A 112,000-nucleotide genomic window follows, 5' to 3' on the forward strand; every position below is an offset into this window, starting at 1 on the left:
GGATTGCGGCACGCAACCGCATCCTGACGTTGATGGATGTAAAGTGCGGTACGAGACCCGATTTTTGTAACAAATATGCTTTTCAGTTAAACAAAATCATGAAATAGTCATCATCAACAAAAAGGGTTTCCGAGGAGGGTGATATGCGAAACGTCCAGGGCCATGGCAAAAAGCTCTCCTATTACGATTTCGGGCACACCACCGTTTACGCATCGCGTTACGACCAGCGCTTCGCCTACTGCGCTTATGTCCCGCACGATTACGAAGAGGACGGAGAGAAGACTTATCCGCTTGCCGTGATCGTGCACGGCACCGAACGCGGCATGGAGGCCTATCGCAACGCTTTCGCCGACTTCGCCGAAGCCAATGGTGTCATCGTTCTGGCGCCGCTTTTTCCGACCAGTATCTGTTTTCCGGGCGATCTGTCGTCCTACAAGATGCTGCGCCATGGCGACCTGCACTACGACGCCGTCATGCTCGACATGATCGAGGAGATGCGTGAGCGCTATCGCATCGAAGGCGAGCGCGTGATGATGTATGGCTTCTCCGGCGGCGGGCATTTCACCCACCGCTTCCTGTTCCTGCATCCCGAACGTCTGCTTGCCGCCTCTATCGGCGCACCGGGCGTGGTGACATTGCTCGATTTCGACAATGACTTCTGGGTCGGCGTGCGCGATTTCGAGAGAGCTTTCGGCAAGAAGATCGACCTCGAGGCGATGCGCAAAGTCGCGGTGCAGATGGTGATCGGCGGCGATGATCTGCAGACCTGGGAGATCACCATCAACAAGGATGACGCCTGGTGGATGCCGGGCGCCGACCTTGCCGGCGCCACCCGAAACGATCGCATGCGTGCGCTGAAAGCGAGCTTCGAGAAGCACGGCATTGCAGTTCAGCACGACATCGTGCCGGGGATCACGCATGACGACCTGCAGCTCGTGCCCAAGGTCAAGGAATTCTTCGCCCGGACGCTGAAACAGAACTCGGCGTCCAGCTAGAGCGTTTTGTAGCCAAGTGGGATCACTTGGCGTTACAAAAATGCGGTGAAAACAAAAGCTTAGAACGTTTACGCGTTTCCGTGAAAAACGGAAACGCTCCAAGAACGAACACAATTCGTCAGCTGGAGAACAAAAGAATGGGAACAGCTTTGTTAATGGGAAGACGGGAAGTCCTCAAGGCGATGGCGATCACGCTCATGGCCAGCGTTGCCTTGCCTGCGATGGCCGAGGAGGCGCCAAGGAAGGGTGGCACGCTCAATGTCCGCCTGAATGCCGATATCCGGGCCACCAACGGCATCCAGCGTGATGCCAACACCGACACGGTCATGCACCAGATCTTCGAAACCCTCGTCGGCTACCGCACCGACCTGTCGATCGGGCCGGTTCTGGCCGAGAGCTGGAAAGTGTCCGAGGACGGCAAGACCTATACCTTCACGCTGCGGGAGGGCGCCGTGTACCACAATGGCGATAAAGTCATCGCCGCCGACGTGAAATGGAACTGGGAGCGTCGGATGGATCCGGCCAACGAATGGTTGTTCGTCACCAGTTTCGATGGCACCCAGGGGCTCAAGGTCGAATCCGTCGAGGCGGTCGACGAGCGTAATGTCACCTTCAAGCTCAATGCGCCCAACGCGCTCTTTCTGCCATTGTTGGCCGGCGTTCAGGCCAACATCTGGGTCGCAAGCCCGAAGAATGTCGGCGCCGACGGCAAATGGATCGACGGTTCCGCAATTGGCAGCGGCCCGTTCAGGCTGAAGGAGTGGGTCAAGGCTCAGTATGTCGCACTGGATCGCTTTGACGGCTACAAGCCGATCGCCGAGAAGCCAAGCGGATTTGCCGGCAGTCGCGAGGCCTATGTCGATCACGTCCGCTTTACGGTCATTCCTGATACCTCGGCTGCCGAGACAGCACTTTTTGCCGGCGAAATAGACATCCTGCCAAATTTCGAAACAACGCGGCTGGAGGAAGCAAAATCTCACGGCATGAACGTGGTTTCATCGCCAGGATTGTCGTGGACCGCGATCCTGATGCAGACCACGGATCCGTTGCTGTCCAATCCGAAGCTGAGGCAGGCGTTGGCGCATGCGGTGGACATTTCGCAGATCGCCGCGGCTCGCACGAATGGTCTGGCCAAGGCCGATCCTTCGGCGGTGGCGCCGGCGAGCGCCTTTTTCGATGACAGCTTTGCATCGCTGTGGCCGCAATACGATCCCGAAAAGGCCAGGGCGCTGGCCGCAGAGGCCGGCTACAAGGGCGAAAAGCTGAAAATCCAGACCAACACGCGTTACCAGGGCATGTATGAGAACTCGGTTCTGCTGCAAGCCATGCTGACGGCCGCCGGGTTCAACGCAGAACTGGAGGTGCTCGACTGGGCAACCCAGCTCGACAATTACCTTGCCGGCAAGTTCCAGCTGCAATCGTTCGGCTATTCCGCCCGCTTCGACCCGTCGCTGATGTACAGCACGATCATGGGTGACAAGAAGACCGATCCGACCGCGCAGTGGGACAGTCCGAAGGCCTGGGATCTTTATCTCAAATCGGTGGCCACGGATAAGTTCGACGAGCGCAAGGCCGTCTTCAAACAGCTGCATGCCCTGATGGCCGAAGAGGTACCGATGCTAGGTCTCTATTTCGAACCATCGGTGGAGGCGGTCTCGCCGAAGGTGAAGGGCTATGCCGCCTGGCCGGCCGAGAATACCCGCACATGGGGCGTGTGGAAGTCAGAGTAACCTATCCCGACACCAGACGATCAGATCGGGGGCTTTCGCCCCCGATGCCGTTTGAGGAACCAGGTCCGGAACCTCGGACGCGGGCAAAGGAGGAAGATCATGCGCACGGAAAATCTGCCAGTCGTCGATTGTGCCGGGAACGCGCGGCAATGTGGCCAGGCGCATGGCGAGGCGCTGCGCAGCGTGATCCTCGCCAAAGTCGAACGCTGGCGAGAGGCGATCGGTGAAGCCTATGGAATACCAGCTTCGTTGTTCCTGCCGCGCTTCCTGGAGGCGACCGACTTCCGAGGGGCGATCATGGCTCATGCGCCCGATCTCGCCGACGAAGTCGTCGGCATCGCTGAAGGCGCCGGATTGCCCGAGGAAATCTGCTATGCGCTGCAGTTGATGGATGAAGAATGGTGGTGGGGCCGTTCGAATGCCGCCCACTGCAGCAGCCTGGCGGTGGCACCTGCTGACGGTCGGCCGACACTGGTCGCCCAGACGATGGACCTGCCACGCTGGCACGATGGCGCCCAGGCGCTGCTGAAGATCGAGGCGGCGGGCCACCGGAGTCTCGTTTTCACCTCCGCAGGGATGATCGGCCTGATGGGCGTTTCCGGCCGAGGGCTCGGTATCTGCGTCAATACGCTGAGCCAGCTTGCCACCAATCCACGCGGCCTGCCGGTGGCCTTTGTCATGCGCGGCGCGCTTGCACGAGGGACGGTCGCGGCCGCCGCCGATTTCCTCGGCCGGGTGCCGCATGCCTCCGGCCAGAACTACCAGTTGGGTGATCGCAGTGAGGCGCGTACCTACGAATGTTCGGCCGGCGGTGCTGTTCCAATGCCGTTTTCGAACGGCTGTTCGCCGCACACCAATCATCCATTGGTCAGCATGGATCGGCGTGATGCGACTGCACGCATGGAGGGCAGCGAGGATTCCCGTGGCCGGCTGCAAAGCCTGCGAACGGACACTGCCGTCGTGCCTGATGTGACTGCTGCAAAGGCAGGTCTCGCGGCACGGCGGACAGGCGGCATCGTCTCGATAACACCACAAAGTGCGGCGTTGACCGCTCCGATGACGATCGGCTCGGTGGTCTACTCACTCGGTGAAGACATAGAGCTTTCTGTCTGTGCCGGCCCGCCGAGCCATGAAAGCTGGCGCGAGATCGCTGTGTGACAAGCTCGCTCGACGCAACCAGCCGGCCGCCGGTGGCCGGTTGCGTCCAGGGTGCAATCGCTGGTCTTTTTGACGATGCGACGTCAGAGCGCCATTGCTTGTTTGGGCGGATCGTTCTCGGCAAAACGGCGATCGATCAGCATCGCCGCTTCCAGCAGCTGGCGGGTGTAGGGATGTTGTGGCCGGTCGATGACATCGTCGCGTTCGCCGATCTCGACGATGCGTCCGTCCTGCATGACAGCGATACGGTCCGCGACCTGTTCGACCGCACCGAGATCATGGGAAACGAACAGGCAGGCGAAATTGTGCCGGGCCTGCAATTCGCGGATCAGCAGCAGGATCTGCTTCTGCACGGTCATGTCGAGCGCCGAGACCGGTTCGTCAGCGACAACGAAAGCGGGGCGCCCGACAATGGCGCGGGCAATCGCGACCCTCTGGCGCTGGCCTCCGGACAGCTGGTGTGGAAAGCGACGGCCGAAATCCGGCGATAATCCCACCTCGGAGAATACTTCTTCGACACGTTTCGCGCGCGCGGCGGCGTTCATTGATCTGTCGAGCTTCAACGGCTCGGCAATGATATCGGCAATCCGCTGGCGTGGATCGAGCGAGGAGTAGGGGTCCTGGAAGACGATCTGCATCTCGCGATGACGCTCCCGACGCTCCGCCGGCCGACGCCCCTCGGCGTCAAGCAAGGCGATCTGACCCGATGTCGGTCTGACCAGGCCGACAATCGCGCGGCCGAGCGTGGTCTTGCCAGATCCGGACGCCCCGACCAGTGCCAGCGTTTCGCCGCTTCGGACCGTGAGATCGACCCCGTGCACGGCGCGCTTGGCCTCGGTCCTGGAGAAAAGCCGATTGCGACCGGGATAGTCGATGACGACGTTCCTGACCTCAACCACCGGCCTGCCGCAATCGCCGCCACGCGTGCCGCCGGCGCTGCGCCGTGGCAGCGCGTCGAGCAGGCGGCGCGTGTAGTCATGCTTCGGAGCGCGCAGCACCTCCGAGCTCGGGCCGCTCTCGATCGCCTTGCCCTCGCTCATCACGATGACATCGGGGATGTAATGGGAGACCATGCCGAGGTCGTGGCTGATCAGGAGAACCGCGGTGCCATTGGCCTGCGTGAGTTCGACCATCAAATCCAAGACGTCGCGCTGCACCAGCGTGTCCAGCGCCGTGGTTGGCTCATCGGCGATGAGCAGTCGCGGTTTCAGCAACATGACCGAGGCCAGCATGATGCGCTGGCGCATGCCGCCGGAGAATTCGTGTGGATAGGCGGCCAGGCACTTTCCCGGTTCCTTGATCCGGATGCGCTCCAGCATTGCCAGCGAGCGGTCGCGGATCTCAGCCTTGCCGAGCTTGTGATGCAGGCGCAGGCCTTCAGCCATCTGCTCACCGATGGTGACGGCCGGATTGAGCGAAACCATAGGCTCCTGGAAAACCATGCCGATTTCCGCGCCGCGTATCTTACGCAGCGCTTTCGGTTCGACACGGGTGATGTCGCTGCCCTTGAAGAGGATCTGGCTATCGGGAGCCGTTACCAGGGGTTGTGGCAACAGGCCGAGGATGGAACGAGCCGCCATGGTCTTGCCGGAACCGGATTCCCCCACGATGGCAATCATGTCGCCGGAGGCGAGGTCGAAATTCAGCGCATCGACGATGCGCTTGCCGCCCGGGCCGATGGTGATGGTCAGGTCGCGTACCGAAAGCATGGGATTTCTCATGAGACTGGTGCCGTCCATCTTCCTGATCTCAGAGTTTGGGGTCGAGCCAGTCGCGAAGCGCATCACCCAGCATGTTGATGCCGAGCAATGTGATCGAGATGCAGAGCCCCGGCAGGACGATGAGGTGCGGCGCCTGGCCGATATAGGGGCGGGCGGTCGACAGCATGCTTCCCCAGCTCGGCGCGGGCGGCGGAACACCGAGGCCGAGGAAGGAAAGCGCACTTTCCGAAAGGATCACCCATCCGAACATCGTCGTTGCCAACACGATGATCGGCGCCACGCAATTGGGGAGCACATGGCGCGCCATGGTGATGAATTCGCTGTTGCCCATGACACGCGAGGCTTCGACATATTCGCGCTCGCGGATGGACAGGACGGTCGCACGCACGACGCGCACGACGATCGGCATGTAGGCAAGCCCCAGTGCGAGCACGATGCCGTCTCGGCTCGCCCCGATCACGGCCATGATGCCGAGCGCGAGAAGCAGGCCGGGGAAGGCGAGAAAGGCATCGTTGATCATCATCAGGATGCGGTCGGTCCAGCCGCGCAGGAAGCCCGCGACGACACCGAATACGGTTCCGGTGACGAGTGCGAACAGCACTGTTGCAAAGGCGATCCATGCGCTGGTGCGGGCCCCATGCACCAGCCGGCTGAGGACATCGCGCCCGAATTCGTCGGCACCAAGCAGGTGCCGGGTCGAAGGACCGGCCAGCCGCGAGGGCAGGTCCAGCTTCAGCGGATCGTAGCCAACCAGCCATGGTCCGGCTATCGCCCCGACCAGGAGAAGGGTGGTCACGGTGATGCCGAAGACGGCGTTGAACTTCAGACGGGGTTGTCGAAGGGCGAGCGCGATCATGCAGCAACCCTCGGATCGAGGAAGGGATAGAGCAGGTCTACGACCAGATTGACGACGACATAGATCGCCGCCACGAACAGCATCGTGCCCTGAACCACCGGATAGTCGCGGGCATAGATGGCATCGACCAGCAGGCGACCAAGGCCCGGCAAGGTGAACACCGTTTCGATGACGGCTATGCCGCCGAGCAGGCTGCCGAGCACGAAGCCGATCAGCGTCAGGGTCGGCGCGAAAGCATTCTTGAAGGCGTGACGCCACATGACGGCCGACTCGGAAAGTCCCTTGGCGCGCGCGTGGGTGATGTATTCCAGCCGCGCCACTTCGATGGTGCTGGCGCGCGCCATGCGAGCGATCGGCCCAGCCTCGCTTAACACAAGCGTTGTCACCGGCAGGACGATGTACACGAGCGCCGGCCAGAAACCCTGGCTGAAGGGAACATAACCGATCACCGGCAGCCAACCGAGATGGAGGCCGAAGGTAAGCAGCAGCATGAGGCCGAGCCAGAAACTCGGGATCGACAGGAGAATGGTCGAAACCGCGATGACGCCGACATCGCCCAGGCTGTTCTGTCGCCACGCAGCCAGCATGCCCGCCGGGACGGCGATCAAGGCGGCAATGAACACGCCGATGAGCACGATACTGGCTGAAACGGAGAAGGCGCTCAGCATGAGCGGCAGGACGTCCTGTCCAGTGCTGATCGACCTGCCGAAGTCTCCGGTCAGCACATTGCCGATCCAGATCAGATATTGAGCGACAACCGGCTTGTCCAAACCCATCTGCACACGCATGGCTTCAACCTGGCCAGGCTTGGCAAGATCTCCGAGCATCAAGGCGGCAGGGTCCCCGGGGATGAATCGGAGCAGGCCGAAGACAGCGATGGATACAAGGATCAACGTTGGTATCGCGCTGGCGATACGGGTGAGGATAAAGCGAGTCATCTTTCTCCCACTGCACGGGCAACGGTTTCGCGGTAACCGGCCCTGTTGCGTTCGACACGGGCAAGCACGGCTTCATCCATGGCGAGTTCATAGCGCGTGAAGTCACGGCATTCGGCCGGCAGCGGCGCGATTTCCATGTAGCCGGCGGCCGGCTCGAAGATGATCATCGCGACCGTCGCGGAGATGTTGCCGCCTTCCTTCCTGACCGGTGGCCGGCAGACGCTGAGTGGCCAGGCGAATTCGTCGAACAGAGCATCCTTGAGATCGGAGACGGTTATGCTGCCCTGGCTCTTCATGAGCCAGCGCTTTACGCGATAGTCACGATAGAAACTGTCCGGAACGTCTTTCAGCCCGGTTTCCCTGAGCTTCGACAGCGCGACGGGACTTTGCCAGTGATTGGCGTGCACGATGAGATCGCTGTCGGGATAGATGGAGAAGGCCTCGTCAGGAGCGCATTCGAGGTCGACGGCAAAACCTTCCGCCGTGGACAGGATCATGTTGTTGGAGCCGGACTTCGGCGTGATCGCAACGACACGCACCGCGTCCGCGAAATGTGCGGCTTCCAGTGCCCGGCGCCTGATGAAAGGCAGGGGAATGCCGATCTCGCGGTAATCGCGATCCGACTCCAGATAGTTGGCAGTGATACCGATGCCGGCTGCATTGAAGCCGCTACGGGCCAGGCCGCCAGCTTCCGTGAAAGTCAGCAGATCCGGTCCATCCTCGCGCCGGATGCGCAACACGACGGATGTTTCGGCGCATTCCGCCCGCCAGTCCCAGTTCTGGCCGTGGATCAACCTGCCGTCACGCGTCGCATCCGGCAGAACCACTGCGCCGGTACAGCCATCCGGCTCATCATCGGCAATACCTTTTTCACGCCGCGCCAGTTGCAGCACTTCGGTGCGGGCATTGACCATGAGGATCGATGTCAAGTCGACATTGGCGCCGGCGGCGATGCCTTCCATCTCTTCGACAAGATCGGGAGCCCATTCCCGGAGGCGAGGGAGGAAGATCCCGGAGAACCGGCTGATCTCGTCGCGGGCAAAGCCGAACTTCTCCAGCTGTAAGGCATAGAGCGAAATCGACAAGCCGATGCGCGCCCGTGCCTGCTCGCCATAGGCTTTGCCGGCTCGGAGGGGGTTCCGCGGACGTCGATGAGCGGGAAGGGTGGAACGGCTGTCATGCGGTTACCTCGAAAGCGATGATGATGAAGCATAATGCATTTTGATTACATGAAAAGCATTATTTTTAGCAAATCACCCTCTTCGTAATGTCTGGTGACCTGACTATAATGCTGTGAGCCAATCAGGAGGACGCATGGATCGACATGATGAGGAAAGCGACCGGGGCGAGGCCGCAAGCCCGCTGCAGATCGATCTGGCGCGGCGCATCCTCGATCGCATCCGCGATTCCGGCTGGGGTGTCGGAACGCGTATCTCCGTGCCGGATCTCGCACGCACCTTCGGTGTCTCCCGCTCGCCGGTCAGCGGCGCTCTGGAACTTCTGGTCTCCAAGGGTATCCTGGCGCCGCTGGAAACCCGTGGACTGCAGGTCGCGCTCGACGTCACAGGTCTCGATACGGCGGAGGTGCTGCCCAGTTCCCCGCTCGAGGAACTCTACCGACGCATGATGCGCGAGCGTGCGCTTGGAGAGCTGCCGCAGGAGGTTTCGGAAGCCGAATTGATACCGCGTTACGGTGTTTCACGCGGCATCATCCGCAAGCTCCTGTTGCGTTTCGCGGCCGAGGGCCTGGTGCAGCGTCTGCCGGGCCATGGCTGGCGTTTCGCGGATTCGCTGGTCGGCGAGGATGCCTACCGCGAGAGTTATGAGTTCCGTACTGCGGTCGAATGCGCCGCGCTGCGCTCGCCCGGTTTCCATGCCGACCCGCAGGTGCTGATGCCGGTGAGGCGGGCGCATGAACGAGTGCTGAGCGATAGCGACAGCATCGGCGGCGACGAGTGGTTTCGCATCAACGCATCGTTTCACCAGGGGTTGGCGATCTGCTCGGGAAATCGCTTCCTGGCCGATGCGGTACGCCAGCAGAATAATCTGCGCCGCATGCAGGAATCGGCCGGGTTCGACGAGCTTCCGTCCGAGCGGATCGAGCAGTCCTGCCGTGAACACCTCGCCATACTCGACGCCATAGACGCCGGCGAAATGGAGTGGGCCGAGGCTCTGCTGCGGCAACACCTGAGGCAGGCGTCGGAATTCGCTACGTTATCGTAGCAGCAAGCCGGCGTTTCCAGCGGGAGCAAACGATCAGTTGCCGGCTTCGATCTCCGGATACAAGGCTTTGGCCAAGTCGCGTATGGCATCGGCCGTGCGCGGGCCGAAACCGATCATATAGGCACCGTCGAGCACGAGAAGCGCCTTGGATTTCGCGGCAGGGGTCGCGGCCAGTGCCGGCACAGAAAACACCTCGTCTGCGGTCGGTCCTCCTTTGCCGTCGCCCATCATCAGGATGACATCGGGTGCCAGTTCGATCAGTTTCTCTTCCGACGCGGCCTTGTAGCCGACCACTTGCGCCATCGGATTGACGCCACCGGCGTAGCGGATGATGGCATCCGCGGCGGTGCCGGACCCCGCCGCCGTCAAGCGCACGAGACCGTGGAAAAACACCACCTTCCTGCGTTTTTCCGCGGGAATGCCAGCGGTAAGTTTTGCCGCCGCATCGAATGTCTCCGTCACCCGATGGGATACGTTCACGCCCGGTTGCTTCAGATCGAGTGCTGCGGCGACGAGATCGATCTTGCGCAGGATGCCGTCACGGGAGTTATCCTCCGGAATATAGACGATCGGGATCGTCAGCGACGACAGCACATCAACGGCTTCGGCAGGCCCAATGTCTTCCGCCGCGATGATCAGATCCGGATTGAGAGCTGCCACACCCTCGACGGAGAGCTTGCGCCGGTAGCCGACATTCGGCTTTTCGGCCGCGGCCTGCGGATACTTGCTGCCTCTGTCGACAGCGACGATGCGATCGCCGGCATCGAGCGCGTAGAGGATCTCCGTGATGTCGGACCCAAGTGTGAGAATCCGCTTTGCCGGCCCAGTTTCAACCTGGCGCCCGCGCGCATCGACCACTTCCGCTGCTTTGGCATTCAAGCAGAAGGGGGATACCGCCCCGATCAGGAAGGACAAAGCCAGGGCGGCGAGATGCCTTGTCGACCGACAGGCCCCAACGTTACCCGGAAGCAGGTCTGTGGCCATGGCGTCGGTCCTTGATTTCAGCGGGGGCATATTTTGTTTGATGCCTATACGATTAAAGTTGACTAATGTCATCAAGTTTAAATATCTAACCGCTGCCGCTGCCAACAAGCAGCGCGTTCAAAACTGCCAGCCACGCCCGTCGGGTACCGCCAGCCACGCATGTCATGAGCGGGGGCTCGATCCGAATGAGACTGACAAACAAGACAACGTGGCTGGCAGGAACAGCGATTCCAATCCTGTGCTGCACGGTGATGACTTTGCCGGCCAGTGCCCAAAACACCCAACCGACGGCCGAACCCTCCAAGACCAGGAAGCCGAATCCTGCAGAGGCGCAGCAATCGACGATGCTCGATCGCATCACCATCACTGCTACCATGGTCAAAGGTGCCGTCGTCGACGCATTGGCGGCAATCAGCGCTGTCGACAGCACGGAACTCGAGCGCATACAGCCCGATACCGCCGCGGATATTTTTCGTGCCACCCCCGGTGTTGCCGCGTCGATGAACGGGGACGATCCGGCAACGGCGATCAACATTCGCGGCCTTGAGCAATATGGCCGGGTCGTGGTCACCCTTGATGGCGCCCGTCAGGACTACTGGCGCGTCGGCCACGGCTCCGGGTCGTTCTATGTGGAACCGGAGCTGATCAAGGAGGCGACCGTCATTCGTGGGCCAAGCTCCAATGCCTATGGCTCGGGCGGCATCGGCGGCGTGGTTTCCTTCGACACCAAGGATGCAAGCGATTTCCTCATTGCGGAAGAACGGTGGGCGCTCAGCGAGAAGCTCGGCTATGAAAGCAATGGCAGGGGCTTCACGACCAGCACGACTGGCGCATACAGATTCAGCGAGGATGCGGATGTCATCGGCAACCTCGTCTACAGAAATCGCCATGCCTATAAGGACGGTGATGGCAGCGAGGTGCCCTGGACCGGCGAGAAGGTGACAAGCGGCTATCTCAAGACCACCTTGCGCCCGGCGGACGGCCATGAACTCAAGCTCGGCCTGATCCTGCAGAACTACAACGACTTCATCACCGGTTCGAGCGGCTCCACGTCGCCGACGCTGAGCCGCTACGACGCCGATACGGTGAACCAGACCTATACGGCAGCCTATACGTTCCGGCCCGAGGACAACCGGCTGATCGATTTCAGCGCCAATCTCTATCACAACCGGACCAAGGCAGATCAGGCGCAGGTCTGGCCGAAATCGGAGATCGGCCAGTCACGCTACTACGACGTCGCAACAACCGGGTTCAATCTCAAGAACTCTTCGCGTTTCGAGGCATTCGAGTTTGCCCACACCGTCACCTATGGCGTGGACTACTACCACCTGACAGGGGATTCGGATGCCGCGCATTTCGGTGCGGGGAAGCAGCAGGGCTACGGCGGTTTCTTGCAATGGCAAGGCGACTACAACAACTGGCTGCAGCTCATCACCGCGCTGCGTTACGATGGCTATACACTCGACGGACAAACCAGGACCAAGCCGCCGGTTGACGCGTCGGTCTCCGGCGACCGCTGGTCGCCGCGGGTGACCGTTGGCATCACTCCGGTCGAAGGGTTACAGCTCTATGGAACCTATGCCGAAGGCTACAGGGCACCTGGACTGCAGGACGTCTACCGTGGCGGCGGTGCACATGGCTCGGGCGACAGCTACATACCCAATCTGCTGCTGCAGCCGGAAACGGCGAGGAGCTGGGAAGCCGGCGTCAATCTCAAATACAATGACGTGCTGACGGCTGGTGATCTGGTTCGCGGCAAGATCAGCCTGTTTCACACCGATGTCGAGGACTACATAGACGTTGATCTGACCAAGACGCTCAGAACCGCCATCAACATCGGCAATGCGCGCCTCAAAGGTGTCGAAGCCGAGATGGTCTATGACTATGGCGTTGGCTTCGTAAATCTTTCCGGCGCACTGATCGACGCCAAGATCGTCGATGGCGTCTATGCCGGCCAGACCTTGAACAACACGCCACTCGACCGCTTCGCGGCAACCATCGGCTTCCGTGCCCTCGAGGACAAGCTGACCTTCGGTGCACAATTCCTCAGCATTGGAGAGATCACGCGCACCAGCAGGTCGAGACCGAAGGATCCATCGGTCGTCGATCCTGGCTTCAACCTGGTGAACGCTTTCGCCAATTGGCAGATCAACGACCACACGCGGCTGGATTTCGGCGTCGATAATATCTTCAACACGTCGTACACGGACCCGCAAAGTTCATGGTCGACCACGGCTGCGACCGAGCAAGGGAAGGGCAGGACCTTCAAGATTGCCCTGACTGGCCGCATTGGCGGCTGAGGAGGGGAGATCATGAACGTCCTGAACTGCGAAGCGCGTCTGCAACTGCCGAACCTTGAGCGATACCTTCATCTCATCACCGACAGGGTGATGAGTTTCGACGCCAGGATGTCCCGGAACGACGAACGGGTCGACTTCCGTTTCGCCTTTGGCGAAGCGGCATTTGAAATGAAATCCGACCTGCTGGTTTTGCGTGCCGGCGCTGGCGATCGCGATGGGCTCGCGCGCGTCAAGGATATCCTTGCCACCGCCGTGGAGATCTACGCCAGGCAGGACGAACCCGAGATCATCTGGGCCGGCGATCTTGCCGGGGACACACGGCTTGCCCAGTTCCGTGAAATGACGGTCATCCACGTTGCCGATCTGACGCCGCACATGCGGCGTATTCGGCTGGCGGGCGAGGATCTTGTCCGTTTCGGCAAGTTCCAGGGCATGCACATTCGCATTCTGTTTCCGACAGCGACCATTCCGGATCCGGTCTGGCCGAGTCTCGGTGCCAATGGACTGCCGGTGTGGCCCTCGGACGACCGACGACCGACGGCTCGCGTCTACACGATCCGCGCTCTCGATCTCGAGGCCGGGCACATCGATGTCGACTTCCTGATCCATGAAGGGGAAAGCGTCGGCTCGGCCTGGGCCATGCAGGCGAGGGCAGGTCACAAGGTTGGCATCATGGGGCCTGTCGGGCGACCCGTGCGGCCAGCCGACTGGTATGTTCTCGGTGCCGATGAAACGGGATTGCCGGCGGTCGGCCGGTTGCTGGAGACGTTGCCGCCACAGACGAAGGGCGTCGCCTTCGTCGAAATCGCCGACGGAAACGAACGGCAACAGATCAACAACATCACCCAGATCGAATTGCACTGGCTGGAGCGGAACGGCAAGGCGCCTGGAATGGACGGACGCTTGGCCGAACAGGTCCTGTCGGCGCAATGGCCAGGGCAGGGCACGGCCTTCGGCTGGTTCGCAGCAGAGGCGGAAGCGGCCAGGCTTGTTCGAACCACCTGGCGCGATCAGATGGGACTAGGTCGAGACCAGACCATTGCCGCTGCCTATTGGCGTCGCGGACAGGCCGGGCTGATGGCGGGGTGAGGCGGGTTATCGCTGGCATCCCTGATCGCCGGTTTCAGTGAAGGATTTTGTCGCGACGTCATATCGATAGGCAATGGTTTGTGTGGTGCAGGCGTCTTCGTAGCGCGTGCAGGCTGCCATCGAAACGCATAGACGGTTCTGCATGCCCCAGACCTTGGCCGGGGGCTTGTCATAGATACCATCGTAGATCGTCTGTGTTTGATCGCCGTCGTCGTGCCAGGTCGCGGTAATTTCCGAACGGAAATGATCGTAGCCGATGCTGCTATAGCCGACGGTGTATCGGACAGTCCCGACGCCGGAAACATTGGCTGTACCCGATGCCAGGTCGGCCCAGACCTCTTCGGCATAGGCAAGGCCCGTGGCGAGTAAGATGCAGCTGGATAGAAAACAGGCCCGCAGGATCGAGAGGTTACGCCCTGAAAATGCTGAAAAAGTCATTGTGAACAATATTCTACCGCCATCTGTTATCGGTTTCAATCGGCCGTGCGTTCGTCACGAGCAAGTGGCTTGAGCCAGGAAATCGGTCTATCCCTACAATATGAGAACTCTCGGAAACCTGATCCTGTCCGCAGTGCTGGCGCTTTTTTGCAGCCTCGTCGTTGCGGGACTTTTTCTGCCCGTCTACGGCATTTTCGAGGGTGGGACGCACAATTGCCTGAACGATGGCATCGGGGAGTGTGCTTCCATCGTTCCGCTGAGCGCACTCATCTATGGACCGCTGTTTTCCATTGCTGGCGTCCTGGTCGGCACGCCCATCTTCATGGTGATCTTCGCATGCTGCAGCTCCCGCTCATCGCCCGGATGATCTTGCAGCGCCTGGTTATTTGCGGGCAGGGCGGTCTTCTCGGCGCCGAGGCGAAAAAGCCTTCGACTAGCCCCGCACTGCGTTCCTGAAGGCCGCCGACAGCGCGGCAAGCGCATCGCGTGGTCGATCTTCCTTGACCCTTGAGTGAAACAGGATTGGCAAGCGTGGCAATTCGGGAAGCCCGAGTTTGGGGCCTACGTCAACTGCACCGAATGGCACCATGCGCGGAGACAATGCGGCAACGCCGAGCCCGGCCGTGACGGCGGCAGCAACCGCCGTCACGCCGCCGCCGACGAATACTTCGGTCCAGGGCACGCCTGCGGTGTCGAGAAGTCGCTCAGCGATCGAACGCACACCGCATGGTTCAGCCATCGTGGCAAGTGGCAGCGGCTCGTCTGCGCGATGCCGCCAGTCTGGCGCTGCGAACCAGCCGAATTTTTCTTCGGCAATGATTTCTCCGTCGCTTCGTCCGGTATGCAGGCGGACGATCACCGTATCGAGTTCCCGCCGATCGAAGCTTTGAAGCAGGTCGCCCGAGGATCCGATCCGGATTTCGATCAACAGCTGCGGGTCCTGTGCGTTCATGCGGGCGATCAGCGCCGGGAGATCAGGCCCGGCAACATGGTCGCTGATACCGATGGTGAGGCGCTGCCGGGACGATCCGCCGAATACGGCGAGCGTGCGATCGTGTTTCTCCAGGAGTTCACGAGCGTGTTCAAGGAAGGCCGCGCCTTGCGCCGAAAGCTGCACGGACCGGGGCGTCCGCTCGACAAGTCTGCGACCGAGCCGCTTTTCGAGCCGCTTCAGTTTCAAGCTGACGGCAGCCTGCGTCGTCCGCATGGCTTCAGCCGCACGCGTGAAGCTTTCGAGCTCCGCTATGCGGACGAAGGCCCGGACGGCATCCAAGTCGAGGGGATGTTCAGTCATTTCTAGCCGTTATCGCTGAAATTATCTTTCATCGAATATGAAAATGTTCGGACGGCCCGTAACGTCAAGTCCTTATCCATGGAAAGGACCTGCGATGCCGCTCGTTCACATCTCGCTGCGCGCCGGAAAGCCGGAGACCTATCGTCAGGCGATCTTTGACAACCTGTACCGCGCGATGCGCGAAACGCTCAATGTACCCGAAGACGATCAGTTCATGACCATCAGCGAGCACGGCGCCGCGAACTTCCGACATGGCAATGCCTACAGCGTCGCCCGGAGCAGCGATGTCGTCTACATCCAGATTACCGTGTTCAACTCCCGCACTGCGGAACAGAAAAAAGCGCTGTTCGGGCGAATAGCGAAACTGCTCGGTGAAAACCCCGGCATTCGGCCGGAGGACGTGTTCGTGAACATCCTTGATGCCCCGAAGGAGAATTGGTCCGTCGGCTACGGCCTGGCGCAGTTTGCCTGAAGTCGTGTCCGAAGCCTTGTGCTGCTGCTCGCCATGGACTGACGACGAGATGAGCGGGCAGGGGCTGGACGGCTGCACATCGCATGCTCGAGTGTCTTTGGTTCTTCACGAGATCGCGAGATCCAGATGCATCGGGACGCTCTTACCCTCGATTTCAGAGTCCCCACCAACGAATCCGCATTTTCGATAGAAACCAACCGCATCGGCGGCCACGGATGACGAAATGCGGTTGATCCCTTCCTTGCGGCAGAAATCAATGATTTTGGAAATCATTTCCCGCCCGTAGCCGCGCCGCTGAAATGTCCTGTCGATCGCCACCCGCCGCAGTTGCGCATGTGAGCCGTTGATGTCCACCCGTGCAACCCCGACATAGTTCCCGTCGATTTCGAGCAGTACCGCGTGGTTGCCGGGGTTGGTGTCGTCGGGGTGGTTTGCATCATAAGCGGCCGACAAGCCTCTGTCATCAAAGAGGATTCTCTTGCGGATGTCGTGATAGGCCTTCCATTGGTTCGCACTCAGAGGCGAAAGAAGCAGGACAACCAACAAAACCTCCTTCTCTCTACCTCGAAAGAGCTAACCTTCGGATCGAATGCGCAACAACGGGTTTGGTTGTCGTTCAACAAATTCCTTCTTGAGATGATCGAGTGTCGCCCGTTGTCCGGAGAACGGCAACAGTTCCGTAGCCTCCCCAAAAGATAGCCAACGAAAATCATCATGTTCTTCGTTGAGTTGGACCTCGCAATCCGGGGGCGCAAAGGCGACGAATACGGGGGTAATCGCTATTACGTCCCGATCGGATTCGTAAAATTGCTCGCAGATATCGGCGGAATATACTTCATTCAAAATGAGGCCAGTTTCTTCGTGGGCCTCCCGGATTGCCGCCTGCCACGCTGTTTCCCCATGTTCGACGCTGCCCGCAACCTGACACCATTGTCCGTTGAGATTTTTGCCTGTCCGCCGCATCAGCAGGAGATCAAAAGCACCGTCTCGAGGTCTTAGGATGAATAGAGAGATTGCATAGGACTTGATCGGAATTTCACGCTTCAAAGCTTCCTCCTGACGGGTAGCGACACGACCATCTTTGCCGAAAGTTGAGCAGGGCACGAAAACCTCGACAGCAAATCGGGGATCGGTTTCAGGGACACAAGTTCGATTGCGTTGTGCCAACACATCAAAGTCGCATAAGATAGATTATGGAACTTGCGCCTATCGAGCAGGACGTGCCGATCAGGCGGTTTGCGCCAGCTCTTTCGCTATAGACGCAAGAAGCCGTGGATCGTCGGGCGTGACATCCGGAGCAAAGCGCGCTGCGATCTTGCCGTTACGGCCAACAAGAAACTTCTCGAAATTCCAGAGGATTTCGCCGTGCTCTCCAACTGGAATGCCGCGGGCCTGTAGCATCTCGCGCATCGGCCCATCGCCGGTCGTCTCCGGAGACAAGGCAATCAGTTGCCTGTACAGCGGATGCTTTTCGTCGCCCTTGACGGTTATCTTCGAGAAAATCGGAAACTGCACATCATAAGTGCTGGTGCAGAATGCGACGATCTCTGCGTCGGATCCAGGCTCCTGCCCCTTGAAATCATTGGCGGGAAACGCCGCGATGACCAGGCCTGCGTCGCGGTTTTCGCTGTAGAGCCTTTGCAAGCCTTCATACTGCCGCGTCAGCCCACATTTCGAAGCGACATTGACGACAAGAATGACCTTGCCGCTGTATTCGCGCAGCGTGGTCTCATGTCCGTCCGCACGTTTCACTGGAATATCAAGCAGTTCCACTCGATTGCTCCATTCAAGGATACGGAATTTCGACAACCATCCCATCGAATGCCGGTTCGACGTTGTCCGGTGTCTCAGCCTGCACCGCCTTGTAGTCCAACGGCACATGCATATGCGTCAGCACGGCTCGCTTCGGCGCGAGCCGTTCGATCCACGACAGTGCTTCGCCGAGCGAAAAATGGCTCGGATGCGTTCTGTATTGCAGTGCATCGATGATGAGGACCTCGAGATCCCTCAGGCGGGCGGCCGTCGGTGCCGGAAAATCGGACACGTCCGGACAGTAAGCCAATTGGCCGAGACGGAAGGCCAGCGACACGATGTCGCCGTGCACCTGCGGCAACGGCTCGAAGGTGAGGGCGCCCCCCTCTCCTTCCACCACGAATGGCCGGTGATGCTCGATCAGATGCGGCTGCAAGATCGGCGGATAAGAGCTTCCGGGTGGCGTTTCGAAACAATAGCCGAAACCCTGTTTCAGCCGCTCCATCGTGGGGCCGTCGGCATGGATGTCCATCAGGCGATCCCGGCCGATCACAAAGGTGCGCAGGTCATCGATGCCATGGATATGATCGGCATGCGCATGCGTGTAGACCACGCCATCGATATGTCTCACCGACGCCAGCAGCATCTGAGCGCGGAAATCGGGGCCAGTATCGATGGCAACCGTGGTCCGGGCGCCATTGGCCCTGATGCGCTCTACCAGGGCCGCGGCGCGCATGCGGCGGTTCCTGGGATTGGCCGGATCACAGTTACCCCAGTCACCATTGAGGCGTGGTACGCCTGGCGACGATCCGCAGCCGAGAATGGTGAGGCGGAGCCGGTCGGCCACGGTGCTCAGTCGCCTTGCTGTGCCAACTGCGGCATCTTCGAAAACAGCCGAAAGAAATTGTTGGTGGTGATCTGGGCGATCTCGTCCTGGTTCACACCGATCGTTTCCGCCAGAACCCTTGCGGTTTCAGTGACATAAGCCGGTTCGTTGCGTTGGCCGCGATGCGGTACTGGCGCAAGATAAGGCGCGTCTGTTTCGACCAGCAACCGGTCGCGCGGCACGTCCCTGGCGATGTCCCGCAACTCGGCCGAGTTCTTGAAGGTCAGGATGCCTGAGAAGGAGACATAGCCCCCCAGTTCCACGCCGACCTCGGCCAGCCGTCGACCCGACGAGAAGCAATGCAGAATGAAGGGGAAGGCGCCCTTCCCTTTCTCGTCGCGCAGGATCGCGATCATGTCGTCGTCGGCATTGCGCGCGTGTATGACCAGCGGCAATCCGGTTTTGCGCGCGGCTGCGATATGCGTGCGCAAGCCTTGAGCCTGCGCATCGCGCGGTGCCTTGTCGTAAAAATAGTCGAGGCCTGCCTCGCCGATCGCGACCACCTTCGGGTGCTCGGCCAGTCGAGCGAGATCCTCCGTCGTGATGTCGAGCTCCTCGGCGGCATTGTGCGGATGTGTGCCGACGGAGCAAAACACCTCTTTGAAAGATTCTGCAATTTCAAGAATTTGCTGGAACCGCTTCACGCGCGTCGAGATCGTGACCATGCGTCCGACGCCTGCCGCCAGGGCGCGGGCGACGATGGCCGCCCGCTCCTCGGCAAAATCCGGAAAATCCAGATGGCAATGGCTGTCGACAAGCATCAGGCTGTCGCTTCCGGCGCGGGTTCGACGTAACGCGGAAACACCGGTTGCGGCGCCGGCAGTGCCGTGCCGGGCACCAGTGCATATGCGTCCGCCAGATGCTCGAAGTCGCGCTTGTCATCGGCCACGGCCAGCGTATCGAGCAGCTTCGCGGCCGAGCCCGGGATATAGGGCTGGCACAGGATGCCGACACGCCGGATGATCTCCGCCGTCGTCCACAGCACCGTTTCCATGCGGGCGGGGTCGGTCTTCTTCAGCGCCCAAGGCTCCTGCGCCGCGAAATAGCGGTTGGCATCGGCGACGACCGCGAAGATCGCCGCCAGTGCCTGATGGATGGCCTGCTCGCTCATCGCCTTGCGTGCTGCCGCCAAGGCCGCGGTTGCCTGCTCGAGCATCGCGTTGTCGGCCTCCGCAAGCGTGCCACGCTGCGGCACCACACCGTTGCAGTTCTTCGCGATCATCGACAGCGAACGCTGCGCCAGATTGCCGAGATCGTTGGCGAGGTCGGCATTGGTGCGGTTGACGATCGCCTCATGGCTGTAGCTGCCGTCCTGGCCGAACGGCACCTCGCGCAGGAAGAAATAGCGAACCTGGTCGAGGCCGTAATGATCGACCATCGTGAACGGGTCGATGACGTTGCCGACCGATTTCGACATCTTCTCGCCGCGGTTGAACAGGAAGCCGTGTGCGAACACGCGCTTCGGCAGTTCGATGCCCGCCGACATCAGGAAGGCCGGCCAATAGACGGCGTGGAAACGCACGATGTCCTTGCCGATGATGTGCGTGGCCGGCCAGTAGCTCCAGGACGGCGACTGGGTGTCCGGATAGCCGGCGGCGGTGATGTAGTTGGTGAGTGCGTCGACCCAGACATACATGACGTGTTTTTCGTCACCCGGCACCGGGATGCCCCAGTCGAAAGTGGTGCGAGAGATCGACAGGTCCTTCAGGCCCGATTTGACGAAGGAGGCGACCTCGTTGCGGCGCTCGGACGGACCGACGAAGTCGGGCTGATTTTCATAGAGCGCCAGCAGTTTGTCCTGATAGGCTGAGAGCCGGAAGAAGTAGCTTTCCTCCTCGACCCATTCCACCGGTGTACCCTGCGGGCCATAGCGGACATTGTCGGCACGGACTTCGGTTTCTTCCTCGCCGTAATAGGCCTCGTCGCGAACCGAATACCAGCCGGCGTAGCCACCCTTGTAGATGTCGCCATTGGCTTCCATCGCCTTCCAGATGGCCTGGGAAGAAGCATGGTGGCGCTGTTCCGTCGTGCGGATAAAATCATCATTCGACGCATTGAGCGCCTGCGCCATCCGTCGGAATTCGGCAGCGTTGCGGTCAGCCAGCTCGCGCGGGGTGATTCCTTCCTTCTTGGCCGTCTGCAGCATCTTGATGCCGTGCTCGTCCGTGCCGGTCAGGAAGAACACGTCCTTGCCGTCGAGGCGCTGGAAGCGCGCAAGCGAATCCGTTGCGAGCAGTTCGTAGGCATGGCCGATATGCGGCTTGCCGTTCGGATAGGAAATCGCAGTGGTGATGTAGAATTTCTCACGGGACATTGTGGGCCGTCATGAATGTCTGAATGGAAGTTGTGGCGTGGATATCGCATCGGCATGGCGAAAGCCATCCCGAGAGGGCCGTCACATTCGCATCGCAGAATTCAGTCGGTCGATCATCGTGAGTGCGTGTTGTTTCTTGTCGAGATTGTAGGTCTCGGTCTCAGATATAGCGCGCTGCGCATCTTGCCAAGTGTCGGACAAAAGTTTGGCACGCCCCAGATCGCCAGCGATCGCGGAGGAACTTGCCGCCGAGGACAGCAATTCCAGGGCATGGCGGTTGAAGGTCTCGAACGGGATCGCCTGATCGCGACCGGCGACGGTTTCAGCCAGTTTGTAGGCGCCGGCGAGGTCCACCCGACGGGTCGAGACCAGCTTTTCGAGTGCTGCGGCAATCTCCAGGCCGCCATATTGGGTCAGCAGGATGGCAGCCCGGGCGCTGCCCCCTGCCCGCTCCGCAAGCGCTGCACTTTGGGCGGCGTCATCCGGTGTGCCTTGACCGATTGCATCCAGCACCGTCATCAGGTCTCGCTCTCCAAGCGGCGCGAGCCTCAGCACCTGACAGCGCGAGCGGATGGTCGGCAGCAGGCTGCCCGGTGCATGCACGATGAGCACGAAAATCGTACGTGCCGGCGGCTCTTCAAGATTTTTGAGCAACGCGTTGGCAGCATTGGTGTTCATGTCGTCCGCTGGATCGACGATCACCACCCTGTAGCCGCCGTCGTGCGAGGTCATCGACAGGAACTGTCCGACCTTGCGGATCTCGTCGACTGTCACCACGCTCTTGAATGCCTTGGTACGGTCATTCATCGGCCGTGTGAGATGCAGGACGGAGGGATGCGCGCCCATCGCGATCTGCCGGTAGAGCCCCGACGCGGGATCAGGAACAACCAGGGTTTCCGGCGCCCGATTGCCGTCCGGGTTTTTCAGCAGATGATACGCGAGGTGGAAGGCGAGCGTGGCCTTGCCGATGCCTGCCGGCCCGCACAGCATCAGCGCATGCGGGAGCTTGCCCGCTCTGTAGGCAGCCGCCAGAGTTGTCGTGACGTCCGAGTGTCCGATTAGGCGCGGGTTCTCTGCGGGCTCCGGAACCTCATCCAGCGTATCGTGCTGCTCAGGCGCCAGCCGCTCGAAACTCATGCCGGCGCCTTGTGGCTGGTCTTGGCCGGCCTGGACTTCTCCAGCATCGCGAAAACGGCATCCGTGACCGCATGTTCGACCGTGTTGGCGTCACCGGAAGCGTCGATGACCACGCAACGCTTGGCCTCGGCCCTGGCGATGGCCAGGTAGGCATCGCGGCGCTGTTGATGAATGGCCAGGGTCTCCTTTTCGAAGCGGTCCGGCGTTTCGCCGGGATTGCGCCGGGCTGTTGCGCGGCGCAATCCTTCTTCCGGATCGATGTCGAGGATCAAAGTAAGGTTCGGCACCATGCCATTGATGGCCACGCGCTGCAGGGTATCGATGAACGCCGGGTCGAGGCCGCCGGTGGCGCCTTGGTAGACGCGCGAGGAATCGATGAAGCGATCGCAAAGCACGATCGCGCCACGCTCCACGGCAGGCCGGATCACCTGTTCTACATGATCGGAGCGCGCTGCGGCGAACAGCAGCGCCTCCATCTTCGGTCCGAAGGGCTCGGCCGCACCGGACAGCAGAACGTGTCGAATGGCCTCGGCCCCGGGTGAACCACCCGGTTCCCGGGTCACCAGGACATCGTATTTCTTGCCACGCAGCCGCTCGGCCAGCCGCTTGATCTGCGTCGACTTGCCGGCACCCTCGCCGCCCTCGAAAGTGATGAAAGATCCGTTCGCCAAACGCTGCGCCTCGGTTGTGGCCCCGACATCAAACATAGGTGTCCAACGCCGCTGCGGCGAGAGGACTAGCGCATCGGACGGAAAATCGGAAATCGATTTTCAACAAGCGCGATGCGCGAATCCAGGTGCCGGAATGTGCTTTGCCTGTCGCCGCAACCCGAGTCGCCCAGACGCACATCCGAACGACCCACTCATAGTGCCGGCCGACGGCAAGGTCCACAACTGACACACAAAGGCGTGCACAAGAATTGCTGAAGAGCGACGCCCCTGCCCGCCTAGCGCAGCCAGCCGACCGCCAGCTCCTTGACCGCATCCGCCGCGCGGCGCGGCAGCGAACCGACTTCCACCGTTTCGGCGGCGAACACCGGGGTTTCCTGACTCAACGTGTCGCCAATCCAGACGCGCAGCGTGCCGACAGGCTGGCCGACCTCGACAGGCGCCGGTAGCGGGCCGTTGTAGACGATACGCGCTGTAACCTTGTCGCGATTGGCGATCGGCAGGACGAGGTCTATCGCTCCCTTGGCTTTCAGCGCCACGCCGGATTTGACGCCGCCAAACACCGCTGCTTCGCCAACAACTTCGTCCTTGGCGAAGACTTCGGTCTTTTCAAAGGAGCGCAGGCCCCAATCCAGCAGCTTGCGGACTTCCTCCGAGCGCTCGCGGTCGTTGGCCAGGCCACTCATGGCAGCAATCACCCGCTTGCCGCCCTGGTTGAGGGCACCGACAATGGCAAAACCATCCTGTTCACTGGCGCCGACCGCCAGTCCTTCAGCACCGGCATCCATCGCCAGCAACGGGTTGCGGTTGCGCTGGGTGATCTTGTTCCAGGTGAAATCCTTGAGGGCGAAATAGGGATAGAATTGCGGATACTCGCGCGAGAGGCGCAACGCCAGCAGCGTCATCTCGCGCACCGTCGTCTTCTGACCTTCCGCCGGCAGCCCGGTAGCATTGACGAAGGTCGAGATCGGCAATCCGATCTGACGTGCGCGCTCGTTCATCTGGAGAGCGAAATTTCCTTCCGAGCCGGCAAATCCTTCGGCGACGATGATGCAACCGTCATTGGCGGCCTGCACCGCGATGCCCTTCATCAGGTCTTCGAGCCGGATCGCCGACTTGAGCGCGGCAAACATGGTGGAGGTGCCCGAAGGCGCACCGCCCTTGCGCCACGCATTTTCGCTGACCACGAAGGTGTCGTTGAGCGTCATGCGGCCGCTCTTCACGGCATTGAAGGCCATTTCAAGCGTCATCAGCTTGGCGAGCGACGCCGGCTGGATCGGTTTGTCGGCCTGCTTGGAGAACAGCACCGTGCCGGTCTCGGCGTCGATCATATACGCGGTCGCCGCCTTGGTTTCGAACAGCTGCGCGGCCGCCGGCCATGCCGACAGCGCCAGCAGGGAAAGGAGAAACAGGCCTGCCAGAGAAGAGCAAAAGCGGGATTTGGCAATCATAATGAGACGTTATCAGGATCGTCCGTCACGGATCAATCGCCAGGAAGCATGGGGCACGACTTATCCGCCGTGCTCGTTACCCGCTCAGTCACGAACGGCGAAAGCGTCGGGCGCTCCGTGGCTCCAGGCCGCTTCCAGCATGCTGTCCACGCTCATGCGGCCGTCCTGGTAGAGGTTGACCGAATACCAGTCCTTGCCGTCGAGCTTGGCCTGATCGATCTCGACGCGGCCATAGGCCTTCAATGCGGCTGCGACCTGCTTTGCTTCCCTGGCGTTGTCGAATGTGCCCGCGGCCACATAGTCGTCGGAGGGATCCTCGGGCTGCTTCCAGCTGCCGAGTGCCGCCGCAGGCCCTTCCAGCGCAGCAAAGGCACTTGCGGAACGCTCCGTGCGCTCCGCGGCGTAGTTCAAGCTCGCCATCTCGAAGGGCAGTTTCGGGCTCACCGCGAAGTCCGGCCGTGCTGGCGCGATCGGGCCGAAATCCGGCAGCGCGACGCTGTCGGCCCCCATCGGCTGCGCAGCCAGAACAGGTTCGGGCAGCGACGTCGTATCCGTCAACTGGCCGGGGAATGGAATGGCAGCAGCGCTTGCACGCACTGGCGCGCTGGGCATGGAGCCGTTCATTGCAACCATCACGCCGGTCGGCAGGCCATCGGACGGATCAGGTATCCTGTTGCCGGGATGATAGGAGGCCATGAGGTAGGAATCGTCATTGCCTTCGAGTGGCGCGCGGCCGACATAGTCGACCTTGACCCGGGCAGTGCCGATCTTCGAATAGCCGAGCATATCGGCGGCGCGCTTGGACAGGTCGATCAGGCGGCCTTCGTGATACGGGCCCCGGTCGTTGACGCGCACGATGACCGAGCTGCCGTTGTCGAGATTGGTGACGCGGGCATAGCTCGGCAGAGGCATGGTCGGATGCGCGCCGGTCAGCTGCGACAGGTCATAGACCTCGCCGTTGGCGGTCATGCGGCTGTGAAAGGCCTCACCGTACCAGGAGGCGGTACCTGTCTTGGAGTAGCGCTTTTCTTCCTTCGGGTAGTACCACTTGCCGCGCACCTGATAGGGCTTGCCGAGCTGGTCGCGCCCTCCGCCGCGCCGCATGGCGACACGCGGGCTGGCCTTCACGCCATATTCGGATTCGGCGAAATATTCCTTCGAGCGTTTCTTGCTCACCATGCTCTTCGGTTCGGACGAAGCACAGGCGGCAAGAACGCCGACCGAGACGGCCAGCAGCGCATAGGTGGAAAAACGACGAAGACGCGCCGGACTTGGCATACTGGAACTGTCCCCTCCGAACAACGGCAACGCTACTCAAACACGGGCGAAGCCGAAGCGCTTCGTGTGACAAACCTGTCCGACGCCCCGATCCCCAGAGCCCCTTTTTGCGCAGGAAATGCTTATCACACGCTTAACCGACTATGGTTCGAAACCGGCGAGATTGTGGCGAAATGACGGCATTGTGCCGTGACCCCCTAACCAATTGTGGAGTCTCCAGCTGGACTGGCGAGGTGTTGCCGCATCTCGAGGCCATTCAGAGCCACAGTTTCCCTTCCGCAGCAATCACGCCGCTGGCACTGATGCGTACCGCAAGGCCGTCGATTTCAACTTCGATAAGGCTCGGACGGCCGAGTTTCGTGCCCTGCTCGATAACGACGCGTTCAGGCGAAGCAAAACCGTGGTGGACGAGATGGGCAGCCAGGGGGCCTGCTGCCGTACCAGTCGCCGGATCCTCGCCGATACCCATTGTGGGATTGAAGAAACGAGCATAGGCGAGCGTCTCTACGGATGGGGGATCAAGGCTGAAAACATAGCAGCCTTCGGCTCCGGACTGCCTCAGGATCGCGCCGAGCGCGTCAACATCGGGCCTTGCGGCATCGACGGCTTCGCGATCCCTGAGCGCGACCATCAGATGGCCCGCGCCGGTATCGACCACCTGTATCGGCGGGCCGTCGCCATTGACGGTGTCTGGCGCAAGGCCAAGTGAAGCAGCCAGGCCGGCCAGATCTTCCACCTGGCTTCCCCATCGGGCGGGGGATTGTGCCATCGTCACGCGGATCGGTTGGCCGGGCGTCGCGTCGATCGATAAAGGAAAAAGTTGCCCGCCGATCTCCTGTGTGAAGTCTGTTCGCCTTTCCTTCAACTCCAGCCGTCCCGATTGCGCAAGCCAGAGCCATGCGCCGAGGGAGTTGTGTCCCCCTGCCCCGAACACCTCGTGCCCCGCAGCCGTGAAAGAGCGCAGCCGCCGGGTTGCGCCGGGAAGCGTCGCTTGCAGGACGAAAGTCGTCTCGACCAGGTTGAACTCACCGGCGATGGCGGCCAGCGTGTCGTCGGGCAGCTCGTCGCCGCCTTGGACGACGGCCAGCGGGTTGCCTGCAAGTGGGCTGGCGGCGAAGACATCGATGATGGCGAATGGCAATGACATTGCTGTTCTCGCGAAAGTTGGCGTTCAAGCGTTCAGTTTCGAGAAGAATGCGCGGATATCCTGCGCCAGCAGATCCGGTGCATCGGACGCGGCAAAATGACCGCCGCGCGGCATCTCGGTCCAATGCACGATGTTGTTGGCACGTTCGGCAAAGCTGCGCACGGAGCGGAAATCATTTGGGAAAACTGCGACGCCGGTCGGTGTCGGGTTCATCACTTCGCGGTAGCCGGCACCCGTCTGCTGGTCTTCGTAGTAGACGTTCGCCGCAGATCCACCTGTTCCCGTGAACCAGTAGAGCGATGCCTGCGCCAGGAAACGATCACGATCGACATTGTCGATGTTGTTTCCTTCGAAGCCGAACCAGAGTTCTGTGTTCCAGGCCATCTGGGCGACAGGCGAATCGACGAGCCCATAGGCAAGCGTACCGGGACGCTTCGCCTGTATCTGATGATAGCCGTTGTACTTCTCGAAATTGGCGAGGATCGCCATGCCCTCCATCTCGAAAGGCGAGAGCCTGTCCATTTCGCCATCCGCACCGGCGGGAAAGGCGAAGATCTGCAGCACATGCGTGCCGACGAGACCGTGCGGTTGTAGGATACCCAGTTCGCGCCCGATGCCGGAGCCAATATCGCCGCCATGGGCACCATAACGGTCATAGCCCAGTCGTTTCATGAGCGTGTCCCATGCTCTGGCGATCCGGGCCGAATCCCAGCCGCCTTCACGCAGCGGACTGGAGAAGCCGAATCCGGGCAGCGAGGGGATCACCAGATCGAAGGCCTGTCCGCCACTGGTCGGGTTGGTCAGCGGCTCGATCAGGTCGAGGAACTCCATCACACTGCCCGGCCAGCCGTGGCTCAGGATCAGCGGAAATGCATCGGGATGCTGCGACCTGATGTGCAGGAAATGGATCGGCTGGCCGTCGATTCCTGTGATGAATTGCGGATAGCTGTTCAACCGGGCTTCATGCTCGCGCCAGCGGAAGTCGTTCATCCACCGGTCGACGAGTTCCATGACAAAGCCGACCGGTTGCCCACGCGAATGATCGTTGGTCGTGGCATATGGCCAGCGTATCTTGCCAAGCCGCGCCTTCAGGTCGGCAATCTGCGTATCGGGAATGGCGATCCGGAACGGCTGTATGGCGGTCGGGTCAGACGTGGCGACATGGTTGGCCTGGGACATTTTGTTCTCCTGCGGGGTGTTTCGATGCCAAGGAGTGTCGTTGTCACCGCGCACGAAAAAAATGGAGATTTTGCCTACGAGCCTATAGAATATCTATATGGTTGCTCTGAATCGCATTCCCCTGAACGGCCTGCGTGCCATCGAAGTGGCGGGCCGCCTCGGCTCGCTGGCAAAGGCGGCCGAGGAGATGGGCATCAGCGTTGGCGCGGTCAGCCAGCATGTCATCCGAACCGAGAAGCTGCTTGGGCGTCCGGTTTTCGAGCGCACAGCGCGTGGCCTGACACCGACGCCGTTCGGCGCACGGATGCTGGCCTCGCTGGAGCCGGCGTTCCGTTCTATCGCGCAGGCGCTGGATCAGGCCGGCGCGACCGATCGTACGGTGCTGGCTGTCACCACCACGCCTGTCTTCGCCACCCGATGGCTGGTGCCGCGGCTCAGCGCATTTCAGCGGAAGCGACCCGAAATCCAGGTGCGTATCGAAACCGGGCTCACATTGACCGACCTCGATCGGTCCGATCTCGATGTCGCACTGCGCATGGGCCGGGGCACGTGGCCGGGCACCCGTGCGGAATTGCTTTTGCGGCAGCGCATCTTTCCGGTCTGCGCCCCGGCGCTCGCCGCAAATCTGAGGACGCCGGCCGATCTGAAATCGGCCCCGGTGATCCGCTATCCTGCCATGGAGAACTGGACGGACTGGCTGGCCCCGCATGACATGGCCGAGGCCGATCTGCCGCAAGGGTTGAGTTTCTCCGACGCATCCCTGTCGCTCGAGGCGGCAACGGCCGGGCTCGGCGTGATGATCGCCTGGCAGGCGATCGCTGCCGACGCACTTGCGGATGGCAGGCTGGTCAAGCCGTTCGGGTGGGAGGTCGAGACCGGAATCGACCTCTGGTTCGTCGCGTCCGCGGCCCATGCCAACGATGCCAAGATCGTTGCCTTCAAGCGATGGCTGAAAAGCGAATTGGCGGGGCAGGAATGATGATGCGGTTGCCGATGTTTTCGCCGGTCGCTCCCCCGGATCCCGCTTGACGCCGATCGTTCTTAGCCTAGACGCCAGCGGTGCGATCCTCACGCAGAGAAGCGATCCATCCATGGCCGGGATGCATTGCCTCAAGCCAGCCGGTCAGGTCAGCTCTCTCCCCAGCATCGAGGCGGGGCAGCGCGGTACGAAAATCGAGATCATCCTTTTCCCGACGGTGCTTCGCCTTGAACAGCAGCACGATGGCCGGCGCCAGATAGGCAATTCCGGTGGAGTTCCTGCGGATCGCCGCAGTCCTCGGCACCCGGATCGCGGGTTCCCGTTTGTAGATCCAGAAATCAGGCGTTCCCCGCTCGATCATCATGTCCACGCGCCAGAAACCCGCGGTCATGTCGGCTCCCCAAAGCTGCCAGAGATCAGTGGCAAGTGCTGTCTTGGCAGGATGATGCGTCAGGTTACCGTCACGGGCGGCAAAGAATTCCAGATCCGACAGGAGATCGCGACAACGTCCGACCTGGTCCGGCAGAACAGCAAACTCCAGATCCTCGTGTTCGCGGGTAAGACGCCCATGCCACAGGTCCAGGGCCCAGCCGCCAACCACATACCAACTGGGATCATCGTGCCCAAGCCGAGAAGCCAGATCCTGTGGCGACCATGGTTCCCAGGCATCTTCTGGAATAGGTTTCATGCCGACACTTGCATCGATTGTCGGGAAAGTGGCGGAGGGAGTGGGATTCGAACCCACGGTGACATCGCTGCCACGCCGGTTTTCAAGACCGGTGCCTTAAACCGCTCGGCCATCCCTCCAAATAGTTGAGTTCAAAGCACTTTTTGCCTTTCTGCGGTTTGCTCAAAAGGCCGTTTGCTACGCACTTTGCAACTATTTAGCTTTTCGACTTGCGCTTATAGCGGCCTGCAACGCGGCGTCAACTTGCTCGGCAGCATCTGCTTGCATTCCTGGCATGACATGCGAATAAAGATCGAGCGTGATGCCGATCGTGGAATGCCCCAGACGTTCACTGGCCACTTTCGGATGAACGCCGGCAGCAAGCATCTGCGATGCGTGGGTGTGTCGAAGATCGTGGAAACGGATACGCGGCAGCGAGGTCTTGCCCACGATGCGCACCCACTCATGCGTCAAGGAACGCGGCTGGATCGGCTGCCCGTCATACTGCGCGACGACGAAACTGTCCCCATCTGGACGAACACCTAGCCGTAGCTGCTCCTCTGCTTGTCTGACGCGATGGGCGCGCAATTCCGCCAGCACGGTTGACGATAGCGCTACGGTGCGTGCACGGCCTGATTTCGGTTCTTTGTACCTAACGCCGTCCTTTGTCTGTTCAGCGCTCTCCACAATTGAAAGTGCCTTCAAGTTGTCGCTGACATTACGCCAGCGAAGCGCCAGGATCTCCCCTCGACGCAAGCCGCACATGACGGCAAGCACAGTGGGGATAAACATGCGCGTCGGCCGAATTGCCTCCAGTAGCTCGGCAGTCTGTGCGGCGTCATAGGCGAGCATCTTCTTGCGCTCGACCTTCGGCGGCGTGGTTGCATTCGCTGGGTTCTTGCTGAGCCGTTCCCAGGTCACAGCCTGTCCCAGGGCTTTGATAAGCACTCGACGGGCATGGTGGACGGTCCGGGGTGAAAGACCGCCCTCCCCGTCCCTGCGGCCAGCTGTGAGCATCGTAGTAAGCGCGGTGTCGATCCGATCAGTCTTAAGCTTCGAGAGGATCACGTCCCCGATCTGCGGCGCGATGGTCTTCCGGCAAATCTCGGTGTAGCGCTCAAGCGTCTTTGGAGCGACGGACGGACCAACGAAGGCCAGCCATTCGTCTAGGAACTGCGCCACGGTCTGCTTGGATGGTGCCACATAGTTGCCGGCTTCAAGCTCGGCAATCAACCGCGCGCATTCGCTGTCAGCCTGCCGCTTCGTGCCTTTGAAGCTGTGCCATTTGCGTTTCTTCTTGCCGGTTTTCGGATCGCGTTCTCCGACATCAAGCACGATGGCCCAATGGCCGGGGCTCCGCTCGCGGACGTGACCTTTCATTGGTCCTTTTCCTCCATCCCAGAGATCATGCCCTCCAGCTCGCTCCGCTTCTCATCAGCAAGGCGCATGGCCTCCTTTAGATCGCCTCCCCTGGCGAGCGCCCACGTCTCAAGCCGCGCCACTTGCGCCCGATGCATCAGGATATTGGTTCGCCTATAGAGCTTTCGGTATTCGTCTTTCAGGAATTCCACTTCATCGGTTTGGTCTCCTGATTTGTTGCGTTCTTTCCATGCTGCGGTTGTCGACTTCATCGCCTCCGCGACTTTTCGGAGCGCGCTCATCAGTTCCTTTTCCTGATCCTCGTAACGCATCGCGATCTGGCATAGACGCCGGATCGCCTCCGATCTGTTCGGCACGCGATGTCTGAATTGCCAATCGTCGATCGCCCCAATTTCGTCTTTGGTGATGACCATCTGGAGGCGGATGCTCTCACTGTCGCCGAGCTTTGGTCGTGCCATTCGGGGATAACTCCACTTTTCATGGCAAAAATACACACGAAACCTTGCGCGTCAATCTGGCGCGGGATAAATAGGTATTGTGTGTATGATTGGCATGAACGAAAGGAGAAACATCTTGACGCTGGATGAAGCACTATCCCGCCCGACCATTTCCGTTGTGGATGCCGGAGCGATTTTTTTCGGCCTTGCCCGCAACGCCAGCTATGACGCCGCCAAGAGCGGCGACATTCCGACCATCAGGATAGGAGGTCGCGTCTTGGTCCCTGTGGCACCTTTGGCCGAAAGCCTCGGGCTCAAGACTACATTCGGAAGGGCTGCGGCATGAGCAAGCTGTTCTTCAAAGTGTCCTGGCAACACAACATTGACCGTTACCGCGACTTGCAGAAACTGGCTCGAAAAGCCGGCATGTCCCTTCAGGTTAAGAACGTGAGCCGGACCCGCGGCATACCCGTCTTCCTGTTTTTCCTCACCGAGCCGGGCAAGAACGGCCAGCCCTTTCACAGTCTCGAAGATGCAGCTTCGGCGCTCAATGCGATGGCAGGCATGGGGAAGGTCTAAATGCGGTTACTCCTCGCCCTCCTCTGCTTCTATCACGCTTGGCGTGCCCGCCAGCACTCATCGGCCTATCGCCGACACATGGAGCGCCGGCAGGCGATCCTCCTCCGCACGTCGTACCCGGAGAAATCTGCATGAGAGCTTTTGCAGCCGTGCCCCCGACGGTCTGGCAAACCGACATTAAAAAGCTTCGTGGTGAGCCCGAAGCGGTGGCGGTCTACTTCCACCTCCTAACCAGCCCGCACACGAATATGATCGGCATGTACCCGCTCGATCTCCAATATGTAGCGATCGACTTAGGGAGCCCCTTGGAAGGGGCTTCGAAGGGGCTTCGAAGGGTCTGCGAGGCAGGTTTAGCCACCTATGACGAAGTCAACGAGATCGTTTGGGTTCACGACATGGCAATCTCGCAGGTGGCGCCCCGCCTGAGCCCGAAAGACAACCGAGTGCAGGCTGTCGCCAAACTACTCGCAACCCTTCCTATCTGCCCGATAACATTGAGTTTTTACACTCGATATCGTGATGTGTTTCACCTTCGGGATGCCCTCGTTTTGGAGGATTTCGAACGCGCATCCCGAAGCCCCTTCGAAGCCCCTTCGGAGCCCCTTCGAAGCAAGGAGAAGGAAAAGGAACAGGACAAGGACCCAGGACAAGGAAAGGAAAAGTTGGGCTCTGAGGGTGAAGAACTTGGCGCTACGCGCGTGAGTGATGAAAGAGAGGATCCGTACGAGCCGAGATCGTCCATCGAAGACGGAAGACGGTTTCTCATCGGTATCGGCGTTCCTGTGTCACGAATGGAGACGGCGCTCCAACGACTGATGCGAGGTGCGCTCTTCCCGTGCGATGTCGATGAATGGAAGCATGAGGCTGTGGCAATGCGAGGTGCGGCATGACCAAGCAACTTGAACTGTTCGCCTGGGCGGATGCTCGACCATCAAACGTAATCGATGCGGTACCCGCTCTTATCCGCAAGGCTGCGATCGAAACGATGTATGCACCGCCTCGCCCCAAGGACACGGGCGACGTCATCTCCTTAACTCCGAGGGCCGCATGAGCGAAGCCATCCAGAAGGCGGCTAAGTGGCTTGCCGAAACGCCAGAACGCCAGCGACCACGGCACTTGCTGGCCCACCTGCAGCATGAGTTCGGACTGACGGCCGCCCAGGCCGTCGCGGCAATCCGAGAAGCGAACTTAATCCGAGCGAGGGCACATTGATGATCGGTGATGACGACATCCCGGAAGACGTGAAGCGCGGTGTTGAAAAAGCGCTGTTCGGCAATCGAACAGGCTATCCGACCGTTTCAGTGAAAAAGAAATACCGATTTCCGGGGCCGAGCGAGCGTCAGTTGCGTGAGCGCCAAGACGCGCAGATGTCGGTCTATCAGGTGAAAGACCGAGGTGACGATTGAGCACCAGCCGGAAAGGCAAACTCGACGCCCTGCTCGACGGCCTGGGCATAAAGCTGGTGCCGGTCAATCGCCGACGCCGAGCTGCGCAGAGCCATGCCCGAGCCACGATGCACGAGATCTGCAACCAGTATGACGAAGGCCATCTGACATTCGTCCTTCGCTGCATCAAGCAGACGAAGAACAATCGCGATGAGCTTTGGTCGGAAACGATTGGCGCAATCTCCGACATTCTCGCACAGCGGCAGGACTGGGCCATGGAGCGCGCTGGAGCAGTCCTTGAGGCCTTCGACCAAATCCCCCTCGGGGTGTTGCGTGGTGAAGCCGTAGCCCGTCGCCCTTGGCCTGTACGGGCCACACTCCGAACACTTATCTACAAACGCCTGGAGGCCATCCTTGACGAACCGGAACAGCGCCTTGCCGTCTAAGCCAATCGACTATGCCCTCGAGGCGGCCCTCGCCGATTTAATCTGGATCGTGAAAGGCCGTTTCGTTGAAGCGGCCGACACGATCGCCAACATGGACGTTGGGCAGCTTCGGCCATCTAAGGCCCGCTCGCTCTGGCCGGCGTATCAGGTCGACAATGTTGGCGGCCATCATCCCGGCTACGGCATCAATGGCAGCAACGTGCAGTACCGTCCTTCAAGCATCACGATATCGCGCGCCGAGGAAGTCATGTACGGTTGGCTGCTCGACTATGTCGACGGCGACGATGCCCGGAGGTTGCTCGGTCAGTGGGCCGCATGCCAGGCAACGCCGCGGCTGGCCGGATCATTCCGGGCCTTTTGCAAGAAAAGTGGCCTGTCGCGTAGTACAGCAGAGCGCCGTGTAGACGGTGCGTTCAAAGCTGTTGCGGCCGCAATCCTTAAAAACGCTCAATCGTTACAAGGCCCTAGCTGGTCCAGGGTGATGCCAATGATGCCGAATTCGCGTATTGATCCGGGCAAGATGGCGACGGTCACGCGGTGGATGGCGCCCGATGCAAAGCCGAGGCACATTCCAGAGATGCTTGAGCCTTTACGAGGAGAGGCAGCATAGCGCTCGCTCCTCAAGAGCCGAGCGCCGAAGTTCGTTCCGCCAGGCTCGCCAGCTTTTTGACGAAGTCCTGCGTTCCAAGAGGCTGCAAGGTCAGGTCCGCGAGAGCGGACAGAGTTGTGAGGCGATGCAGTGGCTGAGTGGTCTAAAGCTGAAGCCCGAAATGATAAGGGCCTGACCGTCTAGTTTCCTGGGCTGGCGACGGATAGCCAATAGCTTCGGGAACCGTGGGTTCAAATCCCTACCTGCATCGCCTCGCTACTCGCAGATATCGATCTTCAACCGGCTGAGTTTTTCGGCCCGTTGCATTGCCGCACCTTCACAAAGGACACCAGCATGAAACGCAGGTCATTCCTCGCGATGCTCGGCTTTGCGCCAATCGCAGGCGCTGCCACCGTGCAGGCTGTTGCAGCCAAACCTTCGCCGTCGGAACTTCTGATCGACGCCACGGGTGCGAACAGCCAGCTTGCCATCGACCTCGAAGCGCTGAATGCAGACGCCAGTCGCTTCCTTGAGTGGACGTCCGAAGGGATGCGCCTCACCGTGGCAAGGATCGACGGTGTGCGCCCCTATCTCTTCGACGCCGATGGGCGGTGCCTGAACCCGTGAGCACGAAGCTCAAGACCCTTGGCCAGCGTGTCGGCACGGTAAGCTCACGCTTCGCCAGCCAGGCACACGACGGCAAGGAACGCGACAGGCAGCGCCAGCAGACCAGCGAATGGCGCGCCTGGTACAAGACGGCCAGATGGCAGAAGCTTCGCCGCAAGGTGCTCAAGCGCGACTTCTACACCTGCCAGCGCACTGGAGTGCTGCTCATCGGCAAGCACCCGGCGCCCAACAGCCCAGTGGTCGACCACAAGAAGGCGCACCGCGGCAACCCGGAATTGTTCTGGGATGAGAAGAACCTACACGCGGTGAGCAAGGCCTACCACGACAGCACAAAGCAGGCCGAGGAAGCCAAGGACATCAAGGGAGTTTGGTACTGATGGTCTACCGCCCGCTGCCTCCTGTTAATCCCTGCCCGAACTGCGGTGCCAAGCCGACAGTGCGCTATCGCTTGTTCAAGGGATGCCGAGCCGAATGCAAATGTGGCGTCTCTGGTCCATTCGTAGCCTGGAGCGGTTGGCCAGAGCACGATGGACTATCCAAGTGGCCAGTCGTAGCCGGTGAGGTGGATATGCCCCGGCCACCAGCGCCAGCAGCAATGAGGGTGAAGGACGTACGCCCCGCCGATCTCATCCGCGAGGCAGGCCACCTTCAGCGCTTGGAGATCAAGCCAGGAGAACGCTTCGTCCTGACCTGTGACTATGCGCTGAGCGAAGCTGATGCTGACCGAGTGCGACAGGCATGGGACGCATTCATGGGTGACGTCCCGCTCCTTGTCCTCACTGATGGAATCTCGCTCGGTGCAGTGTCTCATCCCGAGCCCGTCGAAGCCGAGCCGGCAGCGTGACCAAGGGGGGGTATGTCGACATAGGCAGACCCTCTCCCGCCTAGACCCGCGCCCCATACATTCGCAGAATTTTTTCTCTCGGCCGGGAATTCTGGCTGAAATTCGGTGATCCATGGAAAAACCCGAGGACAAGAACCCGTCCGGCAAGCGTGGCCGGCCGGCGTATCGCCCTGCGCTCAAAGATCGGCAGACCGTCGAGCAGATGAAGTTTTGCGGTGAGAGCGAGAACACGATCGCCAGGTCTCTGGGCATCGACGTCGGCACGCTGCGCAAGCACTTCGCCGAAGAACTTGAGAACGGTTACGCCAATCGGCGCCATGAGGTGATTGGCCTCCTTTTCGAAGCTGCAAGGTCGAAGAATGTTGCCGCGATCAAGAAGCTCGAGGAGATGGGCAGAGTGGCGAATGCGGCCGAAGCCGTGAATGGCCGTGGCAAGGGTGAGCGCCAGCCTAAGCTTGGCAAAAAGGAGGAGCGGCAGATTGCTGCTCGTAATGTCGGCGGCAAATTCGCCACGCGACAGCCGCCTCAACTGGTCGCGGTCAGCGGCGGCAAGAAGTGAAGGAGTGGAGCACCGCTTGCCCTGACTGGCGCGAGCGTATCGTCGAAGGCAGATCGCTGATCCCCTTCGATCCGCTGTACCCGGATCAGGCCGAGGAAGCGGTCAACATCTTCAAGTCGCTGCGTGTCGTTGACGTGGCCGGCAGCCCCACTTTCGGCGAATGTTGCGAGGAGTGGGTTTTCGACTTCGTTCGCGCGATCTTCGGCGCATACGACGCAGATACGGGCCAGCGCCAGATCGAAGAATTCTTCTTGTTGATCAGCAAGAAGAATTCGAAGTCGACAATTGCCGCCGGCATCATGCTCACGGCGCTGATCCTCAACTGGCGGCTGTCTGCCGAGCTGATGATCCTGGCACCGACGATCGAGGTCGCGAAGAACTCGTTCGAGCCAGCGCGCGACATGGTCTATGCCGACCCGGAACTGCTCGAACTCCTGAATGTGCAGGAGCACATCAAGACGATCGAGCATCGCGTTACGAAGGCAAAACTCAAGATCGTCGCCTCAGACAGCGAAACGGTCAGCGGCAAGAAGGCTGCGTTTATCCTCGTCGACGAGCTCTGGATATTCGGCGAGCGTGACGGCGCGGGAGCGATGCTGCAGGAGGCCACCGGCGGCCTTGCGTCGAGGCCTGAGGGCTTCACCATCTACCTGTCGACACAGAGCGACAAACCGCCGGCCGGAGTGTTCAAGGAGAAACTGGAATACGCCCGCGATGTCCGCGACGGCGAAATAAAAGATCCGCGCTTCCTGCCGGTGCTGTACGAGTTTCCGCCCGAGATGATCGAGGCCGAGGAACACAAGGACCCGGCCAACTTCTACATGACCAACCCGAACATGGGGCGGTCGGTCAGGCAAGACTATCTGGAGCGGAAGCTGCGTCAGATCCTGAAAGGTGAAGGCGAGGAAGGCGAAGACATCCAGACGTTCCTCGCTAAGCACCTCAATGTCGAGATCGGGCTTCGAAACCGTCGCGATAGATGGGGCGGCACCGACTTCTGGTCTGATGCTGCTGAAGAAGGACTTACGCTCGAAACGCTGCTGGAACGCTGCGATGTCGTCACGATAGGCATCGACGGCGGCGGCCTGGATGACTTGCTCGGGTTTGCGGTGATAGGCCGTGAGAAGCTCACGCGTCATTATTTGGTGTGGTGTCGGGTTTGGGCGCATCCGATTGTGCTGAAGCGTCGGAAGGACATCGCCGAGCAGCTGCGCGACTTCGAAAAGGACGGTGACCTCGTGTTCTGCAAGACATCGACGCAGGACCTTGATGAGGTTGTCGCGATTTGCTGCAAAGTGCGCGACGCTGGCCTCCTCCCCGAAAAAGCGGGCATCGGCGTCGACAAACTGGGCCTTCCAGCCCTCTTGGATTCCTTGATCGCTGCAGGCTTCAAAACGGATGAGGAAGGCGGAACGGTCACCGGCATCGGTCAGGGTGGCTTCCTCAATGACGTGCTCGTGGGAGTGGCCCGCAAGCTCTCCGACGGCTCTCTGAAGCACGCCGGGCAAGCCGTTTTGCAATGGGCGGTTAGCAACGCAAAGGAAGTGCTGAAAGGATCTGCCCGCGCGGTGACCAAGCAGACCTCGGGAACTGCCAAAATCGACCCTTTCATTGCCTTGCTGAACGCGGCGAAGCTTATGAGCCGCAACCCGGAGGCCTACCGGAAGAAAAAGGCGACAGTCCGCATCATCGGCTGATCCACCCACAACCCGAACCTTTGGAGGTCGTCATGTCCGTGACGCGCCGCGCTTACTCGTCTCTCACCATCAAGTCAGTGAGTGATGAGAAGCGCATCATCCGTGGCATCGCGACAACGCCGACGCCTGACCGCGTTGGCGACATAATCGAGCCTCTTGGTGTCAAGTTCACCAATCCGCTCGCGTTGCTCTGGCAGCACCAGCATGACAAGCCGATCGGCACTGTCAAATTCGACAAGCCGACGAAAGCTGGCATCACCTTCGAAGCCGAAATCCCGATCGTAGAGGAAGACGGCACGCTGCGCGACCGCACCGAGGAAGCCTGGCAGTCGATCAAGCTCGGGCTCGTGCGTGCTGTGTCGATCGGTTTTCGCGCCATGGAATACGCTTTCCTCGACAGCGGCGGCATCCATTTCACCAAGACCGAGGCTTACGAGCTCTCGGCCGTCACCATCCCGGCGCAGCCCGACGCGGTGATGACCTCTATCAAGAACATGGACGCGGCTGGTGTCGCGATCATCAAGACCTTCGACCCGAACGCTCCCGCCGCGACTGGCGAACTCCAGCGTCCGACGAAGACCGCCCCCGGCGCTACGGGGAAATCAACCACTCCCGTCAACTTGCGCCCCAAGGAGGGCACCACCATGAAAACGCTCGCCGAGCAGATCACTGCTCTCGAAGCCAAGCGCGCTGCGCATGCGGCCCGCATGGAAGCCATCATGCAGAAGTCGGCCGATGAAGGCCGTTCGACTGACCAGGCCGAACAGGAGGAATTCGACGGCCTCTCGGATGACGTTGAAGTCATCGACGGCGACCTCAAGCGCCTCCGTGCACTTGAAAAGGCCAAGGCGGCTTCCGCAACCCCGATCGTCGCCAACCAGATCAAGACGGCGGAACTCGGCACTGCCATCCGCACCGGCGTTGCTCTGGAGCCGGCCAAACTGGAAAAGGGCATCCGCTTCGCCCGCTACGCGAAGTGTATCGCCATCGCTACCAAGACGAACCAGCCCATCACCGCTGTCGCCGAGACACTGTATGGCAAGGCCGATCCCGAGTTCATCGAGATCACCAAGGCCGCCGTGTCGGCGATGACCACTGGCAACACTGGCCAGCTTGTCGGCAACATCGGCGGCTTCGCTGACTTCATCGAGTTCCTGACCCCTCAGACGATCATCGGCAAGTTCGGTACCGGCAGCATCCCATCGCTGTCGAAAATCCCGTTCCGGACCCCGATTATCGGTGAACTCAGCGAGGCTGTTGCCCAGTGGGTTGGTGAAGGCAACGCGAAGCCGCTCACTCGCACCACTTACGGCCGCACCACCCTTGATCCGCTCAAGGTCGCTGCGATCGCGGTGCAGACCATGGAACTCATCCGCGACAGTTCCCCGTCGTCTGACGTCCTGATCCGCAACGCGCTGGCCAAGTCGATCGTAACCCGGCTCGATCTGACCTTCTTGGATCCTGCCGTCGCTGCAATCGCCGGCATCCGCCCGGGCTCGATCCTGAATGGTATCGCTCCTGTTGCGCCTAGCGCCGCGACTGGTGCTGACGGTGTCCGTGAGGATGCCCAGAAGATCATGGCCGCCTTCGTGACCGCGAATAACCCGCTCACCTCCGGTGTGTGGCTGATGTCGGGTCTCACGGCGCTCAAGATCATCGGCTTCCTCAACCCGCTCGGCCAGCGCGAGTTCCCCGGCCTAACGCTGCAGGGCGGCACGTTCTTCGACCTGCCGGTGATCGTGTCCAACTATGTCGGCGACTACCTGACCCTGGTGAATGCCGAAGACATCCACTACGGCGACGAAGGCGGCATCGAGGTCGCGATGTCGACCGAAGCTTCGCTGGAAATGGACTCGGCACCGACCCACGACTCGGACACCCCGACCGCTGTGGAACTCGTCTCGATGTTCCAGACCAACAGCGTTGCGTTCCGCGCCGAGCGCACGATTAGCTGGGCGCGGCGCCGTCCGACTGCCGCGGCGTACGTCGTTCCGGCCTGGAACTGATCAAGGCCATAGCACCCCGGCTGCCGCGAGGTGGCCGGGGCATCCTTGCAATCGAGGCCAGCCATGAAAAAGTCCAGCTACATGACGCGCGCGCTCCAGTGCCGCGATCCCCGCTTTGCGGTCATCCTTGGCAAGCTCGGCTATGAGGCGGCAGACATGCGGGCGGCTCCGGCCGGTGGACAGGTCGACCTCCTTGCCGACCTGCGGGCCGAGTATGCGCTGATCGTCGGCAAGAAGCCTTTCCACGGCTGGGATGCCGCCACTCTTCGCGAGAAGATCGCAGCGGCGAAAGGCTGATCATGCGCCTGTTGGGTTTCAACATCACGAGGGCTGCAAAGTCGCTCTCGCCAGTCTCGCCGCGGGGTGGCCGCAGCGGTTGGCGCATTCTCGAATCGTTCGCCGGTGCCTGGCAGCGCAATGTCGAGGTGAACCGCGACAGTGTTCTGTCCAACTTCGCCGATTTCGCCTGCCGAACTCTGATCGCGTCCGATATCTCGAAGCTGCGCGTCAAACTGGTAAAGAACACAGGTGATGACGGCGACGACATTTGGCAGGAGACGAAAAATCCTGCCTATTCGCCCGTCATCCGCAAGCCAAACCACTTCCAGAACCGAATTCAGTTTTTCGAAAGCTGGGTGCTGTCCAAGCTTCAGAGCGGCAACACCTACGTGCTGAAGCAGCGCGACGGCCGAGGTGTAGTGGTCAGGCTCTATGTGCTCGACCCGAGCCTCGTCACTCCGATGATCGCGGATGATGGAAGCGTTTTCTATGAGCTTCAATCGGACAAGCTTCTGGGCTTGGGCTTGCCGGAAACGATCCGGGTGCCAGCGCGCGAGATCATCCACGATCGTTTCAACTGCTTCTATCATCCGCTTGTCGGCATCTCCCCGATCATGGCCGGTGGTCTCGCAGCCACGCAGGCGATCGCGATCCAGGATGCATCGGCGACGTTTTTCCAGAACGGTGCCCAGCCGAGTGGTGTGCTCTCGTCGCAACTTGAGATGGACGATGCCGACGCCGAAAAGCTGCAGGCCTATTTCAACGAGCAGTTCGGCGGGAAAAACCGTGGCAAGATTGCGTCGTCGGCGGCGGGCTGGCGTATCATGGCATTACCGCAAAGGCCGTGGACAGCCAGCTTGTCGAGCAACTGAAGTGGACGGCCGATGTCGTCTGTTCGGTCTATCATGTGCCGCCATACAAGATCGGCATGGGTCCGGTACCAGCGAACACCAACGTCCAGGCTCTCAACATCGAATATTATAGCTCGTGCCTCCAGTCGCTCATCGAGAGCATAGAGGCCGGTCTCGACGAAGGTCTTGGGATGGATGGGGAGACCATCGGCACCGAGTTCGATACCGATGCGCTGATGCGGATGGACACGCTGACTCAGTACGAAGTCGCCATGAAGGCCAAGGGCATCGGCACCCTCGACGAGCAGCGGCGCATGATCGGCCTTGGCAAGATCAAGGGTGGCGACACCACGTACTTGCAACAGCAGGATCACAGCCTTGCGGCCATTGAAGCACGCGACCGTGCGCTGATCGACGGTGTCAACAATCCGCCGGCGCCACCACCCGCGAATGACAATCCTCCCGAGGTGCAGGCGGCCTATTTCGGCGCGATGCTGCGCAAAAACCTGATGGGTGATCGATGACACAGGAAGAACTCGACGCCCTGTCGGCGGCTATGGCCTCCGTCGTGAAAGAGCACGTCGACACGGCCACCCGCCCGCTGCTGGAGCGTATCGCCAGCCTTGAAGCGCGTGAGCCTGTGTCAGGCACCAGCGTAACCAGCGCCATCATCGATCGAGCCGGCAATCTGGTGCTGACGATGTCGGACGGCTCGACGAAGGATCTCGGCCCAGTCGTCGGCAAGGATGGCGAGCCGGGTAAGGACGGCAGCGACGGTCTGGCCTTCGAGGACATGACCGAGGAGCTCGAAGACGATGGCCGCACGATCATCCGCCGCTACAGCCGAGGCGACCAGGTCAAGGAGTTCCGGCATCAGGTTTCGGTGGTGCTCGACCGTGGCGTCTACAAGGACGGCCGGGAGTACGAGCGCGGCGACGGTGTGACCTGGGGCGGATCGTTCTGGATTGCGCAACAGAAAACGACAGAGAAGCCCGACGGCGGCGATTGCTGGCGTCTGGCTGTCAAGCGAGGCAAGGACGGCAAAAGCGCACCAGTGACCGCGCCTGTGGCGAATGGGCCTATCCGGGTCGGCAACCCGGCGAAGGAGGCTTAACCGATGGCCTCACTGGTTACGCTGGAGTTCGTCAAAGCCGCACTGCACATCATCGAGCGCGATGAAAACGGCGTGGTGCTCGATCACGAGGACGATGGCCTGATCCAGGGCTATATCGACAGTGTCGAGGAAGCCGTGTTGCGGTATCTGCGCAGGCTGGCAGTCACGCCACCATGGACAGCGGCAGACGCGCCCAAGGCCGTAAAGCAGGCGATCGTTCTGGGCGTGGCATCCCTCTACGACCCCGAGGCGCCGGAACTCCTTTCCGGCCTCGGCTCATCCGATCCGAAGAACCCGCTCGTCGGGCTCCTTTGCATGATGCGCAAGCCGACGGTGGCGTGAGGTGCTGTGATGTGGATCAGGTTCACGGAAGACTTCGACTTCTCTCCAGCGGCTCTCGGTGGCCGCGTCACCACTGCCTTCAAGGCGGGCATGGTGGAGAACGTCACGCGGGAGTGCAGTGAGGCAGCAATCGCGGCCAATCGTGCCGTACCCGCTTCCAGGCCTCGCACGAAGGATGATCAAGATGGCAATGCCGGCGAGCAGCAACAGCCTGCGTGAGCGGGTTGCCTTCGACAAGCGCGGTACCGGGTCGGACGGCGGCGGCGGTGTCACCACACCATGGCAAGAAACGTTCTCGCGTCGCGCCGCGTACGTTCATCGGAATACTGGTGAGGCGGTGATGGCTGATCGCCTTCAGAGCAAGCGAACACTGCTGATCCGGGTGCGCGCCGATAGCCAGACAAGAACGATCACGGGTGGCTGGCGCGCACGGGATGCGAGGACAGGCCAGGCCTACAACATCCTCGACGCTACCCCGACGCCTGATCGCAGGTGGGTTGATATCCTTGCGCAGACTGGCGGCCCGAACGGATGAAGATCGCCGGCAAACAGAAGTTTCTCGGCCAGATCGCCGCCTTGCCTCGTGCCATGAAAGACGAGATTCGCAAGGCGCTGGAAGTCTCGGCGGAGGAAACCACCGACCTCATGAAGCGGTTCGCTCCCGTAAAGAGCGGCGCTCTGAAGGCCAGTATCGGCTACACCTTTGGGACTTACACCCCTGACAATGCGAACGTGCGCGGCCTGAAAGCGAGTGGTTCCGACGCCACCGAGTTGACCGTAACTCTGCACGCTGGCGACAAAAAAGCGTGGTACGCCAGTCTCGTCGAGTTCGGCACGCGGGCGCATACGATCAAGGCAAAGCGGCCTGGTGGCCTGCTCAACATCCATGGTCGGTTGATCGAAGAGGTGCACCATCCCGGGGCAACCGCTTCGCCTTTCTTTTTCCCGGGTTATCGACTGGGCAAGAAACGAGCTCGAACGCGGCTCGCCCGGGCGGTCCGCAACGGTGCCAAGAAAGCTTTCAAATGATGATCGGCGACCAGTTGCAGAAGGCAATCTATGCCGCGCTCACGGCTGCGCCCGCGCTTGTCGATGGCAAGGTGTTCGACACGGTTCCTCCGGACACGGAGGCGCCTTACATCCACATCGGAAACGAGCAGGTGCTCGACGACAGCGACGATTGCGCCGAAGGCTGGGAGGTCTTCACCGACATCCACATCTGGTCCGAGCCGGAGACCGGCAGCAAGCTCGAAGTGAAGAGCATCGGGCCGGCCGTAGTGCAGCGCCTTACCCAGATCACCGCGATTGAGGGCTTTCGCGTCGTCATCGCCTCGATCGAAAACATTCGGTATCTCGACGATCCGGACGGTGTGTCCAAGCACGGCATCGTGACCTCTCGTCACGTGCTCGAGCCTGCTTAGCATTCCTCAACCCTCAGTCCCTGCAACCGCTGCCATAACTCTCGAAAGGAGAAGCCGATGGCTACCCCTCCCATGCCTGTGAAATCCATGAATGGCACTCAGCTGCTCGTCCAGATCGGCGACGGTGCCACACCTGAAGTCTTTGCCGCCGACTGCCTAATCAACACGCAGCGCGGCATCACCTTCAGTTCCGACACGAACGAAGATATCAATCCGGACTGCAACAACCCGGATGATCCCGCGTGGAAGGAAGTCACCAAGGACGGCCTTTCTGGCCAGATCGCCGGCGCCGGCCGCGTGCATACGCCGTCAATCAAGGACTGGTGGGAGTGGTTCATCTCCAAGGACACCAAGAACTGCCGCGTCCTGCTCAACAATGTCACGTTGGCCAACGGAGGCGGTTACTGGTCCGGCGCTTTCCACCTCACCAACTTCGAAGTGACCGGCGAGCGCAACCAGAAGGCTCAGGTGTCGGTGACCCTGATGTCGTCTGGCCCGATCGTCTGGGTGGATGCCGCCGCATGAACCGGCACGGCGCGATTGAAATCACCTGGGCGGGAGGTGATCACACTTTCCGCCTTGGTCTCGACGAGGTCGAGGAACTGGAAGCGGCAACCGAAATGTCGATCTTCCTGCTCTATTCGTCGATGGTGTCGGCCTCGCCATTCGCCAAGCTCAAGCATTATTCGGAGACAATCCGGATCGGCTTGATCGGCGGAGGCATGTCGCCTGTCGACGCCCGCTTGATGGTGCGGCGCTATGTCGACATCCGCCCCTTGGTGGAAAGCGTTGCCCTCGCCGCAGTCATCATCCGGGCAGCGCTGGAACGTGTTCACAGCAACGAAGTGGACACGTCATCGGGGGAAGCGGAAACGGTGGAGCCGAACGGCTCGACTTCGCCGTCATTCGAGGAAACGCCGTCCTGATGGGAATAGCCAATGTCGGCTCACTGACCCTCGGCCAGTACGGGGCGATCTGCCGGCAGTGGAACAAGGCGCATGGGCAAGTTTCAGCGCCGACGGAAGATGAGCTCGACCTGGCTGTCGCGAGGGCACGCGGGCTGCATTAGCGTTGGGCTTGCTCTTGGGTGATGTAGCCCTTCTCGGCGCAATACTGCTTCAGCGCTGGCAGGTTCTCATCAACGGCCGCGAGGCACCCGCGCCTCATGGTCTCCTGCTTTCCCAACTCTTCTGCAACAACTGCCTGTTGGTGCTGTTGCCAGAAATAGAAGCCGCCGACCGCGATCACAGTGACGCACGCGGCGGCCACCAATCCTTTCAACCAATTGTCCAAGGTGCCCCTCCATGGCCATCGAAGCCGAACGCCTATTGGCCATATTCGAAGCACGTTTCACGTCGCTTGAGAAGTCGCTCGAAAAGGCGCGCACGAACGCCAACAAGGCATTCGGTGACATTGAGGCATCCGGCACCAGGGCTGAAGACGCTCTGTCAAAGGTCGGCGAAAAGGGATTGCCGGGTATCGATCGAGCATCGAAGTCCGTCGCCGCAATGAAGGGAAACACCGCGAACCTTGCTGCGCAATTGAACGACATTGGCGTTCAGTTGGCGGGTGGTCAGTCGCCGTTTTTGATTGCAATCCAGCAGGGTACGCAGATCAATCAAGCTCTCGGGCCGACGGGTGCGCGCGGGGCTGTTGCGGCGTTGGGCGGTGCCTTTATGTCCCTCTTGAACCCGGTCGGCCTTGCCACCTTGGCAATCATTGCGGGTGGCGGGTATGCCGCACAGTACTTCCTCGAAATCATATCGGGCGGGGAGAAGTCGGCGGAAACGCTTAAGAACGAAGCCGAGCTAATCCAGCGCGTCGTGAACAAATGGGGCGATGCGCTACCCGCTTTGCAAGCCTACGCCAAAGAGCGCGAAGCTCTCGCCGACAAGAAGGACCTGGAAGAAGCCACCAACATCGGTAAAGACAACGCTTTCGAGAAAACACGCGAGCAGGTCGACGGATTACGAGCCGACCTAGCCCTTCTGATCGGTGACCTTGGCTCGTTCGCCGGCCAGGAAACGCAAGTTGCTCGCTTGCAGGATGCTTTCTCGATCCTGCAGCAAAGGATCGAATCCCAAACAGCGACGGCTGAAGACGCAAAGCGAGTGCAAACTGTGCTTGCCGATGTCCTGAGCGGAACCGGCGTGCCTGCTGCCGGTTCCCTTGCAGACGAATTCAGTCGGCTGGCACAGGAAATTGCGAAGGCGAGCGCAAAGGCGTTTGAATTCCAAAGTCAGCAGGATGGTAGAATTCGCGCTTCCACCAAAGGCGGACCCGCAAGGTATCAGTCAGGGCAGATCGATCTTCCCGAAACCGCTCCTACACCAGATCGAACGCCCAACCGAGAGGACGTGTTCGCCGAGCAGGATCGATATCGCGAGCGTGCGGCACGTCGTGGGGCCCGTGGCCAGCGCCTGAACGCCGGTCAGCGCACCGACGAGGATCTGCGCGCGGTAAAGGACAGGACCGAAGCTCTGCGCCAGGAAGCGGCCATGATCGGCCTATCCTTTCAGGAGCAGGAGCGCCGCCGCATGGCGCTCGATCTGGAGCAGGAAGCGCTCAAGCGACTGCGCGAGGAAGCTGCCCGCAAAGGTCAGAAGGATCTCGAATCGATCCGGCTGTCTCCCGATCAGGTTGCAAAGATCAACGCGGTGTCCGAAGCCTATGCCCAGCAGGCGGAGGTCTTGCGGCAGGTGCGCGAGCGGCAACAGGAGGCCGAGCAGGCATCGGGTGAATTCTACGACACTTTCAAGAACGGCGCGATCGATGCCATCACCGGCGCGCGGAAGCTCAGCGATGTGCTGAAGGAGCTCGGCACGCGCTTCGCCTCGATGCTGCTCAACAGCGGTTTCGACATGCTGTTCAAGCCGAAGTCCGGCAATTCGTCGGGTGGCTCATTCGGCAGCGTCTTCGATTTGATCGGCAAGTTCATCACGGGCAGCTTCGCCAACGGCACATCCTCCGCGCCGGGTGGTCTTGCGGTGGTCGGCGAGCGCGGCCGAGAACTGGTCAACCTGCCGAGGGGCAGCCAAGTCGTGCCCAACGACATCACGGAAAAGCTGATCGGTGGCGATGGTGGCGGCTCACCGATCTACATCGGCGGCCCGACCATCAACGTCGATGCGCGCAATGCCCAACCCGGCGTCGGCGAGGAAGTCAGACGGGCAGTCAAGGATGCCACCGGCAACATGACGCAACTCGTTCGCAACGCGCTGCGCGAGATGAAGGTCAAGGGCATGAAGCCATGATCGTTGATCTTCCCGCCATCCGCTTTGCGCCGACCAGGCCGGAGCTTATCGATTCCGTGTCGATGAGCCGCGCCGGTAATCGCGTCATCAGCGTCGTCGACTATGCTGATCCCTTCTGGCAGATCCCGATGCAAACGCTTCGAATGACTGCAAAGGAGCTTCAGCTACTCCTCGCCTTCCGCGATCGTGTCCGCAACGGCATGGTCACGGTGGTGCATCGTCCGACAGACAACTGCCTGCCTCAAGCCTACTGGGGCAATGCCGGTGCTATCCAACTCAATGACGGCACGCTGCAGTCTGTGACCAACGGTTTCAACGTCACGCTCAACAACCTGATCAACGGGTTGAAGATGATGCCGGGCGACCTGTTCTCGCTCAAGGCAGGCAACTACCGGTCAAGGCATCGTGTCATGACCGGCGGCACTGCGGCGGCCAATGCACTTGCCCTGACTGTCGAGCCATTCGTGCCGCCGTACATCACTCCCGGCGCCGTGGCGAAGTTCCTGAGGCCGGAACTCAACACCCGCGTCCTGCCGGGATCGTTCTCCGTTTCGGATGACCATTTCCCGGTGGCATCCTTCACTCTCGTGGAGGTGCCGCAATGAGTTATCCCGCCCGCCTCGAGCAGCTTCTCGACGAAGGCCGCATCGCGATCCGGGGCCTGATCCTCTACAAGTTCGGCAATGCGTGGATGGGTGTCTGGACCGGTAATTACGAGCTCGTCTACGAAGGTGTGACCTACGTGCCGAACCAACTCATCACGGCCGAGCCGCCAGACGGCGCGATGGGGATGGAGGCAACCGAGTTCGTTGTCACCATGCCGGCGCGTTCTGATTTCGGCATCACGCCTGACAAGCTCGCCGAAATCGAGAGCCAGGATTACAAGGGTCGGCCCTGCCAGCTGCGTGAAGCATACTTCGATCCGGACACGCGCGAACTGCTGCACGTCGAGGAACTGGCCTTTGGCTATGTCGACTACATCACGCACGTGACTGAAGGCGGCGAAATGCGGCTTGAGGGGCATGTGATCTCCGGTGCCCTGGACAACCACCGCGACGGCTACCGCTCGGCATCGCACGAGGATCAGCAGCTGATCTCTGAAGGCGATCGCGGTTTTGAATACGCCACGGTCATCAAGACCGAGAAATTCGCCATCGAACTCTGAGCATTCCGACATGTTGAAGATTTTGCCCCGGTTGCCCGACTGGGATCGCCGCCTTGCGCGCGTGACGGAAAAGCACCTTCGCCTTCCAGGCGAATGGGGTGTCTCCGACTGCCTGATGACGGCGATGGATGCTGTCGAGGCAGTGACCGGCTTCGATCCTGCCGCCAAGGTTCGTGGCACCTATTCGACCGAGCAGGGCGCGGCCAAGCTTTTGCGCCGTCGAAAGGCTGAGACCGTCGAAGAGATGCTTGCCAAGCTGTTCCCGACGCTGCCGTCCGCCTTCTCGGCGCTGCGTGGTGATCTGGTCGTTGTCGAGCGCAATGGCGTGCTGTCGGCAGGCTATGTCTGCGAATACGAGGTTGCGGTCAAAACCGAGACCGGCCTTGCCTTCGTTGGCATCACCGAAATCCGCTCGGCCTATCAGGTGGGTGCTCGGTAATGGCATTCCTTGGTCCCGTCATTGCAGGCGTCGGCTCCGTTCTCAGCGGTGCGTTCTCTTTCTTCAGCGGAAGCACGATCCTTGCCGGTGCGCTGAAGATCGGCCTTGGCCTTGCCGCGCAATACGCCATCGGCGAACTGTTCAAGCCGGACGTCCCGGCACAGGTCTCGCACCTCGAAACGCAGTATGGCCAGGATCTGCCGCGGAGCGTGGTGCTCGGCACACGAGGCCTTGCCGGTCATCACATCTACCGCAACGCCTATGGCAAGGGCGGGCGGACGGTGCAGGATCTCTATGTCCTGTCGCACTTCCGCATCTTCGGTGTTCCGCGCGTCCGATACGAGGGCAAGTGGTATTCGCTCGGCGGTGCCGTCGATGCCGAGCGGGGCCAGCGTATCCAGGGCATCGAGCCGGAAATCTGGGTCAAGGTCTATCAGGGTGATCTCGCCCAGGCGGCTGATCCGGGACTGATCGCACGCGCCAACCCCGCCGGCCGATGGACCGTTGCCCATCGCCTTGCCGGTGTTGCCTACGCCGTTGTCACGCAGCAGCTCGATCGCGAGAAACTGCCGAACGCTTGGCAGGCGTTTTTCGAGGTTACCGGTGTCGCTTATGACTGGCGGCAGGATAGCTCGGCAGGCGGCTCGGGTGCGCAGCGCTGGACCGATCCGACGACGTGGGGACAGTCGAGCAATCCGATCGTCCTGCAATACAATCTGGAACGCGGCTTCTGGCTTGGCGATCAGCTGATTGTCGGCAAGGGCATTTCGACCGATCGCCTGCCCATCGGCAAGTGGACGCTGGCCGCCAATATCTGTGATGAGGTTGTCGGAACGGGTGCGCGTTACAAGGCTGCCTATATCGCCACAGCAGGCCAGGGCATCACCCATGCCGGCAACATGGCACCGCTTCAGGCTGCGTGCGCTGCGTCATGGTATGAGGGTCCGGACGGCGAATATCCGATCGCTGGCGCCAGCCAAGCCATCGTCGCCACCATCACCGATGACGACCTGGTCGACGGCGAAGACAAGAACTTCTCGCGCTACCGCACACGGTCGGAACTGGTCAACACGATCGCCGGCACCTATGCGTCGCCGGACGCCTTCTATGACGGCGTCCCACTTGCCACCCGCACTGATGCTCCAGCCTTTGCGGCAGATCGCGAACGGCTGGCAACGTCCATCCCCTATGACGCTGTCACTGATCCGAAAGTTGGCGACCGGCTGAACGACATCGCCCTGCGCGCCAGCCGGTATCAGGGCAACGGCGAAATCTGCCTTCGGCACAAGTTCCTCGGCCTCAAGGTCGGCCAGTGGTTCCAATGGCAGAGTGAAGACGAGGCCGGTGGCTTTACCAAGACGTTCCAGATCGTGCGCCGCCGGCTCGGTCCAATCGGGCCGAACTCATGCCGCCTTGTCTATGTCACCATACAGGAAGTCGGCGAAGGCATCTTCGACCCGACCGCCTATCAGACCAACCCGCCGGACGCGACGGGACCGGGTGCGCCGGACTATCAGAGCGAGCTCGTCAACTTCAACATTACGGCGATCAAGAACACGGCTTCCACCGGATCGGCTCGCGCGGGCATCCGTGCATCGTGGAACCCGATCGAAGATCAGACCATCACTGAAATTCGCATCGAGTATGGCCCAGTCAATGCGGTTGGTGACATACCGGCAAGCACTGTCCCTGCGCCGCCGGCGTTGAAGAACCAGACCATCCACGACCTCTATCAGGGCGTGATGTCCAATTCGCTTTGGGCAGTACGCTACATCTTGCGATCGCAGCCGGCGCGCGCCTTCTTCCCGTCTCCTTGGAAGTACGTCAAGACGCTGCAGGCGACGCTCGGCGACGACGACGTTTACCTCCCGGGCATGGTCGAGGAGGTCAACCGCAACACCGCGAACCTGCTGCCGCCGCTTCAGGAAGACATCCGCACGCTGATTGAGCGTGCTGAAAAATCCGCGCAGCAGTCGCTTGATCAGGATGCAGGGCAGTTCCTCAACAAGGTGTCGCAAGTCACTCAACTGAAGTCGGCATACGAGACCGTCACCGCCGAATACAAGTCAGTGGTGTTTGCCGCCACCGGGCCGAACTCTGCGATCGTCCAGCGCCTGGACACCTACGAAGCTCGCTTTGCCGATATGGCCAGCGCCACGGCGCTTAACCTGGTCAAGGTCCAGGTCGACCAGCAAGCTGGCCAGATCACGGCGCAGGGAACGCTGATCAGCGGCGTGCAGGCGACCGTCGGTGGCATCTCGGCGCAGGGTCTTTTCCGAACCTATGTCACCGCTACGGAAGCCGGCGCAGAAGCAACTGTCGGCCTTGCGGCATCTGCCACAGCGAACGGTTCGACCCGATCAGCAGCGATACTGCTTTCGGCCCGATCGGACGGGAAGACCATGGCCGGTCTGGTCGCGGACCTGATCTACTTCACCGATGGCGCGGGCAGCAAGCTGTTCCCGGTCGCGATCGAGAACGGCACGCTGCGCGCAAACTTCGCCAATCTCGGCACCGTCACAGCGGCAATCCTTCAGTCCCCGAATGGCTTGCACATCTACAACGTGGCCAACGGCACACAGGAATGGTGGCGGGCATGACAACGTCTGCCGCGTTCTGGGATTGGGTCGTTGACCACTGGCGTGGCCGCTGGGTCTTGCCGGGGTACAGCGCGCGCGATGCGAACGTGCCTCGCAACAAGGTCGTGATGGATACCGATGATATCGGCATGCTCTCGAAGCTGGCGAATGGCCAATACACGCTGAGCTATGGCGGTAGCCTGGACACAGGGCCGGTGACAATCGCGTCGTGGACAGATCCCGGCTTCGTGCCGCTTTGCCTGTACCGCTTCTCGATCGCAGGTGGCGAGTGGGAAAATGTCTACACCATGCAGAACACAGGCAGCACCAGTGGAAACTACTACATCAAGGTGCATCGCACCGGCATCATCGCTTCGCTGAAGCTGATCAACAGTTCATCCCCGGTAACGATTGCCTGGACGGCGCTTCGGCTGAAGGTGATGTAGATGATCCGGCAAGCCTTCCGCGGCTTCGACGGCGGCGGCGTGTTCAAGTTCCGCATCTTGAAGCCAGGCAGCACCGCCGATGCTCGCTATGCGTCGGTCGACGACTGCCTGTTGCACGAGCAGATGCTGGCCACTCAGCCCTATTGGCTTGGTTTCGTGCCGTGTCCGTTCGCCGGCAGCACGACCAAAGATCCGCTCGATCAGACCACGAATGTCAGCATTCCGGACGCTGGCGTGACCGATCCGGAATACATGCTGTGGCCTCGCAACGTGAGCGGCCGGAATTGCTTTCCGCGTCCGGCGTCGGTCGGGGTCGGCAACAGTCAGGATGGCTATCCCAGCGAAGCATGGGCCATTCGCATGGTCAGCATCACCGCGAACACACTGACGTTGCGCTTCATCAAGCCAGCGCTCAGCACGCAAAGCCCGCTCGGCTGTTCCGTTGCTCTCTTCAAGAGAGGTTGAGCAGTGGCAACCCTCGAAGCTCGAATTTCGAACGCTGGCATCGAAATCGCCAAGCCTGGCTATGATGTGCGTACCGCCTCGCTGGCGAACATGGTGTTCTCGCCGAATCTCGTAGCGATGCGGGTGGCGTTCGAAGGGACGTTCACGGCAGGTCCGCATGGCGAGGGAAACCCCTACGCGGCGTACTACAAGGCGATCAAGTATTTCGACACGCCGTTTCCGAATGATCCTCCCTACGCCCTTGCGGCCGGCATAGGGAGTGACGGCACCAGCTATCAGGCGCCCTTCGTCATCAACTCGGCGGGTGGCAACACGCTCGAAGTCACGCCGCACTATGAACTGAACACCTACACCAACCGCATCGAACTCTATGTGATGCAGTGGACGGCCGGAGGCGTGATCCTGCCGCTCACGTGGAAGTTCTTCATCCTCCAGAACACCCTTTCCTAAACTTCGACAGGACACTACCGACATGAACCAGCCTGATCGGGCGGGGCAGGAAACTGCTGCTCCCGCGCAATTTCACGTGCATCCCGTGGCGGCGCTCACGGAGGCGAATGCACTCGTCGGATTCCTCCAGAACCGCAACCTGATGCTGGCGCACGATCTGCTCAGCCTGAAAGGCGAGAACGATGGCTATCGCCAGCGGATCAACGGTCTGGTCGAGCAGGTTCTCACCCTTGAGGCTCAGATCAAGGAACTGACTGCTGCCCCCATCGCGTCGGAGCCGGACGAGGAGGCATAACCATGGGCATCACCTATTACGATACAGGCGCCGCGACGCTGTCGGTCGGTTCCAAGACCATGACCGGACAGGGAACGCTCTGGGCCGGCTGGGTGAAGCCGGGCGATCAGGTCATGCCAGAGGAAGGCACCAACAATGTCGTTGATGTCGTGGTCAGCAATACCGAGATCACATTGCTGAAGCCGTACCATGGCGTCGCGCAGGCTGCGCGGCCATACACCATCATGCGCACGCCCGATGTCGTGTTCACGGAAAGCCTTGCACGAAAGGTTCTGCAGGATATCTCCAGTTCCCCTCTTGTGGCGCTGGCCGGCTTGCCCGCTGTGTCACGATCGCTGATCGGCTTCGGCCCCACGCAAGTCGCGGAGACGGTTCCGCTTTCAGACAAAGTGAAAGCGTTCCTCGCCACCATCCCATCCGACGATGTCGTATCGTTGCTTGCGGCAGCAAATTTCGCGTCTATCCGCAATTCGTTGAATGTGGCTCCGAAACAGTCTGCCATTGACGACGCGACGGCGGGAGCAGGTCTTACGGTCGGAGCGTTTGGCTTGGGCGGTGTGATCGGGTTGTCGATACCCCTCAACGATTACAACAAGGCACTCCGCAGCGGCATCTACGCCGGCAGCGGTGCTTCGGCAGTCAATGGTCCGCCCAATGGGGCCGCTTATGGCCCCATGCTTGTCATGGCGCGGGCCTCGACGGTGGTCACCCAGATGGCAGGGTTTGGCGACACTGTTGGCAGCGCATTTACTCTTTATCTGCGTCACACCGGAGACGGAGGCGCGACCTGGACACCGTGGCGCCCGATTGTGCCTGAGAAAGGTGCCAACTCCAGCGGTTTTTACAGCCGCTTTGCCGATGGCACCCAAATCTGCTGGATGCAGGACCTGACTTTTGGGCCAATTACAACAGCTGCGGGCTCGATCTATTCCGGGGCCGCTGAGCAGACATTTTCCTTTCCAGCGGCCTTTGCGAGCGCCGGTCAGATTGATTGCCTTGTGATGTCTGACAGCACCAACATCTGGGGGGCGTGTTCAGTGCCGTCCAACACTGCCGTGAGAGCGCAGCTGTTCTGCTACGCATCCATCGCATCAAGCCGCAAGGCCAACATACTCGCGCATGGAAGGTGGTTCTGATGATCATCACTCTCTCACCCCAGCGCCGCGACGATACGCTTGTCGTGTCCAAAGCAGGCGACATCCTGACGATCAATAGCGAGCAGTTCGATTTCTCGACATTGCCCGATGGCGCAACGATCCCTCACGGGGACATCCCCTGCGAATGGATCGCTGGATCAGTCGATCGCATTGCCGGCGAGCTGCAAATAGCCTTGATCTTGCCACACGGACCGAACCCTTCTCAGGCGGAGGCATTTCCCGATCCGATCACAGTGATGAGCGACGGGCCGATTGCTCTGCCGCACGACGAAGAGGAGACAGCCAATGTGGACGCCTGATCCTTCCATCATCATCACGGCCGAACAGAAGGCAGCGGCTCTGATCCCGTCGTCGGTTTCGGCTCGACAGTTCAAGCTCCAGCTTCTTGCCGCAGGCCTGCTTGACCAAGTTGAAGCCTGGATTGCCGCACAGGACCAAGCAGTCCAGATCGCCTATGCGAACAGCGGTACATTCGTCCGTTCCGAGCCGATGATGCAGACCGGCTTTTCCGCGCTCGGCTTTACGCCTCAACAGATCGATGCGTTCTTCGTCGCGGCATCTCAGCTGTAAACTTCGGCCTTAGCCGCCAACTCCCACGATCCTCCAAGGAAACGCATCATGGACCGAAGCAAGTTCTTCGGGAGCCTCCGCGCGCGCTCGTCAGGCGTGTTCGGGACTTCCCTGTCTCAGCCTCAGGTCGATGGGCTGAAGGTTATACTCGATGCCGGCCAGAACGCCGGCCTGCCGCTCCGGCATCTTTCGTATGCCCTCGGCACCGCCTATCACGAGACCGGTGGCAGAATGCAGCCAGTCACCGAGAACCTGACCTATACGAGCGCCGCCCGCCTTCGTGAGGTCTGGCCCTCTCGCTTCACCAGCACCGCCGCAGCCATCCCCTACGTTCGCAACCCGCAGGGTCTCGCCAACCGCGTCTATGCCAACCGCATGGGCAACGGTTCGGAAGCATCCGGCGACGGCTGGCGATATCGCGGCCGCGCGCTGCCTCAGCTGACCGGCAAGGAGAATTACCGGAAGGCGTCAAAGCTGGTCGGCATTGACCTCGTCGCCAATCCGGAAGCGGCAAACGGCAGCGCGATATCGGCTCGCATCCTCATCGAGGGCATGCGGGCAGGAATGTTCACCGGCAAGAAGCTGTCGGATTTCATTTCTGGCGATCGAGCCGACTATGTCGGGGCCCGGGCAATCATCAACGCTGATGTGAAAGCGAACGGTCAGATCATCGCCGGCTATGCCCAAGCGTTCGAAACCGCCCTTCGCCAAGCCGGCTACATCGGTCAGGCACCGAAAACCATCACCATCCCGGCAGAGCGGCCCGTCAGCGCGCCTCAGGCCATTCCGGCCACTCCACAGCCCCCAGCGCCTCAACCCTCGCCAGCGGCCACGCCTGAGTCAAAGCGCAGCCTTCTGACAATCCCGCTCGACATCGTGTTCAACCGCAAAGGAGCCTGACATGGGCCCGTACGTCCGCATTCTCCTCCGCTATGGCGTGGGCGCCGTCATCGGCTACCAGATAGGGGACCAGCTTTCCAATGACCCGGATGTGGTGACCGTCGCCACGGTCGCGGCCACGGCCGCCGTCGGCGTTGCGACCGAGTTCGCCTATCACCTGGCGCGCAAGTTTGGCTGGGAGCGCTGACCATGCTGGCGCTCGTCCTCCAATATTGGCCGGTGATAGCTGGAGCGTTGGCGGCTGCATTCGCCGGTTGGAAGCTTCGGCAGTCAGGTGTCAACGCAGAACGTGCTCGCCAAGCCAAGGAGAAGGTCGCTGCCGCTGAGGACCGGCTCGAAATGGATCGCGAGGCAACCGACATCGAGCGGCGCGTCACCGGCATGACCGATGAGGAAGCCCGCAAGGAGGCGACGCGATGGGCAAGGCGTTGAGGCTCATCTGTGCAAGCCTAGCGTGCTTGTCTCTCACGGCGGCCTGTTCGGTGAGAGACAAAGGCCCGCTTCCATCAGATCCGCGCTCGATCTGGTGCGACCACAACTCACCGCGGCGGGATGCCAGATCGGACACGCCGCGCTCCGAACTCGATGAGATCAACAAGCACAACTTCCAGGGCGCAAAGTGGTGCGGCTGGAAGCCTTCGGAAGGATCGGGACATTGAGCGAGGAAGCCAACATGCCGAACGTCTCCGAGAAGATCGTGAACAGCGTCATCATCACCATGGCGGCAAGGCTCTCCATGGTGCTTGCAATCCCGACACTCACCTTCCTGTTCTGGCTCTACACCGGCTGGCAGGCTGAGAAATTCGACAAGGTCCAGGACCAGGTCGAGCAGACGCAGAAAACCGCACAGCAGGCCTCGGACCAATCCATCAGGCTTTCCGAGCGCCTGACAACCGTGGAGACAAAGCAGGCCGAGGCGACGGTCTCGAATGAGAGGTTTCAGAACGCGACGCTCAACCGGCTGGATAGGGTGCAAGACAGCATCGTCGGGCTGTCCAACACGGTCGCGGCGCTGACTGCCACCCTGCAGGCGATCGTCGAGGATAAGCGTCGCAGGCCGCCGTAAAGGGTGGTTGCGATTTCGGCTCAATGCAGCTATTGGCGCCCCGCGCTTGGCTGTCAGCGAGCGCTCTCAGGCATCAAAGGCCCGTTCCGGTTCACGCCGGAGCGGGCTTTTTTCTGCGTTTGAAGGCACCTGTATCACGCAGGTACCTGGAAGGTATTGCCATGATGGCAATCCCCCGTGTGCGCAAACACAAGCGCCGCCCCTAAGGGCGTTCTTGCATTTTTAAGCAAATCGGTTGATCGTATCCGTGGGTGTGGAAACCCGGACCGCGATAAGCAGGACATGATTGGCGTCATGTGCGCTGCTGACGCGCTAAGAGACCTTGGCGGGTCTCGATGCGCATAGGTAACGCCTTGGCGGGCGTTCCAACTCGGCTGAATATGGCCGGGGGCGAACGCTATGTCCAGAGCGAAAGCTTAAAATCGTTCGACCTGTCTCGCGGCAGGTTTCCACCCCCCGGCTACTGGCCCGCCGCCAGAGATAGGAACGGCACCTGTGGAAAGGTGAGCGTTCCCCGGCTGTGGAAGGCCGGTTCTACCGCGAGTGAGACAATGACTTCCTACATCCCTGAGCACTATTACGGGCTTGTCCCGGGCAGCTACCGTGAGCCAGGTGGCGAGCGATATGGCTTGATCCCATGGCCGGCGCATATGAGGCCGCAACAGCAGCCGAGCTATGCTCCCCTGCCCGATATCGACCTTCGGCAACTCTTCGGCGAAACGGAAGGTATCGAACTCACCAAGAAGGGTGAGGCCTATGCCGAGGCGGCGAAGACTGACGTGTTCTTCCTGCGCATTACCCCGAAGGACCGGACCAGCATTGCCTATACGATCGAGAGCCTGATCAACCTCCTCGACGCTATGGAGCCTGATCCCGATCTGGAGCCAGATCTCGGCAGCGGCGACGACCGTGAAGGAAATGGCGGCGCTGAAGGCGGCGACGAAGATCGTGAACCATCCTTGGGCTGGTCAGCCGATGGTCAGGTCGGTCAAAACCCCGCTTGGTGCAATTGCTGGGGTGAACTCGAACATGACGATGCGGATGATGAATTCACTCTCGGATGGGAGAAGGGCTCAATGCCCTATGATCAGACGTATCTGAATATGTTCGGTACCGACGAGGCCGAAGACGTGTCGGAAGATGAAGGGGCCACCACGGGCGACGATGAGTACTCGCTCGGGACAACCGAGGAAATAGATCAAGAACGCCGGCAGGATGTGGCTGAAGGCTATTTCATCCCCGACGGAGAACCGTACTTGGGCTGGGCCGAATCGTTCGGCCGTGGCGTGGTCGGCGAACAGGACTGCCTCGACGATCGCGAACACGAGGATGAACGGGAACAAGATCAGGCGGAGATGGGCATCGCCGATCAGGATGCCCTGCAAGACCCTGGCATCTGGCCTTCGCACCTACCGACGTTCCCAGGCTGCAAGGGTGCAGTCGATTTCCAAGGCGACGGAGTTCGTGAGGCCAACGCGATGCTGAAAAAGGCCCGTGCCCAACAAGCAAGGCCGAGCGCGTCACCCAATATCATAAATCTCCGCAACTTCGCGCCCACGGATGACGACATCCTGTCGCTGGACATGCTGGCTCACTACCGCGCAGCCCATGGACAACGCCCATGCTGAACCGGCGCACAATCCTCACAGGAGCACCAGCATTGGTTTTGCTACCTGTGCCGTCTCCAGCGGCTGAGAATGCCGCGCAGCGCGTCCAGCGCCTTTGTAGGGAGCTTTCGGACGCGCTGGACGAATGGACCGGTGGTGACTTCATGGCGGAGGTCTTTCCCGCCAGCGTGGTCTTGGAAGGGTTCAAGCCCTACGCGTTTGATCAGCGTCGCTATGCTCTCGATCCAACCCGCAGGGTGTTGATCGACTGCGCTCGACAGTTTCAGGACCTGCGTGAGAGGGACGCATGACCACGTTGGACGTGATGTTCATGGGAACGGTGCTGGCCGGATGGCTGGCGCACTACCTGATCGCAGGATGATTTGAGCGGCCCGGCTGCTTCGGCGCTGCCGAAAACCCTTCAGCTACTTTAAGGTTTTTCCCGCGCCCGGCTGCTTCGGTGGCCGGGCTCTCCTCGGCAAGAACATGCGGTGAACGCTTTGCTACGCTTATTGCTACGCTACTTCGTAGCATGATGCAGCACAGAACGGGATTGAACGAGAGTCAATCCCTCTATCACATTGAAAAAACAGTATATGTAAGGATTGAGCGGGACGGCAAGGGACTGCTCTAAGCGAATTTCAAGACCGGTGCCTTAAACCGCTCGGCCATCCCTCCACTGTCCAGCCTGTAGGGGCAATTGCCTCAGCATGCCGAACCAGTCGAAACCGGCTTTAGCGCTTTCCTGTTCCCAGCGTCAACGGTATCGGCGTCGTCATCGCGATTGTCAGTGGCGGCAGGGCAATCAAACAATGGCTGAAGTGCCGGCTTTCCACGACCTTTCCACGCAGAGCGCTTGACGCCACAGGTCGATGCTCGTAGGGCCAAATTCATGAACCCCCGATGAGGAGCGCTTCCATCGATGGAAATCTTCACCGCAGCAGGTTTGTCGGCTCTTCTCCAGGTCATTGCCATTGACCTCGTCCTTGCCGGCGACAACGCAATCGTCATTGGCCTTGCTGCGGCCGGACTTCCAAAGGACCAGCGCAAGAAGGCGATCCTCGTCGGCATCGCCGCAGCCACGGTGCTGCGCATCATTTTCGCCCTGATCACCCAATGGCTGCTCGCAATCGGTCCGATGCTGCTCATCGCCGGTGGCCTGCTGCTTCTGTGGGTATGCTGGAAGATGTGGCGCGAGCTGAGCGTCACGCACGAGGAAGAACACGAGGCCACCGAGGCCCTCGACGATATCGACAATGGGAAGGCGTCGTCCGGCCCCGCGCGGAAGACCTTTGCCCAGGCCGCCTGGCAGATCGTCATCGCCGACGTTTCGATGTCGCTGGACAATGTGCTCGCCGTTGCCGGTGCGGCGATGGAACATCCGACGGTGCTGATCATCGGCCTTGCGCTGTCGATCGCACTGATGGGGTTTGCGGCGTCCTTCGTCGCCCGGCTGCTGCATCGCTATCGCTGGATCGCCTATATCGGTCTGCTGATCATCCTCTATGTTGCCGTCAAGATGCTGCTTGACGGTGCAGTCGAGCAGTTCCCCGAACAATTCCAGTTCCTGTCGCCCTGGTTCGGCAAGGCCGCTGGTGCCGCCCATTGAGTGGCGCCTGAGCCAACCCCGGCCAGGTCGCTCGGCTGACGCCGTTTGCTTGACCTTCGAACTGTGCTATTGCGCCGCTGAATTGAGCGCCGCTTCGGGCGCACCAACAGAAAACCAGAGATTTCCGGGCCGGCCCTTCAAGGGTTTCGGCCCGTGTCCATTGGAACGCCACGATGACCGCAGCGCCCCGTATCAGCTTTGTCAGCCTCGGATGCCCGAAGGCACTTGTCGATTCCGAGCGCATCCTGACCCGGTTGCGCGCGGAAGGTTACGAGATAGCACGCAAGCATGACGGGGCAGACCTCGTCGTGGTCAACACGTGTGGTTTTCTGGATTCCGCGCGGGATGAATCGCTCGATGCCATCGGCACCGCGCTGAAGGAGAACGGCAAGGTCATCGTCACGGGATGCATGGGCGCGACGCCCGAGCTGATCCGCGAAAAGCATCCGAATGTCTTCGCCATCACCGGCCCACAGGCCTATGAAAGCGTGATGGCGGCGGTGCATGAAGCCGCCCCGCCTGCACACGATCCGTTCACCGATCTGGTGCCGCCGCAAGGCGTCAAGCTGACGCCGCGCCACTACGCCTATCTCAAGATTTCCGAAGGCTGCAACAACCGCTGCACCTTCTGCATCATTCCCGACCTGCGCGGTGACCTCGTCTCGCGCCCCGCGGCGGATGTGCTGCGCGAAGCCGAAAAACTTGCCGCCGCCGGTGTCAAGGAACTGCTGGTCATCTCGCAGGACACCAGCGCCTATGGCGTCGACATCAAATACGCCAGCAGCCCGTGGAAAGATCGCGAGGTCCGCGCCAAGTTCCTCGACCTGTCGCAGGAATTGGGTGAACTCGGCGTCTGGGTGCGCATGCACTACGTCTACCCCTATCCGCATGTCGCGGACGTCATCCCGCTGATGGCCGAGGGCAAGATCCTGCCCTATCTCGACATTCCCTTCCAGCACGCCTCGCCGCAGGTCCTGAAGAACATGCGCCGGCCCGCCCATGGCGAAAAGACGCTGGATCGCATCCGTTCGTGGCGCGAAGCCTGCCCGGATCTAGCCATCCGCTCGACCTTCATTGTCGGATTCCCCGGCGAGACCGAGGAAGATTTCGAAATGCTGCTCGACTGGCTGGACGAAGCTAGGATCGACCGCGCCGGCTGCTTCAAATACGAGCCGGTGAAGGGCGCGCGCTCCAACGATCTCGGCCTCGAGCAGGTCCCGGACGACGTCAAGGAGGCGCGCTGGCACCGCTTCATGCAGCGCCAGCAGAAGATCTCCGCCGCACAGCTGCAGAAGAAGGTCGGCAAGCGCCTGCCCGTCATCATCGATGAAGCGAACGGCGCGGTCGCCAAGGGCCGTACCAGATATGATGCTCCGGAGATCGATGGTTCGGTGCACATCCAGTCGCGCCGGCCGCTCCGTGTCGGCGACATCGTCACCGTCAAGGTCGACCGGGCCGATGCCTACGACCTGCACGGCATGGCTGTCTGATCCACCGGTCGGGCTGCCCAGAACGCAGCCGGTCAGCTGAACCAAAAAAGGGCGCCGCAAGGCGCCCTTTTCCATTTGCGGCTTGCCGCGCGCTTACTGCGGCAGCTTGTCGTCCACGCCCTTGACGTAGAAATTCATGCCGAGCAGTGTCTTGTCGTCGGCAACTTCGCCGTCCTTCAGCCAGGCCGATCCATCCTGCTTGGCGACCGGACCGGTGAAGGGATTCCAGCCGTCGGCGATCTTCTTCTGAGTGGCTTCCGCCATCGCCTTCACGTCATCCGGCATGTTGGTGTAGGGCGCCATGAAGACCGCTCCGGCCTTGATGCCTTCCCAACGATCCTCCGGCTTCCAGGTACCGTCCAGCGCCTTCTCGACGCGCTCGATGTAATACGGAGCCCAATCGTCGACGATCGCGGTGTATTGCGACTTCGGCGCGAACTTGATCATGTCCGAAGCCTGTCCGAAGCCATGCAGGCCGCGTTCCTGTGCCACCTGCAGCGGCGCCGTGGAATCGGTGTGCTGGACGATGATGTCCGCGCCCTGGTCGAACAGTGCCTTGGCTGCGTCGGCTTCCTTGCCCGGATCGAACCAGGAGTTCACCCAGACGATCTTGGCCTTGAAGTTCGGATTGATCGACTGTGCGCCGAGCATGAAGGAATTGATGCCCATCACCACTTCCGGGATCGGGAAGGAGACGATGTAGCCGGCAACGCCGCTCTTGGACTGCTTGGCAGCGATCTGCCCCAGGATGTACCGGCCCTCATAGAAGCGGGCATTGTAGATACCGAGGTTCGGTGCGGTCTTGTAGCCGGTGGCGTGCTCGAACTTGATGTCCGGGAACTTGCTGGCGACCTTCACTTCGGCATCCATGAAGCCGAATGAGGTGCCGAAGATGAGCTTGCAGCCCTGGCGTGCCAGACGCTCGAACGCGCGCTCGGCATCCGGGCCTTCGGCGACGTTTTCGAGATAGGCGGTCTCGACCTTGTCGCCCAGCTTCTTCTCGACCGCGAGGCGGCCCTGGTCATGCTGGTAGGAGTAGCCGAAGTCGCCCACCGGGCCGACATAGACCCAGCAGGCCTTGAACTTATCCGCGGCTTCCGCGGAGACGGCAACGGACATCGCCGCCGCCGACGTCATCAGGGCAATCAGTAGTTTTTTCATGATGTTACCTCTCTGGATTAACCTTGCTATGCTTGTGTTTTTTTAGGTTGTCAACGATCCGGAACGAAAGCCTGTCCGAGCGAGGCCGGGGTGTTCATCATGGTCAGGCGCTTGTTGCGCGAGATGATGACGAGCACGACGATGGTGGCGAGATAAGGCAGCGACGACAGGAACTGCGAGGGTATTGGTATGCCGAAAGCCTGAGCATGCAACTGGCCGATCCAGACCGCGCCGAAGATGTAGGCGCCGGCAAGTACGCGCAGCGGCCGCCAGGACGAAAACACCACCAGGGCCAGCGCGATCCAGCCGCGGCCGGCCGTCATGTTCTCCACCCATTGCGGTGTATAGACCAGCGAGAGGTGGCCGCCGGCGAGGCCGGCGCAGGCGCCGCCGAACATCACTGCCAGATAACGGTACTTGATGACCTGGATGCCCAGCGCATGGGCCGAGGTGTGGCTGTCGCCGATCGAGCGCAGGGTGAGCCCGGTGCGGGTCTTGAACAGGAACCAGGATACGCCGAACACCAGCGCGATCGAGATATAGAAGATCGGGTCCTGGCCGAACAGCAATCTGCCGACCACCGGCAGGTCAGTCAGCACCGGAATGTAGAGATTGGGCAGGCGTTCGCCCGGCAGGCCGACGAAGCCGGTTCCAAGCATGCCGGACAGTCCGAGCCCGAGAAGCGTCAATGACAGGCCGGTCGCGACCTGGTTGGTGGCGAGCGACAGCGTCATCACTGCGAACAGCAGCGAGAACAGCGCACCGACCACGATGGCCGCAAGAAGGCCGATCCAGGGCGAGCCAGTGAGGAGACCGGCACCAAAGCCGGCGACAGCGCCCATCACCATCATGCCTTCGACGCCAAGGTTCAGGACGCCGGAGCGTTCGACGACCAGTTCGCCGATGGCCGCGATCAGCAGCGGCGTTGCCGCCGTGGCGATGGTCAGGAGAATGCTGACAGTCATGTCCATGTCAGTGAGCCTCTTCCAGCTTCGGCGAAGCGTCAATTTTGGGGGCTGGTGCTAGGCCGACAAGCCGGATGCGATAGTGGATCAGCGTGTCGCAGCCCAGCACGAAGAACAGCAGCATGCCCTGGAAGACGCGCGCCACCTTGTCGGAGATGCCGAGTACGCTCTGCGCCGCCTCTCCGCCGAGATAGGTCAGGCCAAGCACCAGGCCGGCAGCGACGATGCCCAGTGGGTTCAGACGGCCAAGGAAGGCGACAATGATGGCCGTGAAGCCATAGCCTGGAGAAATCGAGGGCTGCAGCTGGCCGATGGCACCGGAAACCTCGGAGATGCCGGCCAGTCCGGCGAGAGCTCCCGAAAGCATGAAAGCGAAAAAGACCAAGCGGTTGAACGAGAAGCCGGCGAACCGCCCTGCCCGCGGACTTGAGCCCAGCACGCGGATTTCAAAGCCCTTCAGCATGCGGCTCATCATGAGCCAGACCAGGACCGCGGCGACAAGCGCGAAGATGAAGCCCAGGTTGGCTCGGCCGGACATCGGCATCAGTTCAGGCAGCACGGCTGACGGGTTGAACTGCACGGTCTGCGGGAAGTTGAACCCCTTGGGGTCACGCCAGGGGCCGCGCACCAGCCAGTCGAGGAAGAGCTGCGCGACATAGACCAGCATCAGGCTGGTCAGGATCTCATTGGTGTTGAACCGGGTTTTCAGGAATGCAGGGATTGCGGCATAGGCCGCACCGCCAACCATGCCCATCAGCAGCATGAGCGGCAGCACCAGAGGGCCCTGCAGGTCCGGATAGAGCACCGGTATGACGGAACCCACGATCGCCCCGAAGACGAACTGGCCCTCGGCGCCGATGTTCCAGATGTTGGAGCGGAAGCAGACGGACAGGCCGACCGCGATCAGGATCAGCGGGGCTGCCTTGATCGCCAGCTCGTGCAGCTGCCACACTTCGGTGATCGGCGAAATGAAGTAGGTGTAGAAGGCCGTCAGCGGATTGATGCCGAGCAGCGCGAAGAGGATAGCGCCCGCCACTATCGTCAATCCGAAGGCGATGAAGGGCGACAGCGCCGAAAACAGCACGGAACGTTGCGGGCGCTTGACCAGTTCCAGGCGCATTACGCGGTCTCCAGCTTGTGCTCGACGTGACCGGGTTCGGCGCCGCCCATCAGCAGGCCGATCCTTTCGAAGGTGGCTTCCGCGATAGGGATCGGCTTGGACAGTTCGCCATTGTGCATCACCGCGATGGCATCGGAAATCTCGAACAGTTCATCGAGGTCCTGGCTGATGACCAGAACCGCCGAGCCGCCACGCGCCAGTTCGATCAAGGCCTGGCGGATGTGGGCGGAAGCACCGGCATCGACACCCCAGGTCGGCTGGTTGACGATCATGACCGTCGGCTGGCGATCCAGCTCCCGGCCGACGATGAATTTCTGCAGGTTGCCCCCAGACAGCGCGGCAGCTTCCGGATCCGGCGCGCTCTTGCGCACATCCATGTTCTTGATGATGCGCTGCGCCGCTTCATAGACAGCGCCGTCCTTGACCATGCCGCCCGAGCCGACAAATGCCTTGCCGTCGGTCGCGTAGCGCGAGAGCAGCAGATTTTCCGAGAGCTTCATGCGCGGTGCCGCGCCATGCCCCAGCCGCTCTTCCGGAACGAAGGCTGCGCCCAGCAGACGACGACCAGTGATGTCGAGTTTGCCGGCGTCCTTGCCGCGGATGCGCACGGCATCGGCGCTGGTTTGCTGCACCTCGCCGGACAACGCCTCGAAAAGTTCGCCCTGGCCGTTGCCCGCAACGCCCGCGATGCCGAGGATCTCGCCTGCTTTCACGGAAAGCCAGATGTTCTTGAGCGGCATGGAAAACGGTCCGGCGGGCTTTCGGCTCAATCCGCAGACGCTGAGCAGTTCCTGCGCGCCTTCGAGCGTGATCGGGGTTCGTTCGGCAGATTTGACCTCGTTGCCCACCATCATGCGGGCCAGCGACGAAGCCGTTTCCTCGCGTGGGTTGCAATGGCCGACAACCTTGCCGTGGCGCAAAACCGTTGCCCGATCGCACAGGCGTTTCACTTCCTCCAGGCGGTGCGAGATGTAGAGGATCGACTTGCCTTCGGCGCGCAGCCGCTCGAGGGTTTCGAACAGCTTGTCCGCTTCCTGCGGCGTGAGCACCGACGTCGGCTCGTCGAGGATGATCAATTGTGGCGCCTGCAGCAGGCAGCGGATGATCTCGATGCGCTGGCGTTCGCCGACGGAAAGGTCGCCGACGAGCGAGCCGGGATCCAGCGGCAGGCCGTAAGAATAGGACAGCGCCCTGGCTTTTGCGGCGATCGAGCCGATCGGCGCGCCATCGTCTAGCGAGAGAGCGATGTTTTCTGCTGCGGTCAGCGCTTCAAACAACGAAAAATGCTGGAAGACCATGCCGATGCCGAGCTTCTTTGCCACGCTCGGACTGGTCATCCTGACCGGCTCGCCTTCCCAGCGGATTTCGCCGGAATGGGGCTCCAGCGATCCGAACAGCATCTTCACAAGTGTCGACTTGCCGGCGCCGTTCTCGCCGAGGAGCGCGTGGATCTCGCCTTTCTGGATGGTGAGGTCGACATGGTCGCACGCCGTCAGCGTGCCGAATACCTTCGTCAGCCCGCGAACCTCGAGCAGGCTCGTGGCGGCTTCTTGTGCACTCACAGTGCCTCCCATTCGGTTTTCCCGAATATGTTCTGTGTTCCCGCGATCATCGTAGGCAGCAGCGACTTAACTCCGATAGCGGCACGCAAATTGAAAGAGCTTCAAGAATTTCAGCAAAACGCCAGTTGAAGGCTCACGGAACAAGCACAGTCGTTCCTGTCGTCTTGCGTCCTTCAAGGTCGGCCTGGGCTCTGCCGGCGTCTTTCAAAGCATAAGTCTGGTTGATCTTTATTTCGACGACGCCCTTCGCCACGACGTCGAACAATGCCTTGGCCGACGCTTCGAGATCCTCGCGTCTGGCGTTGTAGACGAAGAGTGTCGGCCGGGTGGCGAACAGCGAACCCTTTTGCGAAAGGAGCGCGATGTTGAAAGGCGGGATCGGTCCGGATGACTGGCCGAAGCTGACAAAGGTGCCCAGCGGACGCAGACAGTCCAGCGAACCCGGGAACGTGTCCTTGCCGACCGAGTCATAGACCACATCGCATTTGCGACCATCGGTCAGTCGGGCCACTTCGGCGACGAAATCCTGCGTCCTGTAGTCGATGACATGGTCATAGCCATGTGCCTTGGCAAGCTCGGCTTTTTCCTGGGAACCGGCAGTGCCGATCACGGTGGCGCCGAGATGCTTGGCCCATTGTCCGAGGATCAGGCCGACGCCGCCGGCGGCGGCATGATAAAGGATCTTATCGCCCTGCCCGACCTTGAACGTGCGTCGCAGCAGGTATTCTGCCGTCATGCCCTTCAGCATCATGCCGGCAGCCTGTTCGTCGCTGATTCCGTCGGGGATCTTCACCACGCGGTCGGCGGCGATCACCCGCTGTTCGGCATAGGCCCCGGTATTGATCGCGTAGGCGATACGGTCGCCTTGCTTCAGCCAGCTGACGCCTTCGCCCAGTTCCAGCACCACACCGGCGGCTTCGCCGCCTGGTATAAGCGGAAGACCATTCGGGGCCGGATAGAGCCCGGTGCGAAAGTAGATATCGATGAAGTTGAGACCGATGGCCGTATGTCTGACAAGGATCTGGTCGGGACCTAGCTGGCCTGGATCGGCGTCCTCATAGACGAGGGCTTCGGGACCGCCATGGGCGTGGATGCGAACAGCCTTGCTCATCTTCACACTTTCCTGGCGCCAAGGTTCGGGAAGAACTGCATGACGCCGCCGATACAAAACAGGTAGATGCCAGTGATGCTGATGCCGATCTTGGTGAAAAGGCTGACCTGTTCGCCCAGGACACCGATCTGATTGTAGAAACTGGCGAGGGCCGACTGCGCCAGCGCCAGCGCGCCGAAGGCGCACCAGAGCAGCGTGACGGTGAGGTTCACGGGCCGCAGCCGCACGACACGGACCGGGTGCAGGAAATTGATCGGCACGAAGGTGAGGATGCCGGCGATCACCACCACGGCGAAGGACACCCATTGCCCCGGTTCAATGACGAACAGCGTGAAGACCACCATGTTCCACACCACCGGGAACCCCTTGAAGAAGTTTTCCTTCGTCTTCATGCCGGTGTCGGCATAGTAGATCGCGCTCGACACAACGATGATCGCTGCCGACAGGAACGAAAGCCCCTCGCCCATGAAACCGCGCTGATACAGGGCGAAGGCCGGGATCAGGACGTAGGTCACGTAGTCGATGATGTTGTCGAGCAACTCGCCTGACCAGGTTGGCAGGATTTCCTTCACTTCCAGTTTGCGCGCGATCGGCCCGTCGATGCCGTCGACGAACAGGGCAAGACCAAGCCACCAGAACATCGCAGTCCAGCGTTGCTCGCTCGCCGCCACCAGCGACAGGAAAGCCAGGAACGAGCCGGATGCGGTGAGCAGGTGGACGGAGAACGCCCTCGCCTGAGGCCACGTCACCTTCTTCTTCGGACGTGGGATACGCTCGGCGATCTTTTTCGCGGTTGTCTTGTTCTTCACGGGCCCCGCCAATCCAGCTTGCAGATTTCGGCCGAGCGGCCAGCGAAATTCCAGTTTCGGCCAAAGGCACGCATGCGGCTCTTGTCGGACTTCGCGACGATGATCTCCGGCGCGATCCAGTATTCGGAGTTGCTGATCACCGTGTCCTTGCCGCGTGCCTTGCCGGGAACCGGCGTGATGGCGCCATCGATGATCTTTGGAATCTGGAAGACACGTGTGCGATCCTGCGTCTCATAGCTGATCGGTACCTGTTCGACGCCGAGGAATTTCCCCACCAGGATCGACAGAAGTGAGGTCGTACCGCCGGCCTTGCCGGTGAAAATGCGGGTAACTGCCTTGACCGCGTGGATCGACGCCCGCTTGTCGACGAACAGGCCCGCTGTCCAGTTGCCGCGGCTCATGTAGCCCGGGATTTCCATGATCAGGCCGAGATTCAGCCCGGAGAGATCGACTTCGCCGAAATGACCGGCATCGATTCGAAAGCCCGCCCAGGTCTGGCAGTAACCTTCCGTCGGCGGATGGTTGCCGAGCGACAGCACGCAAGGACAAAAAACCGTGCAATTGCAGGAAAGTACAAGCTCCCCCTTCATTGCCCAGCTGTGGTCGGTCATTGCCTTGTGTCCCTCTATCACAGGGACACTAATAGCAGGGCGCCGGACCATACAAGCAGTATCGCTCCGGCAATCCGGCTTGGCAGGCGGCCATTCACTTGTTTTTCTAGCAAGGCAAACAGCCCCAGCAGCACCATCCAGAACAAATTCATGATGCCGACGGCGAACATCACCAGCATCAGCGCCCAGCAACAGCCGAGGCACCAGATTCCCTGCTCGATTCCCAGACGGAAAATGCGCTGAGGCCTGTCGCTCCAGCGGGAAAAGAGAATGGAAAACGGCCGGCGGCATTTCTTGAGGCAGGCTTCTTTCAGACCGCTGAATTGATAGAGCCCGGCCACCGCGAGCAGCATGGCGGCGATGATGCCATTGGTCGGGCCAAACGCCTGCCCGACGGGGTCCATCATCTGCAACCCCAGCGTGATGGCAGCAAAAACCGCCGATGCCGCCAGCCAGACCGCCAGATAGCCGGCCACCAGGATCAAGGGATGCACCACCGGCTCACCCTTGATGCGGGCAGTATCGGCGATTTCGCAATATGTGCGGATCATTGGCGCCGCGGAAGGCAGCATGGTCGCCACCGCCATCAGGAACCACATCAGGACCGAGGCAGTGAACTGACCTGTGGAAGCGGCCTGGAATGGAGCCGGCCCGACGCACAAGGCGATGAAGCGCGCCAGGAAATCAGGCAGCGGTATTGCCGGCAGATCCCGCAGCAGGCCACCACCTGGTACTGCGCCGGCAAAGCCGGCCTGTACACTGCGGACTGCCATCGCGGCGAGCAGAAGCCATGCCAGCAGCACGGCACCAACAAGGGCGGCCAGGACGATGAAACCTGGCCTTGTGCCGATGCCGGCAACAGTTCGGCCGACACGGTCGAGATGGCTGAAATCTTCGCTTTGGCCGGTCATAGGCTGAATCGCCACGTTGATCATGCAAGTCCGGCTGCACTATATGCATTGTTCATGGCAGGTCGACCGCCACCGGACACTCTCCGATCCGCCAGCAGAGAACAAAGCGAGTGCCGATGCCCGATTCCAAAACCCGTATCATCGTCGCAGGCACCGGTCCGGCCGGTCTGATCGCGGCTCTTGGTTTTGCCCATGCCGGTTTTTCCGTGTCGCTGATCGGGCCCGACGCCAACATCTCCGATGGCCGCACCACCGCGCTGATGAATCCGGCACTCAAGGTGCTCGACCGGATCGGTATTCTTGGCGAACTACAGGCCGTGGCTGCTCCACTCAAGGTCATGCGCATCATTGATGCCACGCGACGCCTCATCCGCAGCCCGGTGGTGACTTTCCGTGCAAGCGAGATCGATGAAGAACGGTTTGGCCTGAACTTTCCGAACAATGTGCTCAATCCGACGCTGGCCAAGGCGGTCGAAGCGTCGCCCGGGATCGAATGGCGCAAGTCCCTGGTTGCCGGATGGTCTCTCGAAAAAGACGTGGCAACGGCTGTTCTTGCCGACGGCACTTCCGTTTCCGGCGCCCTTGCCGTTGCCGCCGACGGCCGTCTGTCGCCGGCGCGCGAAGCTGCCGGCATAACGACAGCGAGACGCGCCTATCCGCAGGCGGCGCTGGTGCTGAATTTCTCCCACCGGGTTGAGCATGGTTTCGTCTCGACCGAATTCCACACCGAGACCGGCCCGTGCACGCAGGTTCCCCTGCCCGGGAACCGATCGAGCCTGGTCTGGGTGGTCGAACCGGAAATGGCCGAGGAACTGGCGGCACTCGATGACGCTGCACTCTCGGTCAAGGTCGAGGAACGCATGCAGTCGATGCTTGGCCGTGTCGGCGTCGAGCCTGGCCGACAGATCTATCCGCTCTCCGCCGCCACGCCACTGCGTTTCGCGGCAAGGCGGATCGCTCTGGTTGGCGAGGCAGCCCATGTCTTCCCGCCCATCGGCGCGCAAGGGCTCAACCTCGGCATCAGGGATATCGATGATCTCATTGATGTCGCTTTGAAACATCGGGACGACCCCGGCGCCGTCGCGGCGCTCGCTGCCTACGATTTCAAGCGGCGGCCCGATATCCTGGCCCGGAGCGGTGCCGTCAATCTGCTCAACATGTCATTGCTCTCAGACATGCTGCCCGCCCAGATGGCACGCAGCGCGGGCCTTGGCCTGCTTGGCGGCTTTGCGCCGCTGCGTGCTTTCTTCATGCGCGAGGGACTTCGTCCCGGCAGCGGGTTCGCAGCGATCGCCGGCGGGCTAAGGGAACAGGTCCGGCGGTAGGATGCCGTTGCGGATCAGATAAAGCAGCCCCGTCACGGTAAACACCGACAGGCAGGTGGTGATCAGCACGCTGGCAGAAGCGCGCTGCACCCACACACCATATTGCTGGGCAATGACGAAGACATTGGTCGCCGTCGGCAAGGCAGCCAGGAGCACAGCCGAAAAAAGCCATGTAGGCGAGAAATTGCCGACTGCACTCAACACCACATAGCAGAGCAGCGGGTGCACGATGAGCTTGAGCAGTGCGATCGGCAGCATTTCGGCCGGGACACGGTTCAAGGGCCGCAGTGCCAGCGTCACTCCCATGGCAAACAGCGCGCAGGGGGCGGCTGCGTTCGACAGGTAGACGAGCAGCCTTTCCACCGGCATGGGCGGCCGAAACTGAAAATAGGCGGCAGCGACGCCGATGGCCGTGGCGATGATGAAAGGATGCAGGACGATCTTGCGGATGACATCCAGGATCAGCTCCGGCACAGGTCTCTTTTCGCCACCGGACAGCGCCATCATCATCGGCGCGACGGCGAAATGGATGATGTTCTCGAAACAGAAGATAAGCGCCACCGGCACCGCAGCCTGTTCGCCAAAGGCGAGCAGCGCCAGGCCCGGGCCCATGTAGCCGATGTTGCCGTAGGCCGCAGCCAGCGCCTTTATGGTCGATTGGGCGATTTCGCCGCGTGACAGGAAGACGGATGCGGCAAACATCAGGGAAAAGACGACATAGGTCGAAAAGACCGAACCGAGGATGAAATTCCATTCGGTCAGCTTCTCGAACGGCGTCTTGGCGAGAAGCTGGAAAAAAAGCGCCGGCAAAGCGACATAGACGATGAAAGTATTCATCCATCCCAGCGCTTCCAGCGGCTGCCTGGTCAGGCGCGCCACCAGAAAACCCAGGAAGATCAACCCGAAGAACGGCAGGACCAGACCGATGACTTCCGACATGCCGTTCCCCGACAATCCTCAGCCCGGCCTATAGGCTGATCGGAGGAGGTGCAAGCTTGGCAGGATTGAATTGCGATGGTTCCTGCGCCAAATAACAATAGAAAGTTGTGTGGTGAGTGTGATGAAAACAGCCAGATTCTCGATCGGACAGGTGGTTCGCCATCGGCTGTTTCCGTTTCGCGGCATCATCTTCGATGTCGATCCGCAATTCGCCAACACCGAAGAATGGTATGAATCGATCCCCGCGGAAGTCAGGCCGCGCAAGGATCAGCCATTTTACCATCTGCTGGCCGAGAATTCGGAGACCGAGTACATCGCCTATGTCTCGGAGCAGAACCTGCTCGAGGACGATTCCGGCGAACCGGTACGGCATCCGCAGATCAACGAGCTGTTCGAGAAGACGGCGGACGGACGCTACGAGCCCAGGCATCACTCGAAGCACTAACCCGCCGAAACCGCTGGTTTCGCGACAAAAAAAGGGCTTCGAAATTCGAAGCCCTTTTTTGATCCGTTGTCGGCGGAAGCGCCGATCAGGCGTCTTTCTTCTGGGGCGTGATGCGCAGTTCGAGTTCGCGCAGCTGTGTCAGCGTCGCCGGACTCGGTGCCCCCATCAACAGGTCCTGCGCCTGCTGGTTCATCGGGAACAGCGAGATCTCGCGCAGGTTCTTGGCGCCGACCAGAAGCATGATGATGCGGTCGATGCCGAACGCTGCACCGCCATGTGGCGGTGCGCCGTACTGGAAGGCGCGATAGAGGCCGCCGAAGCGGTCTTCCACGTCCTGCTGGCTCAGCCCCACCTTTTCGAAGGCCGCCACCATCGTTTCCGGCGACTGGTTTCGGATCGAACCGGAGGCGATTTCGAAGCCGTTGCAGACGGCGTCGTACTGGAAGGCCTTGATGGTGAGCGGATCCTGGTTCTTCAGCGCATCGAGGCCGCCTTGCGGCATCGAGAACGGGTTGTGCGCGAAGTCGACCTTCTTCTCGTCCTCGTTCCATTCGAAGAACGGGAAGTCGACGATCCAGCACAGCTCGAAGCGGTCGCGGTCGACAAGGTTCAGTTCCTCGCCGGCACGGGTGCGTGCCTCGCCTGCAAACTTATAGAACTTGTCCGGCTCGCCGGCGACGAAGAAGCAGGCGTCGCCGTCGTCCAGGCCGAGCTGGGTCCGGATCGCCTCGGTGCGCTCCTCGCCGATGTTCTTGGCGAGCGGGCCGGCGCCTTCGAGCTTGTCGGCTTCCTTGCGCCAGAAGATGTAGCCAAGGCCAGGCTGGCCCTGCTGCTGCGCCCAGGCGTTCATGCGGTCGCAGAAGGCACGCGAACCGCCCGTCTTGGCCGGGATCGCCCAGACCTGAACCTTCGGGTTCGAGGCGATCATGTTGGCGAAGACCTTGAAACCGGAACCGTCGAAATGGCTTGTCACCTGCTCCATGACGATGGGGTTGCGCAGGTCAGGCTTGTCGGAGCCGTATTTGCGGATCGCCTCGTCATAGGGGATGCGCGGCCATTCCTTGGTCACCGGCTTGCCTTCGGCGAACTGCTCGAACACCGAGGTCATCAGCGGCGCCATGGTGTTCCAGACGTCTTCCTGGGTGACGAAGCTCATCTCGAGGTCGAGTTGGTAGAATTCACCCGGCAGGCGATCGGCGCGCGGATCCTCGTCGCGGAAACACGGCGCAATCTGGAAGTAGCGGTCGAAGCCCGCCACCATCAGGAGCTGCTTGTACTGCTGCGGTGCCTGCGGCAGCGCGTAGAAATTGCCGGGGTGGATGCGGCTCGGCACCAGGAAGTCGCGCGCGCCTTCTGGCGAGGAAGCCGTCAGGATCGGGTCGAGTACTCGGCGAAACCGGCGGCCGTCATCTCGCGGCGCATCGCGGCAATGACCTGCGTGCGCTTGACGATGTTCTTGTGCAGCGTGTCGCGGCGCAGGTCGAGGAAACGGTACTTCAGGCGCACGTCCTCGGGATAATCCGGCTCGCCGAACACCGGCAGCGGCAGTTCCTTGGCGGCCGAAAGCACCTCGATCTCGCGTGCGAAAATCTCGATCTCGCCGGTCGGCAGGTTGGGGTTCACGGTTTCCCCGGTGCGTGCCTTGACGTCACCATCGACGCGGATCACCCATTCGCCACGCACCGTCTCTGCCGCCTTGAAGGCCGGCGAATCCGGGTCGGCAACGATCTGGGTCAGGCCGTAGTGGTCGCGCAGGTCGATGAACAGCAGGCCGCCATGATCTCGTACGCGATGGACCCAGCCGGAAAGCCGGACATTCTGGCCGACATCCGACTTCCTGAGGGCTGCACAGGTGTGGCTGCGGTAACGATGCATAGGACTGCCATTCCAAGATTTCAGGGGTTCAAGCAAACGGGGCGGCGCCGTGCGCGCCATGCCCGAAAATTGGCGCGAAAAGCGCATGCAAGCCGGCTTTTGTCAAGGTGAACACGCCAACTGAAGAGCTATACGGCCTGACTGGCCGTTTTATCGGAGCGACAGCCGTTTCAGAACCGCTTCTTCAGCCAGATGGTGGCCTGCCCGGGAGGATAGTCGTCGATACGGCCGAATTCCTCAAAACCGTGACGTTTGTAGAATTCCGGTGCCTGGAAGGAAAACGTCTCGAGATAGGCGCCGAGGCAGCCGTGTTCGCGAGCGACGGCCTCCGCCTTGCCGAGCAACTGGCTGCCAAGGCCGCTTTTGCGGTTCTCGGGGCTGACCCACAGCCAATCGACGAACATCCAGGAATATTCGATATGGCCCTTGAGTCCGCCCAGGACGCCGCCATCGTCATCGCGCGCCAGGATCCAGATCTCTTCTTCGTTATAGGGCCCGCCTTTCGCGATGTTGTATTCGTCCAGCCCCTCGCCGATCATATCGGCAATCTCTTCATCGACTTCCGTGCTGACGGTCAACGTCGCCATTTGGGCACCTGAGATTTCGCTTGAATAAAGGTCGGCAGGACTGCGCGCAGAACATCTTTTTCGTTCCGTTTCGCAGCAATGTTTGCGATTCCCACTCAGCAGTTTCAAATCTGGCGGGAAAAAGGCCGATATACACCGCCGATGGCAAGATTGCGCCTATAGACGACTTGACGAAGGCGGTCGGCAGGCGAGACAAGATCGCATTCCTTGCCAATGAGATTTTGATGCATCTGATAACAACCCAAGACGAACTGGATGCGGTTGTTCGCGAACTCGCCAAATCCGAATTCGTCACCGTCGACACCGAGTTCATCCGCGAAACCACTTTCTGGCCCGTGCTCTGCCTGATCCAGATGGCGGCTCCCGGCGTTACCGCGCTGATCGATCCGCTTGCACCAGGGCTGGATCTGAAGCCGTTCTTCGATCTGATGCGCAACGAGAACGTCACCAAGGTTTTCCACGCCGCACGCCAGGACATCGAAATCATCGTCCATCTCGGCGACCTCGTTCCGCATCCGGTTTTCGACACCCAGGTTGCCGCCATGGTCTGCGGCTTCGGTGACAGCGTCTCCTATGACCAGCTGGTGCAGAAGGTGACCGGCGCCCGCCTCGACAAGTCGTCGCGTTTCACCGACTGGCGGCACCGGCCGCTCTCCGACAAGCAGCTCGACTATGCGCTGGCCGACGTCACCCATCTGATCGATGTCTACAAGCATCTGAAAGACCAGCTGGCCCGCGAGGATCGTGCTCATTGGCTGAACGAGGAAATGGAGGTGCTCACCTCCCGCGAGACATACGACCCACATCCCGAGGATGCCTGGAAGCGGCTGAAGATGCGGTTGCGCAAACCGCAGGAGCTGGCGGTCGTGCAGGCTGTCGCCGCCTGGCGTGAGCGCGAGGCCCGGGAGCGCGACGTGCCGCGCGGGCGGGTGCTGAAAGACGATGCGATCTATGAGGTCGCACAACAGGCGCCACGCGATGCCAACGCGCTCGGCCGGCTGCGCACCACGCCGAAGGGCTGGGAGCGCTCTGCGACGGCAACGTCACTGCTCGATGCGGTCAACACGGCGCTGGCGCGTCCCAAGGAAGAGATGCCGAAACTGCCGAAGGTGTTTCAGCCACCGGAGGGCACAAGTGCTGCATCGGAACTGCTGAAGGTGCTGCTCCGAATCGTTGCCGAGAAGCAGGGCGTTGCCGCCAAGGTGCTGGCGACAAGCGACGATATCGACCGGATCGCCGCGGAAGGCGAGGAAGCCGACGTGCCAGCCCTGCAAGGCTGGCGTCGCGCCGTGTTCGGCGATGCTGCGCTCCGGCTCGTACGCGGCGAAATCGGCATCAAGTTCGAGAAGCGCAGGATCGCTGTCTTCGACCTGAAAAACTGATCGCGAGGGCAAGACTGCCCTCGCCCGCCCCTGCTGTCTTCGGCTCAGGCGCCGCCGTGATAGTTCGGGCTTTCGCGCGTGATCGTCACGTCATGCGCATGGCTTTCGCGCAGACCGGCATTGGAGATGCGCACGAAGGTCGCCCGTTCGCGCAGGTCGCCGAGGTCGCGGGCGCCGACATAACCCATCGCCGCCCTCAGGCCGCCGGCCAGCTGATGCAGCACACCGGCCACGGGGCCCTTGTAAGGCACCTGCCCTTCGATGCCTTCCGGCACCAGCTTCAGCGTATCGCGCACTTCCGCCTGGAAATAGCGATCGGCTGAACCGCGCGCCATCGCGCCGACCGAACCCATGCCGCGATAGGCTTTGAACGAACGACCCTGATGCAGATAGACTTCGCCCGGGCTTTCGTCGGTGCCGGCAAGCAGCGAACCGATCATCGCCGCATTGGCGCCAGCCGCCAGCGCCTTGGCGAGGTCGCCCGAATATTTGATGCCGCCGTCGGCGATGATCGAAATGCCGGCTTTGTCGGCCGTTTCCACCGCCGACATGATCGCCGAAAGCTGCGGCACGCCGACGCCGGCGACGATGCGGGTGGTGCAGATCGAGCCAGGGCCGATGCCAACCTTGACGCCGTCGGCGCCTGCATCGATCAGCGCCTGTGTGCCGGCCGCGGTGGCGACGTTGCCGGCGATGATGCGCACGGAGTTGGAGAGCTTCTTGGCCCGCGTCACCGCGTCCAGCACGCGCTGGGAATGGCCGTGGGCCGTATCGATGACGAGGAGGTCGACGCCGGCGTCGATCAAGCGCTCGGCCCGCTCGAAGCCGTCGTCGCCGACGCTGGTCGCCGCCGCCGCGCGCAGGCGGCCCTGCGCATCCTTGGTGGCATGCGGGTTGAGCTGCGACTTCTCGATGTCCTTGACGGTGATGAGGCCGACGCAATTGCCCTTCTTGTCGACGACGAGCAGCTTCTCGATGCGGTGCTGGTGCAGCAGGCGCTTGGCTTCATTCTGATCGACGTTTTCCTTGACGGTGATCAGGTTCTCGCGCGTCATCAGCTCGTAGACTTTTTGCTCCGGGTTGGAAGCAAAACGCACGTCGCGGTTGGTCAGGATGCCGACCAGGCGGCCGGTGATCTGGCCGCCGGTGCCACCGTTCTCGACGACCGGAATGCCGGAGATGCCGTAGTGGCGCATCAGTCCATGCGCATCGGCCAACGTCGCGTCCGGGCCAATGGTGACCGGGTTCACCACCATGCCAGATTCGAACTTCTTCACCTGCCGGACCTGCTCGGCCTGTTCGGCGGGCGTGAAATTGCGGTGGATGACGCCGATGCCGCCGGCCTGGGCCATGGCGATGGCCAGCCGTGCTTCGGTCACCGTATCCATGGCGGCCGAGATGATGGGAACGTTGAGTTCGATGTCGTTGGCGATGCGGGTGCGGATATCGGTTTCGCCGGGCATCACTTCGGAATGTCCCGGCTGCAGCAAGACGTCGTCGAAGGTCAGCGCCAGGGCGCCGGTAGCGGTCTCGATGATCTTTGCCATTGCCGATCCTTGTCTAAAAGCCGAAACGGGCGCTGACCCGGATGGGTGCGCCGACTCGAAGTTCCCTTTCAGGATTGGCGGTGGCTGGTAACACGTCTGATCGCCGATGGAAAGCGTGCGTGAGGTCCTATCGTCGTTTCGTCGGGACCGTATGTGGCGCGGTCCGTTGCTGGCCCTGGACACTTGCAATGCCGGCCGGGTCGCACAAAAGTGACCGAACCGAATGGGACGCAACCGCATTGCCGTGATATCGGCGTCGGCGATTGATCCTGCCGCAGTTTTCAAGGTCCAGATTTTTCGTGAACAGAATCATCCCGCTCGTTCTGGCCGTCGCCCTGTTCATGGAGAACATGGACTCCACCGTCATTGCCACCTCGCTGCCGGCGATCGCAACCGACATCCAGACAAGCCCGATCGCACTCAAGCTGGCACTTACCGCCTATCTGGTGGCGCTCGCCATCTTCATCCCGATCAGCGGCTGGATGGCGGATCGCTTCGGCGCGCGCAATGTGTTTCGGGCCGCAATCGCTGTTTTCATCCTGGGTTCGGTTGCCTGTGCCGCGTCCTATTCGCTCGAGACCTTCGTGCTTGCCCGCTTCTTCCAGGGCATGGGCGGTGCCATGATGACGCCGGTCGGGCGTCTGGTGCTGGTGCGGGCAACGCCGAAGAGCGATCTTGTCGCCGCGATGTCGTGGCTGACCATTCCGGCGCTGGTCGGTCCCCTCGTCGGCCCGCCGGTTGGCGGTTTCATCACCACCTATTTCTCCTGGCACTGGATCTTCCTGATCAACGTGCCGATCGGCATCGTCGGCATGGTTCTGGCGACCCGCTACCTGCCTGAAACGCCGCCTGGCCAGACACCGCCGCTCGACTACATCGGCCTTATCCTGAGCGGGCTCGCCGCTTCCGGCATCGTTTTCGGGCTCTCGGTGGTCAGTCTTCCGGCCCTGCCGCCCATCATCGGCTTCGTCACCGTGATTGTCGGTCTCGTTTGCGGCGGGCTTTATCTCTGGCACGCGCGCCACGCCAAGAACCCGTTGCTGGCGCTCGACCTGTTCCGGAACCAGGCTTTCCGCGCCTCGGTATTGGGCGGTGGCCTGTTCCGCATCGGCATCGGCGCGGTGCCATTCCTGCTGCCGCTGATGTTTCAGATCGGCTTCGGCCTGACGCCGTTCCAATCCGGCATGATCACTTTCGTCTCGGCGCTTGGCGCCATCGGCATGAAGTTTGTCACGGCCTGGCTGTTCCGGGTCGCCGGTTTTCGCCGCGTCCTGATCTGGGGCTCGCTGCTGGCGGCCGCCTCCATTGCCATCAACGGGCTGTTCACGCCGACAACGCCCTATCTGCTGATGCTGGCGGTGCTGCTTGTCGGCGGCTTCATCCGCTCGATGTTCTTCACGGGCGTCAACGCTCTGGCATTCGCCGAAATCCCAGCCGAAGACACGTCAAAGGCGACACCGATCACGGCTGTGGCCCAGCAGCTGAACATCGCGCTCGGTGTCGCGCTGGCCGGCGGCATACTGGAGATTTCAACCAAGGTGCACGGCGGCCCACTCACCCTGAGCGACTTCCACATCGCCTTCTTCATCGTCGCCGTGGTGGCTGCGCTTGCAGCGCTGTCCTTCATGCGATTGTCGCCGGATGCCGGCAACGCCGTCTCCGGTTACAAGGCCCAGCCCGGAAAGCCGATTGAAAGCACTGCGCCGACAGCCTGAAGCCTACTCTTCGGTCGGCGCCCGTCCCTTGAAGTCCTTGGCCAGCAGATAGAGCTCGACCGATTCGTCGCGCGAAGCCGGCGGCTTCACGTGATGAACCGAGCGAAACGACCGTTTCAGCATGTCCAGCAGCTCGTTTTCGGTGCCGCCCTGGAAGGTCTTGGTCAGGAAGTGCCCGCCGGGCTTCAGCACCGACATGGCGAAATCGGCCGCCACCTCGCACAGATGCATCGTGCGGAGATGGTCGGTGCGACGATGGCCGGTCGTTGGCGCCGCCATGTCGGAAAGAACGATGTCCGGTTCGCCGCCCAACGCTTCGATCAGCCGTGTCGGCGCCGCGTCGTCGAGGAAATCCATCTGCACGATGGCGGCGCCGGGAACGGCATCCATCTCCAGATAGTCGATGCCGACGACATGCGGCGCCTCTGCCGTCGATTTGGTGCGCGCGGCCGCCACCTGGCACCAGCCGCCCGGTGCGGCACCCAGGTCGATCACCTTCTGGCCGGGCTTCAGCAGACGGTGCTTGTCGTCGATTTCGATCAGCTTGTAGGCGGCACGCGAACGATAACCGTCCGCCTTGGAACGCTGAACATAAGGGTCGTTGAGATGCCGCTCCAGCCAGCGCCGGGACGACTCCTTCAGACCGCGTTTCTTCTTGACCTTGGTGCGCAGGACACGCGTCGTGCTGCCCGCACCATCCTTCTTGTTGGTCATTGCCGGCCCTCTGTCCGCCAGGAACCACGCGTGGCGCGGTCATCGGCCATCAATTCACTCAGGATTCCTTCGCGCAAGCCTCGGTCGGCAACGCGCAGGCGCTCTGACGGCCACACCGCCCGGATCGCCTCGAGGATCGCGCAGCCGGCAAGAACCAGGTCGGCACGGTCGGCGCCGATGCAGGGATTGGCGACGCGCTGCTGGAAATCCCAGCCGAGCAGCTTTTCCACCATGCGATCGACATTCTCTCGCCCCATCCACAGGCCGTCGACGCGGCGGCGGTCGTAGCGTTCGAGGTCGAGATGGACACCGGCCAGCGTCGTTACCGTGCCGGAGGTGCCGAGCAGATGGAAGTGAGGACCCGCCACGAGGTGGCTCAGCCTGTGGCGGCCTTCGAATGCGGCAAGGCGCTCCGCAACGTCGTCGACCATCGCAGCGAAGCTTTCCCGGGTCACCGTGCGGCCGCCGAAGCGTTCAGCCAGCGAGACGACACCGACCGGCAACGAGGTCCAGGAGACGATATGGTTCGCCAGGCGTTGCGAGCGGCGGTTGCTGAGATCGATCAGGGCGATCTCGGACGAACCGCCACCGATATCGAACAGCACAACGCCCTTGGTTTCGCGTTCGATCAGCGAACCACAGCCCGAAACGGCAAGCCGTGCCTCGGTTTCGCGGTCGATGATTTCAAGCTTGAGGCCTGCCTCGCGCTCGACCCTTTCCAGGAATTCCTCGCCATTGGCAGCGGACCGGCAAGCCTCGGTCGCGATCAGCCGAGCGCGGGCAACCTTGCGGATGCGCAACTTGTCGGCGCAGACCTTCAACGCCTCGATGGCGCGATTCATGGCGGCGTCGCCCAACCGGCCGCTCGCTGAAAGTCCCTCGCCGAGACGTACGATGCGCGAAAAGGCATCGATCACGCGGAACTGGCCGTGGCGTCCCGGCACCGCCACCAGCAGGCGGCAATTGTTGGTGCCGAGATCGAGCGCGGCAAAGACCGGCAATTCGCCGTTCCAGGGGGAACGAGGTCTTTCCTCCGGGGGGGATGCTGTCGGTTGAGGCTTTGCAGCGACGGGGTTCTGCCCTGCCCTCGACTGTGCCCCACCTGTGGCAACAGCAGGCGTTGCGCCGTCCGCTGGCGCGAAAACCTTGCGCCCGCGCCGCCGCTTGCGTCGTTTACGTCCCTTGGCTGCCTGCGGAGCAGAGGCATGCGAATCCCATCGCGTACCACTGTTGCTGTGTCCCTCTCGGCCTGCGGCCCGGGATCCAGGATCGGGCGCTGCCGAAATCCCCTCCGACATGCCGCCCTCCGGCGCTCCAGCGCCGGCGTCGCGGTCTTTCACTGCTTATCCTTCCGGTGCCGCGCGAACCGGGAAACCCCGGACGCTGCTGGCACGCACATTTCGTAAGTTGGCGCCAGACTAACAGCGCTGCGCCCAATCACCAAGTCCCGCCCGAAAATTGTCGATTGCCGGTTGAGCGTCACACATATCGCCGTAAACACGCCACAAGTGTTGAATAGCCGGCTTCGATCGGGCATTTCTGGTTCGGCGGGCTTGTCGGCGCGGATATCGCCGATGAAGCCCATGCGGGGCATCGAATTGTGATGGATTGGGGTTGCTGATGGCCGTGACGGCATGAATTTCAAACGTTTTATCTGGCCGGTCATCGGACTGGCCGCAGTCGCCTTTTCAGTGTGGGTTCTGTTCAACGAACTGCGCGGCATTTCCCTGGACGATGTCTGGGCCAGTCTTGCAGCGATACGATGGACGCACTGGCTGCTGGCCGCACTGAGTTCGATCATCGCCTACGCAGCCCTTGCCGGATACGACCATATTGCCCTGACACATCTCCAGAAACGGGTGTCCTGGCTGTTCGTGACGCTCTGCTCCTTCACCACCTATGCGCTGTCACACAACATCGGCGGCTCGGTGTTCTCCGGGGCGGTGATTCGCTACCGCGCCTACGCCACGCGCGGCCTGTCCGGCCAGGAAGTCGGCGTTCTGGTTGCGGTCTGCTGGATCACCTTCGTGCTGTCGTCGATCCTGCTTGGCGGCATCGTGCTGATCCTCATCCCCGACCTGTTCGAGCGATTCGCCGATGTCAGCGCCTTCAAGGAAGTCGGCTATGGCGGACTGTCGGCCGGCGCCGGCATCGCAATGATTCTTGTGGTGGTTGCCTATGTCTTCGGCAGCTGGCTGCACTTGAAGCCGCTGAAGATCGGGTCCGTGCAGATCCACTACCCCAGGCTGCCGATCGTGGCGCGCCAACTGGTGATCGGTCCGTTGGAAATCCTGGCGGCCGGCGCGATCATCTATTTCGCGCTGCCTGTTGAAAACAACCCCGGCTATCTCGTTGTCTTCGCTATCTTCCTGGTCGCTTTTTCAGCAGCGCAGATTTCACATGCACCGGGCGGGCTGGGCGTGTTCGAGGTCGTATTCCTTGCCGGCCTGCCCCAGATGGATCAGGCTGGCGTCATTGCGGCGCTGCTGGTGTTCCGGATGTTCTACCTCATCATCCCGCTCGTGCTGGCCCTGATCGTCGTGCTCCTGTTCGAGCGCTCGCAGTTTGGCCGCCGTATCAATTGAAACGCAGTCGAGGCTTGACTATTTGCCAAGCATGGCTACAAGGCAGCGCAGAAACGGGCGCGCGGCATACCGAGCCGCCGGCCAGAAGCCGTAAAGCACTTCAGCTCGTTTCGCCAAAGCATTGAATAGAATGCTTTTTGGGGAATAGGTTAACGGTAGACCCACGGACTCTGACTCCGTTAGTCCTGGTTCGAATCCAGGTTCCCCAGCCAATCCCCGCCTTCCCGACAGGCTTGAAGGTTACGGTGTGCGAACCAGCCTTCCATCAAATTTGACGACGGCCCGCCCGCTGGTCAGATCGCCTACCATGCGCGCCATACTGTCTGCCTCATGCTTCGGAACCAAAACCGAAAGCTCCGCGCCTCTATCGGTGAATGCCTGGCTGCCAAGTTGCACGCCTGGAAACGCCTCCAGCCGAGCCCGCACGAGAGCCAGATCGCTGAAACCACAGCTGATCGTCGCCTCGGCCGTATCGACGAGCGGCATCTTTTCGGCCTCTCGCAGGCACATGGCCGCAGTGCCACCGTATGCCCTGATCAAGCCGCCGCTGCCGAGCAGCACGCCACCAAACCAACGCGTGACAACAATGGCGACACGGTCGAGCGATTGGCCGTCGATCGCCTGCAACATCGGCTTGCCAGCCGTTCCGCTGGGTTCCCCGTCATCACTGAACCGGTAGGCCTGTCCGACCCGCCATGCCCAGCAATTGTGGTTCGCAGTCTGGTCTGAATGTGCCGCGATGAACTCCTTTGCCGTGGCCTCGTCGGGCACGGGGCCGGCGATCGCAATGAAGCGGCTCTTCTTGATCTCCTGCCGGGCCGTGACGGTCACGACCAAGGTGCTGAGGGTGCTCATGCCGCCATGTAGCGGCGGATGCTACACCGCTTCAACCAAATACCTGTCCGAGGAGGTCTGCGAGAAGGCGGATCTTGATCTCAGGGTGCGGCCTTATTCCTCACGGAAGGCCTTCTGAATCTGATCCGACAACGGCTTCACCAGATAGGAGAGCATAGTCCGATCGCCGGTCGGAAAGAACACCTCGGCCGGCATGCCAGGCGTCAGCGCCAGACCATGCAGCTTGGCAACCTCCACCTTTGGCAGCTTCACGCGCGCGACGTAGTACGCCATTCCGGTACGCTCATCGGTCGTCAGGTCGGCAGAGACGCGCGACAGCGTTCCGGTCAGTTCCGGCGTGGTCTGCTGGTTGAAGGCCGACAGGCGCAGAATCGCATTCTGGCCGGCCGTCACCTGGTCGATATCCTGCGGCGCGATGTGTGCCTCGACGGTCAGTTCATCGGTTACCGGTACGATCTGCATCACCTGTTCGCCGGGTGTGATGACCCCGCCGACCGTATGCACGGCCAGTTGCAGCACCACGCCATCCTGCGGGCTGCGCAGGTCGATACGCTTCAGCTGATCTTCGGCTGCGACCTTGCGTTCGACAAATTCGGCGATCCGCCCCTGCACTTCACGCAGTTCCGTCGCGACTTCGCTGCGGAGGTCCTGGTCGATCTGGATGATCTGCAGTTCAATCTCCGCCGCCTTGCCCTTCACCTGGGCTATTCCGGCGGTCAGCTGCCCATGTTCGCCTTCGAGCCGGACAGCGTCCCGCTCCAGCGCCGTCATGCGGTTGATCGATACCAGCTTGCGGTTCCACAGGTCGCGCACGCCTGCCAGCTCGACCTTGATCAGTTCGATCTCGCGGCGTTTCGCCTGCCGCTGTTCGGTCAGACCGGCGGTTTCCTCCGACAGCTGGGCGATCCGTTCGCGCAACTGCGAGCGCTGGCCGGACCGTGCCTGATAGCGGAAATCGAACAGCGACTGTTCTCCGGTCATCGACGCGGCGACAGCCGCCTCGCCTTGCCGCGACGTCAGGACGTCCGGAAAGCTGACCGTGTTCTTGCCGTCGCGCTCCGCCTCCAGCCGGGCGAGCCGCGCATAAAACTCATCCAGGCTTTTCGAGACAATGGCCAGATTGGCACGCGTCGTCGTCTCATCCAGGCGCACCAGGATGTCGCCGGCCTTGACGAGGTCGCCGTCACGGACACGGATCTCGCCGACCACGCCGCCTGTCGGATGCTGGACCTTCTTCACGTTGGAATCGACCACCAGCCGCCCGGAAGCGATCACCGCGCCGGACATCTTGGTCACCGCCGCCAGGCCGCCGACTCCTCCGACCAGCAGAAGGCAGGTCGCAAGCCCCGCGACGAGGTAGCGTTGGACCTGCCGGTGCGCCGATGTGGTCTTGCTCACGCTGGAACCCCTCTCTCCGTGGCGGCAACGACCTTGAGTGGTGCCGGTGAGCGGAAGACCTTGCTCAGGACCTCGTCCTTCGGGCCGAAAGCCTGCACGCGGCCATTGGCCATCACCAGCACCGTATCGACGCTGGCCAGGGCACTGGACCGGTGCGCGATGACGACGACAATGCCACCACGATCCCTGATGCCCTGGATAGCGGCGGACAGGGCCACTTCGCCTTCGGCATCGAGATTGGAGTTCGGTTCGTCCAGGATAACCAGGAACGGATCACCATAGAGAGCCCGTGCAAGGGCTATGCGCTGCCTCTGTCCCGCCGAAAGGGAGGCACCGGCTTCGCCCACGCTTGTGTCGTAGCCATCGGCCAGGTGCACGACGAGATCGTGCACACCAGCCGCCCTGGCGGCTGCCAGAACCGCTTCCGACGACGCATCCGGGTCGAAGCGGGCGATATTCTGTGCGATCGTGCCGTCGAAGAGCTGCACATCCTGCGGCAGATAGCCGATATGTCTGCCCAGCTCGTCGATCGGCCACTGATCGAGTGTCGCGCCATCCAGCCGTACGGCGCCCCGCGCCGGGAGCCAGACGCCAGCAAGCGCACGCGCCAGTGAGGACTTGCCGGAAGCGCTCGGACCGATGACCCCGAGGCCCGATCCCTTGGACAGCGTGAAATTCGCATCCCACACCACCGGTTTCTGATCGCCCGGCGGCGCGACGCTGATGGTCTCGACCACCAGCGTGCTGACGGGCGGCGGCAAGGTTACGCTGGTCGCCCCCTCTGGCAATGCGGACAAAAGCTGCTTCAGGCGTGCCCAGCCCTGCCGTGCCGCCACGAAACCCTTCCAGTGTGCGATAGCCAGTTCGATCGGCGCCAGCGCCCTGCCCATCATGATCGAGCTGGCAATCATGATGCCGCCGGTCGCTTCCTGCTTGATGACCAGATAAGCGCCAATCGCCAGAATTCCGGACTGCAGCATCAGACGCAATATCTTGGAGATCGTGCCCAGCGTGCCGGCGACATCGCTGGCTGCCGCATGGGCGTTCAGATAGTTGGCGTTGACGGCATGCCAGCGCTCGGCAATGCGCGCGCCGAACCCCATGGCCTGCATGGCTTCGGCGTTGCGCCTTGTCGCCTCCGCCAGGGCACTGCGGGTGGTGGCATACTGTCCGGCGATCTTTGTCGGGCCGCGGGTCCTGAATTCGGCCAGCAGCGTCAGCGCGAACAGGACAATGGCGCCCGCCAGTGCTGTAACGCCGATCCAGAAATGGAAAATGAAACAGATACCGATGTAGAGCGGCACCCAGGGCAGGTCGAACAGGGCGGTCGGCCCGGCGCTGCCGACGAAGGAGCGGACCTGATCAAGATCCCGCAACGGCTGCAGCCCGTCACCGGGGAGCTTGGCGCGCAGCGGCAGGCGCATCAGCGCCGAATAGACCGACGGGCTCAACTCCGCGTCCAGCCCCTGCCCCAGCCGCACCATCAGGCGCGATCGGATCAATTCCAGCACGCCCTGAAAGACGAACAGCGTGGCGGCAAGCACCGCCAGACCAACCAGTGTCGGCACACTGCGGCCTGGAACGACCCTGTCATAGACCTGCAGCATGAAGAACGAGCCGGTCAGCGCCAGGATGTTCACGACGCCGCTCATCAGGACAATGCCGGAAAAAGCCCGTCGAAATGACGAGAGAATTCCCACCAGCGTAAGCTGCGGCGACGATGTCTGCTTCATGCAGGCTCGCAATCGCGACAAGGCATCTCGATGCCGAAAATGATCATACCCCCAGCCATTGGCTCTGGTCCTTCAATACATGACTGTCTTGAGTGTGACATGGACGGGTGAGCCCGGCTCGATCCTTGCGCTGCCACGGGCGACCAGCCAGCCATCGGCCCGCTCCAGGCGTGCAACGATCTGCAGCGTTGGCGAGACAGTCGGGCTTTTGGTCAGGGGCAAGGAAAATTCTATTGTCCTGGAACCGCCATCGCTTTTGACGCGTGTTTTCGCAGCGCGACGCAGCGTCTTGTCCTTGATGGCCGGATCCTCGAGATAGATCTCAAGATGCCCCTCCGGAATGGCTACATCGCCTTTGAACGTGACTTCGCCACGAATATCCGTCGATTGAGCAGTAGCCGTGCCCGCCGCAGCGACAACAGCAGCCGCTCCCGCTGCCATCAGTACCGTGCGGCGCGTGGTTGGACGTTTCATTGCAAACTCTCCCCCTTGGATCATTGCAGCGTCCATGCCAGCTCTGAATGCACAGGATGACAGACGCTGTTGGTCGGAGGGGCGCTCGAAAGCGCCCCCTCCCTGCCACGCTAGGTGACCATGAAGTCCGCTGCCGACAGGTTCAGATGTGCGCTCAACTGCGCGAACTGAACAGCTGCTCCTTGTCCGGAACCATCGGTGTCGTAGGACAACACGCCGCTGTCGGTGTCATAGATGATGCGGTCGTCGGCATCATGAGCGACACCCGATGCGCTTTTGAAGAAAGCGCCCAGGGCGAGAGCACCGTCATTGCCCAGGTTGGTGAAGATGAGATTGTCCAGCAGGATCGTGTCGTCGGCGACGTTGAAGTCCTTGATCCAGTCGACATTGCCGTTGCCAAGCGCCGTCGAGAAGCGGAAGGAATCCTCGCCTGCGCCACCCGTCAACCTGTCGGCGGCCAGACCACCATCCAAAAGGTCGTTGCCGCTGCCGCCGTTGAGCTTGTCGGCGCCAGCAACGCCCGGCTGAGCCGGTGCCGGCGGGAATTCGACCGACACGTTCACCTTGTATGTAGAGCCTTCCGGTACCGCATCTGCCCAGCCATCACCAGGCACGTCGGGCGACCACATGCCTTCCAGGATATAATAGGTTCCGGTTTCCTTGACGACGAAGACCGTGCTCGAATCCCGGCTTGTGGTCGAGCCCGGGTCGCCACCACCGTCATCGTTCTGGGCAACGATATTGCCGTCGCTGTCCAGCAACCTGACCCAGCTGTCATGCACGTTGGGATCGGCAATCCCATCGATGTCGATCGAGATGACCGTTCCGGCCGCCAGGGTGATGCCATAGTATCCGCCCTTGCCGTTTCCGGTGGCGTTGACGGTCGTATGCAGCGTGGTCGTCGAATCGAAGATATCCGGGTCGGCGGCCAGCGAGAAGTTGTTCGAGATATCGAAGGCGGTTGCGATCGAATTGTTGGTCGCATCCGGTCCGAGTGTGGCATAGCCGGTGCCCATGCCCGGACGAGGTGGTATGTCACCCTGATAGGCGAAATCGCCGAGCAGGGTATCATCGCCACCGCCGCCGTTGATGGTGTCGTTGCCGCCTTGTCCGGTCAGGACATTGGCCGCACCGTCGCCGGTCAACTGATCGTTGAAGCCTGAACCGGCGAGATTCTCGATCGAGATATAGGTGTCGCCACCGGATCTGCCGGCACCCAGCTGGAGCCTGACGCCGCTGGTCGCGTCGGCATAGTCCGCCGTGTCGCTTCCCGCGCCGCCATTCAGCGTGTCGGCACCGCCACCGCCGGTCAGGATGTCGTCGCCCGATCCACCGGAGAGCACGTTGGCCTGGGCGTTGCCGATGAGATGGTCATCGTAGAACGAACCAACGGCGTTTTCGAAGCCGACGAGGATGTCATGCCGGATGACGGTGCCGCGCCCGACGATCTGTACCGGACCGTCCGCGTCGCCGCCGCTGGCGGTGCCATTGGCAAGGTCGATCGTCACGCCGTCGGAACTGCCTGAATAGACGACCGTGTCGATACCGTCGCCGCCGTCCATGTAGTCCTGGCCGGAGCCGCCGATGATGGTGTCGTTGCCGCCTTCGCCATACAGGATGTCACCGTCGTTGCCGCCATCCAGTATGTCGTCGCCGTCACGACCGTTGAAATAGTCGCCGCCACCCTGGCCCCAGAAATGATTTGCCGAGGCGTTACCGATGAAGCGATCGATACGGTCGTCGGAGCCGATCAGGTTCTCGATGCTGTAGAAGGTGTCGCCCGAGGCGGTGCCGCCGCTGGCGACATTCGTCTCGAGATTGACGAGCAGCTGGAAGGGGCTTTCCTTGCTGTAGTCGACCGTATCGACGCCGGCACCACCCCGGAAGATGTCGATACCGTCCTGGCCACTCAGCGTGTCGTCACCATCGCCGCCATCGAGGATATCGTTGCCGGCGCCGCCGAGGATGGTGTCGTTACCTCGGCCGCCATAAAGCGTGTCATTGCCGTCGTCGCTCTCGGTCTGGTCGTCCAGATCCTCGATGGGGATGGTGTTGTTGATGTCACGGCTGGCAAGTGAGTCGCGGCCGCCGATGATGAGATCGTCGCCATCCTGGCCGAAGATGGTATCGTTGCCGGCGCCACCGTCTAGCGTGTCATTGCCTTTGGTGCCCCAGATAATGCTGGTCATCGTGTTGTCGCCGATGATCGGTGGGGTTTCGCTGCCGCCGCTTACAGGTGGGGTCGTCAATTCGTCGGCATAGATGATGTGTTCGACATTGGCGATCTTGCGGATCTTCAAGCTTCTCGACATCAACACAACCGTGTCGTTGCCGCCATTGGCTTCCTCACGAACGATGTCGTCGAGGGAATCGACGAAGTAGGTGTCGTCACCGCCGTTGCCGGCCATGCGGTCGGCGCCGCCGCGGCCATCGAGGACGTTGTTGCCATCATTGCCGATCAGGATGTCGTTGAAGCGGCTGCCGATACCGTTCTCGATATAGTAGTCGGTCGTGTCGGCGTTGTGCCCGGCAAAGATCGACACGTTGTTGCTGTGGCCGTTGACGCTGGAGAACTGTCCGGCGCGCAGGTCAAGGATGGTGCCCGCTGTCGAACCGGAGAAGTCGAGCGTATCGGTACCGCCGGTGTCGTGGATGACGAAGCCGATGTCGTGCTGCATGCCCGAGGCGCTGAGCCTGTAGCCATCCTGCGTGGCTCCGAAGCCGTAGACGTTGTCACCTGTGTTGAGGTTGATCTCCTGATAGGTCCGCTCGCCATTTGCGTCGACCGTCGAGAAAAAGCGACGGATGACGGCCTCGATGTCGGCCATCAGCGGGGTTGACGCCGACCAGCGGGTGGTTTCGCCGACGTCGATGCCGTCGAAATAGGACATGACGCTGTATTGCTGACGGTCGTAGGTCCAGGTCGCATTGTTCAGATAGTTGATCTGCACGCCACCAGGACCGCTGTAGTTGTAGAGGCCGGGATGGTTCAATCCGAACTCGTGGCCGAATTCATGGATGAAGGAATCGAACACGTAGCCGCCAATGTCTGTCTTGTTCGGCTCCGTGTCGTGGAAACGCTGGCCTATGCTGACATAGCGATCGTTCGAATAGGCGCTGCCATCGTCTTCTTCGCCCAGTTCGGGGCTGACGACCTGCATCCAGTCCGTTGCGCTGTTGTAGGGAGCGTCATCGACGATTTCGAATTTCAAAGGCGTGACAAGCGACCACATCTGCAAGGCGCCGATCGCGGCGGCCTTGTATTCGGGGTGATCGTTGAGCTCATAGACGTTGATCCTCAGCGTTCCCGCCGCGATCGCAGGCGTCAGGCTGCGGTCCAGTGCTCCGAGATAATCGAGATAGGCTTCGTAGTCTGTACTTTTGCCGTATGGATTATCCGGCGTCTGGTCGTTGACCCACCACTGGTCGCTATTCTGGCTTGGGTTCGGCATCGTTGGGGTTCCTCTCCTACAACCGTGAAAAGCACGGCTGTACCGGTTTGCTACTTCCAACCACCAACAGGCATCGCTTGCGCGCCTGCTAAGCCCCTTCGCCTGCGTCAATATGTTATCGGAATTTTCGACTTGTCTACCCTGCTGGATGCTGACGCAGAGGCACTGCCGCGGGGTTCGTGTTCACTTCCCATTCCCGCTCGACAGAATTCGTCATTCGATGGCACCGGGGTCTAGCGTAAAGCCTCCCCCAAACCAGTGATGTATGGATGGGGCCGGAGTGCTATCCTGTTCCAGGTGCCGGAGTGCCCCCACTTCCGGCGCTTAGGCCGGCGCTTTCCCCGGTCCCTCTGGCGCGCGCCGGCCGCCCCATCGAACTCGCGTTCCATGGCAAGCCAGCGAACGTGCCTCCTCTACTGGACCGTGATCTTGACCCACACTGGCGCGTGATCGCTTGCTTTCTCCCAACCGCGCACCTCGCGGTCGACGCCGGCTGCGGTGAGCTGCCCGGCGATCGCGGGGCTGAGCAGCAGATGATCCAGCCTGAGGCCGGCATTGCGCCCCCAGGCGTTGCGCAGGTAATCCCAGAATGTGTAGACGCGCTCGTCGGGATGCAGCGCTCGGATCGCATCCGTCCAGCCCTGGTCGATGAGCTGCCGCAGTGCCTGGCGCACCTCAAGGCGGAACAAGGCATCATCCTGCCAGCGCTCGGGTTTGTAGACGTCGAGTTCAGCCGGAATGACATTGTAGTCGCCGGCGAGAATGACGGGGATGTTGTGTGCGAGCCGTTCCGCAGCATGTTGTTTCAACCGCTCGAGCCATCGCAGTTTGTAGTCGAATTTCGGTCCCGGAGCCGGGTTGCCGTTCGGCGCATAGAGGCATCCGATCAGGACGCCGCCGACGGCGGCTTCGATGTAGCGGCTCTGGGTGTCTTCCTCATCACCGGGCAAACCGCGCTGCGTTTCGATCGGGTCGACGCCGCGCGCCAGGATTGCGACGCCGTTCCAGCTTTTCTGCCCGTGCCAGATGGCGCCATAACCAGCCTCACGCAAAGCTCTTGCCGGGAACCTGTCACTGGGCGCCTTCAATTCCTGCAGGCAGACGACATCAGGCTCGGCCTGCGCCAGCCAGTCGAGCAGGAGTGAAAGCCTGCCATTGATGCCGTTGACATTGAACGTCGCGATTTTCATCAGCCTAGTGCCGAAGCGTACCTGCCCAGGACGAGACTTTGTCGGCCATGCTTTTCAGGTGATCGGCAGCCGAGTATCCCGACACGCTCTTGCGCGGCTTGAGGTCATGATCGCCATCTTCCAGCCAGAACAGCTCGATGGCATTCGAGAGCGGATAGGACGGCACCTCGTCGCGCGTTCCGAACTCGTCGCGTGTGCCCTGCACGATCAGCGTCGGGGTCTGCAAGTCTGCGAGATGCCTGGTGCGCAGTTGCTGCGGCTTGGCCGGCGGATGGAACGGATAGCCGAGGCAAAGCAGGCCGGCGATCTTGCCTGACGCAAGCAGCTCGTCCGCCACCATCGAGGCAATGCGGCCTCCCATCGACTTGCCACCGATAATGAGAGGCCCCCTTGCGCCCAACGCCGCAACGGCGGCGACATATTCGGGATTGAGTGTCTCTGCGCGCGGAGGCGGCTTGCGGCTGCCTTCCGTACGCCGGCCGGCCATATAGGAGAATTCGAAACGCGCGACACGGAATCCGGCCGCGGCAAGCGCCTTGGCTGCAGCATTCATCGAGGCGGAGTCCATCGGTGCCCCTGCCCCATGTCCGAGCAGGATCGTGCAGCCGGCATCTTCCGGACCGTCGAAGAGGAATGACATGTTCAACTCGCTGTTCTTTCCGCCAGATCGACGAGACGGATGCCATTGCTGGCCGCGCGGGCCCATTGTGACGTGGAGTCGAGCTCGAGATAGCGAGCCCACCACTTGCGTGCTCCGGCCATATCACCAGCCTCATAATCGAGATTTGCCAGGTTGAAGACGGCGTCGGCGTAAGCGCCATCGATAGCGATCGCCGCGAGCAGATGACGGCGCGCGGTGTCTTTTTTGCCTTCGCCAGCGAGCAGGCCCGAGAGGTTGAACCAGGCCTCGACGAAGCGTGGGTCGCGCTTGAGTACCTCAAGATAGGATTGTTCGGCCTCCTTGGGCCGGCCTGCCGCGAGCAGGCAGTTGCCGCGATTGAAGAACACGACCGGGTCGCTCGGGTCGATGGCAATGCAGCGCCGGTAGAGATCGGCGGCGTCGCCGTAGCGGTCCTCCTCCTCTGCTTCTTCTGCCAGCGCAAACAGCTCGTCGAGATCTTCCGGTTCGGCACGCCCCAGTGGCAGCAATGCCTGACCATCGAGCTCACTCACGCCGTCATCCGAGCGTGCATAGATGGCGTTGTCGCGATCGGCATGCAACGAAAGCGCGGTCAGAGAAGCGATCGAGCCGGAGCGGCGCACCGACCTGGCGATCGTGCCCCAACTGGCGCCCGACGATATCAACCCGGCATACTTCCTGGCGAGGATCAGGTCGCGGAACGAGAACGGCTCGGTATCGTGTTCGAAGGCATCGAACAGCGCGAGCAGGTCGAAGTCCTCCGGGGCTAACCTGGACTGATCGAGGATGGACTGGCGGCTCAGCGTCGCGCCACCGGGCGCATCAATGAGCCCGAGCAATCTGAGAAATCCGTTCTCGCTCAGAGCGCGGCGGTTTTTCGCGATTTCCTCGCGGTAGCGTGCCGCGATCCGGCTGGCGTCGGTTCTGCCGAGCAGTTTGCGGCCGAAAATCACATGGGTGGTGCGCCGCGAGGCGCCACGCTGCAATTCGCCGCCTTGCGCACCGACCTCTCGCACCGCCAGACGGCGCGGAAAGGCCGCCAGCCCGCCGATAAGACCGAATGTCCTGCCCCTGGCCGAGGTCACTTCTTGCTCTTGGTGCCCGCTTTGGAGCCGCCACTCGCGGCAACCTTTGCAGGTTTTTCCTCAACAGCGGGTGTCTTGGTCTTGCTTTTGGCCGGCGGCTTGGACTGTCCGAGACTGGCTTTCAGCGCATCCATCAGATTGACGACATTGCCGCGTTCCGGAGCGGCCGCGACGATCGGCTTGTGGCCTTTCAGCTTCTCCTTGATCATGTTCATCAAGGCAGCCTCGTAGCGGTCCTCGTAGTCCCTCGGATTGAACTTCGTCAGCTTCTGCTGGATCAGGGCTTCCGCCAGCTGCAGCATCTCGCGGTCGGGCTTGCCCTGCGGGATATTGTCGAAATACTCGGCCGTGCCGCGCACCTCGTTCGGATTGCGCAGCGTGCACACGAACATGCCCTTCTCGCGCGCGCCGATGGTGACGACACGTTCGCGACTGGACAGGACCAGCCGTGCCACTGCCAGCTTGCCGGACTTGCGCATCGCTTCGCGCAGAACCACGAACGTTTCCTCAGCCATAGCGCCATCAGGTGCCAGATAATAAGGCGTGTCCTGATAGATGACGTCGACATCCTTCTCGTCGACGAAGGCCTCGATGTTCATGGTGTGGTTGGATTCGATGCGCACGCTTTCGAGGTCGGCATCATCAATGATGACGTATTGCTTGTCTTCGTACTCGTAGCCTTTGACGAGGTCGGCGCGGTCGACCAGACCGATCTCTGGATCGACGGGCTTCATGTTGATGCGATTGTGCGTCTTCTTGTGCAATTGGTTGAAGGAGATGCGCTCCTTCGTGCTCGTTGCCGGATAAAGCCGCACGGGGCAGCTCACCAGACTGAGTTTCAGATAGCCCTTCCAACTTGCCCTGGGTGCCAATTCCGCCTCCTACGCGACGACACAACGCTACTTCTTCGCCTTCGCAGGCGCCGGCAATTCCCGGGCAAAGTCATCAATGTCCACCCAAGGATCACCAGATGCGGCCAAAAGGCCTGGGAGCGAAGAATAGTTCAAATCCTCGGCAGCGTCGATGGATTCAAGATCATTCCATTCCAGCGGCGTCGAAGCCGGCATATGCGGACGCCTGCGCAGCGTGTACGGCGCAGCCGCTGTGTGGCTGCGCGCATTGCGATGAAAGTCGATGAAAATACGCTTGCGGCGGTTCTCCGCACCCATGGTGGTGGTGAAGGTTTCGGGCGCGGTGGCAGCGATGCGGGACGAGATCTCGCTGCAGGCCTGGTGGAATTGCCGCCAGCCGAGTTTCTTCTTCACCGGCACGACGACATGGATGCCCTTGCCGCCGGAAGTCTTTACGAAGGGCACCAGACCGAAGCTCTCCAATTCGCCCCGGACATGGATGGCGGCCTCGACCACCTCGCGCCAGCCAATGCCATCGCCGGGATCGAGGTCGAAGACAGCGCGATCAGGCTTGTCGAGGCTCTGGCGATGCGCACCCCAGGTATGGAATTCGACGACGCCGAACTGCGCCAGCGCCAGATAAGCCTTGGCATCCTCAACGGCGATGTAGCTGCGCGCCTCGCCGTCGGAATTCTGTGTCTCGAACGATACCATCGTCGCCGGCATGCCAGTGAAAGCATGGCGCTGGAAAAAACAATCCTCCGGCTTGACCGTCGGGCAGCGCACCAGCGACACCGGCCTGCCGAGGATATGCGGCAGCATGAAATCGCCGACAGCAGCATAGTAGACGGCGATGTCGAGCTTGGTCGGCCCGGTCTTGCCGAAGATCCGCCGCGTCGGATTGGTGACGAAGATCCCTGCGAGATCAGCGTCGGAAATCAGCCGCTTGCGTGGCGCGACGGTGCGAGCTGAAAGTTCAGCCTCGCGCAGACCCTTGAACACGGCATGGCGCAGCGCGTTGTCGTCGGTACGATTGGCATAGTGGACATGGGCGGTCAGCACCGGTCGGACAGGTATGACTTCCCTCGGCATGCCGTCCAGCCTGATGGCGTCGGCCTGCAATGCCTGCAGTCTCGTCAGCAGCATCGGCAGCGTTTCGGCATCGAAACCCGAGCCGCATTTGCCGCGGTATTCCAGTTCGCCGTCGACCCATTCGGCGAGTGCGAGCGCTGCCAGACCTTCAGCCGCTTCGGAGACGGTGTAGCCGGCAATGACGAAATCACCGACCGCGCGCGCCTTGACCTTGGTCCAGCTCTTGGAACGGCCGGGCACATGGACCGACGACGCCTGTTTGGAGACGATACCTTCCAGGCCCAGTTCCGATGCGTGTTCGTACAACGCTTCACCATCGGACGTGACGTGATCGCTGAGCTGCAGAGCGCTCTTTGCGGTCACGCCGCCCAGCAACTGCCCGAGCAGTTCCTTGCGTTTGGCGAGCGTAACGCCCGACAGGTCCCAGCCGTCGAGATACAGAAGATCAAAGGCGTAGAAGGTTAGCTTGTGGGTTTCGCCAGCCGCCAGCGCGTCCTGCAGCGCGGAAAAACGGCTGATGCCCTTGTCGTCGGTGACGACGATTTCGCCATCGATGATCGCGCTGGCGCAGGCGAGAGTTTCGAATGCGGTCTTCAACCGTCCATAACGCTTGGACCAGTCGAGGCCGCTGCGGGTTATGAAGGTGACGGCACCATCCGCGATATGCGCCGCCGTCCGGTAGCCGTCAAACTTGATCTCATGCAGCCACTCCTTGCCTGAGGGCGGAGTGGCGACCGCTGTGGCCAGTTGCGGCTCAAGGCGCGCCGGCATCGGTCCGCGGACAGCGCCTGCGGCTTTTGCCGGCTTTGGTGCGGTCGCTGTCGCAGCCGGTTTCGGCCTCTCGACCAGTTCTTCGATGCGGCGCCCGGACTTCACGCTTTCAGGGCGTTTGGCGAGGATGTCGACCTTGGCGTCGGCGGCCTGGTCACGCTCCTTGAACAGCAGCCAGTTGACCTTGTCCTCATCCTCCTTCGCCTTCAATCTGGCCAGCATCCAGCCGCCCCTCAGCTTTTCGCCGGACAGCCGGAACTTGAAAGCGCCTTTCTCCAGCGACGTGTCGATGTCATCCATCGGCGCCCAGGTGCCGGTATCCCACACGATCATCGGGCCTCCGCCATATTCGCCCGCGGGAATGACTCCTTCGAAGTCGATATAGTCGATCGGATGGTCTTCGGTCTGGACCGCGAGCCGCTTGTCGGCAGGATTGAGCGAGGGCCCGCGCGGCACGGCCCAGCTCTTCAGCACGCCATCGATCTCCAGGCGCAGGTCATAGTGGTCCGCCGTGGCGTGGTGCTTGTGCACGACGAAGCGGTTGCCGTCATGCAGTTCCTGGATGCCGGTGGGTTCAGGTGTCTTGGCGAAATTGCGCTTGGCGCGGTAGGACTGGAGCTTGGTGGAATTCGCCATGGAAGGGCTTATTCGCCCATTTCCTCATGCAAGGGTTCGAGACCAAGCTCTGCTGGACGATAACCCTGGTAGAGCTGATCGAGCGTGCGCTGCCCGACCAGATAAGCTTCATTGGCAACGATGACACGATAGGTCGGTTCCTCGCCGGCCTTGAACCGCCGGGAACTGACAAAGACCTTGTGACGGCCGAGCGCTTCGGCAACCGCCTTGCGCTGCTTGACCTGGCGAGAGGTGGGCGTGCTCATCGGCCTGCTCCGCTGCTTGCGCTTCAGACTATCTTCCATTGTGGCGCCGCGATCAACCGGGCGCGCGATTAGTGCGTTAATAGTTAGCTCTTGCGCTAAGTGATTTCTTTCATTAGTTAGCCACTTGGATAACCAATTCGCGAAACCAGACGTATGATCAGATGGAAGGCCCCGTTATGAAACTTGTCTTGATGGAATTTCTGACGCTTGACGGCATCTGCCAGGGCCCAGGTGCACCCGATGAAGACACAAGCGATGGCTTCACACGCGGCGGCTGGTTCGTTCCCTTCCTCGAGCAGGGTTTCATGCAGACGGTCACAGGCTGGGTCGGACAGGCCGATGCCTTCCTGTTTGGGCGCCGGACCTATGAGAGTTTCGCACGCGATTGGCCGAAGATGGATGATCCCAATGACCCGATTGCCAGCAAAATGAATGGCTTGCCAAAATATGTTGCAACGAATTCTCTGAAGGGAACCCCATGGGGTCCTGCGACGATCCTGTCGGGAGATATCGCGGTCCAGGTCGCTGACCTGAAGCAGAAACCGGGGCGCGAACTTCAAATCCATGGCAGCGGACGTCTCGCCCATTCGTTGCTGACCGCAGGACTGATCGACGCGTTCCGGTTGGTGGTCGCGCCGGTTGTTCTGGGACAAGGCCGGAAGCTGTTCCAGGACGGCCTGGCGCCCGCGGGCTTCAAGCTGATCAATGTTGAGGCGACGCCCGGTGGATTGGCCGTGCATAGTTATGAGAAGGCCGACGCCCCCGTGTTCGAGACCTATGACACGGTGGCGGCCTGGCGTTGAAGCTGCATGTGCCGGCGTAACTCTGACGAGAAACCTGCCTGACTGGAGGGCGTGGGACAAATCAACAGGTGGTTGGTTTTGTCTATACTCGGTGCGCAGGCTGGTGCAGCCCGCCATCAAGCATCATCATCAGCCGCACCAGATCGGCCTGGCGGTTGGTGCCGGTCTTCTCGAAGACGCGCTGCAGATGGACACGAACGGTCGGCAGGGAAACGGAAAGCTCGTCGGCAACGGCTTGCAAACCCGGGCAGCGGGCCACGGCCAGCGCCACGTCGGTCTCAGCCCTGGTCAAGCGGTAGGTCTGCCGCAGCACCGAGGATGGAAATTCGGCAGGAGCTTGCGGATTGACCAAAAGGACCAGTGCCGAGGACTTGCCGTCACCGTTGCTGCGGCCAAGCGGCACGACCTGCACCAGAAGCGGGTGATGCGTATCCGACGAATGCAACGCATAGCTCCCACCACTGGGCGTGCCATCGGCCGGAGCCCGGATGGAACTTCCAATCAGTTTCTGGAGCGCGGCATCATCGGTGGGCCGGGCGGCTTGCAGACAGCCGCCGACACCGACCTTGAGATCGACGCCTTTGCGGATATGGTCGAGCGCTGCCGAATTGGCATGGAGAACCCTGCCCTCCGCCGACACGAAGATCACGCCGTGGCGAACTGCTTCCCAGGCGTCGAAAATATCCCTGCCGATCGTCGTATGCTGCCCCAGCAACGCCTGCGTCCGCAGGGCTTGCCGAAGGTGCGGCATCAGAAGCCGCATCAGATCCTGTCGCTCCCGTGTGCCATAGGATGCCGACCGCAACGGCGCTGCGATGCAAAGCCACGCATCGACCATCGCATCCGTATTCAGCTTGGCAAAAAGGCCGTCTCCTACTTCGTTGGGCAGCGCCCAGTCGACAAAGAACTCGCTGCGCAGCAGTTCCGATTTCGACGTAATCTGATCACCCGTAAGAATTGCGCCCACGGGTGAATGGCGAATGGCAGCCGCAACGGGATCCATACGGCCATAATAGGCATTGTATGTTTGCACCGTCGCCGGATCGGTCCCGGAAGATGCCACCTTCATTTCGCGCGATTTCGGGTCGACAACCAGCAGCGCGACACCGAACGCGTCGAAGGCTCCCGCAATCCGCCGCAAGGTGAAGTCCCACCTGACTTCATCGAGGGCGGCCTCGTGAATGTTGGAAACAAGTTCCGAGAACTGGCTAAGTGCGACAGTCATGTGCCCCTCCGGCAGCGACAACGCCGTGCTAACCTGAGCCAAGGGCTCAGCTTGTCAAGGACGAAATGCCGTTCTCGATTGCGGGTCCTTTTTCACGAAGCCTCTCGTGCATCGGAGATGCTGTTCGGCGAAGTTCGCTCCATCTATCGCAGCGGCCAGACCAGCATCAGCATTGGTACCGCGACAGCTATCACCAGGATGGAGAGCGGCAGCCCGAGACGCGGGTAGTCGCTGAACCGGTAGCCGCCCGGCCCCATCACCAGCGTGTTGCATTGATGGCCGATGGGGGTGAGGAAGTCACAGCCGGCGCCAATGGCGACGGCCATCAGGAAGGCTTCCGGATGATAGCCGAGCGACGATGCAAAACCGGCAGCCACCGGTGCTACCACCAACACCGTCGCGGCATTGTTGAGAAACGGCGTGACCGCCATCGCAACGACGAGAATGAGTGCCAAGGCCCCAGCCGGCGGCAATCTCGCCCCTAGTTCAGCCAGCCACATCGCGATCACATCGGTCGCGCCGCTGCGGCGCAGTGAGTCCGACACAGGGATGAGTGCGGCGAGCATGACCAGGATCGGACCGTCGATGGCGTTGTAGATGTCGCGGATCGGAACCACGCGAAAAAGCACCATCGCAACCGCCGCCGTGAAGAAAGCGACCGGTATGGGGATCACTCCAGTGGTCGTGGCGATCATGGCGGCAGCCAGGATAAGGATGGGGATACTGCCGCCCCGCACGCTGCCGAGCAGGATTGGCCGTTCGGCGAGCGGCAGCGCGCCAAGCTCGCGCAGGATATCCGGCAACCGCGTCCGTTTGCCCTGCAGCAAAAGCACGTCGCCCAGCCTCAGGGTCAGAGCCCCAAGACGCTCGCTGATGCGCTCGCCTTTGCGGCTGACGGCCAGAAGATTGATCTTGTAGCGATCGTACAGCGCAAGGCGCTGCGCGGACCAACCTATCAAAGGCGAGCTTTCACCCAGGACAGCCTCCACCGTCACATAGGATTCGCTGCTGCCTTCCCCGGAATCCTGACGACCGTCGGTCAGGTCGAGCTTGGCCTGGGCAACGACGCGATCGAGTGCTTCGGGCGAGCCTTCGAGCAGGACGATGTCGCCTTCGCGCAGCCTGGCGTCTGGCAAGGGAGCGACATGGAACGTACGCGAGCGCAGGATGGACGTAACCACCACCTCGCCGCCCGCGTAGTTCATCAACTCGCCGACTGTTTTCCCATTTACCGCCGAACTCGAAACGACCAACGCCTCGGTGACGTAGTTGTTGACGTCCAATGCATCCTGAACAGAGCCGGTTTCGCGAACACGAACTGGCACCAGCCAGTAGAAAAGCGACAGAAAGACGACGCCGGTGACGGCGAGCGCCGCTCCAACCGGGGTGAAATCGAACATGGTGAAGGAGGTGCCGGTCAATTCCTCGCGAATGCGTGACACGACAACGTTCGGCGACGTCCCGATTTGCGTCATCAATCCGCCAAGCAGCGAACCAAAAGCCATCGGCATCAGAAAGACGGAAGGTGAACTGTTGGATCTGCGCGCGAACTGAAAGGCAATCGGGATCATGATTGCCAGTGCGCCGATATTTTTGACAAAGGCCGACAGAACAGTGACGACGGCGACCAGGAGCACGAGTTGCGCCCGAACGTCGGTCACATTGGGTGCGATGCGCTGTATCGCAAACTCCATGACGCCGGAACGGGCGACGCCGGCGCTGACCAGCAAGGCACTTCCCACAATGATGACGATGTCGTCGCTGAAGCCGGAGAATGCCTGGTCGTAGGGTACGACGCCGACGGCGAGCGCGAGGATCAACGCCAGGCAGGCGACGAGATCGTAGCGCAGCCGCCCCCAGACAAAGGCAACCATCATCAGAATGATGACGGCAATGGAGAGAAGCTGATTGATTGCCATGGAGAGGACGTTCCTGCTCCAGGGTGGTTTGTCAACGACCTGCGTGTTGCCGGAAGGTAGTATTTGTCCGAAGGCACATCGCTTTAGGCGACCCTTGCGGTGTCTTCACGGACCACCGCGTCCACGTCAGTGATGAGCAGATGACCGGGAGAAGCGGTAATGGCAATCGCAAGCTCCGCATGCATCAGGGCCTCCTGCGCCGTCACGCTGCTTGCCCAGAACACAGGAACCTCATCGTCCCGCAGATCGATGGCATCGCCCCAATCAGGCGAATCGAGATCTGTTATCCCGAGGATTGAAGGGTCCCCAACATGAAACGGCGAACCATGAGCGTGTGGAAAGCGTGCGGTTATCGCTCGAACCCTGTCGACATCGCAGCGTCTGATGGCGCGCATGGCGACGACCAGATTGCCGCCAAACGGGCCGACCAAACGACTTCTGATTCCTGTGCGGTATTTGGGTATTGGCCCGCTTATGCCGCCATGGCGTAGCTGGATCCCCTTCTCCACCAATGTCGGCTCGAAACTCAAAGAGCTGCCCAAAGCAAAGGCTGAAAAATCCTCACGCCACAGGTCAACGATATGGTTGGTGTGATGCACGAACTCGCCGTAGCAGAAGACACTGTACTGGGGCGCGTCGGTGCGGATGTCGATGTTGCCCAGCGCCGGAACAAAAGGGCTACCGGCGCGGCCGAGCCCGACGAGCGGGCACGCCTTGGAGTTGGCGAGGCAGAATTTGTGGAAATCGGCAGCGAAACGCTGCGGTACGATAACCACATTCGCCTGCAGCTTGCCGCGTGCCAGGCCACTGGTAGCGCCTCTGTAGGCGCCAGCCCTGACCATTCGGCGCAGCTGGTCGGGCTCGACCAGCCGCAAATCTTCGACGATTGAACTGGTCTGACGTCCCATGCTTCGAGGTAGTCCGCGCTGCTTAGACTCTTCAGGAGGTGCTAAAATCAGAGTTGGCGGTATCGCTGTCAAATCACCAGAATTTTCTCCTGACAATAAATTGAGTTTATTAGCCGGCAAATCTATTTCTCATGAGCAATCCGCGCAGCTGAGCAATTTGATCTGGCGTATGGCTTCGTGCAGGAAGCCCAGATCGCGGCTCATGTAGGACAGAAGAAATGCTGCGTAGAGAACGAAGACAAAACTGAACACGAGTGTCTTCACGATCAACGACAGGCTGAAGACATTGAAATGCGGTGAGGCGCGCGCCACAAATGCCAGCACTATGTCGGACAGCAGCATGCTGACGATCAACGGGAAAACCAGGGTCAGCGCCATCTTCAGCAGCTGATTCAGCAGTTCGAGGAAGATTCCGGCGGCATCTCTGCTGAACACCGGCATCAGTCGTTCCACAGGCCAAAGCCCGTAGCTGTCGTAGACGGCATTCAAAGACAATTCCAACCCACCTGCTGCGAGGTAGACAGCGATCATGACGATGGCAAGCAACGTGCCGGTGGCGCTGGTTTCGTGCGTCATCATCGGGTCGATCAGGGTTCCCATGGATGAACCGCGCTGCAGGTCGAGGATATCGCCTGCGGCTTCCGCTGCCCAGAAGGGAACGCCCATCGCCAAACCCAGCGCGATGCCGACCAGGAGTTCCTTCAGGATGTAGATCACGATCATCGCGCCGCCGATCTGTTGTCCCGCCAGCGTATGCATGAGCATGGGCAGGATCGGCACCGCCAATGCCAACGCGACACCGTTGCGCAACAGCCCCGACAGTGGAACGCGCGAGAAAAGCGGCATCATCAGCATGAAGCCACCCAGGCGCGCCAGCACGAAGGCTCCAGCAAGAAGGTAGAGCTGCAGGTCCCTGAGCGATGCGAAGAGCGGCTCGACCGGCATGGCGGAAACTCAGCGGGTCGCCGACGGAAATTCGTCGAAGACCGCCGAAGCCTGTTCGGCGATCTGCTGGGCGATCAGCGGGCCGACAATGATGATGACCACAAGGATCACGACCAGCTTGATCGTCTGAGGCAGAGACTGATCCTGGATCTGGGTCAAAGCCTGGGCAAGTCCCACCAGAAGCCCGACCGCCAAGGCCGCGATGATGGCCGGACTGGAGGCGAGCAAAATCGTTATCAGCGCATTCTGCACTTTCGCGAGGATGAAATCGCTGTTCATCGCTGCTGCCCGCTTCAGCTGTAACTGAGGATGAGGCCGTGCATCAGGCGCGACCAGCCGTCTATGGCGACGAAAAGCAGAAGTTTCAGCGGGATCGAGATCAGTACCGGCGAAACCATGATCATGCCGAGCGTCATCAGGATGTTCGCAACAACGATGTCGATGATCAGGAAGGGAATATAGAGCAGGAATCCGATCTCGAAGGCACGCGTGAGCTCGGAAGCAACGAAGGCGGGAACGAGAATGGAAAGATCATCATCCTTGACGTTCTGGCGCGCCTGCTCGGGCCACAGGCGGGTGGTTCCGTCAAGAAAGAACTGGCGCTCGCGCGGGTGCGTAAACTTGATCAGGTGCTGCTGCAGCGGCTGCTTCACGATCTGCGCAGCGCGGGCAAGATCGTCCGTGGTCTGGAACTGCACCTGCCCTTCCTGCAGTCTTGTTCCCATCTCGCTGATCAGCGGCGTGGTGACATAGACCGTCAAAACCAGCGCAATGCCATAAAGCACGAGGTTTGGCGGCATCTGCTGCACGCCAAGAGCGTTGCGGATGAGAAACAGAACCACCGAGATCTTGAGGAACCCGGTCATGGTGACCACGGCAAGCGGCAGCAGCCCGACAAAGCCGACCGCGATCAGAATGCCAAGGAGATTGGGAGAGGCGTCAAGCATTGTCGAACATGCGGGTGATCCGCACGCCAAGGCTTTCGCCGATCCTGACCATTTCACCCTGCCCGACGCGCTTGCCATTGGCGACGATGTCCACGGCCTGGCCGGCTCGATCCAGCTGGACGATGGCGCCGGCGCTCAGCTTTCTGACGTCACCAAGCGGCATCGCCTTGCGCCCGACCTCGAAAGCCAGTGCAACCGGCAGATCTTCGAGCGTCGCATCGTCCAGCGCATGGCCTGCTGCCCCGGTATCCTGACCCATCATCCACTCCCATTTCGATCCGGTAATAAGGGCCGGTGCGGCGGACAGCACCGCCCCCGACGCGCTTGTGCTGGCAGGTGCGATCAGCCGGTCGCCGATAACGAGCACTGTCGTCGCCTGTTCGGCGAACAACACGACATCTCCGGCCTTCAGCCCTCTCAGCTCGCCCAGGCTGGTGGCGAGAACATCGCACCACAGGCGAACCGGCAAAGGCAACGTGGCCGGGAACTGCGGGACACCGCTGCCTGCTTCGTCCAGGAGATGGCCCAGCCTTGAAAGCAGCGCACCGTCATTCAGTCGCAATGCGCACTTCATCGATTGGTCGCCAAAGGACAGAATGAAGCCGAATGGCGGTGCTTCGGGTGACGACGCCGACTGTTCCACCGTCGTGAATTCTATTGTCGCCTGCAGCCTGGCTTCGAGCGCGTCGAGTTCATCGGCAGCGGCCGTTTCCAGAAGGAGAGCCGCGTGGCGAGGCAAAAGGTTCTCCAGCCTTGCTGTCCCGTCCACTGTGGCCAGCAGCTGCTCTGCGAGCGCGAGCGGCATAACCAGCTCGGCGAAATGATCTCCGATCTTCAGACCCAGCTTGCATGATGACTGTCCGTCGGCCGGTGCAACCGGCCACGCTGTCGCGATCTTCGCCGGCTGTCCGGCCAGCGTGACGTCGATGGCGCGGCGGTGTTTGTAAAAAGCGTTGACGGCTGCAAGCTGGTCCTCCGGAACTGTTTCCAGCTCAAGCCGATCGAAAGCCGCGGCACGCTTCGGAGTTCGGCGGGCAGGTTTACGCCCTGTTGCGACCTTCGCCGACGTCAGGGCTCGAGGCATCGAACTGTCCCCCGCTCGATCATCGAACATCATCGTTCATGCGGAGCATGCGGAATCCGTCCCTCATCATCATCGAGGAGTTCTGCCGTGGCAGCACGGCGCGGCGCCGTTCGCTTTTCGACCTGTTCCGCCAACGTCTCCAACTTCAACAGAGCCTTTCGGCTTTGCACGTGCCGATGCTGCGCTTCAGCCAGTTCGACTTCACGCTGTTGCTGGACAAGCACCGCAGCCTCGCCCTGGGCCTGGATTTGCCCAGCTCTGGTGAGGGATGCCTCGTAGCGGCTCTGCGCCATATGAAGCTCGGTGGCTTTCACGACCCGGCTGGTCAGGCCGGAAACCGCTGCGTTCTGTTCATCGATGGCGCGCCGCAGATGTTCCGCGAGCATCCGCGACGCTGCCTCGACATTGTGTCTCGCTTCGCCGACCTTGGTCTGATGCGCCGCAACGACCTCGCGCGCATGGTCCTCGCGCCGCTGCCTGAGTTTTCGCAACTGGGCGATCATCCGATCATTTTTCATCGACGATCTTCCTCATGCGCTGGCGGGTCCCTTCCATGCTTTCGCTTTGTACCGATGCCTGCTGCAGGAAGGCGTTGATGGCATCGATCTTGCTCATGGCCTCGTCGGCCAACGGGTCACCGCCAGCCTTGTATTCACCGACCCGTATCAGCAGCTCGATGTCGGCGTATCGCGCCATAAGCTGCCTGAGCCGCGCGGCGTCCGCCCGGTGCTGGCTGGGCGCGACCGTCTCCATCAGGCGGCTGCGGCTGCGCAGCACGTCGACGGCAGGAAAGTGATTTCGCTGCGCCAGTTCGCTGGACAGGAATATATGACCATCCAGCAGTGCCTGCACTTCCTCGGCGACGGGATCGAAAGTTCCATCGCCTTCCAGGAGAACACTGTAGAGACCGGTAATCGAGCCGATTTCCCCAGGGCCAGACCGCTCCAGCAGGCGCGGCAGGGCAGCAAACAGCGACGATGGAAAGCCACGGCGCGTCGGCGGCTCGCCCGACGCCAATCCGATCTCGCGCTGTGCGCGTGCAAAACGGGTTATGTTGTCCATGGCGAGCAGTACATGCTTGCCTTGGTCGCGGAAGTATTCGGCGATTGTGGTGGCGACATAGGCTGCCTTGACGCGCTCGATGGCTGGGCGATCGGAAGTCGCCACCACAACGACCGAACGGGCCAGGCCGTCTGTTCCGAGCTGTCGTTCGACGAATTCGCGAACCTCTCGCCCACGCTCGCCGACGAGGGCGACCACCGTCACGTCGGCATCGGTCGCGGTAACGATGTTGGACAGGAGGAGCGATTTGCCGACACCCGGCTCGCCAAAGATACCGACGCGCTGCCCCCTTGCGCAGGTCAGCATCCCGTCGATGGCGCGAATGCCGAGCTGGATCGGCTCCGATATCAGCCCGCGCTGCAGCGGCGATGGCGGATAGGCGTGAATGGGATACGCACCATCCAGTGAAAGAGGTTTCCGTCCAGCGGTTCGCCGAACGCGTCGATAATCCTGCCCAGCAAGCCCGGTCCCACCGGCACCTGTTGGTCGCGCCTGGTGGGCACGACCTCAGTCAAGCCTGACAAGCCGGTAAGATCGCCGAGCGGTACGAGAATGGCGGCTTCTTCCAGAAGCCCGACCACCTCCGCTTTCATGGTTCTGCCGGTTCTTCTGTCCACCAGCTCACAGATCTCGCCAATCCTGGCTTCCTCGACGCTGGCGTGAATGACGGTGCCAACGACACGCTGGACGCGCCCCTTCTTCGGTCGGCTCGCGTCTTCGCTCAGCCCGGAGCGCAAACCTGGCATGATCGAAGCCAGGCGGTTTTCGATGGCTGCACGCTCTCCGGTCACGAAGCCTCCTGTGATCGGGAGGCTATCGCAGCGGCTATTGCTTCGAGCTGCGCTTCGATACCCGCGTCGATCACGGCCATATCTGTTGAAAGAATGCATGCAGCGGGCGCCAACGTGTCGTCGGCATCGATTTCCAGCGCCATGCCAAGATCGCTGTCCGCCAGGATGGCACTCAGTTCGTCGCGCATCCGGCTGACATTTTGCGGGTGCACCCGAAATCTCAGATATTTGGCGCGGCGGATTTCAGAAATCGCTTGCCGTGCAGCCCTGGCAACCAGTGTGCCGACATCGAATTGTCCGAGCACGCGGCGCACGACGTCCAGCGCCAGGCCTGCAACCTCTGCCTCGAGGCCGCCCAGGTATCTGTCGACCTTGGCGGATGTGTCGACAACCAGACGGGCGGCGGCGGTTTCGCCCTCGCTTCTGCCGTCCTTGTACCCTTGCGCGTATTCGGTGGCGTAGGCCCGCTTGGCGGCATCGTTCAGTTTCTGCGCTTCTACCTTGGCCTGTTCGAGGAACGCATAGCCATCCTGCCAGGCGGTTACTTCGTCTGCACGCAGTATGCGTGCACGCGGCCGGGCCAGTGTTGTCCGTGTAACGTCGGCGCTCGACATCCGGCTACTCCACGGCACGACGCAGGATACGAGCACCAAGCTCCGCAACCTGCCTGGCATCGCCCAAACCCGGCAGACCGTTTGCAAGTTTCAAGCGGACCCGGCTGGCCAGCTGTGGCGGCACGTCCTGCAGCCATGACTCGAGGCAACTCAAACCGTCGGCAAATATCCTGCCGCTCAAACCGTCCAGCGGTTCCAGCGACTTGGCCGGACCGGAAATATCCCGGTTCGCAACGGCAGAAGCGCAAAGCTCGGGACCAAGAGCGGCCTGGATGGCACTGGCCTGACGCCCGTCGATGATTGCGGCAAGGCTGTTTGCCCAATAGATGGCACCGGCGCGCAAGGCCAATCGTTCGAGCTCGTCGCCCGACAAGAGAGCGATCTGTTGATCAACCTGTTCGGGCAGTCGGGCGAGCCCCCGAGCCGCCAATCCATGACGCTCGGCCAGGAGTTTCGAAAGCCGCGGCTGCAAGCGTGGCGTTTCCAGCATTCGCTCGCAAGCCTCGAAGCCGATCTGGCCATCGAAACAATCGGAGAGCCACCCGGCATCGGCGTAGCCGGCAGGATTCGACCAGAATTCCTGCCAGTCCGGACTGACGGCTTCCTCACGCCCGGCCAACTGCGTCATGCCTTCTTGGCCGGCACCGCCGGCACATCGAGTGCATAGACGCTGGGGCGCCGATACCAGCGTATGTAGGCCAGCCACCCCGCAAGAGCCGCGATGATGGCGATCATTCCATAGAAAAGCCACTGTGCCGTTGCGACGCTGTCGGGGTGGAGCCAAAGTCCCAGAAACGAAGTAAAACCAACCTCGCCTGTCGGCGGTTCCACAGTCGCCGCCACCGGCACAAGCGTCACCGACACATTGTCATAGGTCAGTCCTGCAACCCCCTTGGCCACGAGCATCTTCACCTGCGGGATCAGTTCGTTCATCGGAACGGAAGCACGGTGGCGGATGAAGACCGATGCCGACGACGGTACCAGCCCCTGTTTCAGCGGGTCGTTTTCGGGCAGCACCAGATGCACCCGCGCCGACAGCACGCCGTCGATTTCGGATATCGTGCGCGACAGCTCCTGGCTCAGACCATAGATCATCGTCGCCCGCTCTTCGGCCGGCGACGAGACGATGCCGCTGCGCTTGAAAACATCGCCAAGCGTCTGGAACTCCTGCTTGGGCAAACCGCTTTCGTCGAGGATCGCCATCGCCTCGGCAAAACGGTCCTTGTCGACGAAGACTGTCATTTTTCCGTCTTTGGCGGCCTCGCGCTGAGCGGGAATGCCGTGACGGATCAGGGTGGCGACGATCTCATTCGCCTGCGGCTGGTTGAGACCGGAATAGAGCTCGACAGAACAGGCCTGCAGAACGAGCATGACCGATACGGCCAGAACCGCGCACAGCCATTTTCGGAAACGGAGCGGCGTAAGCGCGCGCAAAAGCAATGTCATCGACTTCCCCACCACGGCCAGTGCCTATTGCTGCTTGATGAGGGTGCTCGTCGATGACGTGACGGCAGTTACGCTGCTGGTTACCACTTCAAGGTTGGCAGCAGCCCACATGACCGAGATTGAACGATCGAGAAGCTGTTCCGCATTCTGCGCCGGCGAAACAGCTTCTTCGCCTTCCGCAGTTCCTGTCCCGCCATATGCGCCATTCGGCCTGGCGTCTGGCTGAACGCCGGCTTTATTGAGGGCGGCCTGCACTTTTTGCATCGTCCCTTCCAACGACTTCACTGCCGAACCCAGCAGCGCCGATGTATCTGAAACCTGCCCGCCTCCTGATTTTTCGATCTGGGTCAGATATTCGAAGAGTTGATGTTCGCTGGTCGCTTCGACAGGTTCGAGGGTCTGTCGCTGCGCCTTGGTCGACGCCGCAGTCTGCGGCGCATCCTGTGCCACCTGCTGGCCGGCACCGGTCGCGATCCCACCCTGCTCCGGTTTCTTCGCCTTCAGGACCTGTGACTTCGGATCGGCTGCGTTCATGCCGTTGCCTGGCTGTGTTGCCGAACCGACGGCTACCTGTTGCTGCAGCGCCATGCCGCTGGACATGTTCGACAGTGCGACCTCGAGCGCTCCAATCGGTGCAACTTGCATCAGCGTGCCTCCTGCCCTTGTTTCGGTTTCTCGGCGGGAAGGATCTGGGCTTCCGCCTGCCTGCCCCGGAAAACCCGAACCGAAACAGCTTTTTGTGCGCTTTGTTTCGCGGAGACGCCGAGCGTCTTCCTGACGAGGTCGATGTAGGATGGCGGACCGGCCACCTGAACCACGTCGTCCTGTTGCGAGACCTTGAGCGAGAAGCGAGGATCGATGACACCAAGCCTGTTCAGCTTTTCTTCTGCTCCGGCCGCGGCGTTTGCATCGAGCGGGATGGTCTCGTTGTGAACTTCCGCCTCGGTCGCCACGTTGAGGACGAGACCGTCAAAGTGCCAGACAAGTCCGTAGCGGCTGCAGAGTTCATCGAGAAATGTCTTCGCGGTGCCAGCTGGCATGGTACCGCTCAAACGTCCCTTAACCTGATCGCTGACCCTCACGGTCACGCCCATGTTGCGTCCCAGTTCGATCAGCGCATCGCGCACCGACTGGTCGACGGTGATGTATTTGTAGGGGCCATCCGGCCAACGCGGCTCGGCCGCCTGCACGGCAAACGTGGAGAAACCGAATATGAAAAGGCCGACGACACCAGCCAGTCTCGAGGAGGTGGCGGCGAGAGAAGACAGTCGATCCGAAGTGCAGGAAGCAAGTCCCGTCAACATTGATCCTACCGAGAAAAGCCGGCTTTCGCCGATCCCGCCCACGCAACATTCACCCGCCGATTCACTCTATCGCGCACATGTTGAAATGGGAAGTCCAATTGGATTGCGATTGTAAAATCAGTTCCAAATGTTGCGCGCGCTCTTGAAAAAGATATGTTGCGCTCCAATCGAGGATCACGGGATGGTGATCGCGAGCAGAGGGGATGTGGCGATGACGATGCGGTTGCGCTTGCCGCTGTTTCTTGTGAGCCTGATCTTAACGGTCATCTCCGCAGGCGCTCAGACCAATTCCGGTTATGATCCGCGCAGTTGGGCATATGACGAAGCTACCAACGCAGTGATCCCACCTTCCGCAGCGGGTGATACCGATCAACCTGTCGAGAGCGAGGGACCGCCCCCGTCCTGGTCGCCTATTCCCAGGCAGGTCGTGAGCTTCCGCGATGCGCAGCCCACCGGAACGATCATTGTCAGCACAGGCGAGCGGCGGCTTTTTTATGTGCTCGGCAATGGAAAGGCCCTGCGTTATGCCATCGGGGTGGGCAAGGAGGGCTTTGAATGGGCGGGCCGCGACAAGATCTCTGACAAGAAAGAATGGCCGGACTGGCGCCCACCGCAGGAGATGCGCAGACGCGTCGCAGCGGACGGGAAGTCGCTACCGCTTCACGTCGCCGGCGGGCCGAACAATCCTCTCGGTGCAAGAGCGCTCTACATCGGCAACACGCTCTACCGTATCCATGGTACGAACCAACCCTGGACGGTCGGCAAGGCCAACTCCTCGGGGTGCATCCGCCTGACCAACGAAGATGTCATCGATCTCTATGCGCGCGTGCAAATCGGGGCGAACGTTATCGTGAGGCATTAAGATCGCGACAAAGCACTTTTCAGCAGCAAAGAACGTTTAAAGATCACAATGATCCCATTCAATATCAAACAATTAGAGACATTTCTTCTGGTCGCGGCCTTCGGCTCTTTCCGCAAAGCCGCCGAGCGGCTGAACACCACCCAGCCCGCCGTCTCCACCCGTATCGCCAGTCTTGAGGAAGCGCTCGGGGCAAAGCTTTTCGAGCGCCAGGCCAGTACCGTGCGACTGACTGCGCAGGGTCAACAGCTGCTGCCCTCTGCCCAGAGCGTGCTCAAGGTGGCGGAGCGGTTGCAGCTCACGGCAAAGTCTCTGTCGGAAACCGCAGGTGTCTTGCGGCTCGGCGTCTCTGAAACCATCGTCCACACCTGGCTGCCGGACTTTCTCAAGCAACTGCAGACGCATTGTCCGCTGGTAGACGCCGATATTCTCGTCGATTCATCAGCAACTTTACGCAGCGAATTGATGACCCACCGCATCGACCTGGCCTTCCTGATGGGGCCTGTCTCGGAATATGCGATCGAGAACATCGACATGCCGCCCTTCCCGCTCGTCTGGGTCTGCGCTCCTGACTTGGAATTGCCGAAGGGCCGGAAATTGACC

General features: G+C 61.2%; 119 protein-coding genes, 3 tRNA genes and 3 pseudogenes (1 of these 125 cut by a window edge). 62 read left to right on the forward strand and 63 right to left on the reverse strand.

The features are described 5' to 3' along the window. Positions 1–143: 143 nt before the first annotated feature. From C1M53_RS27325 to C1M53_RS27335, 3 genes are all read left to right on the forward strand, one after another. On the forward strand, positions 144–995 hold the full coding sequence (locus tag C1M53_RS27325) for an alpha/beta hydrolase (RefSeq protein ID WP_129415197.1): 852 nt from the start codon (positions 144–146) through the stop codon (positions 993–995). 182 nt (positions 996–1,177) lie between these two features. Next, positions 1,178–2,725, forward strand: coding sequence for an ABC transporter substrate-binding protein (locus C1M53_RS27330; RefSeq protein WP_245488313.1), 1,548 nt, complete (start codon positions 1,178–1,180; stop codon positions 2,723–2,725). A 99-nt stretch (positions 2,726–2,824) separates the two neighbouring features. Further along, complete coding sequence (locus C1M53_RS27335; RefSeq protein ID WP_129415200.1) at positions 2,825–3,883, forward strand: C45 family peptidase; 1,059 nt, start codon at positions 2,825–2,827, stop codon at positions 3,881–3,883. An 83-nt stretch (positions 3,884–3,966) separates the two neighbouring features. Here the strand turns inward: C1M53_RS27335 and C1M53_RS27340 are convergent, their stop codons facing one another. Genes C1M53_RS27340 through C1M53_RS27355 form a run of 4 tightly spaced genes read right to left on the reverse strand, consistent with a single transcriptional unit; the run spans position 3,967 to position 8,483 of the window. Further along, positions 3,967–5,592, reverse strand: coding sequence for an ABC transporter ATP-binding protein (locus C1M53_RS27340; protein WP_245488314.1), 1,626 nt, complete (start codon positions 5,590–5,592; stop codon positions 3,967–3,969). A 40-nt stretch (positions 5,593–5,632) separates the two neighbouring features. After that, positions 5,633–6,460: an ABC transporter permease gene (locus tag C1M53_RS27345; RefSeq protein WP_129415204.1), complete on the reverse strand. Its 828-nt coding sequence runs from the start codon at positions 6,458–6,460 to the stop codon at positions 5,633–5,635. Continuing rightward, positions 6,457–7,398: an ABC transporter permease gene (locus tag C1M53_RS27350; protein WP_129415206.1), complete on the reverse strand. Its 942-nt coding sequence runs from the start codon at positions 7,396–7,398 to the stop codon at positions 6,457–6,459. Before C1M53_RS27350 ends, C1M53_RS27345 begins: the two co-directional genes overlap by 4 nt. Next, positions 7,395–8,483, reverse strand: a complete 1,089-nt coding sequence (locus C1M53_RS27355; protein ID WP_348630013.1) for a C45 family peptidase — start codon at positions 8,481–8,483, stop codon at positions 7,395–7,397. The genes C1M53_RS27350 and C1M53_RS27355 overlap by 4 nt, the downstream gene beginning before the upstream one ends. A gap of 229 nt (positions 8,484–8,712) precedes the next feature. On the opposite strand from C1M53_RS27355, the gene C1M53_RS27360 reads away from it, so the two are divergent. Continuing rightward, the gene (locus tag C1M53_RS27360; protein ID WP_129415208.1) at positions 8,713–9,621 is read left to right on the forward strand and encodes a GntR family transcriptional regulator; all 909 of its coding nucleotides are present in this window, start codon (positions 8,713–8,715) and stop codon (positions 9,619–9,621) included. A 33-nt stretch (positions 9,622–9,654) separates the two neighbouring features. Here C1M53_RS27360 and C1M53_RS27365 read toward each other — a convergent pair whose 3' ends face one another. Further along, positions 9,655–10,713 carry an ABC transporter substrate-binding protein gene (locus C1M53_RS27365; RefSeq protein WP_245488315.1) on the reverse strand — a complete coding sequence of 353 codons (1,059 nt, stop codon included), beginning with the start codon at positions 10,711–10,713 and terminating at the stop codon, positions 9,655–9,657. Positions 10,714–10,790: 77 nt separating this feature from the next. Here C1M53_RS27365 and C1M53_RS27370 point away from each other — a divergent pair, with 77 nt between their 5' ends. Then, entirely contained in the window at positions 10,791–12,905 is a 2,115-nt protein-coding gene (locus C1M53_RS27370; RefSeq protein WP_129415209.1) for a TonB-dependent hemoglobin/transferrin/lactoferrin family receptor, read from the forward strand. A 12-nt stretch (positions 12,906–12,917) separates the two neighbouring features. Beyond that, positions 12,918–13,994, forward strand: a complete 1,077-nt coding sequence (locus tag C1M53_RS27375) for a siderophore-interacting protein (RefSeq protein ID WP_129415210.1) — start codon at positions 12,918–12,920, stop codon at positions 13,992–13,994. 6 nt (positions 13,995–14,000) lie between these two features. Here C1M53_RS27375 and C1M53_RS27380 read toward each other — a convergent pair whose 3' ends face one another. Both C1M53_RS27380 and C1M53_RS27390 read right to left on the reverse strand, forming a co-directional pair. Beyond that, on the reverse strand, positions 14,001–14,432 hold the full coding sequence (locus tag C1M53_RS27380) for a hypothetical protein (protein ID WP_129415211.1): 432 nt from the start codon (positions 14,430–14,432) through the stop codon (positions 14,001–14,003). Positions 14,433–14,865: 433 nt separating this feature from the next. After that, entirely contained in the window at positions 14,866–15,726 is an 861-nt protein-coding gene (locus tag C1M53_RS27390; protein ID WP_129415213.1) for a LysR substrate-binding domain-containing protein, read from the reverse strand. 94 nt (positions 15,727–15,820) lie between these two features. On the opposite strand from C1M53_RS27390, the gene C1M53_RS27395 reads away from it, so the two are divergent. Next, positions 15,821–16,198 carry a tautomerase family protein gene (locus C1M53_RS27395; RefSeq protein WP_129415214.1) on the forward strand — a complete coding sequence of 126 codons (378 nt, stop codon included), beginning with the start codon at positions 15,821–15,823 and terminating at the stop codon, positions 16,196–16,198. A gap of 105 nt (positions 16,199–16,303) precedes the next feature. Here C1M53_RS27395 and C1M53_RS27400 read toward each other — a convergent pair whose 3' ends face one another. The 12 genes from C1M53_RS27400 to C1M53_RS27455 form a co-directional block, all read right to left on the reverse strand. After that, complete coding sequence (locus C1M53_RS27400; protein WP_165358250.1) at positions 16,304–16,741, reverse strand: GNAT family N-acetyltransferase; 438 nt, start codon at positions 16,739–16,741, stop codon at positions 16,304–16,306. 30 nt (positions 16,742–16,771) lie between these two features. Beyond that, positions 16,772–17,245 (reverse strand): NUDIX domain-containing protein, encoded by a 474-nt coding sequence (locus tag C1M53_RS27405; protein WP_129415216.1) that lies wholly within the window; start codon positions 17,243–17,245, stop codon positions 16,772–16,774. 180 nt (positions 17,246–17,425) lie between these two features. Next, positions 17,426–17,971 (reverse strand): glutathione peroxidase, encoded by a 546-nt coding sequence (locus tag C1M53_RS27410; RefSeq protein ID WP_245488316.1) that lies wholly within the window; start codon positions 17,969–17,971, stop codon positions 17,426–17,428. 13 nt (positions 17,972–17,984) lie between these two features. After that, positions 17,985–18,797, reverse strand: coding sequence for an MBL fold metallo-hydrolase (locus tag C1M53_RS27415; RefSeq protein WP_129415218.1), 813 nt, complete (start codon positions 18,795–18,797; stop codon positions 17,985–17,987). 5 nt (positions 18,798–18,802) lie between these two features. Next, positions 18,803–19,597: a TatD family hydrolase gene (locus tag C1M53_RS27420; RefSeq protein ID WP_129415219.1), complete on the reverse strand. Its 795-nt coding sequence runs from the start codon at positions 19,595–19,597 to the stop codon at positions 18,803–18,805. Continuing rightward, positions 19,597–21,150 carry a methionine--tRNA ligase gene (metG, locus tag C1M53_RS27425; RefSeq protein ID WP_129415220.1) on the reverse strand — a complete coding sequence of 518 codons (1,554 nt, stop codon included), beginning with the start codon at positions 21,148–21,150 and terminating at the stop codon, positions 19,597–19,599. The genes C1M53_RS27420 and metG overlap by 1 nt, the downstream gene beginning before the upstream one ends. An 81-nt stretch (positions 21,151–21,231) precedes the next feature. Then, entirely contained in the window at positions 21,232–22,287 is a 1,056-nt protein-coding gene (locus C1M53_RS27430; RefSeq protein ID WP_129415221.1) for a DNA polymerase III subunit delta', read from the reverse strand. Next, positions 22,284–22,958, reverse strand: coding sequence for a dTMP kinase (gene tmk / locus C1M53_RS27435; RefSeq protein WP_165358251.1), 675 nt, complete (start codon positions 22,956–22,958; stop codon positions 22,284–22,286). Before tmk ends, C1M53_RS27430 begins: the two co-directional genes overlap by 4 nt. 275 nt (positions 22,959–23,233) lie before the next feature. Further along, positions 23,234–24,406: a D-alanyl-D-alanine carboxypeptidase family protein gene (locus tag C1M53_RS27440; protein ID WP_129415223.1), complete on the reverse strand. Its 1,173-nt coding sequence runs from the start codon at positions 24,404–24,406 to the stop codon at positions 23,234–23,236. Between the two features lie 84 nt (positions 24,407–24,490). Beyond that, positions 24,491–25,684: a septal ring lytic transglycosylase RlpA family protein gene (locus tag C1M53_RS27445; protein WP_129415225.1), complete on the reverse strand. Its 1,194-nt coding sequence runs from the start codon at positions 25,682–25,684 to the stop codon at positions 24,491–24,493. Positions 25,685–25,940: 256 nt separating this feature from the next. After that, on the reverse strand, positions 25,941–26,831 hold the full coding sequence (locus C1M53_RS27450; RefSeq protein ID WP_129415227.1) for a PhzF family phenazine biosynthesis protein: 891 nt from the start codon (positions 26,829–26,831) through the stop codon (positions 25,941–25,943). Between the two features lie 24 nt (positions 26,832–26,855). Further along, the gene (locus C1M53_RS27455) at positions 26,856–28,010 is read right to left on the reverse strand and encodes an epoxide hydrolase family protein (protein WP_129415229.1); all 1,155 of its coding nucleotides are present in this window, start codon (positions 28,008–28,010) and stop codon (positions 26,856–26,858) included. A 97-nt stretch (positions 28,011–28,107) separates the two neighbouring features. Between C1M53_RS27455 and C1M53_RS27460 the strand changes: the two genes are divergently transcribed. Further along, on the forward strand, positions 28,108–28,989 hold the full coding sequence (locus tag C1M53_RS27460) for a LysR substrate-binding domain-containing protein (RefSeq protein WP_129415230.1): 882 nt from the start codon (positions 28,108–28,110) through the stop codon (positions 28,987–28,989). Between the two features lie 67 nt (positions 28,990–29,056). On the opposite strand, the gene C1M53_RS27465 is transcribed toward C1M53_RS27460, so the two are convergent. The 4 genes from C1M53_RS27465 to C1M53_RS27480 all read right to left on the reverse strand — a co-directional run bounded on the left by C1M53_RS27465 (position 29,057) and on the right by C1M53_RS27480 (position 31,494). Next, on the reverse strand, positions 29,057–29,677 hold the full coding sequence (locus C1M53_RS27465) for an amino acid transporter (protein WP_129415232.1): 621 nt from the start codon (positions 29,675–29,677) through the stop codon (positions 29,057–29,059). 29 nt (positions 29,678–29,706) lie between these two features. Continuing rightward, positions 29,707–29,796, reverse strand: a tRNA-Ser gene (locus C1M53_RS27470). 73 nt (positions 29,797–29,869) lie between these two features. Then, positions 29,870–31,036, reverse strand: coding sequence for a tyrosine-type recombinase/integrase (locus C1M53_RS27475; protein ID WP_129415234.1), 1,167 nt, complete (start codon positions 31,034–31,036; stop codon positions 29,870–29,872). Then, positions 31,033–31,494 carry a hypothetical protein gene (locus tag C1M53_RS27480; protein WP_129415236.1) on the reverse strand — a complete coding sequence of 154 codons (462 nt, stop codon included), beginning with the start codon at positions 31,492–31,494 and terminating at the stop codon, positions 31,033–31,035. Before C1M53_RS27480 ends, C1M53_RS27475 begins: the two co-directional genes overlap by 4 nt. 85 nt (positions 31,495–31,579) lie before the next feature. Between C1M53_RS27480 and C1M53_RS27485 the strand changes: the two genes are divergently transcribed. The 25 genes and pseudogenes from C1M53_RS27485 to C1M53_RS31820 all read left to right on the forward strand — a co-directional run bounded on the left by C1M53_RS27485 (position 31,580) and on the right by C1M53_RS31820 (position 45,281). After that, entirely contained in the window at positions 31,580–31,819 is a 240-nt protein-coding gene (locus C1M53_RS27485) for a hypothetical protein (RefSeq protein ID WP_129415238.1), read from the forward strand. Beyond that, complete coding sequence (locus C1M53_RS27490; protein ID WP_129415240.1) at positions 31,816–32,052, forward strand: hypothetical protein; 237 nt, start codon at positions 31,816–31,818, stop codon at positions 32,050–32,052. The genes C1M53_RS27485 and C1M53_RS27490 overlap by 4 nt, the downstream gene beginning before the upstream one ends. Positions 32,053–32,183: 131 nt before the next feature. Then, on the forward strand, positions 32,184–32,942 hold the full coding sequence (locus C1M53_RS27495) for a hypothetical protein (protein WP_129415242.1): 759 nt from the start codon (positions 32,184–32,186) through the stop codon (positions 32,940–32,942). Beyond that, entirely contained in the window at positions 32,939–33,103 is a 165-nt protein-coding gene (locus C1M53_RS31805) for a hypothetical protein (protein ID WP_165358252.1), read from the forward strand. The genes C1M53_RS27495 and C1M53_RS31805 overlap by 4 nt, the downstream gene beginning before the upstream one ends. Next, complete coding sequence (locus C1M53_RS31810) at positions 33,100–33,264, forward strand: hypothetical protein (RefSeq protein WP_165358003.1); 165 nt, start codon at positions 33,100–33,102, stop codon at positions 33,262–33,264. Before C1M53_RS31805 ends, C1M53_RS31810 begins: the two co-directional genes overlap by 4 nt. Beyond that, positions 33,264–33,458 carry a hypothetical protein gene (locus C1M53_RS27500; protein ID WP_129415244.1) on the forward strand — a complete coding sequence of 65 codons (195 nt, stop codon included), beginning with the start codon at positions 33,264–33,266 and terminating at the stop codon, positions 33,456–33,458. The genes C1M53_RS31810 and C1M53_RS27500 overlap by 1 nt, the downstream gene beginning before the upstream one ends. Further along, positions 33,455–33,883, forward strand: coding sequence for a hypothetical protein (locus tag C1M53_RS27505; RefSeq protein ID WP_129415246.1), 429 nt, complete (start codon positions 33,455–33,457; stop codon positions 33,881–33,883). Before C1M53_RS27500 ends, C1M53_RS27505 begins: the two co-directional genes overlap by 4 nt. Next, the gene (locus tag C1M53_RS27510; protein ID WP_129415247.1) at positions 33,852–34,493 is read left to right on the forward strand and encodes a hypothetical protein; all 642 of its coding nucleotides are present in this window, start codon (positions 33,852–33,854) and stop codon (positions 34,491–34,493) included. The genes C1M53_RS27505 and C1M53_RS27510 overlap by 32 nt, the downstream gene beginning before the upstream one ends. Positions 34,494–34,616: 123 nt before the next feature. After that, positions 34,617–34,743: transfer RNA gene (locus C1M53_RS31815), tRNA-OTHER, on the forward strand. A gap of 83 nt (positions 34,744–34,826) precedes the next feature. Further along, entirely contained in the window at positions 34,827–35,099 is a 273-nt protein-coding gene (locus C1M53_RS27515; RefSeq protein ID WP_129415249.1) for a hypothetical protein, read from the forward strand. Next, entirely contained in the window at positions 35,096–35,476 is a 381-nt protein-coding gene (locus C1M53_RS27520; protein WP_245488317.1) for an HNH endonuclease, read from the forward strand. The genes C1M53_RS27515 and C1M53_RS27520 overlap by 4 nt, the downstream gene beginning before the upstream one ends. Positions 35,477–36,055: 579 nt before the next feature. Further along, positions 36,056–36,502 carry a hypothetical protein gene (locus C1M53_RS27525; RefSeq protein WP_129415253.1) on the forward strand — a complete coding sequence of 149 codons (447 nt, stop codon included), beginning with the start codon at positions 36,056–36,058 and terminating at the stop codon, positions 36,500–36,502. Further along, positions 36,499–38,199: a terminase large subunit gene (locus C1M53_RS27530; protein WP_129415255.1), complete on the forward strand. Its 1,701-nt coding sequence runs from the start codon at positions 36,499–36,501 to the stop codon at positions 38,197–38,199. Before C1M53_RS27525 ends, C1M53_RS27530 begins: the two co-directional genes overlap by 4 nt. A gap of 32 nt (positions 38,200–38,231) precedes the next feature. Beyond that, entirely contained in the window at positions 38,232–40,205 is a 1,974-nt protein-coding gene (locus C1M53_RS27535) for a phage major capsid protein (RefSeq protein ID WP_129415257.1), read from the forward strand. A 63-nt stretch (positions 40,206–40,268) separates the two neighbouring features. Continuing rightward, positions 40,269–40,502 carry a hypothetical protein gene (locus C1M53_RS27540; protein ID WP_129415259.1) on the forward strand — a complete coding sequence of 78 codons (234 nt, stop codon included), beginning with the start codon at positions 40,269–40,271 and terminating at the stop codon, positions 40,500–40,502. Between the two features lie 2 nt (positions 40,503–40,504). Beyond that, positions 40,505–41,859, forward strand: a pseudogene (locus C1M53_RS27545) (phage portal protein). Further along, the gene (locus tag C1M53_RS27550; protein ID WP_129415261.1) at positions 41,856–42,449 is read left to right on the forward strand and encodes a hypothetical protein; all 594 of its coding nucleotides are present in this window, start codon (positions 41,856–41,858) and stop codon (positions 42,447–42,449) included. The pseudogene C1M53_RS27545 and the gene C1M53_RS27550 overlap by 4 nt, the downstream one beginning before the upstream one ends. 3 nt (positions 42,450–42,452) lie before the next feature. Next, positions 42,453–42,791: a head-tail connector protein gene (locus C1M53_RS27555; RefSeq protein WP_129415263.1), complete on the forward strand. Its 339-nt coding sequence runs from the start codon at positions 42,453–42,455 to the stop codon at positions 42,789–42,791. Between the two features lie 9 nt (positions 42,792–42,800). After that, positions 42,801–43,010 (forward strand): hypothetical protein, encoded by a 210-nt coding sequence (locus C1M53_RS27560; RefSeq protein WP_129415265.1) that lies wholly within the window; start codon positions 42,801–42,803, stop codon positions 43,008–43,010. Further along, complete coding sequence (locus tag C1M53_RS27565; RefSeq protein ID WP_165358253.1) at positions 42,976–43,326, forward strand: phage head closure protein; 351 nt, start codon at positions 42,976–42,978, stop codon at positions 43,324–43,326. The genes C1M53_RS27560 and C1M53_RS27565 overlap by 35 nt, the downstream gene beginning before the upstream one ends. Then, positions 43,323–43,820, forward strand: coding sequence for an HK97-gp10 family putative phage morphogenesis protein (locus tag C1M53_RS27570; protein ID WP_129415269.1), 498 nt, complete (start codon positions 43,323–43,325; stop codon positions 43,818–43,820). Before C1M53_RS27565 ends, C1M53_RS27570 begins: the two co-directional genes overlap by 4 nt. Further along, a complete protein-coding gene (locus C1M53_RS27575) occupies positions 43,817–44,212 on the forward strand; it encodes a DUF3168 domain-containing protein (RefSeq protein WP_129415271.1) in 396 nt (131 codons plus the stop codon). Before C1M53_RS27570 ends, C1M53_RS27575 begins: the two co-directional genes overlap by 4 nt. Before the next feature lie 57 nt (positions 44,213–44,269). Beyond that, complete coding sequence (locus tag C1M53_RS27580; protein WP_129415273.1) at positions 44,270–44,737, forward strand: phage tail tube protein; 468 nt, start codon at positions 44,270–44,272, stop codon at positions 44,735–44,737. Continuing rightward, complete coding sequence (locus C1M53_RS27585) at positions 44,734–45,138, forward strand: gene transfer agent family protein (protein WP_129415274.1); 405 nt, start codon at positions 44,734–44,736, stop codon at positions 45,136–45,138. Before C1M53_RS27580 ends, C1M53_RS27585 begins: the two co-directional genes overlap by 4 nt. Next, positions 45,138–45,281, forward strand: coding sequence for a hypothetical protein (locus C1M53_RS31820; RefSeq protein ID WP_165358254.1), 144 nt, complete (start codon positions 45,138–45,140; stop codon positions 45,279–45,281). The genes C1M53_RS27585 and C1M53_RS31820 overlap by 1 nt, the downstream gene beginning before the upstream one ends. On the opposite strand, the gene C1M53_RS27590 is transcribed toward C1M53_RS31820, so the two are convergent. Beyond that, positions 45,278–45,505, reverse strand: coding sequence for a hypothetical protein (locus tag C1M53_RS27590; RefSeq protein ID WP_129415275.1), 228 nt, complete (start codon positions 45,503–45,505; stop codon positions 45,278–45,280). The genes C1M53_RS31820 and C1M53_RS27590 overlap by 4 nt on opposite strands. Before the next feature lie 11 nt (positions 45,506–45,516). Here C1M53_RS27590 and C1M53_RS27595 point away from each other — a divergent pair, with 11 nt between their 5' ends. The 20 genes from C1M53_RS27595 (at position 45,517) to rimO (ending at position 61,704) form a co-directional block, all read left to right on the forward strand. Beyond that, positions 45,517–47,466 carry a phage tail length tape measure family protein gene (locus tag C1M53_RS27595; protein WP_129415276.1) on the forward strand — a complete coding sequence of 650 codons (1,950 nt, stop codon included), beginning with the start codon at positions 45,517–45,519 and terminating at the stop codon, positions 47,464–47,466. Further along, positions 47,463–48,071: a hypothetical protein gene (locus C1M53_RS27600; RefSeq protein ID WP_129415277.1), complete on the forward strand. Its 609-nt coding sequence runs from the start codon at positions 47,463–47,465 to the stop codon at positions 48,069–48,071. Before C1M53_RS27595 ends, C1M53_RS27600 begins: the two co-directional genes overlap by 4 nt. Then, positions 48,068–48,631, forward strand: coding sequence for a hypothetical protein (locus tag C1M53_RS27605; protein WP_129415278.1), 564 nt, complete (start codon positions 48,068–48,070; stop codon positions 48,629–48,631). The genes C1M53_RS27600 and C1M53_RS27605 overlap by 4 nt, the downstream gene beginning before the upstream one ends. A gap of 10 nt (positions 48,632–48,641) precedes the next feature. Continuing rightward, the gene (locus tag C1M53_RS27610; RefSeq protein WP_129415279.1) at positions 48,642–49,070 is read left to right on the forward strand and encodes a hypothetical protein; all 429 of its coding nucleotides are present in this window, start codon (positions 48,642–48,644) and stop codon (positions 49,068–49,070) included. After that, positions 49,070–51,670 carry a phage tail protein gene (locus C1M53_RS27615; RefSeq protein WP_129415280.1) on the forward strand — a complete coding sequence of 867 codons (2,601 nt, stop codon included), beginning with the start codon at positions 49,070–49,072 and terminating at the stop codon, positions 51,668–51,670. Before C1M53_RS27610 ends, C1M53_RS27615 begins: the two co-directional genes overlap by 1 nt. Beyond that, complete coding sequence (locus C1M53_RS27620) at positions 51,667–52,095, forward strand: hypothetical protein (protein ID WP_129415281.1); 429 nt, start codon at positions 51,667–51,669, stop codon at positions 52,093–52,095. Before C1M53_RS27615 ends, C1M53_RS27620 begins: the two co-directional genes overlap by 4 nt. After that, complete coding sequence (locus C1M53_RS27625) at positions 52,096–52,560, forward strand: hypothetical protein (protein ID WP_129415282.1); 465 nt, start codon at positions 52,096–52,098, stop codon at positions 52,558–52,560. It begins immediately after the preceding gene. 3 nt (positions 52,561–52,563) lie between these two features. Further along, positions 52,564–53,010 carry a hypothetical protein gene (locus tag C1M53_RS27630; protein WP_129415283.1) on the forward strand — a complete coding sequence of 149 codons (447 nt, stop codon included), beginning with the start codon at positions 52,564–52,566 and terminating at the stop codon, positions 53,008–53,010. Between the two features lie 22 nt (positions 53,011–53,032). After that, on the forward strand, positions 53,033–53,305 hold the full coding sequence (locus C1M53_RS27635; protein WP_129415284.1) for a hypothetical protein: 273 nt from the start codon (positions 53,033–53,035) through the stop codon (positions 53,303–53,305). A 2-nt stretch (positions 53,306–53,307) separates the two neighbouring features. Next, positions 53,308–54,441, forward strand: coding sequence for a pyocin knob domain-containing protein (locus C1M53_RS27640; protein ID WP_129415285.1), 1,134 nt, complete (start codon positions 53,308–53,310; stop codon positions 54,439–54,441). Further along, positions 54,441–54,761: a hypothetical protein gene (locus C1M53_RS27645; protein ID WP_129415286.1), complete on the forward strand. Its 321-nt coding sequence runs from the start codon at positions 54,441–54,443 to the stop codon at positions 54,759–54,761. The genes C1M53_RS27640 and C1M53_RS27645 overlap by 1 nt, the downstream gene beginning before the upstream one ends. Further along, positions 54,748–55,032, forward strand: coding sequence for a hypothetical protein (locus tag C1M53_RS27650; RefSeq protein ID WP_129415287.1), 285 nt, complete (start codon positions 54,748–54,750; stop codon positions 55,030–55,032). The genes C1M53_RS27645 and C1M53_RS27650 overlap by 14 nt, the downstream gene beginning before the upstream one ends. Before the next feature lie 48 nt (positions 55,033–55,080). After that, positions 55,081–55,932 carry a hypothetical protein gene (locus tag C1M53_RS27655; RefSeq protein WP_207213046.1) on the forward strand — a complete coding sequence of 284 codons (852 nt, stop codon included), beginning with the start codon at positions 55,081–55,083 and terminating at the stop codon, positions 55,930–55,932. A 1-nt stretch (position 55,933) separates the two neighbouring features. Further along, positions 55,934–56,119: a hypothetical protein gene (locus C1M53_RS27660; protein WP_129415288.1), complete on the forward strand. Its 186-nt coding sequence runs from the start codon at positions 55,934–55,936 to the stop codon at positions 56,117–56,119. Between the two features lie 2 nt (positions 56,120–56,121). Next, the gene (locus C1M53_RS27665; protein ID WP_129415289.1) at positions 56,122–56,364 is read left to right on the forward strand and encodes a hypothetical protein; all 243 of its coding nucleotides are present in this window, start codon (positions 56,122–56,124) and stop codon (positions 56,362–56,364) included. Positions 56,365–56,605: 241 nt separating this feature from the next. Then, positions 56,606–56,998 (forward strand): hypothetical protein, encoded by a 393-nt coding sequence (locus tag C1M53_RS27675; protein WP_129415291.1) that lies wholly within the window; start codon positions 56,606–56,608, stop codon positions 56,996–56,998. A gap of 551 nt (positions 56,999–57,549) precedes the next feature. Beyond that, a complete protein-coding gene (locus C1M53_RS27680; protein WP_129415292.1) occupies positions 57,550–58,626 on the forward strand; it encodes a hypothetical protein in 1,077 nt (358 codons plus the stop codon). Beyond that, positions 58,620–58,916, forward strand: a complete 297-nt coding sequence (locus C1M53_RS27685; RefSeq protein ID WP_129415293.1) for a hypothetical protein — start codon at positions 58,620–58,622, stop codon at positions 58,914–58,916. The genes C1M53_RS27680 and C1M53_RS27685 overlap by 7 nt, the downstream gene beginning before the upstream one ends. A 611-nt stretch (positions 58,917–59,527) precedes the next feature. After that, positions 59,528–60,214, forward strand: coding sequence for a TerC family protein (locus C1M53_RS27690; protein WP_129415294.1), 687 nt, complete (start codon positions 59,528–59,530; stop codon positions 60,212–60,214). Positions 60,215–60,387: 173 nt separating this feature from the next. Further along, complete coding sequence (gene rimO, locus C1M53_RS27695; RefSeq protein WP_129415295.1) at positions 60,388–61,704, forward strand: 30S ribosomal protein S12 methylthiotransferase RimO; 1,317 nt, start codon at positions 60,388–60,390, stop codon at positions 61,702–61,704. A gap of 93 nt (positions 61,705–61,797) precedes the next feature. On the opposite strand, the gene C1M53_RS27700 is transcribed toward rimO, so the two are convergent. The 8 genes from C1M53_RS27700 to C1M53_RS27735 all read right to left on the reverse strand — a co-directional run bounded on the left by C1M53_RS27700 (position 61,798) and on the right by C1M53_RS27735 (position 69,954). Beyond that, positions 61,798–62,865, reverse strand: a complete 1,068-nt coding sequence (locus C1M53_RS27700; protein ID WP_129415296.1) for a BMP family ABC transporter substrate-binding protein — start codon at positions 62,863–62,865, stop codon at positions 61,798–61,800. Positions 62,866–62,915: 50 nt separating this feature from the next. Beyond that, on the reverse strand, positions 62,916–63,836 hold the full coding sequence (locus C1M53_RS27705) for an ABC transporter permease (RefSeq protein WP_129415297.1): 921 nt from the start codon (positions 63,834–63,836) through the stop codon (positions 62,916–62,918). Between the two features lies 1 nt (position 63,837). Beyond that, positions 63,838–64,950: an ABC transporter permease gene (locus C1M53_RS27710; RefSeq protein ID WP_129415298.1), complete on the reverse strand. Its 1,113-nt coding sequence runs from the start codon at positions 64,948–64,950 to the stop codon at positions 63,838–63,840. Continuing rightward, positions 64,950–66,524, reverse strand: coding sequence for an ABC transporter ATP-binding protein (locus tag C1M53_RS27715; RefSeq protein ID WP_165358255.1), 1,575 nt, complete (start codon positions 66,522–66,524; stop codon positions 64,950–64,952). Before C1M53_RS27715 ends, C1M53_RS27710 begins: the two co-directional genes overlap by 1 nt. 121 nt (positions 66,525–66,645) lie before the next feature. Further along, positions 66,646–67,623, reverse strand: coding sequence for a quinone oxidoreductase (locus C1M53_RS27720; RefSeq protein ID WP_129415300.1), 978 nt, complete (start codon positions 67,621–67,623; stop codon positions 66,646–66,648). 2 nt (positions 67,624–67,625) lie between these two features. After that, positions 67,626–68,432: a phosphatidylcholine synthase gene (gene pcsA / locus C1M53_RS27725; RefSeq protein ID WP_165358256.1), complete on the reverse strand. Its 807-nt coding sequence runs from the start codon at positions 68,430–68,432 to the stop codon at positions 67,626–67,628. Then, on the reverse strand, positions 68,429–69,043 hold the full coding sequence (locus tag C1M53_RS27730) for a DUF1326 domain-containing protein (RefSeq protein WP_129415302.1): 615 nt from the start codon (positions 69,041–69,043) through the stop codon (positions 68,429–68,431). The genes pcsA and C1M53_RS27730 overlap by 4 nt, the downstream gene beginning before the upstream one ends. Positions 69,044–69,060: 17 nt before the next feature. Then, complete coding sequence (locus C1M53_RS27735) at positions 69,061–69,954, reverse strand: DUF2182 domain-containing protein (RefSeq protein WP_129415303.1); 894 nt, start codon at positions 69,952–69,954, stop codon at positions 69,061–69,063. 116 nt (positions 69,955–70,070) lie between these two features. Here C1M53_RS27735 and C1M53_RS27740 point away from each other — a divergent pair, with 116 nt between their 5' ends. Then, the gene (locus tag C1M53_RS27740) at positions 70,071–71,279 is read left to right on the forward strand and encodes a UbiH/UbiF family hydroxylase (protein WP_129415304.1); all 1,209 of its coding nucleotides are present in this window, start codon (positions 70,071–70,073) and stop codon (positions 71,277–71,279) included. On the opposite strand, the gene C1M53_RS27745 is transcribed toward C1M53_RS27740, so the two are convergent. Continuing rightward, complete coding sequence (locus C1M53_RS27745) at positions 71,256–72,218, reverse strand: AEC family transporter (RefSeq protein ID WP_129415305.1); 963 nt, start codon at positions 72,216–72,218, stop codon at positions 71,256–71,258. The genes C1M53_RS27740 and C1M53_RS27745 overlap by 24 nt on opposite strands. 121 nt (positions 72,219–72,339) lie before the next feature. On the opposite strand from C1M53_RS27745, the gene hspQ reads away from it, so the two are divergent. Further along, positions 72,340–72,663 carry a heat shock protein HspQ gene (gene hspQ / locus C1M53_RS27750; RefSeq protein WP_165358257.1) on the forward strand — a complete coding sequence of 108 codons (324 nt, stop codon included), beginning with the start codon at positions 72,340–72,342 and terminating at the stop codon, positions 72,661–72,663. Positions 72,664–72,748: 85 nt separating this feature from the next. On the opposite strand, the pseudogene aspS reads toward hspQ, so the two are convergent. Beyond that, positions 72,749–74,538: pseudogene (gene aspS, locus C1M53_RS27755) on the reverse strand (aspartate--tRNA ligase). A 170-nt stretch (positions 74,539–74,708) separates the two neighbouring features. Beyond that, entirely contained in the window at positions 74,709–75,125 is a 417-nt protein-coding gene (locus tag C1M53_RS27760; protein WP_129415307.1) for a GNAT family N-acetyltransferase, read from the reverse strand. Between the two features lie 224 nt (positions 75,126–75,349). Between C1M53_RS27760 and rnd the strand changes: the two genes are divergently transcribed. Then, complete coding sequence (gene rnd / locus C1M53_RS27765) at positions 75,350–76,507, forward strand: ribonuclease D (RefSeq protein ID WP_129415308.1); 1,158 nt, start codon at positions 75,350–75,352, stop codon at positions 76,505–76,507. A gap of 44 nt (positions 76,508–76,551) precedes the next feature. Here the strand turns inward: rnd and guaB are convergent, their stop codons facing one another. Next, positions 76,552–78,054 (reverse strand): IMP dehydrogenase, encoded by a 1,503-nt coding sequence (gene guaB, locus C1M53_RS27770; RefSeq protein ID WP_129415309.1) that lies wholly within the window; start codon positions 78,052–78,054, stop codon positions 76,552–76,554. A gap of 299 nt (positions 78,055–78,353) precedes the next feature. On the opposite strand from guaB, the gene C1M53_RS27775 reads away from it, so the two are divergent. Further along, positions 78,354–79,769, forward strand: coding sequence for a DHA2 family efflux MFS transporter permease subunit (locus C1M53_RS27775; protein WP_129415310.1), 1,416 nt, complete (start codon positions 78,354–78,356; stop codon positions 79,767–79,769). 3 nt (positions 79,770–79,772) lie between these two features. On the opposite strand, the gene C1M53_RS27780 is transcribed toward C1M53_RS27775, so the two are convergent. Further along, on the reverse strand, positions 79,773–80,483 hold the full coding sequence (locus C1M53_RS27780; protein ID WP_129415311.1) for an RlmE family RNA methyltransferase: 711 nt from the start codon (positions 80,481–80,483) through the stop codon (positions 79,773–79,775). After that, positions 80,480–81,823 (reverse strand): Ppx/GppA phosphatase family protein, encoded by a 1,344-nt coding sequence (locus tag C1M53_RS27785; protein ID WP_129415312.1) that lies wholly within the window; start codon positions 81,821–81,823, stop codon positions 80,480–80,482. The genes C1M53_RS27780 and C1M53_RS27785 overlap by 4 nt, the downstream gene beginning before the upstream one ends. A gap of 294 nt (positions 81,824–82,117) precedes the next feature. On the opposite strand from C1M53_RS27785, the gene C1M53_RS27790 reads away from it, so the two are divergent. Both C1M53_RS27790 and C1M53_RS27795 read left to right on the forward strand, forming a co-directional pair. Beyond that, on the forward strand, positions 82,118–83,068 hold the full coding sequence (locus C1M53_RS27790) for a lysylphosphatidylglycerol synthase domain-containing protein (protein WP_129415313.1): 951 nt from the start codon (positions 82,118–82,120) through the stop codon (positions 83,066–83,068). 138 nt (positions 83,069–83,206) lie between these two features. Continuing rightward, positions 83,207–83,280 (forward strand) — tRNA-Gln (locus C1M53_RS27795). 28 nt (positions 83,281–83,308) lie between these two features. On the opposite strand, the gene C1M53_RS27800 is transcribed toward C1M53_RS27795, so the two are convergent. From C1M53_RS27800 to C1M53_RS27850, 11 genes are all read right to left on the reverse strand, one after another. Beyond that, positions 83,309–83,923, reverse strand: coding sequence for a YigZ family protein (locus tag C1M53_RS27800; protein ID WP_129415314.1), 615 nt, complete (start codon positions 83,921–83,923; stop codon positions 83,309–83,311). Between the two features lie 93 nt (positions 83,924–84,016). Continuing rightward, positions 84,017–85,321 carry an HlyD family type I secretion periplasmic adaptor subunit gene (locus C1M53_RS27805; RefSeq protein ID WP_129415315.1) on the reverse strand — a complete coding sequence of 435 codons (1,305 nt, stop codon included), beginning with the start codon at positions 85,319–85,321 and terminating at the stop codon, positions 84,017–84,019. Continuing rightward, positions 85,318–87,054 (reverse strand): type I secretion system permease/ATPase, encoded by a 1,737-nt coding sequence (locus C1M53_RS27810; RefSeq protein WP_129415316.1) that lies wholly within the window; start codon positions 87,052–87,054, stop codon positions 85,318–85,320. Before C1M53_RS27810 ends, C1M53_RS27805 begins: the two co-directional genes overlap by 4 nt. Before the next feature lie 72 nt (positions 87,055–87,126). Next, complete coding sequence (locus C1M53_RS27815) at positions 87,127–87,528, reverse strand: hypothetical protein (RefSeq protein WP_129415317.1); 402 nt, start codon at positions 87,526–87,528, stop codon at positions 87,127–87,129. A 110-nt stretch (positions 87,529–87,638) separates the two neighbouring features. Next, a complete protein-coding gene (locus C1M53_RS27820) occupies positions 87,639–90,980 on the reverse strand; it encodes a M10 family metallopeptidase C-terminal domain-containing protein (RefSeq protein ID WP_129415318.1) in 3,342 nt (1,113 codons plus the stop codon). Positions 90,981–91,393: 413 nt separating this feature from the next. After that, positions 91,394–92,170: an exodeoxyribonuclease III gene (gene xth / locus C1M53_RS27825; RefSeq protein WP_129415319.1), complete on the reverse strand. Its 777-nt coding sequence runs from the start codon at positions 92,168–92,170 to the stop codon at positions 91,394–91,396. Positions 92,171–92,174: 4 nt separating this feature from the next. Continuing rightward, complete coding sequence (locus C1M53_RS27830) at positions 92,175–92,816, reverse strand: alpha/beta family hydrolase (protein ID WP_129415320.1); 642 nt, start codon at positions 92,814–92,816, stop codon at positions 92,175–92,177. After that, positions 92,813–93,895 (reverse strand): tetratricopeptide repeat protein, encoded by a 1,083-nt coding sequence (locus C1M53_RS27835; protein WP_129415321.1) that lies wholly within the window; start codon positions 93,893–93,895, stop codon positions 92,813–92,815. Before C1M53_RS27835 ends, C1M53_RS27830 begins: the two co-directional genes overlap by 4 nt. Further along, positions 93,892–94,767, reverse strand: a complete 876-nt coding sequence (locus C1M53_RS27840; RefSeq protein WP_129415322.1) for a Ku protein — start codon at positions 94,765–94,767, stop codon at positions 93,892–93,894. Before C1M53_RS27840 ends, C1M53_RS27835 begins: the two co-directional genes overlap by 4 nt. 27 nt (positions 94,768–94,794) lie before the next feature. Next, entirely contained in the window at positions 94,795–97,245 is a 2,451-nt protein-coding gene (gene ligD / locus C1M53_RS27845; RefSeq protein WP_129415323.1) for a DNA ligase D, read from the reverse strand. Between the two features lie 8 nt (positions 97,246–97,253). Then, on the reverse strand, positions 97,254–97,490 hold the full coding sequence (locus C1M53_RS27850; RefSeq protein WP_129415324.1) for a hypothetical protein: 237 nt from the start codon (positions 97,488–97,490) through the stop codon (positions 97,254–97,256). Between the two features lie 176 nt (positions 97,491–97,666). Here C1M53_RS27850 and C1M53_RS27855 point away from each other — a divergent pair, with 176 nt between their 5' ends. Further along, positions 97,667–98,293, forward strand: coding sequence for a dihydrofolate reductase family protein (locus tag C1M53_RS27855; RefSeq protein ID WP_129415325.1), 627 nt, complete (start codon positions 97,667–97,669; stop codon positions 98,291–98,293). A gap of 82 nt (positions 98,294–98,375) precedes the next feature. Here C1M53_RS27855 and C1M53_RS27860 read toward each other — a convergent pair whose 3' ends face one another. The 14 genes and pseudogenes from C1M53_RS27860 to C1M53_RS27925 form a co-directional block, all read right to left on the reverse strand. Further along, entirely contained in the window at positions 98,376–99,518 is a 1,143-nt protein-coding gene (locus C1M53_RS27860) for a helix-turn-helix transcriptional regulator (RefSeq protein WP_129415326.1), read from the reverse strand. Positions 99,519–99,661: 143 nt separating this feature from the next. After that, entirely contained in the window at positions 99,662–101,437 is a 1,776-nt protein-coding gene (locus C1M53_RS27865; RefSeq protein WP_129415327.1) for an SLC13 family permease, read from the reverse strand. An 83-nt stretch (positions 101,438–101,520) separates the two neighbouring features. Continuing rightward, the gene (locus C1M53_RS27870; RefSeq protein ID WP_129415328.1) at positions 101,521–102,345 is read right to left on the reverse strand and encodes a DUF1445 domain-containing protein; all 825 of its coding nucleotides are present in this window, start codon (positions 102,343–102,345) and stop codon (positions 101,521–101,523) included. 129 nt (positions 102,346–102,474) lie between these two features. Next, complete coding sequence (gene sctT / locus C1M53_RS27875; protein WP_129415329.1) at positions 102,475–103,290, reverse strand: type III secretion system export apparatus subunit SctT; 816 nt, start codon at positions 103,288–103,290, stop codon at positions 102,475–102,477. 9 nt (positions 103,291–103,299) lie between these two features. Continuing rightward, the gene (locus tag C1M53_RS27880) at positions 103,300–103,569 is read right to left on the reverse strand and encodes a flagellar biosynthetic protein FliQ (protein WP_054309953.1); all 270 of its coding nucleotides are present in this window, start codon (positions 103,567–103,569) and stop codon (positions 103,300–103,302) included. Positions 103,570–103,583: 14 nt separating this feature from the next. Next, positions 103,584–104,237 carry a type III secretion system export apparatus subunit SctR gene (gene sctR, locus C1M53_RS27885; RefSeq protein ID WP_129415330.1) on the reverse strand — a complete coding sequence of 218 codons (654 nt, stop codon included), beginning with the start codon at positions 104,235–104,237 and terminating at the stop codon, positions 103,584–103,586. Next, complete coding sequence (sctQ, locus tag C1M53_RS27890) at positions 104,230–105,321, reverse strand: type III secretion system cytoplasmic ring protein SctQ (RefSeq protein ID WP_165358258.1); 1,092 nt, start codon at positions 105,319–105,321, stop codon at positions 104,230–104,232. The genes sctR and sctQ overlap by 8 nt, the downstream gene beginning before the upstream one ends. A gap of 29 nt (positions 105,322–105,350) precedes the next feature. Continuing rightward, positions 105,351–105,839 (reverse strand): hypothetical protein, encoded by a 489-nt coding sequence (locus C1M53_RS27895; protein ID WP_129415332.1) that lies wholly within the window; start codon positions 105,837–105,839, stop codon positions 105,351–105,353. Further along, a pseudogene (locus C1M53_RS27900) lies at positions 105,829–107,129 on the reverse strand (FliI/YscN family ATPase). The gene C1M53_RS27895 and the pseudogene C1M53_RS27900 overlap by 11 nt, the downstream one beginning before the upstream one ends. A 41-nt stretch (positions 107,130–107,170) precedes the next feature. Then, positions 107,171–107,788 carry a type III secretion system stator protein SctL gene (gene sctL / locus C1M53_RS27905; RefSeq protein ID WP_129415333.1) on the reverse strand — a complete coding sequence of 206 codons (618 nt, stop codon included), beginning with the start codon at positions 107,786–107,788 and terminating at the stop codon, positions 107,171–107,173. A 4-nt stretch (positions 107,789–107,792) separates the two neighbouring features. Further along, positions 107,793–108,416 (reverse strand): SctK family type III secretion system sorting platform protein, encoded by a 624-nt coding sequence (locus tag C1M53_RS27910; RefSeq protein ID WP_129415334.1) that lies wholly within the window; start codon positions 108,414–108,416, stop codon positions 107,793–107,795. Beyond that, complete coding sequence (gene sctJ, locus C1M53_RS27915) at positions 108,413–109,234, reverse strand: type III secretion inner membrane ring lipoprotein SctJ (RefSeq protein ID WP_129415335.1); 822 nt, start codon at positions 109,232–109,234, stop codon at positions 108,413–108,415. Before sctJ ends, C1M53_RS27910 begins: the two co-directional genes overlap by 4 nt. A 24-nt stretch (positions 109,235–109,258) precedes the next feature. Continuing rightward, complete coding sequence (locus C1M53_RS27920) at positions 109,259–109,768, reverse strand: hypothetical protein (RefSeq protein WP_129415336.1); 510 nt, start codon at positions 109,766–109,768, stop codon at positions 109,259–109,261. Positions 109,769–109,878: 110 nt separating this feature from the next. Further along, positions 109,879–110,538 carry a type III secretion protein gene (locus C1M53_RS27925; RefSeq protein WP_245488319.1) on the reverse strand — a complete coding sequence of 220 codons (660 nt, stop codon included), beginning with the start codon at positions 110,536–110,538 and terminating at the stop codon, positions 109,879–109,881. 181 nt (positions 110,539–110,719) lie between these two features. On the opposite strand from C1M53_RS27925, the gene C1M53_RS27930 reads away from it, so the two are divergent. Then, positions 110,720–111,400: a L,D-transpeptidase gene (locus tag C1M53_RS27930; RefSeq protein WP_245488320.1), complete on the forward strand. Its 681-nt coding sequence runs from the start codon at positions 110,720–110,722 to the stop codon at positions 111,398–111,400. Positions 111,401–111,448: 48 nt separating this feature from the next. After that, positions 111,449–112,000 carry the 5' portion of a LysR family transcriptional regulator gene (locus C1M53_RS27935; protein WP_129415337.1) on the forward strand. The gene runs 372 nt beyond the window's last position, so the window shows 552 of its 924 coding nt (coding positions 1–552); the start codon lies at positions 111,449–111,451; the stop codon falls past the right edge of the window.

This window comes from Mesorhizobium sp. Pch-S (genome assembly GCF_004136315.1).
Lineage (GTDB): Bacteria > Pseudomonadota > Alphaproteobacteria > Rhizobiales > Rhizobiaceae > Mesorhizobium.

Coding starts and splice junctions, on each gene's coding strand:
- C1M53_RS27325 (WP_129415197.1), top strand. CDS start 144: ATGCGAAACGTCCAGGGCCATGGCAAAAAGCTCTCCTATTACGATTTC.
- C1M53_RS27330 (WP_245488313.1), top strand. CDS start 1,178: ATGGCGATCACGCTCATGGCCAGCGTTGCCTTGCCTGCGATGGCCGAG.
- C1M53_RS27335 (WP_129415200.1), top strand. CDS start 2,825: ATGCGCACGGAAAATCTGCCAGTCGTCGATTGTGCCGGGAACGCGCGG.
- C1M53_RS27340 (WP_245488314.1), bottom strand. CDS start 5,592: ATGCTTTCGGTACGCGACCTGACCATCACCATCGGCCCGGGCGGCAAG.
- C1M53_RS27345 (WP_129415204.1), bottom strand. CDS start 6,460: ATGATCGCGCTCGCCCTTCGACAACCCCGTCTGAAGTTCAACGCCGTC.
- C1M53_RS27350 (WP_129415206.1), bottom strand. CDS start 7,398: ATGACTCGCTTTATCCTCACCCGTATCGCCAGCGCGATACCAACGTTG.
- C1M53_RS27360 (WP_129415208.1), top strand. CDS start 8,713: ATGGATCGACATGATGAGGAAAGCGACCGGGGCGAGGCCGCAAGCCCG.
- C1M53_RS27370 (WP_129415209.1), top strand. CDS start 10,791: ATGAGACTGACAAACAAGACAACGTGGCTGGCAGGAACAGCGATTCCA.
- C1M53_RS27375 (WP_129415210.1), top strand. CDS start 12,918: ATGAACGTCCTGAACTGCGAAGCGCGTCTGCAACTGCCGAACCTTGAG.
- C1M53_RS27380 (WP_129415211.1), bottom strand. CDS start 14,432: ATGACTTTTTCAGCATTTTCAGGGCGTAACCTCTCGATCCTGCGGGCC.
- C1M53_RS27390 (WP_129415213.1), bottom strand. CDS start 15,726: ATGACTGAACATCCCCTCGACTTGGATGCCGTCCGGGCCTTCGTCCGC.
- C1M53_RS27395 (WP_129415214.1), top strand. CDS start 15,821: ATGCCGCTCGTTCACATCTCGCTGCGCGCCGGAAAGCCGGAGACCTAT.
- C1M53_RS27420 (WP_129415219.1), bottom strand. CDS start 19,597: ATGCTTGTCGACAGCCATTGCCATCTGGATTTTCCGGATTTTGCCGAG.
- metG (WP_129415220.1), bottom strand. CDS start 21,150: ATGTCCCGTGAGAAATTCTACATCACCACTGCGATTTCCTATCCGAAC.
- C1M53_RS27430 (WP_129415221.1), bottom strand. CDS start 22,287: ATGAGTTTCGAGCGGCTGGCGCCTGAGCAGCACGATACGCTGGATGAG.
- C1M53_RS27440 (WP_129415223.1), bottom strand. CDS start 24,406: ATGATTGCCAAATCCCGCTTTTGCTCTTCTCTGGCAGGCCTGTTTCTC.
- C1M53_RS27445 (WP_129415225.1), bottom strand. CDS start 25,684: ATGCCAAGTCCGGCGCGTCTTCGTCGTTTTTCCACCTATGCGCTGCTG.
- C1M53_RS27450 (WP_129415227.1), bottom strand. CDS start 26,831: ATGTCATTGCCATTCGCCATCATCGATGTCTTCGCCGCCAGCCCACTT.
- C1M53_RS27455 (WP_129415229.1), bottom strand. CDS start 28,010: ATGTCCCAGGCCAACCATGTCGCCACGTCTGACCCGACCGCCATACAG.
- C1M53_RS27460 (WP_129415230.1), top strand. CDS start 28,108: ATGGTTGCTCTGAATCGCATTCCCCTGAACGGCCTGCGTGCCATCGAA.
- C1M53_RS27465 (WP_129415232.1), bottom strand. CDS start 29,677: ATGAAACCTATTCCAGAAGATGCCTGGGAACCATGGTCGCCACAGGAT.
- C1M53_RS27475 (WP_129415234.1), bottom strand. CDS start 31,036: ATGAAAGGTCACGTCCGCGAGCGGAGCCCCGGCCATTGGGCCATCGTG.
- C1M53_RS27480 (WP_129415236.1), bottom strand. CDS start 31,494: ATGGCACGACCAAAGCTCGGCGACAGTGAGAGCATCCGCCTCCAGATG.
- C1M53_RS27485 (WP_129415238.1), top strand. CDS start 31,580: ATGATTGGCATGAACGAAAGGAGAAACATCTTGACGCTGGATGAAGCA.
- C1M53_RS27490 (WP_129415240.1), top strand. CDS start 31,816: ATGAGCAAGCTGTTCTTCAAAGTGTCCTGGCAACACAACATTGACCGT.
- C1M53_RS27495 (WP_129415242.1), top strand. CDS start 32,184: ATGAGAGCTTTTGCAGCCGTGCCCCCGACGGTCTGGCAAACCGACATT.
- C1M53_RS31805 (WP_165358252.1), top strand. CDS start 32,939: ATGACCAAGCAACTTGAACTGTTCGCCTGGGCGGATGCTCGACCATCA.
- C1M53_RS31810 (WP_165358003.1), top strand. CDS start 33,100: ATGAGCGAAGCCATCCAGAAGGCGGCTAAGTGGCTTGCCGAAACGCCA.
- C1M53_RS27500 (WP_129415244.1), top strand. CDS start 33,264: ATGATCGGTGATGACGACATCCCGGAAGACGTGAAGCGCGGTGTTGAA.
- C1M53_RS27515 (WP_129415249.1), top strand. CDS start 34,827: ATGAAACGCAGGTCATTCCTCGCGATGCTCGGCTTTGCGCCAATCGCA.
- C1M53_RS27525 (WP_129415253.1), top strand. CDS start 36,056: ATGGAAAAACCCGAGGACAAGAACCCGTCCGGCAAGCGTGGCCGGCCG.
- C1M53_RS27535 (WP_129415257.1), top strand. CDS start 38,232: ATGTCCGTGACGCGCCGCGCTTACTCGTCTCTCACCATCAAGTCAGTG.
- C1M53_RS27540 (WP_129415259.1), top strand. CDS start 40,269: ATGAAAAAGTCCAGCTACATGACGCGCGCGCTCCAGTGCCGCGATCCC.
- C1M53_RS27550 (WP_129415261.1), top strand. CDS start 41,856: ATGACACAGGAAGAACTCGACGCCCTGTCGGCGGCTATGGCCTCCGTC.
- C1M53_RS27555 (WP_129415263.1), top strand. CDS start 42,453: ATGGCCTCACTGGTTACGCTGGAGTTCGTCAAAGCCGCACTGCACATC.
- C1M53_RS27560 (WP_129415265.1), top strand. CDS start 42,801: ATGTGGATCAGGTTCACGGAAGACTTCGACTTCTCTCCAGCGGCTCTC.
- C1M53_RS27565 (WP_165358253.1), top strand. CDS start 42,976: ATGGCAATGCCGGCGAGCAGCAACAGCCTGCGTGAGCGGGTTGCCTTC.
- C1M53_RS27570 (WP_129415269.1), top strand. CDS start 43,323: ATGAAGATCGCCGGCAAACAGAAGTTTCTCGGCCAGATCGCCGCCTTG.
- C1M53_RS27575 (WP_129415271.1), top strand. CDS start 43,817: ATGATGATCGGCGACCAGTTGCAGAAGGCAATCTATGCCGCGCTCACG.
- C1M53_RS27580 (WP_129415273.1), top strand. CDS start 44,270: ATGGCTACCCCTCCCATGCCTGTGAAATCCATGAATGGCACTCAGCTG.
- C1M53_RS27585 (WP_129415274.1), top strand. CDS start 44,734: ATGAACCGGCACGGCGCGATTGAAATCACCTGGGCGGGAGGTGATCAC.
- C1M53_RS31820 (WP_165358254.1), top strand. CDS start 45,138: ATGGGAATAGCCAATGTCGGCTCACTGACCCTCGGCCAGTACGGGGCG.
- C1M53_RS27595 (WP_129415276.1), top strand. CDS start 45,517: ATGGCCATCGAAGCCGAACGCCTATTGGCCATATTCGAAGCACGTTTC.
- C1M53_RS27600 (WP_129415277.1), top strand. CDS start 47,463: ATGATCGTTGATCTTCCCGCCATCCGCTTTGCGCCGACCAGGCCGGAG.
- C1M53_RS27605 (WP_129415278.1), top strand. CDS start 48,068: ATGAGTTATCCCGCCCGCCTCGAGCAGCTTCTCGACGAAGGCCGCATC.
- C1M53_RS27610 (WP_129415279.1), top strand. CDS start 48,642: ATGTTGAAGATTTTGCCCCGGTTGCCCGACTGGGATCGCCGCCTTGCG.
- C1M53_RS27615 (WP_129415280.1), top strand. CDS start 49,070: ATGGCATTCCTTGGTCCCGTCATTGCAGGCGTCGGCTCCGTTCTCAGC.
- C1M53_RS27620 (WP_129415281.1), top strand. CDS start 51,667: ATGACAACGTCTGCCGCGTTCTGGGATTGGGTCGTTGACCACTGGCGT.
- C1M53_RS27625 (WP_129415282.1), top strand. CDS start 52,096: ATGATCCGGCAAGCCTTCCGCGGCTTCGACGGCGGCGGCGTGTTCAAG.
- C1M53_RS27635 (WP_129415284.1), top strand. CDS start 53,033: ATGAACCAGCCTGATCGGGCGGGGCAGGAAACTGCTGCTCCCGCGCAA.
- C1M53_RS27640 (WP_129415285.1), top strand. CDS start 53,308: ATGGGCATCACCTATTACGATACAGGCGCCGCGACGCTGTCGGTCGGT.
- C1M53_RS27645 (WP_129415286.1), top strand. CDS start 54,441: ATGATCATCACTCTCTCACCCCAGCGCCGCGACGATACGCTTGTCGTG.
- C1M53_RS27650 (WP_129415287.1), top strand. CDS start 54,748: ATGTGGACGCCTGATCCTTCCATCATCATCACGGCCGAACAGAAGGCA.
- C1M53_RS27655 (WP_207213046.1), top strand. CDS start 55,081: ATGGACCGAAGCAAGTTCTTCGGGAGCCTCCGCGCGCGCTCGTCAGGC.
- C1M53_RS27660 (WP_129415288.1), top strand. CDS start 55,934: ATGGGCCCGTACGTCCGCATTCTCCTCCGCTATGGCGTGGGCGCCGTC.
- C1M53_RS27665 (WP_129415289.1), top strand. CDS start 56,122: ATGCTGGCGCTCGTCCTCCAATATTGGCCGGTGATAGCTGGAGCGTTG.
- C1M53_RS27675 (WP_129415291.1), top strand. CDS start 56,606: ATGCCGAACGTCTCCGAGAAGATCGTGAACAGCGTCATCATCACCATG.
- C1M53_RS27680 (WP_129415292.1), top strand. CDS start 57,550: ATGACTTCCTACATCCCTGAGCACTATTACGGGCTTGTCCCGGGCAGC.
- C1M53_RS27685 (WP_129415293.1), top strand. CDS start 58,620: ATGCTGAACCGGCGCACAATCCTCACAGGAGCACCAGCATTGGTTTTG.
- C1M53_RS27690 (WP_129415294.1), top strand. CDS start 59,528: ATGGAAATCTTCACCGCAGCAGGTTTGTCGGCTCTTCTCCAGGTCATT.
- rimO (WP_129415295.1), top strand. CDS start 60,388: ATGACCGCAGCGCCCCGTATCAGCTTTGTCAGCCTCGGATGCCCGAAG.
- C1M53_RS27700 (WP_129415296.1), bottom strand. CDS start 62,865: ATGAAAAAACTACTGATTGCCCTGATGACGTCGGCGGCGGCGATGTCC.
- C1M53_RS27705 (WP_129415297.1), bottom strand. CDS start 63,836: ATGGACATGACTGTCAGCATTCTCCTGACCATCGCCACGGCGGCAACG.
- C1M53_RS27710 (WP_129415298.1), bottom strand. CDS start 64,950: ATGCGCCTGGAACTGGTCAAGCGCCCGCAACGTTCCGTGCTGTTTTCG.
- C1M53_RS27715 (WP_165358255.1), bottom strand. CDS start 66,524: ATGGGAGGCACTGTGAGTGCACAAGAAGCCGCCACGAGCCTGCTCGAG.
- C1M53_RS27720 (WP_129415300.1), bottom strand. CDS start 67,623: ATGAGCAAGGCTGTTCGCATCCACGCCCATGGCGGTCCCGAAGCCCTC.
- C1M53_RS27730 (WP_129415302.1), bottom strand. CDS start 69,043: ATGACCGACCACAGCTGGGCAATGAAGGGGGAGCTTGTACTTTCCTGC.
- C1M53_RS27735 (WP_129415303.1), bottom strand. CDS start 69,954: ATGACCGGCCAAAGCGAAGATTTCAGCCATCTCGACCGTGTCGGCCGA.
- C1M53_RS27740 (WP_129415304.1), top strand. CDS start 70,071: ATGCCCGATTCCAAAACCCGTATCATCGTCGCAGGCACCGGTCCGGCC.
- C1M53_RS27745 (WP_129415305.1), bottom strand. CDS start 72,218: ATGTCGGAAGTCATCGGTCTGGTCCTGCCGTTCTTCGGGTTGATCTTC.
- hspQ (WP_165358257.1), top strand. CDS start 72,340: ATGAAAACAGCCAGATTCTCGATCGGACAGGTGGTTCGCCATCGGCTG.
- C1M53_RS27760 (WP_129415307.1), bottom strand. CDS start 75,125: ATGGCGACGTTGACCGTCAGCACGGAAGTCGATGAAGAGATTGCCGAT.
- rnd (WP_129415308.1), top strand. CDS start 75,350: ATGCATCTGATAACAACCCAAGACGAACTGGATGCGGTTGTTCGCGAA.
- guaB (WP_129415309.1), bottom strand. CDS start 78,054: ATGGCAAAGATCATCGAGACCGCTACCGGCGCCCTGGCGCTGACCTTC.
- C1M53_RS27780 (WP_129415311.1), bottom strand. CDS start 80,483: ATGACCAACAAGAAGGATGGTGCGGGCAGCACGACGCGTGTCCTGCGC.
- C1M53_RS27790 (WP_129415313.1), top strand. CDS start 82,118: ATGAATTTCAAACGTTTTATCTGGCCGGTCATCGGACTGGCCGCAGTC.
- C1M53_RS27800 (WP_129415314.1), bottom strand. CDS start 83,923: ATGAGCACCCTCAGCACCTTGGTCGTGACCGTCACGGCCCGGCAGGAG.
- C1M53_RS27810 (WP_129415316.1), bottom strand. CDS start 87,054: ATGAAGCAGACATCGTCGCCGCAGCTTACGCTGGTGGGAATTCTCTCG.
- C1M53_RS27815 (WP_129415317.1), bottom strand. CDS start 87,528: ATGAAACGTCCAACCACGCGCCGCACGGTACTGATGGCAGCGGGAGCG.
- C1M53_RS27820 (WP_129415318.1), bottom strand. CDS start 90,980: ATGCCGAACCCAAGCCAGAATAGCGACCAGTGGTGGGTCAACGACCAG.
- xth (WP_129415319.1), bottom strand. CDS start 92,170: ATGAAAATCGCGACGTTCAATGTCAACGGCATCAATGGCAGGCTTTCA.
- ligD (WP_129415323.1), bottom strand. CDS start 97,245: ATGGCGAATTCCACCAAGCTCCAGTCCTACCGCGCCAAGCGCAATTTC.
- C1M53_RS27850 (WP_129415324.1), bottom strand. CDS start 97,490: ATGAGCACGCCCACCTCTCGCCAGGTCAAGCAGCGCAAGGCGGTTGCC.
- C1M53_RS27855 (WP_129415325.1), top strand. CDS start 97,667: ATGAAACTTGTCTTGATGGAATTTCTGACGCTTGACGGCATCTGCCAG.
- C1M53_RS27860 (WP_129415326.1), bottom strand. CDS start 99,518: ATGACTGTCGCACTTAGCCAGTTCTCGGAACTTGTTTCCAACATTCAC.
- C1M53_RS27865 (WP_129415327.1), bottom strand. CDS start 101,437: ATGGCAATCAATCAGCTTCTCTCCATTGCCGTCATCATTCTGATGATG.
- C1M53_RS27870 (WP_129415328.1), bottom strand. CDS start 102,345: ATGGGACGTCAGACCAGTTCAATCGTCGAAGATTTGCGGCTGGTCGAG.
- sctT (WP_129415329.1), bottom strand. CDS start 103,290: ATGCCGGTCGAGCCGCTCTTCGCATCGCTCAGGGACCTGCAGCTCTAC.
- C1M53_RS27880 (WP_054309953.1), bottom strand. CDS start 103,569: ATGAACAGCGATTTCATCCTCGCGAAAGTGCAGAATGCGCTGATAACG.
- sctR (WP_129415330.1), bottom strand. CDS start 104,237: ATGCTTGACGCCTCTCCCAATCTCCTTGGCATTCTGATCGCGGTCGGC.
- sctQ (WP_165358258.1), bottom strand. CDS start 105,321: ATGCCTCGAGCCCTGACGTCGGCGAAGGTCGCAACAGGGCGTAAACCT.
- C1M53_RS27895 (WP_129415332.1), bottom strand. CDS start 105,839: ATGAAAAATGATCGGATGATCGCCCAGTTGCGAAAACTCAGGCAGCGG.
- sctL (WP_129415333.1), bottom strand. CDS start 107,788: ATGTCGAGCGCCGACGTTACACGGACAACACTGGCCCGGCCGCGTGCA.
- C1M53_RS27910 (WP_129415334.1), bottom strand. CDS start 108,416: ATGACGCAGTTGGCCGGGCGTGAGGAAGCCGTCAGTCCGGACTGGCAG.
- sctJ (WP_129415335.1), bottom strand. CDS start 109,234: ATGACATTGCTTTTGCGCGCGCTTACGCCGCTCCGTTTCCGAAAATGG.
- C1M53_RS27920 (WP_129415336.1), bottom strand. CDS start 109,768: ATGAACGCAGCCGATCCGAAGTCACAGGTCCTGAAGGCGAAGAAACCG.
- C1M53_RS27925 (WP_245488319.1), bottom strand. CDS start 110,538: ATGTTGACGGGACTTGCTTCCTGCACTTCGGATCGACTGTCTTCTCTC.
- C1M53_RS27930 (WP_245488320.1), top strand. CDS start 110,720: ATGGTGATCGCGAGCAGAGGGGATGTGGCGATGACGATGCGGTTGCGC.